Genomic DNA, 115343 nt, shown 5'->3' with positions numbered 1-115343 from the left:
AAATTCAGGGGATATGAGGGTTTGTTTTAATGAAATGATGCAGAAGCATATCAGCGAGAATTTCAGGTATCCAGAAGAGGCCCAAAAGAAAGGGATTCAAGGAAGGGTAAATATTATGTTCGTTATCCAGGAGGATGGGAGCATAGGCGATTTTCGGATGAGGGGGCCTGATACGCTTTTGGAAGAAGAGGCAGCACGCATTATTTCCCTACTGCCCAAAATGACCCCGGGCGAATATAAAGGGGAAAAGGTCCGGATTCCGTTTTCCATTCCCATTACCTTTAAATTACAAGGAGATGAGGACTTCGATTTAATCGATAATTCGTCAGCTCCCGATATGGCTGCTAAATACAATGAGTTGTTGAAAGAGCGGGAGCGATTGTTGAGGAACTCTAATAATAAAAACCCGGTAATTGTCAATTTAGACCAACAATTAAAGGCGCTTCAGAAACAAATCGGCGCTAATGATATATATATTCCTTTTGCAACCATTGAAAAGGCACCCCTTTTCCCCGGTTGTGAGGATGCGGAGGATAGGAGAGTTTGTTTTAATCAGATGATGCAGAAACATATCAGCGAGAATTTTAGGTATCCAGAAGAGGCCCAAAAGAAAGGAATTGAAGGCAGGGTTAATATTATGTTTGTTATTCAAGAGGATGGGAGTATAGGTGATCTTAGGATGCGTGGACCTGATAAGCTTTTAGAAAAAGAGGCAGCACGTATTATTTCCTTACTACCCAAAATGACCCCAGGCGAACATAGAGGTAAGGCTGCGCGGGTACCGTTTTCCATTCCAATCACTTTTAAGTTGGACCCCGAGATTACAGCGGTTCCCGCTTCCATGGAGACTGATCAAATGCCTGCTGTGCCCTTTGCAATTGTTGAAGAGGTTCCTATTTTTCCCGGTTGTGAGAATGCGGAGGATAAAAGAGCTTGCTTTAATGAAATGATGCAGGAGCATATTGCCGAAAGCTTCAGATATCCCGAGGAAGCGCAAAAGAAAAACATTCAAGGCCGAGTTAATATTATGTTCATGATCGGCACAGATGGCTTCATTGGAAATGTGGTGTTGGAGGGGCCGGACAAGCTTCTTGAGGAAGAGGCAAGACGTATGGTTTCTCTTTTGCCGGAAATGTCCCCAGGAAAACAAAAAGGTAAAAAAGTAAGGGTGCCTTATTCCACTCATATCACCTTTAAACTTCAATAAATTTAAGAGAGTAGAACAAAGAAATCCATAATTGAAAAAGCTAGTTCTAATTTGTGTGTTAGCTATCCTTGGAAATAAGGGAGTTGCCCAAACCACTTCCAATACTATTGCCGATAGTCTTTTTGCAACAGCGAACTATACCTTGGCCATAAATGAATATGCCAAACAAGGGTCGCCCAACGCGCAATTGCAAATTGCACGGGCCTACAATGCCATTGGGAATTTTGACAAGGCCTTGGCACAGTATATAAGTTTGGTACAAAGCAACCAATCCTTGGAACTGGCGAAATATGAGTTGGGGAGATTGTATCTTAAGCTGAAACATTACACCCCTGCTCAGGCGGTATTTTCTCAGTTGATTAAAAAAAATGATCAGAATCCAGAGTATTTTCATTATCTGGGAGAGTCCTTAAAGGAGTTAGATCACTTTCCGGAGAGTATTACCGCTTATAAGCAATCCGTAAAAATTGACAGTACCCATTTGCGAAGCCTGTTTCAATTGGGGAAATATTACGTAATGCAAAGAGAGCGGGACTCCGTATTGAAATATGTGGACAAAGGACTTCATTTCTATGGAAACGATGTAAGTTTGATCAACCTGAAGGCACTGGCCTATTATAATGACCACTACTTATGGCAAGCCATTCCTTTGTTTGAAAGATTGGTAGAATTGGGAGAGGATAAGGAGTATATTCATGAAAGAATGGGGCATGCCTATTTAATAATGCATAGGTATACCGAAGCAAAAGACGCCTATTTTAAGCTACTAGGGTTCGATGAAGAAAATCCAAAGGCATTATATGGGGTGGGAACTTCCTTCTGGAAATTGCAGGAATTGGATAGTGCCATAACGTACATTCAAAAATCCATAGAAGTACAAAAAGTGACGCTGGACAAGGAATATAATGCTTTAGCCCGATTAGCAGTGGAGCAAAACGATATAAAATTGGCTATAGGTTATTATATAAAAGCCTATCAGGAAAATTATGATGGCTATCTATATAAATATGAAATATGTTTATTGTCGGACCTATACTACAAGAATCCCAAACAGTCCTTAAAATGCTATAGGGAGTATCAACAGAAGTTTGGACACCAAAAAGACTATTTCTCCGAATTTGCTTCTAAAAGAATATCTGAAATAAAGGAGGAAATTCATATGAATACCCACTAAATTGATCAAATTATCGTAATTTCCGCCCTAGAATATGGCATTCATGAGGAAAGTTGTGGTTTTGGCTTGTATTTGTCTTTTTACCTCTTGTGATTGGTTTACTTCTAAAGAAGGAAAAACCCAAGAATTGGTGCATGAGGAAATGCAGAATATAAATTTTAATGAGGTAGACCGTTATCCAATGTTTTCTGATTGTGATGAAATGGTTTCTAAAGAGGAACAAAAAAAATGTTTTGAGAATACCTTGCTCATGCATTTTTCAATGACCTTGCAAGACTTCGATTTTGTAATCGAAACCGAGGTGAAAGATACCATATTCGTCGATTTTATGATGGATAGAAATGGAGCTATTTCCGTATTGGGGATTCGGAAAAACGCTAATATAGATGATCAAATGCCCGAATTTAATGACATTATAACACAGAGCCTTAAGAGTATGCCTAAAATACAGCCCGCTCTAAAACGAGGCATTCCAGTAAGTGCCAAATTCCGCATTCCTATTGTACTCAATAGTAATTAATACATAGCTTTTTTGAAACACGAAAAAATTATATTGGGGATCGACCCCGGAACCACTATCATGGGGTTCGGTCTAATAAAAGTGGTGAACAAGAAAATGGAGTTTCTTCAGATGAACGAATTGCTCTTGCAAAAATACAGCGACCCCTATACCAAGCTGAAACTTATTTTTGAACGCACCATAGAATTGATAGATACCTACCACCCAGATGAGATTGCTATAGAGGCTCCTTTTTTTGGAAAGAACGTACAATCCATGTTGAAATTGGGTCGTGCACAAGGTGTAGCTATGGCCGCGGGATTATCTCGTGAAATTCCCATTACCGAATACCTGCCTAAAAAGATAAAAATGGCCATTACCGGAAACGGAAATGCCAGTAAGGAACAGGTGGCCAAAATGCTACAGAGTGTCCTTGGACTAAAATCGCTCCCAAAAAATCTGGACAGCACCGACGGACTTGCCGCAGCAGTATGCCACTTTTATAACGAAGGCCGTATAGAAGTGGGCAAAGGTTATAGCGGATGGGATGCTTTTGTGAAGCAAAATAGCCCCCCAGCCCCCAAAGGGGGAGGGCAGGCCTCCGGTTCCCAAAAGGGAATCAATAAAGCAGACATTATTGATCTTAGAAAAAAGAAAAGCTAATTATTATGAATAGTCAAGAAAGCTCCCCCTTTGGGGGCGGGGGGGGCTTGTATATCCATATCCCTTTCTGCAAACAGGCATGTCACTATTGCGATTTTCATTTCTCCACCAATATGGGGAAGAAGGAGGCTATGGTTTTGGCCTTGATACGGGAACTGGAAATGAGAAAAACCGAATTTTCCAACGAAGAGGTGCGTACCATTTATTTTGGAGGTGGTACCCCATCAGTTTTGGAAGCCTCGGAAATAGACCGGATATTGGCTGCGGTCCATCAACATTACACGGTAATTGAAGCGCCGGAAATTACCCTGGAGGCAAATCCCGATGACTTATCTGCGAGTAAAATAAAAGAACTGGCCAGTACCTCCATCAATAGACTAAGTATTGGTATTCAATCATTTTTTGGGGAAGATCTAAAATTGATGAATAGGGCCCACAATGCAAAAGAAGCGGAGGAGTGCATTGCCTTGGCAAGAACCTATTTTGATGATATCTCCATCGACTTAATTTATGGTGTTCCCGGGATGACCAATGAACGCTGGATGGCCAACATAGAAAAGGCATTATCCTTTAACATCCCCCATATTTCTAGTTATGCGCTTACTGTGGAGCCCAAAACTGCCTTGAAAGTGTTTATAGATAAAGGGATTATAGCGCCGGTAGATGATGAGCTGGCCGAAGCGCACTACCGTATTTTAGTAGAAAAGCTTACAACAGCTGGATATATCAACTATGAGTTCTCCAATTTTGGGAAAAAGAATTATTTTTCGCAGAACAATACTGCTTATTGGCAAGGAAAAAAATATATAGGGATAGGACCTTCCGCCCATTCCTATGATAGGACCCGAAGAGGTTGGAATATAAATAACAATGCGAAGTATATTAAGGCCATTTCTCAAAATACCCTGCCTATGGAGACCGAAGTGTTGTCTAAAACCGATCGTTATAACGAATGTATAATGACCGGACTACGTACCATTTGGGGAGTTTCCTTGACGCAGGTGAAAGTCGATTTTGGCCTAGACTTTTATGCCCATTTATTAAAACAAGTAGCGCAAAAAATAAAAGAGGGACTGTTGATTATAGAAGATGATCACCTTTTGGTAGCACCAAAAGGTAAATTTTTAAGCGACGGAATTGCGGCAGATCTATTTATAGTTAACTTGTCCTGAACTTGATTCAGGGCATAAGCTCCAATTACGGCAGAAGGTTAGGTCTATATTTTAAGCAATTCAACAAGAACCTTATTGTATTTAGGTGCAACTAAAGACCTTCATTAACGCTTAATGCTTCACGAACTTGGCGGGACTTCAGTTTTTACAAAGAAATACCATCTCAAATAGTTGATGTATTTTGAGGAATTTTAAATTTTAACCGAGGCCTTTAAGAGGAAATGGCAATTAAAAAATTGGTATAAAGAGTGGAAATGGAATTTGGTCAAGGAAATGAATCCGGAGTTAATGGATTTAAGAACTCAATTTAGCCAGGAATTATAATAAGTTGGAATATACTCTAGCGTAGAAACTGAAATTAGAAACTGAAATAAGTTCAGCATACATGAAGACAATTATAAAACACAACACAATAAAATATTCAATAGACCTTAGCAAGCCCTTGGATATATCCATTCCGATTACTGGTGGTAATACCAATGTAAATTCATGGTATTTACCGCCTCCGAAAATAGAGCCACATAGTGAGGGTAAATTTATTGGAAAGGTTTCTCAGGGAGGTTCTACCAATTTTAATGATATTTATTTTAATCCCCATTCGCATGGTACACATACGGAATGTGTGGGGCATATTACCGAAGAATTCCAATCTGTGAACCAAAGTTTGTCCAAATTTTTCTTTATGGCCGAAGTGATCACCATTGCCCCGGAGAAAATTGGGGACGATTTTGTAATTTCTAAAAAGCAATTACAGTATGCCTTGGGAAATAAAAATAGAGAAGCCGTAATTATAAGGACCCTTCCCAATTTAAGTGAAAAGAAGTCCCGACAGTACTCCCATACCAATCCGCCGTATATGTTGGAAGATGCCGCTAAATTATTATTGGATAAGGGGGTAGAGCACCTGTTGATAGACCTTCCTTCGGTGGATAAGGAAAAGGATGAAGGCAATTTATTGGCTCATAAGGCATTTTGGGACTATGATGGGAAAGTCCGATTGAATGCCACGATTACAGAGCTGATCTTTGTGGCAAATTCCATTTTGGATGGGAAATACTTTTTAAACCTTCAAGTGGCCCCTTTTGAAAATGATGCAAGTCCCAGTAGGCCGGTTTTGTACAAGATTGAAGAATAAAAATGGATATATATGAGGTCCCTGTTAAAAGTGGAAGAATTGTTAATGTTCTTATTGGGAGTATATTTTTTTAGTCTACTGGACTATAGCTGGTGGTGGTTTTTTGGGTTGATATTAACCCCTGATATTGGGATGTTAGGCTATTTGATGGGGAATAAAGCGGGTGCATTAGGGTACAATGTCTTTCATCATAAGGGATTAGCCATCGCAATTTATTTAATAGGGATTTATCTTTCCTTACCTTTGTTCCAGCTTATCGGTATAATTTTATTTTCCCACGCCTCTATGGATAGGATCTTTGGTTATGGGTTAAAATATAAAAAGGGGTTTAAATACACCCATTTAGGTGAAATAGGCAATAAAAATGAATGAAATTTTAGAACTTTTTTTAGGTCTTATCTTAGGAGCCATCTCCATGTACTGGGTGTTTTCCTTATTTCGAAAAAAGCGGAACAAGGAACTTACGGAACATCAGTCTATCATTTTATTGGATAAGATTAAGAGCGTTTGTAAGCTGATTACTGTGGAGGGTGATTTTGCAGAAATATATCGTTATGAAAATACTAGGGAGCATTTTCTAAGTTTGGTAAGTAGTAAAAAGAAAGCCTTAATTGTCATTAATGCTAAAGTGCATATAGGGTTCGACCTTAAAAAACTGCGTCTACATGCGGATAATGAGAAGAAAAAAATATTTCTGACGAATTTCCCTGAACCCGAAATATTGTCTATTTCCCCCGACCTTCAATTTTACGATATAAAAAACGGGCTGTTCAATGTCTTTACCCCCTCGGACCTCACCTCTCTTAACGTAGAGGCTAAGAAACACATTGAAGAAAAGATACCCGCAAGTGGATTAATGGACACCGCTAATAGGGAAGCATTGGAAGCGGTACTCTTGATCGAGAGTATTGTAGAGACCATTGGCTGGAAATTGGATTATAGTAGTTTGGAATTGAGCGATAAAAGAAAACGGATTTTAAATTAATAAGGCAGTGGTGATCCGCTTACTATAGAAAGGAATCTATAGAATGTGCATGTCCCACTACTAGCAGCAAGCACGAATGAAGATATGCGAACCTAACTGCCGTAAGAAGGATTGCACGCCTGTACTGGAGTTTGCCTATCGCAATTAGGTTCATTCGCCGGTAGGCAGTCGAAGTATGACCCTTAGAAAACAATAAATTACTATATATGAAAGGCATTTTTTTTGGACTATTATTTTTAACGATAACCCTTGTCAACGGGCAAACAGATGAAAAAATGAAGCAATTTGATTCCAATTTTGTACATACCGTGTTTTTTTGGTTAAAAAACCCTAATAACACTAACGAAAGAAAGGCGTTTGAGACTTCTCTCAAAAAATTTCTTGACCATTCCCAATATGCCAACACCAAATTTATTGGCGTTCCTCCAAAGGCATCCCGAGACGTGGTAGACGGATCGTTTACCTACTCTTTGGTAGTGACCTTTGAATCTTCGGAAGCACAGGAGAAGTATCAGACCGAGGAACCCCATTTATTATTTATTGAAGAATCTAGCGAACTTTGGACCAAGGTGGTCGTTTATGATTCCAAAGGTATTTAACAAATCTTGTAAGCGCGTTGGCAAGGGGTAGGGTAGCATACTTATGTAGTGATGTTAGCCACCAAATTAGATTTAAAAATGAACGTAGAGGAATTTAGAGAGTATTGCATCAGCAAAAAAGGGGTCACTGAAGAGTTCCCTTTTAACGCTGTAACCCTGGTGTTTAAGGTGGTAGGGAAAATGTTTGCCCTTACCTCTCTGGAGCAGCTTCCTTTTAGTGCCAATTTAAAGTGCGACCCGGAAAAGGCCATTGAATTAAGAGAAATCCATGACGGGATTATAATTCCAGGTTATCATATGAGCAAAGTTCATTGGAATACCTGCTATTTGGAAAACTTGTCGCCAGTATTAGTGAGGGAATTAATAGACCATTCTTATGATTTGGTAGTGGCCAAACTCACCAAAAAATTGCAAGCCCAACTTAGGGACCAGTAAGGTGCCTGTAACAATCAGTATTATTTAATTCCCTATATGGATCAATTAGTATCGTTTTATAATAAAAGAATAGCAACACAAAAGGAGTTGCTGCAGAAGGTTAAGAACCAACTTTTAACCTCTAGTATTTTAAGGTTGTCGGTTTTTTTATTGGGAAGTTTTGGGGTGTTTTTCTTTTTAGGAAATACCAAGCTGGTACTAGGTATTATCATTGTTACCATTGCCATCTTTCTTTATCTCGTAGGAAAGCATACCGACCTACAGTATAAAAGGGATAGGATTTTGGCTTTGATTACTATAAACGAAACCGAAATTCAAGTATTGAACCGCAACTTTCACCATCTGCCAGATGGTTTGGAATATAGGGATGATAGTCACTATTTCGCCCAGGACATCGATTTATTTGGGAAAGGTTCTTTTTATCAGTATAGTAATCGGACCGCTTTACCACACGGGAGCGACCTTATTGTAGCACTATTTCTATCGAATAGTATCGATGGAATATCATCCAAACAAGAAGCAGTTAAGGAACTCTCACAAATGCCCGATTGGCGACAGGATTTTTCTGCTGTTGCTACTCTGGTAAAGGCCGATGCCACCACAAAAACCATTGCCTCTTGGCTGAAGGGATACAGTACTTATGTGCCTAAGGTGATGCGATGGATACCGAATATATTTTCGCTGATTTCAATAGTATTCCTTGACGGTTATTTCCTGGGCTTACTTCCCGGGTATCCTATTTTTATTCTATTATTCGCAGGGCTATTGCTCAGTGGTATTTATCTAAAGAAAACAAGTAAACTGGCCTCTGATGCCAATAGGGTACAAAGTACTTTTCAGCAATATCAAAGACTAGTATTAAAGATAGAGGAGGTCCAGTTTAATGCCGTCATTTTAAAAAGGAAAAGAAACACTGTGCTTTCTCAGGACCAAGCAGCCTCAAATTTATTAAAACAGTTTTCAGCCATCCTGGGTGCGCTAGATCAACGTAATAATATGATCTTCGGATTTTTAGGGAACGGATTTTTCCTATGGGACCTTCGTCAAGGGTATAAATTGGAGCAATGGATCGCCCAACACGGTTCTAAAGTGGAGCAGTGGTTTAATACGATTGCCTTTTTTGATGCGTATAACAGCATGGGGAATTTTGCCTATAACCATCCAGGGTATACCTACCCACAATTGGTGGATAGTGAGACAGTATTAAAATCGACCAAGGCATCACATCCATTGTTGGATCCTAAAAAAGCGGTACCCAATGATATCGATATACTAAGAGAACAGTTTTTTATTATCACTGGGGCCAATATGGCGGGGAAAAGTACTTTTTTACGGACTGTATCCCTACAGATTGTAATGGCCAATATGGGGCTTCCACTTTGTGCTGATGAGGTGCAATACAATCCTATAAAACTCATCACAAGCATGCGGACCACCGACTCCCTTACCGATGATGAATCCTACTTTTTCTCGGAATTAAAGCGGTTAAAATTCATTGTAGATGAGATTAAAACAGACAATTATTTTATTGTACTCGATGAAATCTTGAAAGGGACCAACAGTCTAGATAAGGCCATTGGCTCTAGAAAATTTGTAGAGAAATTGGTGGGTTCCAAATCTACTGGTATCATTGCTACCCACGATTTAAGTTTGTGTGAAGCTTCAGCAGATCTACCACAAATTAGGAACCACTATTTTGATGCAGAAATAATTGATAATGAACTGCACTTCGATTATACTTTTAAAGATGGGGTGTGCCAAAATATGAATGCTTCCTTCTTACTTAAAAAAATGGAAATTGTTGAATAATGGTAGCCCACTTTAATTGAGGGAAGGTAAGGCGCTAGGACAGATAATAGCTAGTTTTGCTTTGATGATTATAAGATTTTAAATGGATTCACTTACACAGATAGTACTAGGTGCCGCGGTTGGAGAAGCGGTCTTAGGCAGAAAAGTCGGAAATAAGGCCATGCTTTACGGAGCTATTGCCGGTACCATCCCCGATTTAGATATTTTAGCAAATTATTTTACTGATACCGTAACGGCTATAGAATGGCACAGGGGATTTAGTCATTCTATCTTCTTTTCCCTACTGTTTGCTCCTGTTTTTGGATGGATGATTCATGCGCTGGAGAGAAAGCAACCTGCTACTTGGAAAGATTGGACCCGACTTATGTTTTGGGGGTTGTTTACACATCCTATTCTTGATGCTTTTACCACTTGGGGGACACAAATATTTTGGCCGTTTAATTATAAAGTGGCCTTTCAGAGCATATTTGTAATAGATCCCCTGTATACTATCCCTTTTTTGGTGTTTCTTGTTTTGGCCATGATGCAAAAGCGCGAATCACCAAAACGTGCTCGTTATAATAGGTTGGGATTAATAGTAAGTACGGCGTATTTGGGAGTTACCCTATTGTTAAAAGGAGTTGCGTACATAAAAATCACCCAAGGTTTGGAGGATCAGGGAATCGACTATCAGAAAATGGCAGTAAGACCATCACCTTTTAATACCATTCTTTGGTCTGCCAATATTGATGTAGGGGATGCCTATTTGATCGGAAATTATTCTTTTTTCGACCAGCAGCCCATTCAGTTCAGTCGATATCCCAAAAATCACCAATTACTGGGGGATTTGGCAGCAAATGATAAAGTACTTCGGTTAGAGAATATTACGGGGGGTTGGTTTACTATTGTAGAGAACAATGGTGAGCTCTTCTTTAATGACCTTCGCTTTGGCCTGATGAGTTTGGAGACAGAGGAGGAGCGTTTTGCCTTTAACTATAAGCTAATCCCTACCAAAGGGGATTTGATAGTAGAAGAGACTCCCAAACTGCAAAGAGATGCAAAGCGACTCCTATCTGCCTTATGGGTAAGGATATGGGGAATTTAAGGATACTGATATTAAATGGGTCTTCGGATGACATATCAACCTAATAAAATAAAAAAGTGGATCTTTTGGTTCGCAGTAGCCGGGGTTCTTTTGTTTGTGATGGCCACGGTTTTAGGCGGGGTTTTTATGGATGGATACAGTCATGTCCGGCAATTAATCAGCGAATCATACGCCAATGGTACCGAATATGGACCTCTTCTTAGGTGGGCAGGATACATTCCCAGTGGTATATTAATCACTCTTTTTGCCTTTCTCGCGCCACTTGTGTTACCAAAGTCGAGGTTGGTAGCCTTAGGGTTTTGGGGAGTCGGTATTTTTTATGGGATAGGAACTATTATGGTAGCATTTTTCCCCTGTGATACAGGATGCAATCCTGAATTTATAGATCCATCCATCTCCCAAATTGTCCATACTGTTATAGGGGGGCTTACCTATATCACGGTTCCATTGAGCCTACTATTGGTGGGGTTGGGTTCTAGCTCCAAAATGCGCATCATTTCCTTGGCCAGCGGAGTCCTAGCATATTGTTTTGTTGTGCTGTTGTTTAAGGATCCAACGGGTCCTTATATTGGGGTGTATCAAAGGGTAGCAGAGGCTTGTATCCTATCCTGGTTGTTGTTCGTGGCTTTTTATATAAAGAAGTTATAAGCTTTTTATCTGAACTTCATGAAAGGCATTGGCCTGTAGTTTTAATAACTCTTCTGCTTTCCGTTTTTTGTAGTTGTAGATTTCCTCCTCCTCGGCGAGGTCACTGTATATTTTATGGTTTATAGTGGTATCTGTTTCCAGTACTTTTTCCCGTTGTCTTAGCTTTTGGACCACCCAGGTCCTAACCGCGCTTTCCTCGTCTTCCAATTTGTAATCATAGGATCCTTTTGGGGATATTAATTTTGCAATAATTGGAGCGGTTTCTATGGCTAGAAACAATAGAAATATAAAAAAAGAGGGTATCCATGGCAATTTATCCAATGCGGTTATCCGTGCCATTAGGCCATCAAAACCGTCGATAATAGGCTGTGTATGGGTTACCTGATCTGTATATTCCAGATCTAAAGCCGCAATCTCCGCCTCTAGGGTGGCTATTTTATCCGTATTGCTTTGCTTTAAGGTCTGTAGTTCAGTTAAGGCAACATCGTGCTTATCCCGTTTTTCTTTGTATACCGGACCTTTTCCTAGGAGTTTTGTTCCTGCCGCGCCTTCGGCTTCAGAAATATAGGTGTCATAAAGGGCATTTGTTTGGGCTTCTTTATCGGCGATCTCATTTTTCAGTCCTAAAATAGCGGTGTTTATTTCATCAATTTTCGGGGAGTATTGGGTAGCAATCTGCTGTTTGTTGGTGAGGGTCATTTCATTTTTTTCCTCTAGGATAACTTGATTGATTTCTTTTTCAAAAATTTTCATTTCCAATGGTTTGGAGATGACAATGGCAATAATTACAGCTAATAGGATACGTGGGGTGGCCTGTAAGAATTCACTTTTAAAACTGCTGCTCTTTTTTATGGTAGAGACAATAAATCGGTCTAGGTTAAAAATAAGCAAGCCCCAAATAAGCCCGAAGAAAATGGCGGTATACATATTGTCGAAGACGGTGAATAGGGCGTAGGCACTGGCTATAAACGCCATAACGGCTGTAAAGAATACGGTAGCGCCAATACCGGCGTATTTGTTCCGCTCCCCTTTGGAACAAGTTTTAAGGATGTCTGCATCTGCCCCAGAGCAGAGAATAAAGAATTTTTGTAACATAACGTTCTGATTTTTTGATTGATGATGATTGTCAAATACTTTCGGTAATAGCGGTGTAAGTGTTGTCTAACATAGCTTTTCGTGGAAAGATCCGATACCAGTTAGAACGTAATGATGGGAGAAATGTTACATAAAAACCCTTAAAATTTTGAAATTAGATCGATATGATTAAGGAGTTAATACACTTTCTATATTTTAAAGGATGTCATAAAACATTCCCTATTTAGCTGATTTTTATCATGTGTTTTGTTTCTATAGTTAATGACCTTTAAGTAATTAAAATAATGGGCTAAAAAGAAGAGAAATGAAAAAAAGAGAGCTAGTATCAAAAATAATGTCGACCAATTTAATCACGATAAATCACGCTAACACCTTAGTGGAGGCAGAGCAATTGTTCAAAAAATATAAAATTCGCCATATTCCCGTAGTAAGTAATAAGAAGATAGTTGGGATATTAAGTTTAACGGATTTATTGCGGATAAGTTTTGTGGATACCTATGGGGAGGACGATTCCGATGTAGACACTGCTATCTATAACATGTTGAGTATAGAGCAGGTGATGGTGAATAATCCTGTGCATGTATCTTCTAACAAAACGATTAAGGAAGTAGCGGAAATTTTAGCTAAGCAGGAGTTTCATGCCTTACCCGTGGTTGATGATGGGGACTTGGTTGGGATTGTAACCACTACGGATTTATTGAATTACTTGTTGGATCAATATTAATGCGTAGGAGTTAACCATAAAACCCATAAATAAACATCTTTTATTTATGGGTTTTAAGGTTATTGACAAAGCCAAAATGGCTTCAAGATGGGTCAGGAGCAGTTCTTGGAACACTTATTTAGCAATATGATTATTGTTTAATTTTGGGATGATTTTTTTCCCCTTGGTCTTTGGTTGCCGAGGGAGGTGTTGGTTTCATAAGGTCTTCTTTTATCGCTAGCACTACATAGCTGTCATATAAGACCATGGTTTCTTCGTACAGAGCTTCTAGATTGAAAAGAGTGCCCTCTTTCTTTTTCATATATGCGCCAACCGCTTTACCATAAGTATTGGCTTTTTCGTCAAAATTCTTAAAAGCATCTAGTAAGGCTTTGGAATGTTTTTTTTGGTCGGGAATATTGTAAGGTGGTGGCGGTGGAGGTAGGGACTCTTGGTCTTCTATAATTTCTATGACTTCAATTATTTTATCATCCGCTGTCTTTTTAGTTTTGATGATGCCAGGATTTCCTTTTTCATAAGCCTGAATCGTTCTTTCATAAATTTCACGCTCTGCTTTTGGGGCTGTGGGAGGTATTGGTGGGGGTGGTGGTAGTTTTGAATTCTTCATAACCTTAGGTGCCGGAGCCGGAGCTGGACATTCGGGAAAGGGTTGGGCGTTTTTCTTTTGGGCATCACTCATGCGGTTATAGATATATTCTAAACGCTTTAAATCTTTACCTTTTACAACCCGTTCATTTATAGGCTGTGCATTGTGTTTTTTAGCAAGGGTGTTGAATTCCTTGATTTCATTTTTGGTAACTTCCTCTTGGTTTTGATATTTTATAACCTCCTTGATGTCAATTGTCGCTACACCGTAGTCCAATAAGATGGCTTCAACTTTTTTAATGATATCGTCTGGTGTTTTTTTCTCTACCTGAATTAAGGCTTTGACGATTTGACTTCTTTGTTCTTTGGTCAGCTTTTGGTTATAATTTAACAAGTGGGATTTTAAGTCGTCAATCTTAACCAAATCATCCTTGACCAATAGTTGTCCATATTTATTTATGGATATCAAAATTTCTTGTTCTGGGATATTTTGGATCTTAGATTCATAAAATATTTCCTGATCTGTTTTCTTTTCTTTTAAATGATCAGGAAGTATAATTTCATTCTCGACCTTCTTTATTTGGAGAATTTCTTTCGTACTAAAACTATAAAGTAAAAGAGTTATTAATGGAATGAGTAATAAATTTTTTAGCCAGATGGCTTTTCTTGAGGTTTGTGTTTTCATGATAACGATTCGTTTTTTGATTGATGAATAATGAATGGCATTTGCCAATGTTGGTGCTATAGCATTTGATGAGAATGCCAGTACTAGATTTTGATAGACAGGAATTACTGCTCCTTTGTTCAACACGGCCTGGTCTGCCAGAAACTCGTGGTTTAGTTTTACCAGGTGTTTTGCCCAATAGATAAGCGGGTGAAACCAGAAAATTATTTGAAGCAGTTCTAGCAGCAGTATGTCCATGCTGTGTTTTTGTCTTGCATGAGTCTCCTCGTGCCAAAATACTTCCTGTGGTATCTTATAGGTTCTATAGTTTTTTAGGTTGAAAAAGAGGTAGCTAAAAAAGGTATGTGGTGCAATTTGTTCTTTTACGAGCACGTGCTGCAATTTTCCGGATCGCTGCTTAGGATTGTTGCGGATACTACTGATTATTGTTTTTAGGTTTAGGAGGAATTTAGTTGCGAAAGCTACTACGCCTAAGCAATAGATGCCCCATCCTATAAACGATAGAATATTGGTTTCCTCTGGTGATGTGAACTGTTGATGGAAATTTGGATTTGTAATTGTTTGATGGGATAAAGGCTGCGCTACCACGGTTACATATTCGGTAAACGTAATTAGTGGGATTCCTAGGGCGATGACAAATACTGCCAAAAGATAGTATCTTTTAAAATGATGGATATGTACCTTCTCCAATACCAATATATAGAATAGGAGTAGCGCCAGAAGGCAAATGCTAAATTTTAGAAGATACATCCACATGACTATTTGTTTTTGAGTTCGGTATCTATCAAGTTCCTTAATTCTTCCAATTCTGATTTGCTTAGGTCGGTTTCCTGGGTGAAAAAAGAAGCAAATTGGGAGGCGCTATTGTTGAAAAAGTTTTTTATGAGTCCGTTTAAATGTTTGGAGAAATAGTCTTTCTTTTTTACGAGCGGAAAATATTCCCGTGCATTTCCCAAGAGGTTATAGCCTACAAAGCCTTTATCCGTCATTCGCTTTAATAATGTAGCAACGGTAGTGGTGGCAGGTTTTGGTTCTGGATAGGCTTCTAATAAATCTTTCATAAAAGCTTTATCCAGCTTCCAGAGATGGTTCATTAATTCCTCTTCTGATTTTGATAGCTTCATGGGAACTGAATTTGTTAGTGTTCTACAAACATAGAACAATAATTTAAATTCTACAAGTGTAGAGGTAATTTTTTTGATTTTGTTCAATTCTTCTGCTTTGCACTTTTGAGTGTTTTGGGGGTCATAGTTTCAACCCCTACCGTCCCGTCCCCCTTATCAGGGTGCGGTCCACCTTTCCCCTTCTTAGGGGAAGGAGCTCTTGTTTTTTGCTTATTGTCTAATCTATACTCATCTCAATACTCACTACTTTGTACTCAATACTATCTCAGCGGAAAGAGCGACCCGATAGGGGGACGCCCATAAAAAAAAATCCGCTCTAAAAAGAACGGATTGTAAAAAGTTATTTGGAAAGCTCTGTAAAGTATTTATAAAAATACGGGATGGTTTCTATTCCCTTCAGGTAGTTCCATACCCCAAAGTGTTCGTTGGGTGAGTGTATGGCATCGCTGTCCAGACCAAAGCCCATAAGGATGGTTTTGCTGTTCAGCTCTTTTTCAAACAGTGATACGATGGGGATGCTGCCGCCACTACGTTGTGGGATAGGGGTTTTCCCAAAGGTAGTTTCGTAGGCTTTTTCGGCTGCCTTATACGCGTCATTGTCTATTGGGGTAACATAGCCCTGGCCGCCATGATGTGGACTCACCTTAACGGTGACTCCTGCTGGGGCTAGATTTTCGAAATGGGTTTTAAAGAGTTGAGTGATTTCTTCCCATTCTTGGTGAGGCACCAAGCGCATGGAAATCTTGGCGTAGGCCGTACTGGCGATCACCGTTTTGGCTCCTGCTCCAATATAGCCGCCCCAAATGCCATTAACGTCCAGAGTTGGCCTGATGGAGTTGCGCTCATTGGTAGTATATCCTTTTTCGCCATACACATCCTTAATATCCAATGCCTTCTTATAATTCTCTAAATTAAAGGGTGCTTTGGCCATGGCGTTGCGTTCTTCTTGGGAAAGCTCTTCTACTTTGTCGTAAAATCCAGGGATGGTAATATGGTTATTCTCATCGTGCAGGGAGGCGATCATTTTGGTGAGCACATTAATAGGGTTGGCCACGGCGCCACCGTATAGACCGGAGTGCAGATCGCGATTGGGACCTGTAACGGCTACTTCTACATAGCTAAGCCCGCGTAATCCGGTAGTTATGGAAGGTACGTCTTTGGCAATCATTCCGGTATCTGAGATAAGGATAATATCATTGGAAAGTTTTTCTTTGTTATTGGCGACAAATTCGCCCAAATTTTCACTTCCTACTTCCTCTTCCCCTTCTATCATAAACTTTACGTTACAGGGCAATTGGTTGGTCCTAACCATAAACTCCATAGCCTTTACATGCATGTACATCTGCCCTTTGTCATCACAGGCTCCCCTGGCAAAAATGGCGCCTTCGGGATGGACGTCGGTATTTTTGATGACAGGTTCAAAAGGAGGGGAGTCCCATAGATCTATGGGATCTGCGGGCTGTACATCATAATGTCCATAAACCAATACGGTGGGCAAGGTCGGATCTATTATTTTCTCCCCGTACACAATAGGGTAGCCTTTGGTTTCGCAAATCTCTACGGTGTCGCAGCCAGCCTCTAAAAGAGCGGATTTTACCGCATCGGCGGTATTTAAAACATCCTGTGAAAAAGCAGGGTCTGCGCTTACGGAAGGCATTTTTAGGAGCTCTATCAGTTCGTTGATAAATCGGTCCTTGTTTTTGTTGAGGTACTCTGTTAATTGTTGCATTATAATTATGTATAAACGATAAAAATACAAAAAAGAACTTTTTATTGCATAAGTATTTCAGAATTGAAAAATTGCTTTATATTTGCATCCCGATAATAATCGGAAATAATGCAGGCGTGGTGGAATTGGTAGACACGCTAGACTTAGGATCTAGTGCCGTGAGGTGTGAGAGTTCGAGTCTCTCCGCCTGTACAAAGGGAAAGCCGACTTTTAGGAGTCGGCTTTTTTCGTTTAGGTACAACATAGGTACAACATTTTGGGGTTTAGAGAGATCATGACGGTTCTGGAGTTTTAAATACTATGCAAAAAGTAGGGCTATTCAATGCATTAGGAAAAAGTTGTAATTTTTTTCCAAAAAAATACAAGTATTGATCAGCATATGAGAAGGGCCCGGTCTGTATCCTGAAAGAATCGTATTCTTATTTAAACCTTTTGTATTCGTTTTTAAATTCTAAAAAAAGAGGGTGGATTCTTCCAGCGATACTTTTTATTTCTAAGTATTTGAAAATCTCTTTTTCGGATTTAGTAGGAAACTTTCCATCACTTACCATTTCCCTTGCTAAATCTCCAATTGGTGTATCCAATTTACAACGGTCATTAATAAACTTGAAAACCTTTTTGTTGTGAGTTTTACAAAAGGCACCATCAACTGGTTGCTTTTGGTCCCATAGGATACTTCTGCAGATGGCACAATTCCTTCGGCCTCTATATGCTAAATATTTATATAGGGTCCGTTTGGAGCGCACTTCAATTAATTTCATGATATCCTCAACCGATAAATCGTATTTCCGGTAATAATTTTCAGCAAGTATAGCCTTGTTTATTGCTTCATCGCCAAGTCCCGGTTTTCTTCCTAGTCTAATACCCTTCCGTCTTGAACTTTCAAGCCCTGCCCTAGTTCTCTCAATGATAAGATCCCGTTCAAATTGTGCAAAGGCAGCAAATATGGCAAATATAAATTTCCCATGAGGGGACTTTGTATCAATAAAAGGCTCCTGAATACTTTTAAAATTGATGCCCTTATCATTAAAGTCTTCCATTAACTTTATTAGATGGGTAAGACTTCTGGCCACGCGATCCATTTTCCAGACAATTAAAGTATCTCCCTCTCTTAATCTTGGTAGTAATTCATCAAGACCTTTTCTCTCGGCCTTTACTCCTGAAACTATATCTGAGAAAATATTCTTACGGAGAACCTTCGCTTTTAATAGAGCATCAACTTGTAAATCCAATTTTTGTGTTTTGGAACTAACTCTTACATATCCAAAATCCATCTTGGGCATTTAAAGGTTAAAAGTGTAAACTAATTAAAGATACGGGAAAAATAAACTATGTTTATTCTGAGCATCAGAAAAGTACTTGACTTTTATTACTGTAGATCATATGGTCGTTTAAATATACTTTGCTGGTTCTGTAAAAAGTGTATTACCGGAACTAGGGGTATGAAGCCCAACTATTTAAAAAACCAGAAATGGGACACTCCGCCCAAAAATTGGTTGAGTTGGATAAACCGTCTAGTAAAATGGCTGTTTTACCAGACAATTTATGGTACTTAACCCCATTCTAGATGTTTCTGGAAGGAGGTGGCCAGACCCCCTTTTTAATGCAAATCAATTATTATAAGCATTTTCTAATATTAAACTTATGGCATTTTTAATCCTTTCCATTCCCTCAGGTTGGTTAATATCAATTTCGCAGAATGTGGTGTCGGTCGATTTGGCGTGCAAGACCATATAATAGATGCCAGCTACCAAAAGTGCTGTTACTGCTCTTATATCAATATTTTTGCCCTGAAGCTCTACATCGGTCAGTTTAAAAACCTCTGATCCTAGATGTTCCCTATCCTCACAAACTTCATACATTATCTTCGTTTTTTTACTGATTTCCCATAAGATGAGTTTTTGCATTTCTGGATTATTGAAAAAATAATCTAGTTGGTTTTGAATCATGTAGTCCAATATGTATTTTGTGTCCTTACCTTTATTGGCCGCAATCATATCCACGGTGTTTCCAGAAGCTGAAATCCAATAGTCTTTTTGCCGAACATAAGTTTCCACCAAGTCATCCACAGAATCGAAATATATAGTAATCAAGCGGCGACTTAGCCCGGCCGCTTTTGCTATATTCGTGGCCGACAACCCTATGTAACCTTTGGTTTTAAGTACCTTACCAACAGCATTTATAAGCTTTTTTTTAGATCGTTCCTTATCATTAATTTCTCCTTGGTACCTTTTTTTTGCCATAGTAAACCTTTATGTCAAACTTATGTAATTTTTATAATTAATAAAGAGATATCGATGTAATTTAGTAAGGATAGACACTGGAACAATCATAAAATTCAAACCATCAAAATTTAATTTTCCCGTTATTGGGAAAATTGATATACATTTGTATATCAATTAAAATTTAAAGTCATGAAAAGGAATTTCACCAAAATCAATCTATTCTCTAAACTAATTTTATTAGTCTTTTCTGTATTGTTTTTATTTTCCTGTATAAAGGATGATTCCTTTCCACAGATTGAGAACATTACGAAGGGAAAAAAATGGACCCTGGAAATTGGTAGTTCCCCTTTAGAAGTTTACAAACAACTTCAAAAAATAAGCGTTGAAAAAAACATTCATAGTGTAAATATAAATTACAAAAAACCATATTCGAAACCGGAAGAAATACGAAGTGATATTTCATTGTACAATGCAATCACCCTAGAAACAACAACAGGAGTTTTAGAAAGGGTATTAATCCAATTTGATCAAAATAAAGTAACCTCGATAGAAAAAGGAGGGGGCATGCTGGATCCTATTCAAAATTGGCCAGAAGATCAACCAAGTGATATTTCTATCAATATTAATGACCCACTTGATAGTATAATGGGAAAATTAATTGCCATATATCAAATACCAATGTATCAAGATCTTCAAATTGTTCTCCCTCCTAAATCGTTAGAAAAACCATATGACCCGGATATGAAAAATTATGATGAATGGTTTTTTACATTTTTTGAGAATATATCTTCATCAAAAGATGGAAGAAACTCGGTTACGCTATTTTTTAAAAATAATAAATTAATCAAAATTAGGAACCAATATGACGAGTTTGAAATTGTAAATTAAATTCCGTAGGTAATTAAAAATAAAGACCCTTGTTTACTAGACACAAACCCGTTGCCATTCATTCTAAAAAAAACATTAAATTGAAAAAATGAACTTAACTAAAATATGTATTACATTATTTTTATCCATTGGTTTTATATCGTGTAGTGACGACGATACTCTAATTGATAATGAGCAAAGATTAAAATCTTTTGAATTAATTAATATACAATGGAAGCTAAACCTAACCGATGGGCAAAGTATAGTAGAAGAAAAAATTCCAGAATTACATTTTAGGAATGATTCCGAAACACCTATGGAGGTAGTTATTGAACCCCTTAAGGATGTGCAAGGCAGTTCATTATTCAGATTTAATGACTCAATAGCCTTCTCAAAACTTAATTATGAGGAAGTTCAGGTTTCTATTACAAAAGAGTTGAGTCTATTATCTGAGCGCTACAGTTACCTAGTAGGCGGTGTTGAAGTGCCTTTAACACAAGAAGAAACATATTTTCCATTTTCTTATTATTTTGAAAATGCCCTTATGCTTAACCCAAGAAGTACGTTAACATCAAATTACACTGTTTTTCTCAGGAAAAATAAGGCTAGTTTTTTAGCGACCTTCAGGGAAATCAATAATGGGGAAATATTAGAATTGGACGGTACTTGGACGGGTTTGTTCTTCAATAATTTAACAGGGGAATCTGTAGTAGACAATATTGATTAATCAGGCTAATATAAGTTCTTTTAAACCAAATTAACACCAACAATATTAGTATTATAAATGATATTTCAATAGTTCCGACTTGGGGAATCCGAAGAATTTTAGGAAAACATTTTACCTATGAAACTGGAATCGGGATAGGATATAGATATGTATTTGCCAAACAAACTGGATACGTAGAAAATGATAGTGAAGCAGCACCTAAGCTAATTTACATTTGCGAATAGGATATAGGTTTTAATTGATTTAGAGGCCGTATCGCCCCCTTTTACTTTGTCCCATGTTTTTTATATTTCCGGATCAATTTTTTGGCCCCAGACAATAATGCCGTATTTGAATTGGTGTTTACCTTCAGGATAAATTTATTGGACCGGGTTCAGAATGCATTAACCTGTTCAACACTTTTTGCATAGACACTGGACGAAGATATTTCTATTAACGTCCGTCCCAATTCTTAAAATCAGTTTGAATATTGTCTGTAAGTTTTTAAGTGAAACATTTATTCTCCTAATGCCTGGTGTTGGCAAATTTCAACTTAAAGGGGCTCTATTAGAATAGTAGTTATGGTTTTATGAAATGTGTACGCACTTAATACACATGCAGGATAATAGTTTAATTAGGCATTCCTTTGTTAGAAAATATTTCAGATTATTAATGCTATAAGAAACAGTTTTTATTCCTGGCATTAACTAAAATTTCGCCCGTAATGAAAATTTAGCTGGCTTTGCCCTGTTTCCGAACGTCTCTAATGCGGCCTTATTAGTATGGATAGGATAGCCCAGCTCCAACAATAGACTGGGATTTACTTCATAGCCCAAGCCAACATTTAAATTGACCCTCATGAGCTCATGTTCACCTGTTACCTGTTTGATTTGAAATTTAGATTCTGGCCCTACATAGAAATGAAGGTTCTTTTTAACTTTCCATTTCGCTAAAAACGATGAATTTGTTTCCTCATGCGATCCGAATTTCTCATAGAAATGTTGTAACTGCACCATCAATCTTTCTGAGATTTTATAATCTATTTTGAGGTTTTTGAACACTTCTCCGTTCACCCCTTCGGGATAGCTTAAGCCCGAAAAGGAGAGCCGTTGGGAAGACTTTAACTCAATACCACTTTTCTCAATAAACTCCTGGCTAACTCCGCTCAAGGAAAACATAACAAAAAACAGGTATACCAAATACTCTTTCATGTGCAGGGTAAGTCTTATGTTAGTTAAATGTACGAAATAACCTTGCACTTTTGATTATCACAGTTTTTATAGCTTCTGCTCCAGAATAAATCATTTTTCCGATATCCCACAATACGAACCTTTCAAGGAATAAAACACCAATCCACTAAGGTTGGCTTGAACCTTAGGTTTATTTAGACACTCCAAAAATCGACAATTGTTTACTTCAAGTCCCGTTTAACAAACTCAATTAGTTCCTTAAAAGGTGAAGTAACGAAACTACTTTAAGTGACCGTAAATGGGACCATTATATCTTAGCCCTCAATTAAATTTATTTTGCACCATCAAACGGCCGTTTTAAAGGATACCTTTTTACGATTTTAAAACCTAAAGCCGAAACCTAACTTTAAAAGACCCAAATTTTGATTTTTATTTAATTGAGAATTATCTGGACGAACATTCAATCGGATATAATCATATTGGGCTTGAATGTAAAACCTATTATTAACATCATAAGAAAGCCCTAAATTAATATTAACCCCCCCATCTGATTCTGTCCCAGATACGATTGCTTCATCTGGGGTCTCTGCAAAATTGCCAATGGTGCCATCAAACTTAGATCTCACTACGGTGTATCCTAAACCAACACTAGGATGTAGCCTTTTCATAGTAGGCAATTTAAACTCTGCAAAAACTCTTGGTTGTATAAATAGGTTCGTTTCGTCAAAATCTATACCATTCTCAGTAGCCGAATTGATATTGTCATGAAAAATTCCAGCACTGATCCCTGCTCCGAAAGTAACAATATCTAAATCAACAAAACGATACTTCAACCCTAAATCGATAATGCCAGGATTGTCATTACCAAGTTCATCACCAACAGAAATAGGGTAATTAGCTTCAACACTCCATTTATAATTTAAGTCTTGGGCTATTAAATTGATTGAAAAAAATAATACGGGGATTAGGAGTAATTTGTACTTCATGTGTAACTTTTTATTTGGTTAATTAAAGTCTAAATGTAGGATATATCCTAACCTTAAATCCATAAGAATAAGTTAAGAATAGTACAATAATGTGTTAAGGACTATTTTCCAAACTCCCTTCTAACTTTTCAGCAATGATTCTCTTTATTCTTGATTTTAATCCAGGAATACGTGGGCTTTCCAGAACATTATTGGCAATCGATAATTTATTGAATTAAAAAATAGAGTCCTACTTAAGCCCACGTCTATGCATTCTTTCAAAAGATCCCCAAATCGTTTACTTCAAGGGTGAATTGCTGGAACTATTAAAGAAAGGCAAATGGAACCGTAATAAAAAAATTGAAAAGCCATTACACTTAGCTCTATAAAATGAACTTTTGAAGAAACAAATCTCCAATCCTTTAGAGTTTACTAAACCCCAGGTTTATTTAGACTTTAGGTTGTAATTATTCTTATAATATATACCAAGCCTCTGCGGGAGTCGGGTCATCCTTCAGTTTTAATCTTTCCCCTGCCCACACTTTACATCGATCCGACTAGTAAGGTTTGTGGAGGGCGTCTTTCCCGACACCCTCGGAGCCGCACCAAAGCACAAGGGGAGAAAAACCCCTTGCCCTTTTTCTCCCTAGCTATGAAATCATGTCCATTGGATCGCTTTTTTCACTTTTTCAAACAAATAGAAAGACCAGATAAACTGTTGGACTGTATTTAAATGGTTCTATATGGTTTGATGTGGTTTAGAGTATTAAAATACTGTAAATAAGTCTTTTATAGTGTATTTTGGTTCTTTATATTTAGATAAGATTATCCGTTTTTAACGGATAGCAAGTTATGTTTTGCGCAACGCAAAACTCCTACTTCTAGCGAAGTGAAAAGGCTGCCTTCGGCAGTCAAAACAACAAAAAAAGGAATGGCAATTGGTAAAGTCGGCAGAAAACGGTTAGGGGACAGCAAGCGAAAGCATGCCATCACACTCCGGTTCAATACCCAAGAGCTGGAAAAAGTGAAAACGCTTTTAAGATCTTATCATGTCGATTTCCAGAAAAGGGGAACGGTGGGCCCTTTCTTAAGAGCGCTCATTTTGAACAAGGAGGTAGAAAAAGTGGAAGGCCTACCGGTTAGGACGCCTAAGATCGGGTATCAACTGAACAAAATAGGCGCTAACATCAACCAATTGGTAAAAGTGGCCCATTACAAGAACAGACGAAGCCCCAATGCATGTCTTGTAGACGAGATGCAAAAGGCCAATGAACTGGTCGCTACCTTGAATACGATTATTAACAACACGAACCTCCAATGATCGCACGACTCCTATATCGGAACAAAGTGCAAGGCGTACTGAAATACGTACTGGGGAAACCGGATTCTACCATCCTCGGCTTCCACAATACCTATTCCGATACGGATACCAACCTCAGGATCTTCGAACAGGTACTGGTCTTTCTGGGCTTCCGCCATGCCTCCGAAAAGCGTTACGTACATGCCACCCTGAACCTTCCCCGAGGCGAACACCTGGACGATGATATCTTCTTGGCCCTGTCCAAAGCCTATATGGAGTACATGGGCTATTGGGAGCAGCCCTACATCGTGGTACGGCACTACGATACCGAGCACGAGCACGTGCATATCGTCTCCAGTACCATCAGGGAGGACTGTAGCCAGATCAACCTTTCCTTTGACTATAGAAGGAGCATGGCTGCCCAGAAACACCTGGAGAAACAGTTTGGGCTTTCCCCCTCCCCGGAAAAAAGAACAGTCAGGGAGCTTCCAAAACTCGAAACTCCCCAGTTTAACCACCAGGATGGTAACGGGGTCCGATTCTATATGCAGGACATCCTGAACAATACCTTACAAAAACATAAGGTGCGGAGCTTTGACGAACTTGCCAAACTACTGGAAAAGTACCACATCCAATTGAAGGTAGTGGAGCGTTCCAGTAGGGTAGGGGTAGCTTATGGCATCGCTACCAAGGAAGGGTGCCGGTCCCGTTTTATTGGCGGCTATACCGTACACCCGCAATTCTCCGGTCCCAAACTCCAACAAGTTTTCGAGCGCAATCAACAATCGGCCCTATTGCCCATGGTAAAAAAACGCTTGGAAAAGCAGTTGCGCACCACCTATAAGCTTTTTAGGACCCTTCGCCCCGAGCACCTGCCGGACATCCTGGGCTCCCATCAAAAGCTCGATTGTAGACTAAGCTACAACGATCAGGGACAGGTGGTGGATTTCACCATCTATGATAAATCGGGCTATGTGCTGCGCAGCGACGAGATCGCCAATGGCCTTGGTATCTATGAGAACCCCGAGTTGTTCCAAACCGAACACACCCAAATGTATATGGACAGCAGGCAATTGGAATTGGAGTTCCAACGTTGCTTGAGGGAAGCTTACCAAAGGACCTATAGGGATTTAAAGCACAAGTCTCTGTTCTCGGAACATATCATGGGGACGTTCCTAGATGTTTTGGTTAGGGAAATGATGAAATCGGAGCGCTTTCTCTTCCTTAAGAAATACCTGCATACCGATAATCAGACCTTGTGGAAGGTGATCGACTCCTACTACCATCCCTTCAGCGAGGAGCTATGTACCTCCGCCTATAACAAGGAAAAACAGCAGTTGCAAAAGAAGGCCGACCTTATCCAACGGGCCAGGGATCGGCTGTTCACCAGTACGTTGGACCAAAGGGAGGTCCTTGGTACACTTGTACAAAGTCTGGGCGTACGATACGATAAGGGAGTGTTGATCTATGCGAATTCCAAGCTCCACCAAGTGCCGATCGATCTGGGCAGTCACTTACTCCAGACGAGTGTAAATCCGTATATGCCAATTGGATTTGCACGCGAAAATGAAAAGTTGTTGGAAGGGCTGCTGCATGACAAATCCGCCAAAGAGATAAAACCGGGTCCCACCGCCCTATTCTTGCCCATGGTATTCCCGAAGCTTTACAACGCTATGGCCCCAACCTTTAGGGAGCGGTTCGATACCTTGGCCCTACAAGCCTACCATCGCTACGCCGAACGGATGCAGGCACCTTTTGAGAAATCGCCCAGGGACTATATCGCTTTTTTCAATGCTAGGGGCTTTTATTTTGAGCAGCAGGGTGGAAAGTTAAGGGTAGGCTCTATGTACTCCAAACATTCGGTTACCGTATCACTTTCAGCAAAAATGCAGGACTATTTGCAATCGTCCTCTGAGTTTCCCAGCACTATGGCCACACAGCCGCTCATCCTCAATCATATGATAGCCCAAGGACAGGATAATTTAAATAGCCTCTGGATGGGCCATTTAATGGAACGTGGACTTTATAAACAGGTGGCGTATAGTTATGTGTCGGAAGGTGTATTGCCCAATTTGCCACCCGAACTAGTGGAGCACCATATGGCAAACGGATTCAAGGAAGCTTTGGTGGCCGTTGCTACGCAACGGAACCGTCAAGAACGGGCCAGCATGCTCCGGACAGGGTGGGACGCCCTGGATACGCTCATAGGCCCTGCCACTTCTAAAGAGGAAGAAGCCTCTAACGGGTTTAAAGACGAGCTTACGGATTACTCCAAAAAGAAGGGGAATTGGCTTACGATGTAGGTTTTATGAGAGAAGTGTTTTATTGAAGTTGGCATCTTCGGGTGTGTTTCTTGTGGATAGGGGAAAAATTGGTATTATGCACCAAGACAAGACTTGGTTGCGTCCTACGAATTTTCATCTTAAAGCCAAAAGGAGGTAGGCTTATTTCCTGGAACCGCTAAAGAATCTCCGCAGGATCCATGCGCAAGAATGCTATAGTTAGGATTTATGATTGAATGTAAAACTAGCTCTTAATCACCTTGAAAACCGAGACGCATTTCCAATAACGGTCTAAGACTTTCCTCAACAGTAGTATCGGCTAAATTTGCCATAATCTTTGCCATTTGACTTGTATAGATATCAATCGTATTTCTTTCTAGAAGATTGGAGAGCCTACTATGGAGCTTGTCGCTCCTGATCGCTATTTTTTTCATTTTACGACCCATCACACGGGCGGCAATGAGATTAAGTCCAAAATTATCGTTGCCAAATAGGTCTGAATGATGCTCATAAATCTGGTCGGTGTACATGTTGAAAAAGTGGGATAGGATGGTAAGGATATCCTTTAGGTCATCTCCTCTGATTTCAGGACGGTCTTCCCATGCAATGAGCTTTAGGATAATTATTCCAGGCAAAGAGCAGAACTTAAATCGATGTTCCCCTTCCAATTCTACGACGGGCAGTCCGCTATCATAGATTTCCTTGAAGCCGGGCATGTTCAAACTGGTAAGACCTGTATCTACAAAATTCACCTTCACATTTTCATCTACAATGCTTCCGAAAGGAAGTAGGTCAACTTGCATTCTTCCTTGCCACAACAGTACGAAATTATTCTCTTTTGAAGGTTGAAAGTGCTCAATTTCAATAAGATAGTGTTTTAGGTTTTCGTAGGTTCCTTTGTCCTCTATGAAGATCGCAAAATCGATATCCCTAGTTATTCTACTCGGTGGAATTTGGTGGATGGCCGTCATCCATAGATCACGGGCGACTGCACCTACTAGGTAAAAATCGACTTGAAATTTTTGAAAACCACGCTCCAAGGCCGCCAGCATTTCAGAGAAATCTGGCCGTTGGTGGAGTTGTTTAAAATTTATTCTATAGGTACTCATTATATATTTTTTGAGCGGTTTCCGTACATCGTCTATCTCCTTGCATCATTAGATCGGCGTAAGCGAGCAACGGATGAACGGCGTTTGTATCTTCGATATCTACTTTCCAGAATTTTTCATAGACCTTGACATTGCCGCCTTCATCAGGAACAAGCCTATAGTTCTTCATAAGTTCGTTTCTTGGTTCGGTGGTGTATAGTGTCAATTCCTCAGGACGTAAGTGATTAGTGTAAATATCCCCGGCGGGTTCACCTCCCCAGAATGTTTTCCCCTGTTTTAATTTAATGTCTCTCCAATTAAAAAAAGTATCATTATCAACGAATCGATAGGTTCCTATGGCCAAATTTGGTTTTAACTTTTTTTCATAGGCCATAATCCATTTTTCGAGCAACTTAATTTTGTTCTGCATTATATACGTATCCTTGGTAAGTGGAAGCAGAAACCCTTCATCCTTTAGGCCGTTAAAGATGTTTGTGATGTTACCGATTCCTGTATCCGTTCTTACAGCTATCTCACGATAGGTATTGTTGACCCAAGTATCGTCCAATAAGAATTGGTAAACAACCTTTAGGCCGGTTCTGGTAAATGCCCTGTTGGTAGTTTTACGTTTGATGGCGATGGGTTCGTTGGCATCCAACCAAAGAAAGGTTTCTCCTTCTTTTAGGTAAATATTACCGTTAGCCTCAAGATAGGCGATGTTCCTATTGCGAAGCTCTTGTTTTATTTTGGGGAATATCCTTTGTGCAACAATCATAAAAGGAGGATATTCCTTGGCAAAGGCCTCCAATTTTGGTAGATGGATATTTCTCAGCTCTTTTTTAATCTCTATTCTTAACTTAATAGTCCGATCGTTCAGAGTAAGGGTTATCGTACCATCTAGGACTTCATCTGGGGCGTAATCAAGCCATTTGGCTTCGATTTCACCTGTTTTCTGAAGATTGGCCAATGCGTATTGCACAATACCTTGATTATTCATCGTTCACTATATTTACGTGTTCACGAGAACGTGAACGCGTGTGAATAGTGAACAAAGGTACGTGTTTATTTTTAAATCTAAGAATATAATTGATTATAGAGCTTCTGTAGTACCTGTAGCGGAATTCGGTCTCCGGAGATATTGCCAAATGAATGACGGGCAACGGGCATGGTAAGTTTTTTGGTGATATCAGCTCTAAGGGCAATTTGCTTCAAGAATTAATTGAAGTTGGTACGGGCTAGAAGGATATTTTACGATGGATTATCACGAATAGGCATCCATTTATAGTTTTGCAATAATTAATAGCAGCAAAGTATATAATATGGAACCCACCGAACATTGTGCTTTCCGTACAGGGAAATTTAAAAAAAAATGCCTTCCCATAGAGAAAGACTAGAAAGCATGTCCGAAACAAAATTTCTTTTATTATAGGTGATGGGTGATGAAATCCGTATATAAGATCTTGAGAGGTGTGACCAAAACATGGATGTTTTTGATACTAAAAGCTTCTCCTTCTGGTCCAACAATAAAACGGGTTTACTATTTTTGTTAAGAAACATAGCGGATGTGAAATGGATGAATTTTTAAGCAAAATCCCCAGTATAATAGTTAGCCGTGGCCAAGAGTACTTCGATAATGGTCATATTTTAAAATTACATGATAAAAGTAAGGGGACCTGGTCTGCAAAGGTTTCAGGTAACTACGGAAATTATGATGTAGAAATTGAAGCTGATGGTGTAGGTAGCGTTCGTAGTTATAGTTGTGATTGCCCTTATGACGGTGTCGTTTGTAAACATGTTGCCGCAGTAGCCATCGCAATAATAGAAACACTAACCATCACCAATATAGAGCAGCAACAACCACATCGACAAAATAATTGGGAACACTTAATAGAAACTGCCAACGCGGATGAATTAAGGAGCTTTTTGCGTGACTATGGAAGTCAAAATGAAGCGTTCAGACGGCACCTCACTTCAACCTTTTCAAAGCAGGAAACTATAGGCGGCCTCGATACTATTGGGTATTATCAAAACCAGATCAATGGGATTTTTGAGGATTATGAATATGGGGGGTATATTGATTATCGACATAGTCACAAGGCCATGCGGGATGTCAATCATTTTCTTATCCTAGCCGAGGATTATTATGGGAAAGAAAATTTTAACGAAGCCTTTTCCATTGTAGCTGCCATCGCCATGGAAGGTGTCAATGCCATTCAATCCATGGACGATTCCTCCGGTGCATGCGGTAGTGCCATAGCGGAATCTTTTGAAATGATTGGAAACATCCTGAACACAACCGATTCAAAAACGTTACAGGATCATATTTTTGAATGGTTACATAAACAAGTACAGAATTCCGATTATGATGATTACGGTGTGGGAGATCATTTGGAAGCGCTATTTTTTGAAACTGCTATAGTTTTGAATCAACTGGATAAGGCCCATTTGTTTCTTGAGCATAAGATTAACGAACTGAATAATTCGGAAGGTTGGAGTAAAAAGTATTACTTACAAGAATATTTATTGCAGAAAATCAACCTCTTGCAATCCGAAGGAAAAACCAAGGAAGCTGATGCTATAATTGACGAGTACTTAGATTTTAGTAAGTTCCGCCAAATCCGTGTAGACAGTGCCTTAGCTGATAACGATTATAATCAGGCCAAAGGGTTAATTCTTAAAGGTGTTGAAATTGCAGGTCAAGAAAATGAGTCGGGTACGATTCATGATTGGAAAGTGCAATTGCTTGAAGTGTATAAACAGCAGGGAGATGATATCCAATATCGTAACCTTGCCAGAGAACTGTTTGTAGAGAACACCTCAAAGATAGCGTATTACAGGTACTTTAAGCAGACCATTCCCGTTGGTGACTGGGAATTTGAACGAAATCGCTTGATTGCAGAGTTGAGAAATCGCCAACATCTCCATTATCAGGGGATACCACTAAACGATATGGCCCAAATTTTAATAGAGGAACAAATGATCATCGAGCTGCTCCAACTTGTTGGGGCTTCAAACAATATTTATATGATCATGGAATACACCCATCTACTGGAGCCTGAATATTCGGTAGAACTATTGGGTTATTATAAAACAGCCATCGAAACTGAAGCAAATAATACCGGTAGAAATGAATATAAAGCCCTGGTGCGGTGTTTAAAAAAGATGGCAGGTGTGAAGGGTGGGCTTTTAGCTGCCAAAGAATTAAAGGAATCTTTACTTCAACAATACAAGAACAGGCCCGCTATGAGAGAAGAATTTCAAAAGCTTCATTGGGATTAGGGATATGTGTCTTCTAATTATTGAGCAAGCTTTACCGATTTAAGAAAACTCAATTGTATAAAACACTTATATCAAGCCCCTATTACCAAATCCAGCGCTTCGTCCAGGTCTTTGTTGATGAAATTCTGCTGATATTCTATGGTAGTCTTAATGTCGGAATGATTATAGAGTTTCTGTAACACCTGTAGCGGAATTCGGTCACCAGAGATATTGCCAAAGGAATGGCGGGCAACGTGCATGGTTAGTTTTTTGGTAATATCAGCTCTATGGGCAATTTGTCCGAGGTTTGTATTGAGTCTTTTATTTCCTATTTTGGTGAGCCTCAGGATATCTTTTGGGTCGTTGGTGGCATTTTTTAATTCGGGAAAAATATAATCCTTTTCCGAAGTTTTATTCGGGCGGTACTCTTCCAATATTTTTTGAAGCTTGTTGTGAATTTTAAGCGATAAGTTTTTATGATTTTTGCTCATCGTATAATATATTCGCTCCCCCTGCACGTTTGCCCACGTCATTTTAAGTGCATCTGCAACTCGCATTCCAGCGAGATAAAAACTAAAAAGAAACACATTTCGTGCGTGGTGTTGCCTGGGATTGTCGGAAAGATCCAGGTTCTCCATAATTGTGATTTCCTCGGCGGTTAGGCCAATCTTTATAGATTTTGGAATTCTTATCTTGATCTTGCCTTCGGAATTACCAAAAGGATAAAGGTCCTTGGATATCAAGTTTTGTTGAGTCGCTCTGTTGTACAAGGTCCGGATAAAAATCAGGTTGTTAACGATGGTTCTTTCTCCAATGCTGTTTTTACTGCTTCGTAAATAGGATATGAAACCTCGTAGGAATTGCGGTGTTATAGCTTCGAACGTTAAGGTCTTGGCCTTTGGATATCTCTTAATTCTATTGAGTAAGGGGCGTTCAGCATTGATTCTGGAATACTTTTTATTTCGTTCCAATTCTTGAAAGTGGAATTCTGCAAATTCGTAAAAGGAGTGATTCTTATTTCTGTTCTGAATCTTACTCCTAATCTCTTCTATTTGAGTGATGGGACTGTTGTCACTTTCAATATCTAAAAGCGATTTATTGATTTCTGCAAGTTTAGCTAGAATAAAGTTGTTTAGTCGTTTATAGTTTGGATGGGTTTTCTTGACTCTGTTGTTTTGTTTGTCCCAATTTTGTTTATCAATGTATTGTCCTAGGTACATAAAGGTGCATTTCCTATTTTTGGTAATACGAATGCAAATAGGGTAAAGTCCAGCTTTATTTTTCTTATTCCGAAGCGTTACCTGAATGGTTGCCATTGTCCAACTTTTTATAAAGTTACGAAACTTAGGTACAACATAGGTACAACAAATGACGGTTTTAAATGGCTTTATATGGTTTTAAATAATTTCTGTTATTTTGTAAAACACTGAAAAGCAGTTAATTGAGTGTTTTTAAAGCCATAATATTGAAAACTTAGGATCTAGTGCCGTGAGGTGTGAGAGTTCGAGTCTCTCCGCCTGTACAAAGGGAAAGCCGACTTTTAGGAGTCGGCTTTTTTCGTTTTGGAAAAATAATGTCAAAACAAATGCAAGTTTTGCACTATTTAAAAAAGTAGAACATTTTTGAGCTAGTTTACAAGCGGGATTCTCCGTATGCTCCTAAATAAATAGAGGGGTCAGCATGCTCCAGTATATCCAATGCCTTGACCCACAATGTTTGGGCCGCCTGTTTCTTCCATTTACACTCTAAAATCTCTCTTCTAAAAATCAAAGTCAAGCCGAATAAGACCAATTAAAAATAGATTTTTCCAATAAAATTGTTTTTAATGATCTTTTTTTTAATGTTAAACCGAGAAGGACAAAATTCATAATAGTCTATGGAATAAGGACGTTTCTAACGGTAATTCCCATTAAAAAGTCAACCAGAGTTAATCAAAGAAATTAGTTGCCAATTTATATCCATAATTTTTCATCCTTTTGGTTGTTTGTTATTGCAACTTGTGTATACCTCTGTAGTTCGTTTTTCTGCTATGGTCTTGGAGCTTTTGGATATACCAAAGACTGGTGCCTGCTTCCAGTAAATGGGTAGCAAAACTGTGGAGCAGCATGTGGGGCGAAAATACATTTTTTACACCTGTCTTTTAAGATGCTTAGGCTTTAGTTTCCGTGTTCATTGCCAATGAAAGGATTCGCAGTGTGTCTATTATCGGATAAGGCCAGGCTGAGTTGGTAACTTAAAATTTCATATCGCGCACACTGGCCTTTATAATCATAAATACACCAAAGGTTGCCAAACCAAATGCCATAATGGCTAATACCAAGACGCCAAATTCATTTTGAATAAATATAAGCGCATCTTTTATACCACCCGCTTTTGATGCATCGAACGACATGGCAGACCGCACGGTAAGGTATGCAATCATTCCGAAAACCAAGCCCAAAGCGGTATAGCCCACACGACCCGAATTTAACATGAGTTTTTGTGTTTTATCAGCCATGCCCGTCTCTTTTATCTGTGCTTTAAATCTTCCGGAGTAAGCAAGAAACATGAGATAGATGGCTTGTCCCAGATAGATGAGTGCCACAGCAGCTATTATCCACCTGCCGGATCCGGTATTTAGGAGTTTTTGAATCATTGACTCGTTGCCGCCATCGCTACTGCCGCCACCCAGAAGTAACTTGACAGCACCATAAAGTATAAACAGGTAAAATAAGCCATTCGAAAGATAGCCAAAACGAGTTGCCAATCCTTTTAGATCATTCCCTTCATTTTCGGGATCGATAAAGGATTGATACAAGCGCCAAAAAACATAACTCGCCAAGCCGATGGCCAATACCCAGAGCAGCACCTGACCGAAAGGCTGCTTGATTAAAAACGTCATAGCCCCATTACTATCTGTTTTTTTGCCGCCGCTTCCAAAAGCGCTCCAGGCCGTTAAGCCACCAATTAAAATAAAAACCACACCCTTGGATGCAATGCCGAAACGGGCTATTTTCTTTTTTATGTTATACGACATGCCCATAATGTGCTATTTTGACAAGATGAAGTTTATAAATGGAAACAGGAATCATTTTTTCATTCTGCAGCTTGACGGTAAAATTAATACATTTTTAAGCCCTGAACGATAATTATAGCTGTTTAGGCAAGGGGAGGGGAAGGACTACTTGTTTTATTGAAACAAGGATACAGGGCTAGGTATTCAAGATCAAAGCAATACTTTGCAATTGCATTCGCTCCACAGGAAAGGTTCAATGCGGGCTTTAAAAGCAAACTAATAACATAAACGGTTGATAAATAGATAGAAATAAAAAAGTAGAAGAGATGAGAATACACGGATTGACATTCATCGTTTGGAGATTTGCAATCTCGATTGCATTTGGATAGCAAGCCGATGAATGCATATTCAGAGGTGCCCGGCGGCAGAATTTCTTTTGGTGTAAATTTTATTGATTTTACCGAACTCAACTCAGATTTGAAGGCGCAAGGCTTAGCCGAATTTCAAGACAAACAGTCTAGTGAGGATATTGGACTGAATGGCGGCACTATTCTTAAACGTTTTTATGTGGGAGGTAAGGCAAATATCCAAAAAATAATTTTGGAATTTTAAAAAAATCTCTTTCATTTTTATTCCTCTTTTGGTTTTTTAAATCTCCCAAATTTTTCGGAGGTTAAATCTGAAAATCTGGTATTGTTTGGGTTAAGACGAAATATTTTTAGGGCTTAGGCATAACGTTTATGTATATGGAAAGTTGCGTGTTTGAGTGCGAGGATTTTCCGAAGGAAAATCAGATGCAAGCAAACAAAGCAACTCACATTGGGTAAGCTAAAAATAGCAATTTTTTATTTACTGTGTTTGCCCAGTTATTTAAGGCGATAAATTGTTTTGTTCTTTTCTCCAATTTTCTCAAATAAATCTAATTCAACGCCTTTCTTTAAATCTCGACTTGCCGTAGCTGAAGATATGTTTTTAAAAATTGTCATATAGTCTTTTCTGTTAAATGCAATTTTATTCAATGAAACGAAATATTCTAATCTGTCTTTCTCATTTAATGTTCTGTTATTGAAATTCAAAAGTTCACTAATAGAAGTGTTAATAACGTTAAGCATATATTCTATGAACTTTGTTGACTGTCCGGTTTTATCACTTTCAGATAGTGCTTTATAATATTTCTCCTGATCATTACTAATTAGCGTTTCAAAAGGTAAAAACTCAAAAAGAGGATATTTCTCCATTAATATTAAGGTTTGCCACAACCTTCCCATTCTACCATTCCCATCTATAAATGGATGGATAAACACCATTTCGTAATGAAAAACACAACTTTTTATTAGTTCTATTTCATCTCCTTTTTTTAGGTATTCAATTAGATCTTTCATTAAAAACGGAACATTATCAAAAGGTGGCGCCATATGTTCTACTTTTGGACCTTTTACAATTCCAACCCCTTGTTTCCTATACCTTCCAGGGTTTTCAATTAACCCTTCCATTAACCTTAAATGAGCTTTTAGAAATGATTGTTCGTTGTTTGGATCGTATTTTCCTAAGTTCTCATAAATCTCAATGGCGTTAAGCACTTCAACAACATCCTTTTTGGGACCGATTACTCTTTTGTTCTCCAAAAGTGCTGTGATTTGTTCTTCGGTTAAATGATTTCCCTCGATTTTCAAAGAGGAATGAATTGTTTTAATACGATTTTGTTTTCTTAATTTTGGGGAAGGTCTATTTAAAAAGTTGGCATTAACCTCTCCAATTTTTTCCGAAATGGAAGTGATTAACCTTAATATTTCTGGTGTTATTTTATATGGAGGCTTCATTCCTGATACTATCATTTGATGCTATCAAAGATACGATCAAATAACTTAATTGTTGAATTATAACGAATTTTTTTAATTGGGCCCAACGTTTGTGTATGGTTAGTTGCGGAAAATTAGTTGTGATTTTCCGACGTACTACGAAGTTAATTAATTGCTACCTGCTTTAAGTTTAACATATATTCGGTCGGTGTTCTCCTTGAAAATGCATTATAACTTAGAGATTACCTTGCATTTGATCTAACCTTCTGCAACTGTCATTTGGTTCATGAGATCATATTTAAATTTATCTCCCATATTATAATAGTTCTATCGTCCCCTGCAGAAATCAAATAATTATTGTAGGTGCTCCAAATTAATTTATTTACAGAAAATAGGTGTCCATCATATTTTTCTTTGTTAATCACTTTTAATAGTTGAAATGTTTTCGAATCCCAAATTTTTAATGTTTTGTCACGACTAGCCGTAGCAAATAAGTTAGAATTTGGGCTGTATGCAATATCGTAAATCGCCCAATCATGAGCAGGAATTGATTTTATTTTCTCATAATGTCCAACTTGCCAGATGTTCAAATGACCATCTCTACCCCCCGTTAAAAGGAATTTTCCATCAGGACTGAAACGCACAACATTTGACGAAAGCCGATGTCCAACAAAGACCTTTTTTTTTAGTAATGTTTTTAGGTCAAAAATACGAATGTTGCAATCTCCTGAAGCAACAGCTATTTCAGAAGTCTTATAATTAAAATCAATATCTCGTACTTTTTCATTACAAAGTTTTTCAATCTTGATTAAGGCAAAGGTGTCAAGTGAGTAAATTGCAAAGTTACCGTCTCCACCAGCTGTATAAATGCAATTGGTTTTAATAGAATACCTAATATTAAAAATCTGAGAAGTATGATTTTTTAGAATTTTTATTTTTTCTTTCTTTTCTAAATCTAATATATGAACATTGCCATCTGAAGTTCCTGCCAGTAATATTTGTTTTTCGGGTATGTGACAAATAGAATATAAAACGGTAGGATAACTAGCTACAAATTTTTCGTCTTGAAATGTTTTTAAATTCCATTGAGCGATTATCTTATCGCCACTACCAGAGAAAATAAGATGTTCTTCTATTCCTTTATCTAAAGCATATACTGAGTCGCTATGACCTGTGAGTGTCGCTATTTTCTTTACCTCAATTCTCATTTATGTAGAAGATTTTTTATATCGGTGTCCTTGCTCTTATTGCAGGTAACGGTCTCGTATAACTGTCAGTTACGGATTAATATGCGTTAATTTTAGATTTAGCACTAGCTTTAGTAATTCCGAGTGGATTCGTACGTAGTCAAATCCGCTGTAATTGCGGTTAGCATCTATGTAAAAGCAGTAAGTCGAGTATCTTTAAGATGAACTAAAAATTAAAGATATGAACACTCAAATTACTGCTACACCTAAGTTATTCATTGGTATCGACATACACAAGCGTAGTTGGAAAGTACATTGTGCGACTGATCTTTCATCCGGCAAGACTTTTAGCATGCAGCCTCATGCGGAATTGCTTTTGGAATATGTAACCAAACATTATCCAGCTTATGAAGTGTCTACCGCCTATGAGGCAGGCTGCTGCGGGTACCACGCACATCGTTGCTTTGTAAGTTACGGTTGGCGCTCATTGGTAGTCAATCCAGCCGATATTTTCAGAAAGGGCAAGGAGCGTCACACTAAGACAGACCGAATAGACGCGCAGCTTATAGCGCGTGAATTAAAAGATGACAGACTGAGTAGTATATGTGTTCCAGATAAATGTAGAGAGCAATTACGTAGTTTGTTTCGTCGTAGGAATGATTTGGTAAAGGATATGCGTCAGATCAAGAGCTATATCAAAATGCAGTTGTTGTATTATGGTATTAGCATACCACAGGATCTTGATAACGACCATTGGAGCCATAAGTTTAGGGTTTGGGTTGATAGTCTGGATTTTGAGTATGATACTGGCAATGAAGTTTTGCGAAGCCGTATGCGCAGCTTTCGGTTTATTGATCAGGAGTTTCGTGATGTTTCTACATTATTGCGTCGATATACTAAAATACATTTCAAGAAAGATTATATGCTTTTACGAAGTATTCCTGGGATAGGTCCAATAGTTGCCAGTGGTATTTTGAGTGAATTGGGAGACTTACGCCGTTTTAAGAATATTAAACATTTGGCCGGATATGTAGGTCTGGCGCCGGGCATTTACCAAAGTGGTGATACCGTCCGCCATACCGGTGTGAGTATGCGTGCTCACCGCTTAATACGAAGTTATTTCATAGAAGCTTCTTGGCAGGCTATTCGAACAGATCCCGTGATGCAGGGCTATTACCGCAAGCATCATGGAAAAAATGTGAAGAGTGTCATTGTAAAGGTAGCTAGGAAACTATTAAGTAGAACATTAGCTGTAATAAAGACGGAGACCCCTTATGTGATAGGGGTATTGGAATAAAATTAAGAGGATGAACGGTAATACAATAACTAAGCTCACCAAGAATAGTAGATTTGCTTGGATCACAAAACAATGTAGGTGGACATTACCCATGTATCACATCGGTTAGCAAGTGACCAGGCTTATTATAACTTATAATCATACAGATGCTGGTGACCACTTCTGCTAAGACGTGGATCACATATAGGATGCCGAGCAAGTTATATGGTATTGAATTTTAAATGATGCACAGCCTCATTCATAATTCAATACGTTTAAAACTAATATTATGAGATAGTTAAAGGATAAAATATTAACTTTAGAGAACTGGACTAGTGCTTTTCATAGGATACATTGTTACCTGCTGGATTTTTTATTTTAATATTTTTTTTAAAGTATTTTTCGCTGAAAGTATTGCTCCTTCCATATAGCCAGAGAATTCATCAATGGATTCTGTCCCTGAAAAAAATAAATTACCACCCATATAGGTTTTCTGAAATAACGGATGTCCATTATTTTGATGTGGTATATTGATTATTCGATTACCATTTAGAATAAATTCGTCTGTCCATATTTTTTCATAGTAAGTTAAAGGAGTTGAAGCATCTTTTCCCAAAAGTTCTTCTAATTGCCTTAATACAAGTTCCTTTCTGAGTTCTTTAGTATAGGTTGATGAACTACCATTCAAGAAGCCTGTGAAACCAAATTTATCTTCTTCAAAATTGGTATGGTCGTACATTTCAGAAACAATTCCTACATGACTGTACAACATTCCGGAATATCCATTTTTTCTCCAAAACGGTTCGGAATATTCTAAAACAAATTTAAGGGCTCCCGCCATCCAAGTTTGGACCGTTGGTAAAACAGCTGAAATATTGTTAGGCAATTCAGGGATAAATTTAATTTGCGAACCCACCAACTGAGCAGGTAAGCATAAGATTACTTTATCTGCTATAAATTTTTCTCCTTTATTGGATTGAACTATTAATTCATTTTCAGTTTCTTCAATGGAAACAACTTTTGTTTTTAGTTTAATTTGTTCAGCATCTATTTTTTCATTCAAAGTGTTTATTAAACTCTCTGTTCCGCCTGCAATTCTATAAGATGGCGTTTCGGCTTCGGGTATATAAAATTCCTGAGCTGGTTCAAATGATTTGGTTTGAAATAAAGATTTTCCTTTAGAATATTGAGGGAATTTTTTTAATTCTAATTCATCCAATAATGAAATTAAGTTGGGATGCATAACAGAGAACCAAGTAGCACCTAATTCTAGAGGTGTTTCATTTTCTCCTTTTATGGTTTGTATTCTACCACCTGGCCTATTCGAGGCTTCCAAAACTGTTGCAAACACATTCTTTTTTGATAATAAATATGCTAAGGTAAGACCGCTAAGTCCCGCACCAATGATTATTATTCTTTCGTTTTGTTTCATTAATTGATATTTGTTCAATCAAGCTGTTCGTTAGGATACATAGTTTACAAAGTTAAAGTCACATGCTTTACACTAGATTCTGACTTAGTCTAATTGATACTTGTTTGTCTCTTATGTTCTTTTCGTTAAAGTAACCTAAAAATACGTCACTATAAAATACTCTCCAAATTCCGTTACCTTGATCTTCGGCTCCTACGTATTTTCCTTTAAGTGCTGCGGTTAGATACACCCAGTAATACGACTTCCATCGCATCGATCCATTTTGGCATACTTTCATCACTTTCATGGTCGATGAATAGTGATATTTCGGAATTTTTTCAGGGTACGGTCTATTGGAAAAATCATGGCAATCAGCAGGGGTTTTCATCTCCAAAGATTCATGTGGCCTAATATGGTTATATTCTTTCACAAATCGATTCAGGCTGCGTTGTTGAGCCTTTAGGTCGAAGGATGAGGGTTTGGCACAAGCTGCCTTCAGATCACGGTGCATACGTTCGTGCCGTCCGTTCTGGTCCGGTTGTGCCGGGCCGGAATAGACGGGGTCGATTCCCAGTTCGATGAACCAATATGATAGCCTGGTATATCTTTGGATGGCGGCTACAGATCCGAACGGACTTCCGTTGTCTGTATGTATCTGTTTCGGGATACCGTACTTTCTAAAAACCTTTTTAAAAACCTTTGTAAACTCTTGCTTGGCGGACTGAAGGTTCTCTTTGTAATGTCCCTATGCCGTAAACAAAAACCTGCTCTTGGAGTCGGCAATGGTAAGTGGGTGACAGTATATTTTGTTGCCTATTAAAAACTTGCCCTTGTAGTCCGCACTCCAAACATCATTGCACTTCTTTGGATCGAAGATAGGGAACACCGGCTTTACCCTTCTGCTTCGCTTTTGAGGTTTAACTAGGCCATTTTTAAAAAGGATGTTGTGAACTGTAGCCACACTTGGGATAAGTTCTTCTGGGTACTGTTTAAACAACAAAATGCGAATTTTCTTCGCCCCCCAAAGCATGTGTTTGCCCTTTAATTTTAAAATTGACTTCTCAACTTTATGATCGGTTCTGTTGGGGTGGTTGATAGGAGCTCTTTTTTGCTCGATCAGTCCCGATAGGCCCATTTTTTCATATCGGGAAATCAATTTGTAGGCGGTAGGCCGGGATATATTAAAAGACCTACAAAGTTCTGTGATGGTATACTTTTGAGTTAACCATTCATGAATAAATTCTACTTTTTGTTCCATTTTAGTTGTTGCTTTCCAGACCATGATAAATCACTTTTTCAAGTAATTTATGAATCTTAAAAGTGTAAACTATGTCCGTTTAACTTTGTAAAGGATGTCCCTTTACCGTACCAGTTCTTGACGTAATTAAAAATTTACATTAATGTGCCAAATATTGGTACATCAAGCAAATTTTACGGTATAGTAATAAAGCAAATCCATAAATGGGCTAGCTGAATGGGGGAGGGAGTTGTAAGCTGAGTTACAGTGACCTTGTTGTTTACAATTTCTTAAATTAAACGTCATACTTGAATGTTTAGATTGTAGCCTATCTATCGTAATATAGCATGAAAATAATTTCTCCATATTCAAGCACAGGGATATGGTTAAATTAAAATTAATCATAAAGATAAAAAGGGTTATAGTTCAAAATACAGCTTGTAGTACTATGCGATTAAAGTAAACTTCATTTTGTTTCATATTGTTTCTGGTTGATTTTTCCATATAATAATAGCGCCTCGTTTTTCTATAGATATTAGTAATTAAAGTGTTGCTTAAGCTAGATCTATGATAATTATGAAGTTTTTGACGAAATCGGCTACGCTAGAGTGGTAAAATGGAGTTTCGTTAAGTTTTGTATAAGGTTTTTTATATTTTTTTATATTTTTATTTGTTTCGTGTTAAAATTATGCTAAGTTTGACAACGTTAAAAACGTGTTAATTTCATGGATTGGATATTATTATCCACGCTTATTTAACGTTAAAATGAATTATTTTTTATGCTTTTGCTCTAAAATGAATAGAAGCGAAATAAAATATTAAGAATGAGAAAGTATTTAATTGTTTCCTTGCTACTAGCAGCTTGTTTTATGGGTTGTTCTCAAGATGGTCAATCAGCTATAACAGAACCGCCAGAAGTCCAAATTCCTAAAACTGATATAGAAATCATTTCTTCTGCTGAGTGGATCATTAAGGAGGTTTCAGATGAGGTTGTTTGGAAGTATTTTCATTTTGACAAATTATTTTCTTCAAAACAAAGTGTTACGGTAATAGAAATCAGTGCGGTTCCCAATGTTGTTTCTGCAGATATACAGTATGTTGAATCTGGTTTTTTGAAAACTAGTGATGCTGCTGTTAATACTGGTGCAATAGCAGCGATTAACGGGTCATTTTTTAATACTACAAACGGTGGCTCTACAGTTTTTTTGAAAAAGGATGGAAATGTGATAAATGAAACACGATCAGGTTTTGATTCGCACAGGGAAAACGGTGGATTTGGGATAAATTCTTTAGGTGAAGTTTCGATTAATGAGAAGCCTGTGAGCGGATGGGAAGATGTTAACGTCGAGACCCTATTGGTTTCGGGACCGCTTTTGATGAAAAATGGAGAAGATATAGTGCGGGGTATCAATAAATTTAATGATAACAGGCATCCTAGAACAGCGATCGGAATTACTGCGGATAAGCGTGTCTTGGCAGTGGTTGTTGACGGTAGGGCATCACAAGCTCATGGAGTTTCTATAGCTGAATTGGCCACAATAATGAAGGCTTTGGGATGTGAGGATGCTTTAAATTTAGATGGAGGAGGATCCTCTACTGCCTGGGTGAAGAATTACGGAGTCGTTAACTACCCGACCGATAATAAAAAATTTGATCATGAAGGGGAGCGTGGAGTCGCAACTGTTCTTACATTCTTACAGAATAAATAACCAATCTTTAAACTAATAAATAATTAATGATGAAGAAAACTTTACAAAGTGTATTTCTGATATTATTTTGCTTCGCTGCCTTCCAAGGTTTTGCTCAAGAGCGGGTAGTCACTGGTAATGTAGTAGATGAAGAAAACTTGCCCTTACCTGGGGTGACTGTTCAAATAAAAAACACCAATACAGGGTCAATAACGGATTTTGATGGGAACTTTACTATTTCGGTGCTGGATAAAAGTGATAATATATTGATATTTTCTTCTCTAGGATTCGCTCGTCAAGAAGTTTCTCTGGGGTCTCTGAGTAAGCTAAACGTTGTTATGCAGGATGATATCAATAGTTTGGATGAAGTTGTGGTAGTAGGGTATGGAACTCAGAAAAAAGAGAACTTAACCGGAGCCATAAGTCAAATAAATGCGGATGATATTGCAATGAGAGCTGCGCCAGATATCATTAGCACTTTGCAAGGTTTAATGCCCGGATTAAATATTCAGGTAAATACCGGTGATCCTTCGGATACTCCGGATATTAATATACGTGGGTTTAATTCTATTAATGGGGGCGGCCCACTAGTGATGATTGATGGTATTGAAGGTGAAATAGGCCGAGTAAATCCTCAAGATATTCAGAATGTCACGGTCCTTAAAGATGCGGCTTCGGCTGCTATATATGGCGCCAGGGGAGCTTTTGGGGTAATACTGATAACTACTAAGACAGGGAAGTCTGGAGATATGAGAATTGATTATACAAGTAATTATGGATTTACCAGTCCTACTACTAGAACAGATTTTATATCTGACCCTTATGTATATGGGAAGACGGTAGATGCGGCAATTTTTGGTTACAACGGATCTAATTTTACGGGATATAATGATATGGATTGGGAAACCATTAAAATGGTCGCTAATGGAGAAATAGAACCGTTTCATCAAAAACAAGCTAATGGCTCACACAAGTTTTTTTATGATACAAACTGGTACGACTACCTGTTTAAAAATATTCAGCCTTCCTCAATTCATAATATATCTATTTCTGGAGGAGGAGATAAAATAAAAGGATATCTGTCTGGAAGAATTTATAAACGAGAAACCATTAATAACATTCAGGATTCTGATTTCGACAGATATAACTTAAAATCAACTATCACTTTTGATGTGACCAAGTGGTTGCAGTTGTCGAATAACATTCTGTTTAGCCGCGAATCTAGTCAGGAGTTTGGTGGATTCCGAAATGGTTATGGTGGGCTTTGGAGTACGACAACTTGGTACGATTTAGCAGCATTTTACCCTCATGAAGTTGATGGAATTCCAACAGATATAGGAAGAAGTGGAAGTGGCGGGCAAGGTGGTGGTCCTGCTATGGAAGAGGGTAATAACTGGCGTAAATACAACACCGAACAATTTACAAATACGTTTAGAGCAAAACTTACGCCAACCAAAAATTTAGAATTAAATTTTGATTATAGTAATAGGATTACTAACACGGCAAATACATATCGCTATAATCAGTTTGAATATTTATCCACAGATAAACTTACGCTGACGACTGCAGGAATTAATCAGCTTGGGGAGTATAGATGGCGTAATTATTATAAGGCGATGAATGTTTTCGCAACCTATAAATTAGATATTGACAAAACTCACCACTTTAAGTTGTTAGGTGGGTACAATCAAGAAGACTTTGACCAAGATAGGGTGTTTGCACAACAAGGAGGATTATTGATTAGGGATAAGGCTAATTTGGCTTTTGGAACAGAAATGTTAAAAGCAGATGGTTCCGCTCTTTTGTGGGCAGTACAAGGTTATTTTGGGAGATTTAATTATGATTATAAGAATAAATATTTGTTAGAAGTAAATGCTAGATATGATGGATCTTCTCGATTCCCTGAGGATAGTAGATGGGGCTTTTTTCCGTCCATTTCAGCTGGTTGGCAGGTTAACAAGGAGGGTTTCTGGAAGCCAATTGAGGACGCAGTTAGTGCCTTAAAACTAAGAGCCTCTTATGGGGAGCTCGGCAACCAAAATGTTCCAGTAAATACCTTTCAATCATTGATGCCTATGGGTCAGTCTAGTTGGATGGATCATGGCGAACCTTTAAACTATGTTTCTGCCCCCGGCCCCTTACCTAAGGTGGTCACCTGGGAATCTACAAAAACTCTTGATTTTGGAGTCGATTTAGGGTTTATGAGGAATAAATTTAACGCATCATTTGATTGGTATAGAAAGGAAACTGAAGGTATGTATTTACCAGGTACCCCTTTACCTTCCACTTTTGGAGCATCCGAACCTAGGGAAAATCTCGCATCTTTACGGAATACAGGTTTTGAGCTAAGTCTAGGCTACAAAGACTCCTTTATTGTTGGAGGTTCCCCACTTACCATAAACGCATCTGCTAGTGTTTCCAATTTTAAGGGAATCATCACAAAGTATGATAATCCTGAAGGTCTTATGAGCTCCTATTGGGAAGGTCAGGAACTTGGTCAAATATGGGGTTACCGTACCGACGGCCAATTTCAGTCCGATGAGGAGGCCAAAGCCTATCAGGATTCTTTCGATAATCCTTCTCAAAATCTGGGACAGGTGTATAGATATATTTTGAACATAGTTCAGAATAATGAATGGAGTAAATTAAGAGCAGGTGATATTAAGTACGTAGATACCAACGGAGACGGTAAAATAGACCGCGGAAACTATACCTTGGAAGATCACGGAGATTTAGTGCCTATTGGTAATGCAATGCCCAAATATAATTTTGGTTTTAATATCAATACCTCTTGGAAAGGTATTGATTTCTCCATGGCTGGTGCTGGAATTGGAAAACAAAATTGGTATCCAACAGGAGATATTTATTGGGGGACTTATCAGCGGCCCTATCTAACATTATTGAGAAAGGATTTGGTAAATAGTGCATGGACACCTGAGAAAGGAGGCAAGTTTCCTCAAATATCCAGAGGGTATGCTTCATTAGGGTCCAATCGCTCTCTTTATGAGATGAATGATCTTTATATGGAAAATGTTGGTTATGTAAGAGTTAAAAACCTCACTGTAGGCTATACGTTTCCTCAAGAAATAATGTCAAAAATAAGTGTGCGGAAACTCCGGATCTATTTTAGTGGAGAGAACCTATTCACATGGCGACTAGGGGACTTAACTAAATATGTAGATCCTGAGCAAGCAGGTTCGGCTATCAATTATTCTAGTCCAGGTAGTGCCGTTGGTAGGGCGGATTTAAGAGATTATCCTTTGGGGAAAACCATTTCCCTTGGAGTTAATTTGGGCTTATAATTATTGTAATAATTCTTAATGATTTAGAAATGAAAAGATTATTTTTTTATAGATTTAGTTGTGTTTTCCTGACCTTAGTGTTCTTTAGTTGTGAAACCGATTATTTAGATAGGCCGCCAGAAGATCAACTTGATGCCGAATTTTTCTTCAATACTCCAAAGGACTTGGAGGTTGCAACGAACGATTTCTATACCATGCTTTCTGGTCATAATGTATATACGGAAGATGAAGATTCCGACAATATAGTGCCGTTGATTGCGGCTGACAGGGTCCGAGGGAGCCGTATAATCCCAACTAACAGAGGTAGTGGAGGCTGGTCTTGGGGGCGCTTACGCGATATAAACTACTTTCTTGAAAATTACGATAAAGTAGACGATGAGGCAGCAAAGCGTCACTATTCTGGTGTAGCCCGTTTCTTTAGGGCGTATTTTTATTTTCAAAAGGTAAAGTCTTTTGGTGATGTACCATGGCATAATAAAGTGTTGAATGCAGGAGATGAGGATTTGTACAAATCTAGAGATCCGCGAGAATTAGTAATGGATTCCGTACTAGCAGATATAAATTATGCAGTAAACAATATTCCCGATAAAAAGGAGCTTAATAAAATAACAAAATCCACAGCACTTTTATTAAAAGCGAGGATTGCACTTTATGAAGGTACTTTGAGGAAGTATCACGGTATTGGGGGGTATGAGAAATTTCTTAACGAATCGATATCTGCATCTGAGGAGCTAATGAACGCTGGGAAGTACACCTTATATGCCTCTGGTGGACCCGGTGCTGCTTATAGAAACCTTTTCTCAAGAAATAATCAGGATGAGGTAGAAACCATCTTGGCCCAAGATTTTGATCGTGAAAAAGCAACACATAATTTAGGGTATTTGATGACCGCACCAACGCAAGGTGCATGGGGCCTTCCCAAAGATCTGGTCAATAGTTATTTAAACAAAAATGGAACCCGCTTTACCGATCTTCCCAATTATGATACCATGGGATATTATGAAGAAATGCAGAATAGAGACCCTCGTTTAACACAATCGACTGCAGGTCCCAATTTTGTTGTAAATGGTGAAAGCGCTGCCGAACCTGTCACTCTTGCGGGTACAACCACAGGCTATAGGGTCATTAAGGGGCTGCCTTCTAAAGACCAATGGAGCGGAGCTTACTTCGACTTAATAATTTTTCGTTATGCTGAAGCATTATTGATCTATGCCGAGGCCAAAGCAGAACTAGGAACAATTACCCAAGCAGACTTGGATAAGAGCATTAACGTACTCCGGGATAGGGTTGCAATGCCCCATTTAAAATTGGCTGCCGCCAATAGCAATCCCGATCAATATCTTGAAAATCTATATCCTAATGTTGCCCAAGGCCAAAATAAGGGAGTTATATTGGAAATTAGGAGAGAACGCAGAATTGAATTATTTAATGAGGGCTTAAGATGGGATGATTTAATGCGATGGAAAGAAGGACAAAAAATAGAGCAACCTATGCTTGGAATATATTTTTCAGGGTTAGGGTCTTATGATTTTAATAATGACGGTATAGCCGATGTCTACCTGCACAATGGTGATGCTTCTGGAGCACCTAGTTCAGTTACTTCTCTTATTAATATTCAGCAAAGACCACTGACAAATGGGACTTCAGGTAATTTAAACCCCTTTAGTTACGGTGGCTCTTTTGATGAAAATAAGGATTATTATTATCCTCTGCCGCTTGAAGATCTAGCTTTGAATCCCAATTTGACACAGAATCCTAACTGGTAATTTAAAACTAAAACATTTTGGTATGAAACGAACCGCATTATTAACTGTACTGATATTTGTTACATTCATCACCTGTAATTCTGGCACAGAAGAATCAGTAAATATACCAGACCCAGTAGCGCCGGAAATTCAAGATCCACCATTAAAGGTGGGTTACAGTATCCCAATTGGGGGTAGTAAATTTGAACTTAAAAGTTTAAAATACGCTAAATCAGTGGGTGTAGATTATGTGGAGGTATCCGGAATATCTGCTTTTATTGATGGAAATAGGAACTTTAAACTTTCCGAAGCGGAAATTTCAGAAAAACTAAAATGGGCAAAAAAGAATGCGGATGAGGCTGGAATCGAAATTTGGTCGATTCATATGCCCTTCGGTGAGCATATAGATCTATCATTGGTCAATGAAACGGATCGCCAAGATGTGGTTGCCAAGCATAGTAAATTGGTGGAGCTGTTGGGAATTCTAAAACCAAAAATAATTCTATTTCATCCAAGTTATTATTTAGGGTTAAATGAAAGGGACCTCCGAAAGGTGCAGTTCATAAAATCGGCTAATGCATTGAATGAAAAAGTGAAGGAAATCAATGCAACTATGGTAGTCGAAAACATGCTGGGACCAGAGCTTTTAAGAGATAGTAATCGGGAGAGACCATTGCTTCGTACTGTACAGGAAACAGTGGAAGTCATGAGTAGACTTCCAGAATCTATCGGCTCTGCAATTGATATGAATCATATCAAGAACCCCGAAGAATTGATTATGGCAATGGGAAGTCGACTAAAATCGCTCCATATAGCAGATGGTACCGGATTACAGGAAAATCACTTTTCTCCTTGCTCAGGTAAAGGAAAAAATAATTGGACGCTTATTTTAGAAGCCTTGGAAAAGGTGGAATTCAAAGGTCCTTTTATGTTTGAGTCTGCCTATGACGATGAAAAAGAATTATTAGGCTGCTATCGACTGCTTTACAATAATTATTTAAGGAGTACAAAATAGAGGGGGCGAATACTTATCTCTCATGTTTCAACCAGTATTAGTTGTAAAATTATACTTGAATATTAGGATAGCATGCCAACTAGATTTGATTTGTTAGAGAAAATTATTTTTGTTCTTTTTATTATTGGTTCAGGTTCAAGAATAACAAACAATATAACCAACTTAAAAACAGTGTAATGATTAATAGAAAATTTCATTTTAATGCGATTGCCAAATTTTTTATAGGAGTATTTATAATGATGAATTTGGTTGGCTGCGACAAAAATAATGATGACACATTTTCTCCAAAATTAACCGTAGCAAGGGAATCATTTGATGTTTCTAATAGCAATAGTCAGTATGCTATAGATGTATTGTCAAATAAACCTTGGGAAGCTCAATCCAATGTAGATTGGATAAACTTGGAGATAACCAGTGGCGGTAATGGGAGGTTTAATTTATCTTTTTCCGTTGTCGAAAATGACGATGATCAAAGAACGGGTATTATAACAATTACCATTGGTGGAGATACTAGCCGTGAAATAGTGGTAAATCAAGAAGCTGGGAATACGGATGACATCTTTGTGGTTCCTAATGGAAGTGGGGATGGTCTCTCCTGGAGTAAGGCTACTAACTTAGCAAATGCCTTAAACATTGCCGTTAGTGGAAATACCATTCATATAGCAGAAGGGACTTATGTGCCGAGTGAAACGATTACAGGTGGTGACCCTAGCGATGAGCGGGACCGAACTTTTGAAATAACTAGGAATATTACTTTGGTGGGTGGTTACCCCATCAATGCGACTAAGGATACCGAATCCGATCCGTCAAATTACACAACCATTCTTTCTGGAAATGATAGCTCATATCATGTAGTTGTAGTATCTGCATCTAAGGACGAAGGGCAAAAAGTGGGCTTGCACGGACTGACTATTAGCGAAGGAAATGCTGGTAGCGCATCGACTTCAACAGAAATAAATGGCGTGAAATTTAGAAGGGATTATGGTGGCGGTGTTGTCATTGGAAATGCGATTGTGAATATAAGCGACACACGAATTATTGAAAATAAATCGGAAAAATTTGTTGCAGGAATCTATGCCTTTGAAGGCTCCGTAGTGACAATGGATAATAGTGAGGTGAGTAATAATATCTCCGTCAGTAATGTGGGCGGTATTTGGGTCAGTGAATCCAAAATGTATATCTCTAATTCCAAGATTTTAGCAAACGAAGGGGGTACCGGTGCAGGGATACACGGATATCCAGATGCTGAGATCTACATGAACAATTCCATAGTAGCAGATAATAAAGGGAAATCTTATGGTGCCGGATTTTACGTAAGACAAAATTCTATCGCTATACTGGCCAACTGTATGATAACCGGTAATAGTAGCACTTCTAAGAACGGTGGAGGAGGTATAATGATGTATAATAATACTAAGGTTACGATTATTAGTTCTACTATAACCGATAATTCAGTTCCAATAGGTCCTGGGGCTGGTATCTATAGAAGAAGCGGCGAAAATGTGCTTAACATTTACAATTCAATTATTTCCGGAAACCATCAATTGGTAGATGGTAAGGACGTAGATACTTATGAAGCAGATGCCTTGCCTCCAAAACTGGAATCTTCAACCTTAGGAGCTATGGTATTCGATCAAAATGGTGTGGATAGTAACGGTATTACATTTAATTATAATACGATGTTGCAAAACCTTGGAGATTTTGTAATTGTACCCGTTGGTGAAAATAACCCTGCTTTAATCTATGGGGCTGACTTGGAGGAACTTGTTAGAATTGGAGACAGGCAAGATCCTAAAGTAGAAGAGAGCATTATTACCTCGGATTTATCACATAACAGCCGGACAGGCTTAAAGATTATGGGGGCATTTGTAAACATAAACTAGCGCTCTAATTAATTGACCTTACTATAAGGTTAAAAGTAGATGGATTTGAAATCCTATTTCAAGACGTGAAAATTAAAGCTACTTTTTTGCGCACTAAGTGAGATTTGAATGCTCTTACGATTGCCTGCCCGTTCCGTTCAGGCGGGCGTCGAAATTTTGTCAGTAGTTTTTGCCGTATGCCTCATGGGATTGCCCTGAGGTATGTGACTTATTAACTTGTTTTCGTTTAGTTAGAAAGTGGCTGTATAGGAAACAAATAGGAGGAAATTGAAAATTCATTTACTAGGTTTTAAGTCCTTAAAACTGATTTTCATCTTCGTACTGTCTTTTCAGATGGGCAGCTACGGCCATTCTTTAGCGTAATTGAAGCTAAAAAAGATGGTTTGAATGTTATTTTTCTTATAGGCTACATGGATTTTGAGTGTTTTCCTGAGGAATTTAAGTGTAATCGGGAAGGAGCATTTTATATCGCCGTTGAAACAGCAGCGGACAACTCTAAATAAATTAAATTAAGTTACTATGAGTAAATTATTCAGAAAAAGTAAAGGTGTATTAAAGGGGGTGATGGTTGTTTTTTTATCCCTTATCCTCTTCTCTTGCGATAGCGATGATGCTGATCAACCTATAGAGCAATCTGTAGAACAATCTGTTGAGGTCAGTGTAGAATCCACGACGCTGAATATTGGAGAAAAAGTAACAGTAACACCTACTTTTACTCCCAATATTAAGCCCACAAAAACATATAAATGGACAATAAGTAACACTGAGGTAGTAGAAATAACGGTGAATGAGGATTATTCGGCTGTTATTTCGGCTATTAAAAAAGGGACTGCCAATATTACTTTTTCATCTTCAGATGGAAAGTTAACGACAAGTTTCGATATTACGGTAGAAGGAGATGTGGATGATGGTGTCTTAAAAGTTTTGGCTATTGGGAACAGTTTTTCTGCGGATGCTGTAGAAAACTACCTTTACGAACTTGCCTCAGCTGAAAATGTTGCCATAGTAATCGGAAACGTATATAAAGGGGGTACTTCTCTTGGGCATCATTGGGAAAATGCCCAAAACAACACTGCTGCGTACGATTATAGAAAAATTGGGGAAGACGGTAGCAAGACCAATACTCCTAACACTACTATTGAAACAGCAATAAAGGATGAAAACTGGGATTATATTAGTTTTCAGCAGGTAAGCGGTAATTCTGGGCAATATGAAACTTTTGTAACTCCATTACCGGCTTTGATTAAATATGTTAAGGACCGTAGCACTAATGCTGATGCTCAGTATATACTTCATCAAACTTGGGCATATTCACAAAATTCCACTCATGCGAATTTTCCCAACTATGAAAGCGACCAAGTAGTTATGTATGAAGCCATAGTGGATGCAGTGCGAAAGGCTAAGGTAGACTTTGGATTAGATTTGGTTATACCAGCAGGTACAGCTATTCAAAATGGGCGAAATACTTTTATCGGTGATAATTTTAACCGAGATGGATATCATCTTAGTTATGGTATAGGAAGGTATACAGCTGCCTGTACATGGTTTGAAGCCCTTACCTCGATCAGCGTTGTGGGGAATTCTTTTAAACCAGATGGATTTTCGGAACTAGAAACTGAGGCTGCACAACATTCCGCGCATGCTGCGGTGCTTAATCCGGATAAAGTGACGCTACTTGCTGATTATGAGCAAATTAATCCACAATCATTGGAAGCTGATGTGTTAATAAACTTTGGGCTCAAGTTTGCTCCGAAATGGAATACTTTGGAGAGTCGTATGGAAGGTGGTAGTATTACCAATTTAAAAGATATAGATGATAACTTTACCAATGTATCTATTGCGGTAACTGAAAGATTTAGTGCGGTAAATTTAAATGGAGAAAGCGCTACCACTACGGATTTTAATATGCCAGCTGATATCTCTAGTGATTCCTTTTACGGTAATAGTCAGGGGGTTTGGAGAGAGTTGGAAATCAGGCAAGGTCAGGTTACACTTTCTGGTTTAGTTCAGGATACAACCTATAATTTATGCTTCTTTGGTTCTAGAGCTAAAGTTAGCGACAATCGGGAAACTAAATATATTGTTGTTGGAAAGACCACAGAAACTGTAAACTTACAAACGGCGAATAATACCGCAGAAATAGTATGCGCCAATAATATTAAGCCTGATGAGAATGGTAAAATTACCATAACCGTTACGGCTGGTGATACTAATGACAATTCATATGGATTCTTTTATTTAAATGCCATGAGACTCTCCCCGGGAGAATAAATTTTAAATGCTAAAAAAAAGCCAGACTGAAATTTCTTTTGAAAATTCAGTCTGGCTTTACTATTTTGGCCAAAATAACTTTATGATGAAAATTGGATGCGATAAGAATCCATTAAGAAAAACGGTCTGAATTTTGATAGCTGTTTTCTACTACACAACTCTTTAAAGTACGAGGGTGAGGTAGAAATTAGGACAGAAAGACAATCTTAACGGAAACTGTTCAAAATCATATGACTCCATTATGAAAGTTGGCAGTAAGGACATCTTAAAATAAATTAGATAATTATGAGTAGATTAATTCGGTATTGTAAAGGGGTTTCGAAGGCATTGATGGTTGTTTTTTTATCCTCAACCCTTATGTTCTGTGGTAGCCTTAAGGTAGTTCAACCTAAAGAGCAATCTGTTGAGGTTCGTATAGAATCTACAACGCTGAACATTGGCGGAGATTTAACGGTAAAACCTACTTTTACGCCCAATATTAAGCCCACAAGAACATATGATTGGACTATAAGCAACCCAGAGGTCGTTGAAATAAAGATCAATGAGGATTATTCTGCGATTATTTCGGCTATTAAAAAAGGGACTTCCAATATTACTTTTTCTTCTTCAGATGGAGAGCTTACAACAAGTTTCGACATAACAGTTAAAGGAGATGTGGATGATGGTGTCTTAAAAGTTTTAGCCATTGGGAATAGTTTTTCTATGGATGCCGTAGAGAACTACCTTTATGAACTCGCCTCAGCTGAAGATGTTGCCATTGTAATTGGAAACGTATACAAAGGGGGAGCTTCTCTTGAGCAACATTGGAAAAATGCTCAAGACAACGTAGCTGCTTATGAATACAGGAAAATTGCGGAAGACGGTAGCAAATCCAATACCCCTGAAACTACTATTGAAACTGCAGTTACGGATGAAAACTGGGATTACATCACTTTTCAGCAGGTGAGCGGCAATTCGGGGAAATATGAAACTTTTATAACCCCATTACCAGCTTTGGTTGAATATGTTAAGGAACGTAGTACTAATACCGAGGTTCAATATATACTTCATCAAACTTGGGCTTATTCAAAAAATTCTACTCACGCAAACTTTCCCAACTACGGAAGGGATCAAATAGTTATGTATGAAGCCATAGTAGATGCAGTGCGAAAGGCGCAGCTAGACTTTGGTATGGATTACCTTATACCAGCAGGTACAGCTATTCAAAATGGGCGTAATACTTTAATTGGCGATAATTATACCCGGGATGGATATCATCTCAGTCTTGGAATAGGGAGATATACTGCTGCCTGTACTTGGTTTGAAGCCCTTACCTCAATTAGTGTAGTGGGGAATACTTTTAAACCAGACGGACTTTCTGATTTAGAAGCTGAAATTGCACAGCACTCTGCTCATGCTGCGGTGCTAAATCCGGACAAGGTGACCCTATTTTCTAATTATGCGGTAGGTAATATAGAACCGTTGAAAGCTGATGTTTTGATAAACTTTGGAAATAAAATTGCTCCGAAATGGAATACTTTGGGCAACCATCTCGAAGGAGCTTCCATTTTTAATTTAAAAGATGAAAATGATGATTTCACGAATATATCGCTGACCGTAACTCAAAGATTTAGTACAATAAATAAAAATGGAGAACAAGATACCACTTCGGACTTTGACATGATTGCTGATATCTCTACCGAATCCTTTTACGGTAATAGTCAGAAGGCTTGGGGAGAGTTAGAAATCAAGCAAGCTCAGGTTACTCTTGCTGGTCTTGATCTGGATACCACCTATAATTTATGCTTCTTTGGTTCTAGAGCTGGGGTTGAAGACAATCGAGAAACTAAATATATTGTCTCCGGTGAGAATACAAAAACGGTAGGCGTACAAACAGCAAATAATAAAGGGGAAACAGCTTGTGCTACTAAAATTAAACCCGATGTTAATGGAAACATTGCCGTAACCGTTACGGCTGGAGAGAATAATAACAATGCCTACGGGTTCTATTATTTAGGAGCCATGAGACTCTCCCCAGGAGAATAAATTTTTTAAATACTAAAAAAAAAGCCAGACGGGAATTTCTTTTGAAAAATCGGTCTGGCTTTACTATTTGAGACAATGTGTCTTTATTGTGGAATTAATAAAGACTCGCAAGCTCCCTTGAGATCTAGGGTCCAACAAATAAAAGCATTACTTTATGTTGTCGCAAAAATCATTCTCCTGGTCTAACTAAAAATAAATAAGTTACTTTTATTCGATATAGAAGAAGATCCGAACGGGACGAACCATTTGGCGGATAATTAGGGAAAGGATAAGTATCTGGGACCCTTATATTTTTCCATGTAAACCGTAGTCCAATAGTTTTATGAAAACAATCAACCAAAACAAATGAGAAAAACACTTAACTTCCTAATGATGATGGCGATGGTAGCCATATCTTTCGCACAGAATAAGGGAATAGACTCAAAAAGACCCAATATTGTGTTTATTATGAGCGACGATCATGCCTACCAAGCAATAAGCGCTTATGGTCATAAGTTGAACAACACCCCCAATATCGATAGAATAGCAAAAAACGGAGCTATATTTTCCAATTCTTTCGTTACCAACTCTATATGTGCGCCTAGTAGGGCGGCAATGCTTACAGGGAAGCATAGTTTTGTAAATGGAAAGGTAGATAATGTTCAGGAATTTAATTGGTCGCAGGAGACCTTTCCCAAACTATTACAGCAGAATGGGTATCAAACGGCGTTAATTGGAAAGATTCACTTGGATGGGTTGCCCCAAGGCTTTGATTATTCCGCGGTTCTTCCTGGACAGGGCCATTATTACAACCCCGATTTTATTATCAACGGAGAGAAGCAACAACTAGCGGGATATGTTACTGAAATAACGACCGAACTTACTTTGGAATGGTTGGCCAATAGAGACCAAGACAAACCTTTTTGTGTGCTTTATCATCAAAAAGCGCCCCATAGGGAATGGCTTCCAGCAAAAAAATATTATTCGGAGTATACCAAAATGAAGTTTAAAGAACCAGTGTCACTCTTTGATGATTATAGTAACCGAGGAACTGCCGCAAAGAAGGCTGAGATGAATATTCTACATCATATGAACTGGGCGGGTGATTCTAAAATTTATCCTGAGGTTATGGAGCAATTGGGAATAACCGAAACTTCAAACTGGGGAATTAAGGCTTTAAAAAATAATCTAGGACGAATGGACGCTGCGCAAAGAGCTTCATGGGATTCTATTTACGGACCTATCAATGAACATTTCAAAACGATATACCCCACCATGTCCCCTGAAGAATTGATGCATTGGCGGTATCAACGCTATATGCAGGATTATTTAGGAAGTATTGCTTCTGTAGATGAGGGAGTAGGGCAGGTGTTGGATTTCTTAAAAGAAAATGGACTTGACGAAAATACCATTGTTGTCTATACCTCGGACCAAGGTTTTTATTTGGGAGAACACGGTTGGTTTGATAAGCGATTTATGTACGAAGAATCGCTTAGGACACCTTTGTTAATATCTTATCCCAAAGAAATAAAACCAGGAACTGATATTGACGGAATGGTACAAAACATTGATTATGCTCCAACGCTTTTGGAGTATGCCGGCGTTAAAATTCCTAAAAAAATGCAGGGGGAATCTTTTCGTAAACTACTAAACAATGAAAAGACGGAGTGGCGTGATGCTATTTATTACACCTATTATGAATATCCTTCTATACACATGGTAAAACGCCATTATGGAGTACGTACAGATCGATATAAGTTGATACACTTTTATTATGATATTGATGAATGGGAACTATATGATTTGGAAAGTGATCCCAATGAATTGAGAAACGTTTATAATGATCCGGGATATGCTAAGATTAGGGATATGATGCACAGAAGAGTAAAAGAAATGCGAAAAAAATATGGTGATTCCGATAAAAATGACCAACGTTTTTTAAAAGAATATTTGGAAAAAATAAACAAATAAATCACTTGTTAACCGTAATTTGGACGTTTATTAATCGATGTCCTATTTCTAATGAAAATACCGATTCTATTTGTTTTTACAATTATCTGCTTCACCCATTTGGCATCCGCACAGATCAGCGGAAAATTAGTAGATGGGGACTATCCCTTGGAGTATGCCACCGCAGCCCTATTCGATCAGGGAAACGACGAATTGGTTATGGGAGTCATTACCGATATCAATGGTGTTTTTATCATCCCCGATGTAAAAAAGGGGACCTATTATCTAGAGGCCTCCTTTATCGGGTTTCAGCCCGAGATCGTTCGCGATATCCAAGTGCAGAACAGGAACTCTTCAGTTCATCTGGGGACCATCTCACTTTTTATTGGAGAAAACCAATTGAACGAAGTGATTGTAAAGGGAGAGCGGGCCACCGTGGTAAATAAAATAGATCGGCAGGTATTCGATGCCACAAAATTCCAGAACGCCCAAGGTGGGAGTGCTACCGATATTATAAGGAACATTCCCTCTGTTACTGTAGACGGACTGGGAGAAATTAGCGTACGTGGCAGTAAGGGATTTGTTGTGCTGCTAAACGGCAACCCGGTACAAGGCAATGCATCGGCACTGTTGAACCAGCTTCCAGCCAACGCCATAGAACGTGTGGAGGTCATAACGGCACCTTCCGCCAAGTACGATCCCGAAGGCAAGGCTGGTATCCTCAACATCATCACCAGAAAGGGGGCCGCCGATGGTGCTTTTGCTCAGATCAATGTAAAGGGTGGTTTGCCATCCATAGAAAAATATGACAATGCCGTTATACACCAGCGCTATGGCATTGACGGTACGTATAATATGATTAAAGGAGATTGGAACATTTCTCTTGGCGGTAACTACCAGCGCAACGATCTTGGGGGTAGGCGCGAGGGCGATGTCTTTACCATTATCAACGATACCCTCACCCAGTTTCCCTCCAATGGGGAACGCAGTTTTGATGAGGTTAACTACAGCGGAAGGTTCACAGTAGATTTTACGCCCGATTCGCGAAATGCCTATTCTTTGGGTTTTTATGCCGGAAAGCGACAAAAGGATCGTTTGGCGGACATCACCTATTTTGATAACCACCAAATCACCCCTGCACAAGACGGGGAACGTTTAAGCACTTTTCAATATTATAACCATAACCTACGTATCAGAAGAAGTGATTTTGTTTTGAGTAGTTTTGATTATGGGCATACTTTTAAAAACGATTCTAAACTTTCCACCTCATTTTTATATGAATATACCATGTTGGGAGGGCCCACGGTAAACGATAACCTTGGTCATCCAGATAACAACATTATTTATCAGCAGGAATACAATACCAACGACAATCCGTTGAACGGAATCCGATTACAAGTGGACTATGCCTGGAAACCTTTTTCTTTCGGACAATTAGAAACCGGGTACCAATACCGGAAGCTGGACCATAAAGGAGATTTTGTCTATGATAGAAAGAACAATGACACAGGCGAATTTGAACTGATATCCGATTTTTCAAGCGAAGTAGACCTTGTGAGGGACCTCCATTCCGCCTATATTCAGTTTACAGGCAATAAGGATAAATGGGACTATGCCGCCGGCGTCCGTGTAGAGGGTATGGACCGTATCTTTGACCTGCGCGACAAGCTGGGCACGGTAGACACAACCTATACCTATGATTACATTAAACCCTTTCCCTCGGCTTCAGTGCAATATACTTTTGAGAACAATACGAAACTTAAGGCCGCCTACAGTAAACGCGTAGAACGCAGCACCACCTTTATGATGAACCCATTTCCAGAAAGGGAGCATTCGGAGACCTTAGAGCAGGGAGATCCTACCCTCCGTCCAGAATTCATCGATCTTTTTGAGCTGGGCGTGACAAAGAATTTTGGGGACGGGAATTCTGTTTATGCAACGGCATACTACAGGGATGTTAAGAATCTGGTCAACCGGGTCAATACCATTTATAACGATACCATCCTCAACCGGATCTACTCCAATGTTGGGGACAGCCGTTCAGTGGGACTAGAACTTGGTGCGCAACTGAAACCGACCAAGAATTGGTCGAACTTTATAGGAGCGAATCTTTATAGGTATGCCATTGATGGGGAATATGACGGAAGGAGCGTTGATAGTGATGCTTTTATCTATTCTATCAATGCGAACAGCACGGTAGATTTTTCGGATACCGCCTCCGCGCAGTTTACTTTTAACTATATTTCTGCACGGAATACAGCACAGGGAGAAGATTCCCGGTTCTATTCGCCCAGCTTGTCCCTACGGAAGACTTTTCTAGACAGTCGACTTGTGGCTACCTTACAGTGGCAGAACATAGATATGGGACTGTTGGATAGTAATGAACAACGTATTACCACTTTTAGGAAGAACGAGTTCTATACCACAACCAATTACGTGTATGAGGTAGATGTTGTATTCCTAAATTTGTCGTATACTTTTAATAAAAATAAGAATAAATCAAAGTTCATCGAAAGCGAGTTCGGGAAGCAGGAGTTTTAATTTTATGTGCTATAAAACCTTTATTTGGATGCCTTCTAAAGCCATGTTCACTATTGAATATTCCATTGATAGATATAAAACAGGTATGCATGGTTATTGTAAAGTTAGTGTTTTTGGAATCTTCTCTATCAATGTAGGTTTCAAATGTTCTGAACTTACTTTTTGCGTTAGAGATCATTGAATTTTGGGTATTCTCAGGGAAGTCTACAAATTGTCTAACCAAGGAACCATCTGTAAATTCTAAAGGCAATTTCAGAAAGATGTGTTTTTTTGCTTACATTGGGTTTCTATAAATTTTATTTTTCATGAAGAACATACTTGTTGCAGTAGATAAACCAATAAACGCAAATTTATTAATAACTCAAGCGGTGAAACTTGCCAAATTCACAGATGCAAAAATCTGGATAATACAGGTTGCGGCTGCCAATCCGACGGATTTATTGAGTCGTGAGGCGGGGCCTCAGTTTATTTATGATAAAAGAACTGAAGACAATAAAAATGCAGCTGTCATTATTAAACAATTGGCTAAGGATATTGAGGAAAAACACAATATTTCAGCTGAAGGTTTTTTAATTGAAGGTTCGGTTATTAAATCTATTAAAAAAATTGTGGAAGAGCATGATATTGATCTCGTTGTGGCGGGCCATAAAAAGAAAAATTTAATCTATGAACTGTTTACCGATAATAAGAAAAAAGATTTAATTGATGAACTAAAAATTCCCTTATTGGCCATTCCACTGGATTAATTTCCCAATGGATTTACCACGGGAATAGTTCATAAATACCTGTGAAACGCATTTTTTTGTTGTCGTGATATGGCAACATAAAGACTACCAATTAATGAGATGGCAAAAGGGGGGATTGCCTATAGGCAATCTATTTATGGTTTGAAGTGCGATTATTTTATATAGGATGATAATCCTAATAGTTGGTTTTTATAAAGCAAGCTTTCCTCATCAAATTTAATCACAGATCCTCCAATGGGATAGTGCTGTTTTTCCATTTTATTGTTTTTGAGCTTTACTACTTGATGCCCGTCTTTTACTAATTCAAAACATTGATGTTGGTAGCCATAATAATGGCCACTAACATCAATGTTTTTATTGTTCAGTATCTATACATTACCATAAGAATACAATTCACTTTTATTAATTGCAATGGTCTGTCTAATACTTCATCATTTTTCAGAGAACCTACCCTTTGCTCGGTCTCGGTGCCCATCTATCATAGGGAGTCATGTCGAAGCTATTTACTTCATCCATCGTTAAGCCTAGCGCTTTTGCTACACCTTCTCCATATTCCGGGTCTGCTTTATAGCAGTTTCTGATATGACGGATCTGAATAAATTTATCTGCACCACCTACTTGAGCTGCTGTATTGTTAAATAATAACGCTGCTTTACCATCCGCTTTTATGATGCGGAACAAATCGCCTGGCTGCGTGAAGTAATCTTCATCATCATCCCTGAAATTATGTGCATAAGCGCTACCATCCAATTCTAATGGTGGTTCTTGTGCCTCGGGTTGTTCCTGCCATTCGCCATAGCTGTTTGGCTCGTAATGCTTGGCAGCACCATAGTTTCCGTCTACACGCATGGCCCCATCCCTGTGGTAAGCATGATAGGGACAAGTAGGTTTGTTAACCGGAATTTGATAGTGATTTACGCCAAGTCTATAACGTTGTGCATCTCCATAAGAAAACAATCTTCCCTGAAGCATTTTATCCGGAGAGAACCCAATTCCGGGAACAATATTCGTAGGGTTAAATGCAGCTTGTTCTACATCTTGGAAATAGTTTTCCGGGTTTCTATTCAACTCAAATTCGCCAACAGGAATAAGCGGAAAATCTTTTTTAGACCAAACTTTGGTCAAGTCGAAAGGATGAAAGCGGTACGTTTTTGCTTGCTCTTCTGTCATGACCTGAATAAACATTTTCCATTTCGGGAAATCTTCCCTTTCAATGGCGTCAAAAAGGTCTCTTTGGGATGATTCCCTATCCATGCCAACTACTTTCATGGCCTCTTCATCTGATAGGTTTTCGATTCCCTGTTGCGTAACAAAATGGAATTTCACCCAGTGTCTTATGTTTTCTTTATTGATGAAGCTATAGGTGTGACTTCCAAAGCCGTGCATATTTCTGAAGCCTTTAGGAATCCCGCGATCACTCATAGTTATGGTGACCTGGTGCAAAGATTCAGGGAGCAGTGTCCAGAAATCCCAGTTGTTATTGGCGCTTCTTAAATTGGTTTTTGGATCTCGTTTTACGGCATGGTTCAAGTCGGGGAACTTCATCGGATCACGAAAGAAAAATACTGGAGTATTGTTTCCTACCAGATCCCAGATCCCTTCCTCAGTATAAAACTTCAGTGCAAAACCTCTGATATCTCTTTCGGCATCCGCAGCACCTCTTTCTCCGGCAACAGTAGAAAACCGGCTAAACATTTCAGTTTTTTTTCCAACTTCACTGAAAATATTGGCCTTGGTGTATGGAGTGATGTCGTGTGTCACAGTAAAAGTACCAAAAGCACCTGAGCCTTTTGCGTGCATTCGCCTTTCTGGAATCACCTCTCGGTCAAAATTTGCCATTTTTTCAAGGAACCAAGCATCCTGCATCAGCATAGGTCCACGTGGGCCTGCTGTTTGCACATTCTGATTATCTGGAACCGGGGCCCCGGTCTGTCTTGTAAGTTTGGAATTTTTCTCCTCCATTTCTTTTCGTTTTAAAAATTAATTAATCAGTGAATGAAGTTACAATATTTCCTATACTTATTAAAGTACTTTGATAAGTATTAAACGTCAGTAAAACAGCTGTTAAGCTACTTTGGTAGGCTAAAAGTAGTTCTAACCATAGAATCTTAGGATTCCTTTAATTGGAGAATTTGCCGGATCATTTGATTGGTGAACCCCCATTCATTGTCGTACCACGTCATTACTTTTAACAGGTCGCCATCAACCACTCTGGTCATACTCAGATCAACGGTAGAAGCAAATGGATTCTTTATTATATCCGAGGAGACTATGGGATCTGTGGTAACTGCAAGAACCTTGGCATAACGGTCTGTATTTGCCTCCTCCACAAAAATAGCATTTACCCCTTCTACCGTAACCGGTATTTGGGTGACAAAGGTTAAGTCCGATATAGATCCCACTGGGATGGGAGTTCGTATGGCGACCCCGTCAAACTTGCCCGCTAAGCGTGGTAGCGCTTTGGTAGTGGCAATGGCAGCTCCTGTCGTAGTAGGTACTAGGTTGGCCGCGCCCGCCCTCCCCATGCGAAAATTCTTTTTAGAAGGGCCGTCCACTATACTTTGTGATGCCGTATAGGCATGTACTGTAGTCATAATAGCTTTCTTTATGCCTATCCTACGGTCCAAAATTTCAACAACCGGACTTATATTATTGGTAGTGCAACTGGCGCAAGAAAAAATAGAAACCTTTCCTTCGGCCGAATTGACTCCATGAACTACAGTGGGGGTATCCTCACTTTTTGTAGGAGCCGAAATAATAACGGTTTTGGCGCCCGCCTTAATATGTTTTTCTGCGTCTTCACGTAAAGTAAATAATCCAGTACTTTCTATGACCAAATCGATACCATTTTCTTTCCATGGCAATTCTTCGGGATTTTTAATAATCGTATAGTGGATCCGAGTTCCATCTATGATAAGGGTATGCCCTTCATGGGAAACTTCCTTTTCATAAATACCGTAAACCGTATCGTATTTTATAAGATACACAAGGTTTTCTATTGGGATGATATCGTTCACCGATATTATTTCTAGGCCATCCGTGTCTAAAATTAATTTTAAGGCTGCTCTTCCGATGCGCCCCATGCCGTTAATAGCTATTTTCATGTGTAGATATTTATTGATTTTTAACACTCATATGCGAGCTTGCCTGACGACAGTCAGGTTCGCATATCTTCATTCGTATTTGCGACCAGATTTCGGTCATGCTCATTTCATAGGTTGTAAATTTTAATTTAGTTTAAAATAATCATTGGACAATTCTTTGCATTCCTGCTCTAAAATATTACCGATGATTATTGGGGGCTTTCCCCAGGCTAAAAAATTTGTTGTTAGCATTACCTTTAAATCTGATGTAATGCCACCTTGATCTCCTTCGGTCCCATAAATTACGGTCCGCAATCTATAATGCCGAATTACGTAGGAGCACATAATGCAAGGTTCATGAGTGGTGTAGAGATCACAATCCTCCAGTTTTTCTGACCCTGTGTTTTTCAGGGCATCTTTAATGGCCTCTATTTCGGCATGTTTGGTAACATCATTAGAGGATTTCCCCGCTTCGGATGCCTTGCCGATTACCCTATTGTTCTGTACTACTAGAGCTCCTACGGGAAAATTTTCGTTTGCCATTGCAGTTTTAGCAAGCGCTATACACTGTTTCATGTATTTAATATGGATGCTCTCTGTCTTACTTTGTGGCTGTTCCTCAATAGGAGTATAATGCAAATTTGACTTGCCGCCACAAGTGGGGCATTCTTTAATGTCTCCTTGCTTTAGGCGTATGCCGTCTATATACTTTACCATGAATTTTTGAATCTTCATATAATTGTATTGATGATTGTTCACGTCGATCTGTTTGTCCTTGAACAATTGGCGTATTTTGTGATCGTATTCCTGATAGCCCCAACAAACCGGGCAGGTTCCTTCCGGAGACGTGTCTTCCGTTTCCTCTTTGGGCTTTTTAAAAAAATGCACTATATTTTCTATGAGGTCCATAACATTGGTTTTATAGCGTTACCAAAATTGTTGCGATCGCTTATCCGCTTATTCTTCTTCAATGGAAGTGTAGATGTCTCCAAAAACTATCGTTTCGGTATAAGCGGCCGCAACGTTATTTCATCGATTAGCAAATTATCGGGGGTCTCTAAAATTTGGACCAGTAAATCGGCCAAATCCGCTGGGTGGATCATATTATTATTTTGTTCTATTCCTGAATCTAAGAAGAAATCGGTGGCTATAGACCCTGGATTCACGCAGCTGACCTTTATTTTATCTGATCGCAATTCTCGGAAGAGAGATTCACTAAAACCTTGTATCCCGTATTTTGTTAGGCAGTAGGCCGCCCCCTCAGACCTTGCCGTTTTCCCGAGAATAGATCCCATATTTATGATATGGCAGGTGTCTCTATTGCGTTTCATAAAGGGAACTATCTGAGAAGTAATGTAATAAAGTCCGTTTAGGTTGGTGTTGATCATACTATGCCATTGTTCCAGCGAAAGCTTGTCTATTTTGGCAAAATAACCTGTCCCTGCGTTGTTGATGAGGATGTCTGGGGAATGTTGGTCTGTGAAAGTGTTCGCTACCCATGCATAAATAGCTTTTTGGTCCGTAATGTCTATAGGCACGGGAATAAAATATTCACCACATTTTGCTTGTAGTGATAGTAAATCGTCCTTGCTTCGTGCCAGTCCATACACCGTGGCACCTTTGGTCGTCAAAACAGCGGAAATAGCAGCTCCAACACCCCGACTAGCGCCAGTTATAATAGCTATTTTCGAAATGATTTCCATGTTATACGTGGAGGTTTATTTTTTTAAGGTTGATACGTTCCTGGGGCAGTTCGAAACCCAATGGCCAATCGGTTCCATCCATTGATGGCGATTATTCCCATCGTAAGGGCAACCAGTTCCATTTCATTAAAATGTTCGCATACAGAGTCATACAGTTCATCCGAAACCTCATTTTCAGGGATTAGGGTTAAAGCCTCTGTCCAGTTCAGGGCTGCCCTTTCACGGCCAGTATAAAAAGGAGTTTCCTTCCAAGCTGATAGGGCATAGATTCTTTGCTCGGTTTCCCCGGCCTTACGAGCATCCTTGCTGTGCATATCTATACAGTAAGCACAACCATTTACTTGGGAAGCCCTAATTTTTATCAGTTCATAAAGTGGACGTTCCAAATTGGAATCTGCCACATATTTTTCCAGTTCCATCATCCCCTTAAGAGCCTCAGTTGCTTTTGCCTGATAGTTTATGCGTTGGACATATGCCATATCGTTTAATGTTGTTTTTCCATTTCATCCATGGCCAAGGTGGCGTGTGCATAAGCGGCCCCAGCCCGCATCTCTGAGGCGACCCAGATAGCCTCCATAATCTCTTCTTTTGCAGCGCCTTTTCTCATGGCCTGGGAGGTATGTGACCGTATGCAATATGGACATTGTGTTACGTGTGCCACAGCTATAGCTATTAACTGTTTGGTTTTTTCGTCCAAAGCACCTGCCTTAAACACCGTTTTACTAAAATTGCGCCATGCTTCTAAATTATCGGGGGCCAAAGCAGCTTTTTTATCCAAAAGTTCTCTTGTTGTTTTTGGAAACAGGGATTCGTTGTACATGATTTTTATTTTTTAATGATTACTTATCCTCACTCAAGTACGGCATCCATAGTAATACCCAAGCTCAGCGCCTTGCTTACCGGACAATTGTCCTTGGCGGTATTGGCACATTCCTCAAATTTTGCCTGATTAATATTTGGAATTTTAGCTTTGAGCTTTAAATGGGATCCGGTAAGTTCCAGTTTGTTGACATCCATGGTTACGGTTGCGGTAACGTCTAGGGAATCTGGGGTATATCCCGCTTCTCCCAAGATGTTGCTCAATGCCATAGCAAAACATCCTGCATGTGCCGCCGCCAATAACTCGTCCGGATTGGTACTCTTGCCCTCCCCAAAACGAGAATTAAAACAGTATTTCGAACTGTTTAATACTTTGCTTTGTGTAGTTAGTTTTCCTTCTCCTTCCTTAAGGGAACCGCTCCAAACGGCATTTGCTGTACGTTTCATAATGCTCTTATTTTTAAGGTTAGTAATAATGGATAATCATACCCAGAAACTTTATTTTTTTTCGTTTTCCAAAAATTGTCGTAATACATATTGAAGGATGCCTCCATGACGATAGTACTCTATCTCGATGAGTGAATCCAATCTGGCGACGGCACCAAACTTAATTTCTTCCTCTTTTGCGTTCTTGGCGATGACACTAACTTCCTTCATAGGTGTAATTCCGTTGGAAATACCGGTTATTGTAAATGTTTCCGTGCCGTTGATGCCCAATTTCTCGGCGGTATCCCCGTCCTTGTATTGTAATGGCAATACTCCAAGGCCAACCAGATTGCTGCGATGGATACGTTCATAGCTTTCGGCCAGTACGGATTTAATTCCCAATAGGAAGGTGCCTTTTGCGGCCCAATCCCTAGAAGAACCACTTCCGTATTCCTTACCGGTAAGAACTATTAAAGGGGTTTTGTCTGTTTTGTATCTAGTAGCAGCGTCATAGACCGACATCTCCTCTTCGGTGGGCAGATAGCTGGTATATCCCCCCTCCTTGTCGGCGAGTTTGTTCTTTATACGTACATTGGCAAAAGTGCCCCGAACCATAACCTCGTCATTACCTCTACGACTTCCATAGGAATTGAATTCTTCTTTTTTCACCCCCTTGGAGATCAGATATTTTCCGGCTGCGGAATGTTCGTTAAAAGCGCCGGCGGGAGAAATATGATCGGTAGTAATGCTATCTCCCAAAACTAATAGGGCACGGGCATTCTGTATATCTTCCAAAGCGGGTGCCTCACTGGAAATATCCTTAAAGAACGGTATTTCCTTAATATAGGTGGAATCCTTGTCCCAGTGGTATAGTTTTCCTTCTGGGATCTCTAGATTTCTCCATATCTCATTGCCCTCAAATATTTCCCCGTAATTTTTGGCAAAATCTTTTGGAGAGAGGACTCTACTTAATATCTCATTGATTTCGTCGTCCGTTGGCCAGATATCTTTGAGGTATACTGGCAATCCATTTTTGTCGTAACTAATAGGCGCATTGGTCAAATCTATATCTACCCTCCCGGCAATGGCATAGGCCACTACCAACATAGGCGACATTAAAAAGTTCATTTTCACTTGGGAATGTACCCTAGCCTCAAAATTTCGATTCCCTGAAAGTACCGAGCAGACTACCAGATCATGATCGTCAACCGCCTTGGCAATGGCAGGTGGCAATGGACCTGAATTTCCAATACAGGAAGTACAGCCATAACCTACCAAATGGAATTGTAAGGCCTCTAGGTCCTTCATTAGGTCCGCCTTATTTAAATAATCGGTAACCACCTTGGAGCCTGGGGCAAGGGATGTCTTTACCCAAGGTTTTACATCAATTCCATGTTCGCGGGCCTTTTTTGCCACTAAACCTGCCCCAATCATAACAAATGGATTGGAGGTATTGGTGCAAGAAGTAATTGCTGCGATGACCACTGAGCCGTCGGAAAGCATAAATTTATCATCTCCCTCGTTTATCCAAACTGTTTTGAGGCCGTTTTTTACCTTTGTTTCAACAGCTCCTTTAGGTAAATTTTGAAGGGATTGGGGTTCGGGTTGGTTGCCTCCTTCTCCCTTCCATCTGGCTAAGGAAGTAAGGGTTTCACGGTCTTTCTGCTCAATATATTCACGTTCAAAGGAATTATCCAGTAGGTCTATGAATTTGGGTTTGAACTCTCGTAGCAATATCTTGTCTTGAGGTCGCTTAGGTCCTGCAACAGTTGGTTCTATAGTAGTAACATCGAGCTCTACCACTTCGCTGTACCTTATGTTTTCCTCGTTTTCCCTCCAAAGCATATTGGTCTTACAATATTTTTCTACTAGGGCGATATGTTCTTCTGAGCGATTGCTTTTGCGCATATATTCTAGGGTCTTGTCATCTATGGGGAAATAGGTGATGGTGCATCCAAACTCGGGAGACATATTGCCGATCGTTGCCCTGTCTGGTACGGAAAGATGATCCAAGCCAGAACCAAATACCTCCACAAATTTCCCTACAACGCCTTGCTTCCTCAATAAATTAGCAATGGTCAATACTAGATCTGTCGCCGTGGAGCCTAAGGGTAGCTTTCCGGTAAGTTTAAGACCAATGACCTCTGGGGTGATAAAATAAATGGGTTGACCCAGAATGGCGGCTTCCGCTTCTATACCGCCAACACCCCAAGCTACAACACCAATACCGTTCACCATGGGAGTGTGACTATCAGTACCGACCAGGGTGTCTGGAAATAGCTCCCCGTCTCTTTCAATGACCCCTTTGGAGAAGTATTCCAAATTCACCTGATGGCAAATTCCCATGCCCGGGGGCACTACACTAAAATTGTCGAACGACTTTTGGGCCCATTTTAAGAATTGATAACGTTCCTTATTCCGCTCATATTCCTTTTCCATATTGCGCTCGTAGGAATAATTGGTTCCAAAATAATCGACTTGAACAGAATGGTCTATCACTAGATCTACAGGGACCAACGGATTGATCGAATCCGGATTCTTGCCTTTGCGGGCTACTTCCGCACGAAGGGCGGCGATATCTACCACGGCTGGTACTCCGGTGAAGTCTTGCATCAAAACCCTGGCAGGTTTAAATGGAATGTCTTTGTCGGAGCCTTTAGGTTGCCAGTGGAGCAAGGTCTCAATGTTTTCCTTGGTTATGGCGAATCCGTCGTAATTTCGCAGTACATTTTCCAAAAGTATACGAATAGAGAAAGGTAGCTTGTCTATTCCATACCCTTTGTCCTTCAGTTCGGTAAGGCTGTGGTAACCGAGCGATTTTCCTGCTAGGGATAATTTCTTTTTTACTTTATAAGGGTCGTTGTTCATAGTATTGTGTTTTTCCTTTGTATTAGTACGAATGTATTTTATGAGACTTAAGTTCATTTTTCCCGGTGGTTCTTGGCGGGAAAATTGAACTTAATCGGGGATCTTATTTTTAGAAACCTTGTGGTTGATGGGGCGATTGTATTATTTCGCTGCTTTCATGGATATTCTTTATATGTGTTCTCCTTAAAAAATGGAAGTTTCTAACCTTAAATAGAGGCCATCCTAATGAGTGTGACTTTATTTAAGATGGAAATGCATAAGCATTGGTACATCTGAAAAATTTCGAGCTATTATAAAGATACATATTATTTCTTATTTAAGATAGTTTCATCCTAAATAAGAGATTCAGGAAAAGGAGACCCTATATTTCATTTGCATTATACGATCCGTAGTATTGATTGCTTATTCTTGTGATTGAAAATGAATAGATTGGATAGTCGTATTCTTAAAAGAATATTGTCTGGTTCCAGAACCTGAAAAATAATGGAGCTCTATTCTAAATAAATATAATTTGCATTTATTAAATAGATCCTCAATGACCATGCCTCTAGCATTCTATGGTGTATAAAGATTTTATTTTGCATCTACCCCTTTTGTGTTGCAAATAACAATTGAACCATTTAGCTAAGTTTATGTTAGTTGAACGGGGATTTTTTGTAGTTGATTCAAATGTGATTAACTTAATTTATCTAATGAAGGAGACGGTATTCATTCAAGAATTCACACCGTTGGTGATTGATTCCGTGATATTGTCAATTTTGGGGTATAATACCCGGCAAATTAAGCTTGTATTCTCCAGAGTCTCGGGAGGATTAAAAAAGTGAGTTATTTTTTATAAAGAATGAAAGAAAAGTTGATTTTTATAGAAATAGTTCTCACTTTTAGTGGTGCTTTTGTCGTGGTTGTTTTACTTATGATATTGTACAAATTTTTCTAAAATGAATAATCAGGTCAATCAGATTTAGACTAAATAGTAGGTGGTATAAGGTGCGCTAGGATATGGTCCTTGAGGTGCATTATCCACCTCCAGTTTTAAAGATAAATAATGGATAAATGTTGTTTTAATATAATATCGAACTAATGTCTAAAAATAATACTCGTTGGATATTTGCAATGATAACTGTTGTACTTGGGTTTGTGATCGGAATCTACCTTCAGGATCTAAAACATCAGGAGAGTACTAAGGCAGCCTGGAAGGCAAATAGATTCAACGTGGCTAGATTTAATAAAATAATGCGCTATACCGGTGAAATGAACTCCAACAATTGGCCGGCAATGCGCGATAGTATAGGAAAACAACTGGATAGCTTGATGATTCTTCGATTCCGGAAGGAAATGGATAGTTTAAACGCTATAAATAATAAGGGTAAGGACTGAACCGAATCGTTATTCGTTTTCCCAGTTAATACTTCTCATATTCTTCTTAATAATTACCTCTGTTTTCACTAAGAAATTATACTTGTTCCTTATTTTTTTATTTAATAGAAATTTCCCTCATAACGATGTGAGGGGCGTGAACTGTTTTTAATGTAATCCTTAAATGTTAACTTATTATGGCTTTTAAAATCGATTTAAAATAGTAGAATATAAAGCAGATGGGATAGTTATTTAGGAAAGAGCAAAACAGTTTGAAGGTCAACAAACCTTTGCAATACGTCCCTTTAAACTAAAGCAAGTTTTAAAAACGTTAACTTAGGTTTAAAAGAAACCGAAAGCGGCCAAAATTAGACATACTATTACAGCCAAAAGTATAGCGATCAATACCACTATCATTATACTTAGAAACCCATTGAGAACTCGTGTTCCGTAAGCGACATCTTTCATAATCATAATAGTTAGGATTTTAATACAATTTAAGGAATAAATATCGATTATAAAATGCTTAAATGACCATTTCGATTAAATGCCGATAAATTAGTATAAGTAATAGATGAATTGTAGAAATTATCGACAAAATGCTGAATATCAAATCCTTTTTCTCTTTTTCAGACTAGGTTTCGCCCCTTAAATCGATCTTTTTTCTAACCCTTAAGGGGTTTGACTGCTATTTTTTCAATGCGAATGTCATTTTTGGGTCCGCTGTTGAATCTTTTGTGTTAGCGTTAAATATAGGTGTCCTGAGCGGCGGAAGTTATGTGGCTTTCAAACCAATCATAAGGCAATACATTTGATTGGTTTTTAGATGATGTAAATTACCAAGTTGGCCCCAAAAACAGTAGGTCAGATCGGGCAGCCAAAAGGGGTTTAGCTCAATTTTTATAAATCCTTTTTATTTAATGAGGTGTGGTAGCCCACGTTAGGCAATATTTTTTGAACGACATCTATGGTGAACCGTTAAGCTGCTTTCAATTCTCGCCGATTACCGACCTAACCTTTTACAGTAATGTGCGGATGTGTTCCATAATCTGGGTGCTGGCTCCCTTGTTTTTTATTACATAGTTGAGGTTGACGGCACCAGTTCTTTCCAAATAGTCCCTATCCGATAGTAATTTTTTCATTAAAATCAGATGTTCTTCCCTGCTGTTAACTACCAAAACTCCGCCTTGTTCCACCAAGTCCTCTGCTTCTTTAAATCCTTTGTAGTTGCTGCCAATGATTACGGGAATTCCAAATACAGCTGGTTCCAAAGTGTTATGGAGACCAGTGGCGAATCCGCCACCAACATAGGCAAGATTGGCATAGCTGTATATTTTGGTCAATAATCCTATGGTGTCTATGATAAGTACGTCATAATCGGACAGGGATTTGTTATCCATTTGGGAGTAGAGTACGGTTTTCTTTTGGATAGAGGTCTTTAGCTTGGCAATATGCTCAGGTTTAATATTGTGAGGTGCCAATACGTATTTTAAATTGGAGGTGTCTGCATTTATTTGAGGGACCAATACCTCCTCATCTTCAGGCCAAGTACTTCCAGCAACCAATAGGGGGGAGTCGGTTTTAAACTGCTCCATAAAATCTAAATGGTTGTCCCTTTCCAATATTTCCATTACCCTATCGAAACGCGTATCTCCACCAAGACTAGTGTGGTTAATGCCTATTTCATGAAGTAGTTTTACCGAATTGGTATTCTGTACAAAAATATGAGAGAAATTGTGTAGGGTCCTTTTCATAAACCCGCCGTATTTTTTAAAGTAGATCTGTTCTTCTTTAAAAAGGGCCGAAATCAATAAAATGGGGGTTTTACGCTGGGCCAAGACTTTTAGGTAATTTGGCCATATCTCGTATTTTACAAAAATGACCAGTTTTGGATTCACCAATTTTACAAATCGTTCTGCGTTTTTTAAAGTGTCTAAGGGAAGATAGGTAATAGCATGTGCGGCCGAACTATTTTTTTTAACTTCATAGCCAGAAGGCGAAAAGAAAGTGACCAATATTTTATAGGTAGGGTATTCTTTCTTTAGTCGCTCTATAACAGGAAGTCCCTGCTCAAATTCCCCCAAAGAAGCAGTGTGTACCCAAACCACCTGATCTTCTTTGGAAAAGGTGTTTTTTAATACCTGAAAAACATCTTTTCGACCCGCTACAAAAAGTTTTATTTTGGGGTTGAATAACGCAATTAGCCTCAAGATTAGAGAGCTGATTTGAATGGCAATATTGTAAATCCTGGACACGTGAATTAGGTTTTGGGCTAAAATACACTTCTTTAAATAATATCCATTGACTGCGAATCCTTATTTTTGCAATATTATTTTGATAAATTTAGGAGGATGAAGAAAATACAAATGGTAGACCTAATTGGGCAATACCAAACCATAAAAGATCAAGTAAACAATTCCATAGCCAACGTTTTAGAGACCACAGCTTTTATAAATGGCCCAGAAGTACATGCCTTCCAGAAGGAGTTGGAAGATTATCTTGGTGTAAAACACGTAATTCCCTGTGCTAACGGTACCGATGCCCTTCAAATAGCAATGATGGGATTAGGGTTGCAGCCTGGAGATGAGGTTATTACGGCCGATTTCACCTTTGCGGCTACAGTAGAGGTTATTGCCTTGTTAAATCTAACTCCGGTTTTGGTGGATGTGGAGCCAGACAGTTTTAACATTGATCCAATTGCTTTGGAAAAGGCTATTACCCCAAAAACCAAGGCCATAGTTCCGGTGCATTTGTTTGGACAATGTGCCAACATGGATGCCATTTTGGAGATCGCTGAAAAGCACAATCTCTTTGTGATTGAAGACAATGCCCAAGCTATTGGAGCCAGTTATACCTTAAAAAATGGTAGCCGCAAGAAAGCAGGTACTTTTGGTACTGTTGCAGCAACATCTTTCTTCCCTTCCAAAAACTTGGGATGTTATGGGGATGGGGGTGCACTTTATACCAATGACGATGAATTAGCGCATACCTTAAGGGGAGTGGTAAATCATGGGATGTACGAGCGATACCATCACGATGTGGTTGGGGTGAATTCTAGACTCGACTCAATACAAGCGGTGGTGCTTCGTGCCAAATTACCTTTATTGGATCAATACAATAAAAGTAGAAGAGAGGCCGCTCAAAAATATTCTAAAGCTTTTGCAAATCAAGAACATATTATAGTGCCCGCACTAGTAAATACTTGTGCAAAGGAATGCGAGGATTGTGACTGCCATGTTTTTCATCAATATACGCTGCGGATCACCAACGGAAAAAGAGATGCCCTTGTAAAGCATTTTGCGGAATTGCAGATTCCATGTGGGGTATACTACCCAATACCACTGCATAAACAAAAAGCCTATTTAGACGAAAAATATAAGGAAGAGGATTTTCCAGTAACCAATCAATTGGTGAAAGAAGTAATATCCCTGCCAATGCATACGGAATTGGATGATGAACAAATAGACTTTATTACATCGACCCTAATAGAATTTGTAAATTCGTAAATAACCAAGAGTAATAACAAGAAAAATGAAGATACTAGTAACGGGAGGATTGGGATTTATAGGATCCCATACAACGGTTGAATTACAGAATAAAGGATTTGAAGTGGTAATCATAGACGACCTATCCAATTCCAGTGAAAAGGTGTTGGACGGAATTGTGGCCATTACCGGTAAAAAACCTCAATTTGAAAAACTGGATCTAAAGGAGAAATCCAAAGTAGAGGATTTTTTTAAACGCCATCAAGACATTGCGGGGGTTATCCATTTTGCAGCCTCTAAAGCGGTAGGAGAGAGTGTGGAAAAACCGTTGCTCTACTATGAGAACAATATTGGGACCTTGGTGTATCTTCTAAAAGAAATTTCCAAGCAGCAAAGGGCAAGTTTTATCTTTAGTTCCTCCTGTACGGTCTATGGCCAAGCAGATAAAATGCCGATTACCGAAGATGCTCCAGTAAAGGCAGCGGAATCGCCTTATGGAAATACCAAGCAAATTGGGGAGGAAATTATTCAGGAGACCTGCAAGGTGACTCCTGCTATCAACGCCATTGCCCTTAGATATTTTAATCCAATGGGAGCACATCTAACTGCTGAGATTGGTGAGTTGCCTATAGGTGTGCCTCAAAATTTGGTGCCGTTTATTACTCAGACTGGAGCCGGAATCAGGGAGCAAATATCGGTCTTTGGTGGGGATTACCCTACAGAAGATGGGACGTGTATCCGGGATTATATTCATGTAGTAGATCTTGCAAAGGCGCATGTTGTGGCCTTGGAGCGTTTATTGAACGCTAAGAATGAAGAGAATTACGAGGTGTTTAATGTAGGGACGGGAAAAGGAAGTTCTGTTTTAGAAGCAATCCAAAGTTTCGAAAGGGTTTCCGGTAAAAAATTGAACTATAAGATTGTAGGGAGAAGGGAAGGTGATATTATGACCGCATATGCCGATACCACTAAAGCCAATAAGGTTTTGGGATGGAAAGCAGAATCTACCTTAGATGAAGCCATGAAATCTGCTTGGGTTTGGGAGCAAAAGATCAGAAAATAATCCTAATAAATAGGGCGTAAACCAAAGAGTAGAAAATTCCGTAAATAGCATATGGTTCAACAATTTCCCAATAGCACGGCACTTTTGATTTATGCCCAGGAAAACAAACTTTATCAGGACCTGGTGTTGCAGCTCAGGAAAGATTTTGTCTTGGCTAATGTAGGTTTAGATTTTCCAGATACGATCTCCCCTATGGATTTGAAGACAGTAGTACATGAAAAAGTGTACTACTTGATCATGGAAAAATTTGCCGAATATCTAAACGTTCTCTACATCATAGATGTGCCCGAAAAAGCGATAAAAGCGATCAAAACCAATGATGTGGTGGAAATATCCAGGGAGGTCAGTTTTGAGATCTTAAAACGGGAATGGCAGAAAGTTTGGTTCCGAAACAAATACAGATCCTGAATTAGAAATAGACACGGATAAAAGGCATTAGCGCGTTGGCGTAGATGCTTTTTTGATCGTCGTGTAAAAGGTTGTATCTCACCCCCAAGGTGACATTCGGCATGCTGTACCCAATTCCCGTAAACAGGGCAGGGGACCAATAGGCATTTTCCGAGTTTCTGCCGTCCAATTCAATCCTGGTATTGACCCTGAGTTGCTCAAGTTCTGCAGAAAATTGTAGTACGGGAATGGGGTTGTAAAATGTTAAAAACGATCCTCCATAGGCCAATAATTTCGCGTTGTTAAATTTAGCGTAATTTAAATTTAGGCCCATTCCCATGCCAAATTCATTGGAGATCCTATAAATTGCGGAAGGAGAAACTGATGCATTGAAGCTGTTATTTCCAAAGCCTAGGCCTAAACCTCCGCCAAGTTGAACCCTTTTCCAAAAATCAGAAGTAGTTGGCTTTCCTTGAGAATAGGAAATAGTTGTTAAAAGGCTAAAAAACAGAAGTAAAAAAGGTGATTTAAGTAAGGAATATCCAGTTTTCATAATTATTGCTAAATATTTACCAATATTAAGGTCTAAGATAAGCTTAGATATGTGAAATGTTGTATTTTTGATTAAATTTTGTTCAAAAGACAGAGAATTTTTTCATGGATAAATATTCTTTTTTAAACGCTGCACACACTTCTTATTTTGCAGAATTATACGACAAGTATTTAATTAACCCTGATAGTGTAGAGCCCAGTTGGAGAGCTTTTTTTCAAGGCTTCGATTTTGGTATCGAAAATTCCGGCGAAGGTTGGGATTCTGGATCAGAAACGGGACCACTGTCAGTCGCAGGCGGACAGGAGGTGGAAGTGCCCAAGGTCTTGCAAAAGGAATTCCAAGTAGTGCGTTTAATAGACGGCTATAGGACAAGGGGACACCTGTTTACCAAGACTAATCCGGTAAGGGAGAGAAGGCAATACTTTCCATCCCTAGACTTGGAAGTATTTGGATTGGAAAAGTCCGATTTGAATACCGTTTTTACCGCAGGGGAGATATTGGGCATTGGCCCAAATACCCTGGAAAAGATAATTGAACACCTCACTATCATCTATTGTGACGCCATTGGTGTGGAATATATGTATATCAGAAACCCAGAGCGGGTAGAATGGATACAGAATTGGTTGAACGTAAATGACAACCATCCCAATTTTGATAACGAGCAAAAGAAACATATCCTTAAGAAGTTGAACGAAGCGGTTGCTTTTGAGGGGTTCTTGCATACTAAATATGTGGGGCAAAAACGATTTTCGTTGGAAGGAAACGAGTCATTGATTCCTGCCTTGGATACTATGGTAGAAAAGGCAGCGGAAATGGGGGTAGAACAATTTGTAATGGGTATGGCCCATAGAGGTCGACTAAACGTGCTGACCAATATTTTCGGAAAGCAACCCAAAGATATCTTTAGTGAGTTTGATGGAAAAGATTATGAACAGGAAATCTTCGATGGTGATGTGAAATACCATCTTGGTTGGACCTCTGAACGTAAGGCTAAAAACGGTAAAAAGATTAAAATGAATATTGCCCCCAATCCTTCCCACTTGGAAACAGTAGGTGCGGTTGTCGAAGGAATAGCTAGGGCAAAGCAAGATACTCACTTCCCAGACGATTTTTCAAAGGTTTTACCTATTGTAGTGCATGGTGATGCTGCTATCGCAGGGCAGGGACTTGTTTATGAGTTGGTGCAAATGGCTAACTTGGAGGGCTATAAGACCAATGGCACCATTCATATTGTGGTGAATAACCAAATTGGATTTACCACCAACTATTTGGACGCTCGTAGTTCCACCTATTGTACGGATGTGGCTAAAGTGACCCTAAGTCCGGTATTACACGTAAATGCGGATGATGCGGAGGCAGTAGTGCACGCTTCACTTTTTGCCCTTGAATTTAGGATGCGCTTTAAAAGAGATGTGTTCTTAGATCTCTTGGGGTATAGGAAATATGGACATAATGAAGGTGATGAACCACGATTTACTCAGCCTAAATTGTATAAGGCAATAGCCAAACACCCAAATGCAAGGGATATTTATGCTGAAAGCTTGTTGGCTCAAGGCATTATTGAGGAGAACTATGTTAAGGAAATAGAGCAGCAATATAAGGCGGACCTTGAAGAGGAATTGGAAGATTCCAGAAAAGAAGATAAGACGGTGATTACCCCATTTATGGCCGATGAATGGAAAGGTTTTCACCATGCGGGAGATTGGGAGATGATGGATCCTGTAGATACGAGGTATAGTAAAGAAAAGCTTAGCCAAATAGCGGAAGTATTGACCCAATTGCCAAAGGATAAAAAGTTCTTGCGTAAAGTGGAGAAATTGGTGAAGGATCGAAGGGATATGTTTTTTAAGAACAATACCTTGGATTGGGCCATGGGAGAGCTGTTGGCCTATGGTTCCTTATTGGAGGAAGGCTACGGCGTCCGTATGTCCGGACAGGATGTGGAGAGGGGTACCTTTTCTCATCGTCATGCCGTGATGAAAGTGGAGGAGAGCGAGGAAGAAGTCATGTTGCTTAATCATATATCTAAAGATCAGGGTATATTTCAAATATACAATTCCCTATTGTCCGAATACGGTGTGGTAGGGTTTGATTATGGGTATGCCATGGCGAGTCCAAACACCCTTACTATTTGGGAAGCCCAATTTGGGGACTTTAGTAATGGTGCCCAAATAATGATCGATCAATACATTTCGGCGGCCGAGGATAAATGGAAATTGCAAAATGGGTTGGTCATGTTATTGCCACACGGTTATGAAGGTCAAGGTGCAGAGCATTCCTCAGCGCGAATGGAACGTTATTTACAATTATGTGCTAGGGACAATATGTATATCGCAGATGTCACTACTCCTGCTAATTTATTCCATATGTTAAGAAAACATATGAAGGTAGATTTCAGGAAGCCACTAATCGTATTTACCCCAAAAAGTCTTTTAAGGCACGCGCGGGCGGTGTCTACAGTTGAGGAGTTTACTGATGGAAAGTTTCAGGAGGTAATAGACGATGCTACCGCTGATGTGAAAAAAGTAAAAAGTTTAGTATTTTGTACTGGTAAGTTCTATTATGATCTCTTAGCAGTTAAGGAGGAAAATAAACGGGATGATGTAGCTTTGGTGCGAGTGGAGCAATTGTTCCCAGTGCCTTCTAGACAAATGAAAGCTATAATGGAAAAATATAAATTCGCTGACGATAAGGTGTGGGCCCAGGAAGAACCTAGAAATATGGGAGCTTGGGGCCATATGGTGATGCACTTTAGCGAAGCCAATAAATTAAGGGTGGCTTCCAGAAGATTTTATGCCTCTCCGGCTGCGGGAAGTGCGGTACGTTCCAAGCGCCGTCATCAGCAAGTAATCGATTATGTTTTCGATATCGAAAAAAATAATATGAGTAGAACCCCAGATGCTGCTAGAAAAGAAGGTTAAGGGATTTCTAAATAAATAATAACGAAAGTGATCCCCTTATTGATCATAGTACTGGAATTAATTAAGGTAAAACAAAAATTAAAATTATAACAAATGATTTTAGAAATGAAAGTTCCTTCCCCGGGGGAATCTATTACGGAAGTAGAGATAGCGGAATGGTTGGTGAATGATGGGGATTATGTTGAGAAAGATCAGGCCATTGCAGAGGTGGACTCTGATAAGGCTACCTTAGAATTGCCTGCGGAAGAGAGTGGAGTTATTACCTTCAAAGCGGAGGTTGGCGATGCTGTGGCGGTAGGAGCAGTGGTATGTTTAATAGATACTAGTGCCTCGAGACCCGAAGGATCTTCCAAAAAAGAGGCGGACTCAGAATCCAAGCCGAAAGAGAAAAAGGTTGCAGATAAACCTGTAGCGGCTAAAGCCGAAAAAACAAGTTATGCCACAGGTGCAGCTTCTCCTGCAGCTAAGAAAATTCTAGCGGAGAAAGAGGTAGATCCAGCTAGTATAAAAGGTACAGGTAAAGACGGAAGGGTAACCAAAGAGGATGCTATTAAGTCGGTTCCTTCTATGGGTACTCCAACAGGTGGCAACAGAGGGCAGAGTCGCACTAAATTGTCAATGTTGCGTCGTAAGGTTGCTGAGCGACTTGTTACGGCTAAGAACGAAACGGCTATGCTTACCACGTTTAACGAAGTGGATATGTCTGCTATTTTTAAGTTGAGGGAGCAGTATAAGGAGGATTTTAAGAATAAACATAACGTGGGTCTTGGGTTTATGTCATTTTTCACCAAAGCGGTGATCAGGGCTTTGCAGATGTACCCATCGGTAAACTCAATGATAGACGGGAAAGAAATGATTTCTTTTGATTTCTGTGATATTAGTATTGCGGTTTCCGGTCCAAAAGGACTTATGGTACCCGTAATCAGAAATGCGGAAAACCTAAGCTTTAGGGGTGTGGAATCCGAAGTTAAAAGATTGGCCATAAGGGCGCGTGAGGGAGATATTACTGTAGATGAAATGACCGGGGGTACCTTTACCATTACCAATGGTGGCGTATTCGGATCCATGCTATCTACTCCAATTATCAACCCGCCGCAGAGTGCTATTTTAGGGATGCACAATATTGTTGAGCGACCTATAGCCAGAGACGGTGCTATTGCAATTGCTCCTATTATGTATGTGGCATTGTCCTATGATCACAGGATTATAGACGGTAAGGAGTCTGTTGGCTTCTTGGTGGCTGTTAAGGAAGCTCTGGAGAGTCCTGAGGAGTTGTTGATGGACAATAATGTTAAGAAGGCATTAGAGATGTAGTCTTGCAACGATATTGAAATTATAAAAGGCCCGCTGGATTCTAAATCTTGCGGGCCTTATTTTTTAAGGGAAATATTTAATGCTGAAATAAGGGCTTACTGTTTTAAGAAAAGTCTGGTTTTCTTATAATCGATGATCGCTTTTCCCTTTTTCAATATATCAGCACCAATAATGCCATCTACTGGCATGGCCTGGTGAGAAGTAAGTGCTTCATTTACATGTACAAGGTCGAAAAGGACGATTTTGTGCTTTTCTTTTATCCAGCTTCCAATTTCAATTTTGTTTTTTGTAGATAATTTGGTTAGCATTTCTGTAGCGCCTGCACCGGCAGCCTTAATTTTGGAGTCTTTAGAATTTAGTTTAAAAAAATCTATTTTATCTATTCCGATACAGGTATTTGAGGCCCCTGTATCCAATATAAATAACCCGACAATACCATTGATAGTGACATTTATTTCAAAATGATTGGTGGCAGTAAGGGTAAGGGGAATACAGGTGTATTTTTTTTTCTTAAGAAACGCTTTAAGATTGGTCATCTACTTTTTTTGTCAAAGATAATCTTATTTTTGTTCCATGACGATAACGGATACGCACACACATTTATATAGCGAGCTTTTTGAGAATGATAGGGAGTTGGTAATTAATACAGCTCTAGATTTGGGAATAACGCGATTTTTTATCCCGGCGATAGATTCTTCCTATACCACTTCTATGTTGGATCTAGAGAAGGCGCATCCAGAGAATGTTTTTCTAATGATGGGGCTGCATCCCACCTATGTGAAGGAAAATTTCAGGGAAGAATTGGCGCATGTGGAAGAGTTGCTGGCCGCTAGAAAATTCTACGCTGTAGGGGAAATTGGAATAGATCTGTATTGGGATAAAAGTTTTTTAGAACAGCAGAAAATTGCCTTTAAGCAACAGATTCAATGGGCTAAAAAATATGGATACCCTATTGTCATTCACGGAAGGGATAGTTTTGATGAGATTTTTGAAATTCTTGAATCTGAGAAGGGTGACGATCTCTTTGGTATATTTCATTGTTTTACTGGAGATTATGAACAGGCAAAAAAGGCTATTTCCTATAATATGAAGTTGGGAATTGGGGGAGTGGTTACCTTTAAAAATGGGAAGCTAGATACTTTTTTAAATAAAATTGACCTAAACCATGTTGTGCTGGAGACAGATTCTCCATATTTGGCCCCCATGCCGTTTCGGGGAAAACGCAATGAGAGTTCCTATTTAATGTATGTGTTGGAAAAGGTTGCTGCACTATATAATAAGGATATAGAAGAAGTAGCGGTGATTACAACTGCAAATTCCAAGGAGGTTTTTGGGGTGTAGTATTGATGATGTGCAATTATTGTGCGGCATCGATTAGGGAAGCACTGTAGTGTAGATATTTATAAATTTTTATCAAAAACAGCTCGAGCTTGGTAAATAAAAAGACAAAAATCCTCCTGATTTACACGGGAGGGACTATTGGGATGGTTAAAGACTACGAAACTGGAGCGCTAAAGGCTTTCAATTTCAAGAAGTTGTTGAAACATATTCCTGAACTTAATCAGTTGGATTGTGATATTGATAGTGTTTCTTTTGAAACCCCAATAGATTCCTCTAATATGAATATCACGAGTTGGGTGGTTATTGCTGAGATAATTGAAGTACATTATGCTAGTCATGATGGATTTGTGGTGTTGCATGGCAGCGATACTATGAGCTATACCTCATCTGCATTGAGTTATATGTTGGAAAATCTAGATAAACCAGTGGTCTTTACGGGGTCGCAATTGCCTATCGGGGATTTGCGGACCGATGCCAAGGAGAACCTTATTACGTCTATACAGATAGCTGCCCTGCAAGAAAATGACAAACCGCTAGTGCGGGAAGTCTGTCTTTATTTTGAATATAAACTCTATAGGGCAAACCGAACTACTAAGATCAATGCCGAACATTTTGAGGCATTTGCTTCCTTGAATTATCCGTCCTTGGTTGAATCTGGGGTTCATTTAAAGGTGAATCAGGAAGCTTTGTTAAAGGTTAAAAGGGGGAAAAAGCTTAAGGTGAATAAGGAAATGGATCAAAATGTCGCCATTTTAAAGATTTTCCCCAGTTTGAGTCGCGCATTATTGCACAGTATTTTAAACACGCCAAATTTAAAAGCCTTGGTTTTGGAGACCTATGGATCGGGTAATGCCTCCACTGAAGAATGGTTCAGAAAAGAGCTTGGTGAAGCTATTAAAAAAGGTATATTTGTAGTGAATGTAACGCAATGTTCGGGAGGAAGTGTCATAATGGGGCAGTATGAGACCAGTGAACACCTCCAAAAATTAGGTCTTATCAATGGAAAAGACATCACAACTGAGGCTGCAATCACGAAATTGATGTATCTTTTAGGAAATAATGTTTCACCTAACTTGTTCAAAACCATATTTGAAACGTCTCTGAGGGGAGAAATGCAATAAAAAATAACAGACTAAATTTCTTACTCTAGTATTTTTTTTGTTATTTGGCTGCCCGGTAAAAGGATAATGAAATAGAGAGGTGGCCGAGTGGTCGAAGGCGCACGCCTGGAAAGTGTGTATACCTCAAAAGGGTATCGAGGGTTCGAATCCCTTCCTCTCTGCTGTTAAGTTTTAATTTTTTTATTGTGTTTTTTTTTTATCTTTAACCCTATTAACTAACTAAAATTAAGTTTAGAAAATGAAAAGATTATTCTCTATCCTAGCAACAGCTGGGTTATTTGTAGCAGGTACAAATACGGTAAGTGCGAAAGTTGTGGCTGCGGCGGCAGTTTTGCAAGAAGCGGCTCCAGCTGCTGAAAAAGGTTTTACACAAGTGTTGAAGGAACAGTTTATACAAGGGGGTGCTGGATTTATGGGTATCGTTCTTTTGTGTTTGATCCTTGGATTGGCTGTCGCTATTGAAAGGATTATTTATTTAAACTTGGCAACAACCAATACTACTAAATTGAAATTACAAGTTGAAGACGCTTTGGCTTCTGGTGGAATTGAAGCTGCTAAGGAAGTGTGTAGAAATACAAAAGGTCCAGTTGCATCTATCTACTATCAAGGGTTAGAGAGAGCTGGTGACAGCATTGAATCTGCCGAGAAAGCGGTTATTGCTTACGGTGGTGTTCAAATGGGACAATTAGAGAAAAACGTTTCTTGGTTATCGTTGTTTATTGCGGTTGCACCGATGCTTGGATTTATGGGTACGGTAATCGGGATGATTCAGGCTTTCCAGAAAATTGCAGCGGTAGGTAACTTAAGTGCTTCACTTATTGCAGGTGATATCCAGGTAGCATTATTGACTACAGTATTTGGTCTTATTACTGCGATCATTCTTCAAATCTTTTACAACTATATCATTGCAAAAATCGACAGTATTGTAAATGACATGGAAGATTCATCAATCAGTTTGATTGATATGTTGGCAGATCACAAAAAATAAGTCGGACTTAATACTTAAAGTATCATGCATAAAATAATTAAAATAATATTAGTTGTACTCGGGGTAGTAGGAGCCATATTGTGGTTCCAGCTTCCAAGTTCGGATGTTCCGGCAACCGAAGCCATTAATAACAGCTCCATGAACTTTATGTTCATTATTACTTATGTCTTGTTGGGAATTGCAATAGTTGCGACAGTCCTTTTTGGATTGATGAACCTAATAACTTCTAAGGGAGGTTTAAAGAAGGCTATGTTTGTTATTGTTGGACTATTGGTTGTTGTTGTTATATCTTACGCAATGGCGAATGGTACAGACGTTAACTTGGATGAAATGGCCCGAAAAGGCGTTCCAACTACTGAAAGTACTGTGAAAGCTATAGGGACTGGATTAAACGTGTTTTTCCTACTTACTATAATTGCAGTAGGTTCCATGTTGTATTCTGGTGCAAAGAAAATGATCAGTAAATAATTTAAAAGAATATTATGCCAAAAAGAGGAACACCACCAGAGGTAAATGCGGGTTCTATGGCAGACATCGCGTTCTTATTGCTTATCTTTTTCCTAGTGACTACCACTATTGAAACTGATGCAGGTTTGGATCGTATGTTGCCACCAATAGAGCCGCCAGATGTGGACGTTATTATTAAGCAGAAGAATATTTTTCAGGTTAATATAAACCGTGACGGACAATTATTGGCCGATGATGAGTTGACCAATATTAAAGACCTTAGGGCAAAAGCTATCGCTTTCTTGGATAACGGGGGAGCCCCTTCTGGCAGTGCAGATTATTGCAGTTACTGTAAAGGGACTAGAGATGCTTCTTCTTCAGATAGTCCAGCGAAAGCTATTATTTCTTTGAAGAACGATAGGGAGACCAAGTACGGAACGTATATTACTGTACAAAACGAATTGGTAGGAGCCTATAACGAATTGAGGAACCGTGAAGCCCAGCGCTTGTATAAGAGAAACTTTACAGATATGGAAGCTGAGTTCCTAAATCCTGAAACTCCAGATAATGTTCGGGATGAATTGAAGGAGAAGGTGAAAAATATTCAAGAGTTGTTTCCGCAAAAGCTATCCGAAGCCGAGACGTCTACAACAAATTAATAGTTAAAAAATAATTTTACTATGTCAAAATTTAACAAGAAAAAGGACTCCGCTTTACCTGCAGTGAATACGGCATCCTTGCCTGATATCGTTTTTATGCTCTTGTTCTTTTTTATGACAGTTACCGTAATGAAAGATAGTACCTTAAAGGTAGAGAATGTTCTGCCTAATGCTACTGAAGTGAAAAAACTGGAGAAAAAGGATAGGATTATTTATATCTACGTGGGAAAACCTACTAAGGAATACGAGAAGGTGTTCGGTTCTGAATCTAAGATTCAATTGAACGACAAGTTTTCGGATGCTTCCGAAGTAGGGGATTACATTTTGATGGAAAGGGCTAAAAAGCCACAGGAACTTCAAAATGTTTTGACCACGGCGCTTAAAGTGGATAAAGATGCCAATATGGGTATTATATCAGATATAAAACAAGAGCTTAGAAAAGTAAATGCCTTAAAAGTGAACTACACTACCTACGAAGGTGATGCGTTCCGGAATTTACAATAGTTAGTTAAGGGATTAGAGAATTAAAACGCTTCAGATGCTTGCATTTGAAGCGTTTTTTTTATGTTTAATTAATTACCTTTATTCCATATGAGGGGATTGTTACAAGTGCTATTTTGTTTTATAAGCCTAGGAGTAGTTGGCCAGGATATTGTAATCTTTGACGTGCAGGATAGAAAGTATTTGGAGGATCAATTTTACTTAGGGCTGACCTATAATTTTTTGATGGAGCTGCCCATAGATGTGGAGCAACGGAATTTGTCTTATGGCCTTCAAGGAGGCTTTATAAAGGATATTCCATTAAATTGGGATAGGACCCTAGGGCTTGGCATCGGCCTTGGATATGGCATTAACTCCTATTACACCAATTTACGTGCAGTAGAGCAGCTTACAGGGGTAGAATACGAGATATTGGACAGGACTACTTCGTACAAAAGAAATAAAATAGAGACCCATGTCTTGGAAATGCCGTTGCAAATGAGATGGCGTAATTCCACTCCTGAAGAATATAAATTTTGGCGCGTCTACGCGGGTATGAAACTCGGTTATGTTTTTGGGAATCGTTCCAAATTTGTTAGCAGTACGGAGAAGGTTGGATTTAGCAATCCAGATATAAATAGGTTTCAGTATGGACTTGCCTTTAATGTTGGTTACAATACCTTTAATATCCATGTGTACTATTCCTTGCGTTCCCTTTTTAAGGAAAATGCTAGCTTGCCTACTGGGATACCACTAAATTTACAACCCTTACAAATAGGGCTTATTTTTTATATTTTATAGCCAAAATTTAACAGTTAAAAGTTGCGTGCTTATTCCTATTAAAAAGCCAATAAGGACCTCTGCCCTATTGTTGTTATTTATGTAAAGGCGGCTAGTGGCAACCAAGCCACAAAGAAGTGTGGTGATGCTGATGGCTATAGTTAGGTTTAATTCGAAATGTATGCTAAGATTTACGAGGTACATTAGTAAGCTGCCCATTCCTATTAGATGTAAGCTACATTTGAAATTTAGAAATAGCAATAGCAGGGCACTAAAAATCGCAGCGATCATTCCTAGGAAATAGTAATGTAATTCTATGGTGAAATTATTAGGGATGACGCGGAATACCACCATAAGTAGTAATGCTAAACTAATGTATAAAGGATATTTTCTTTCTTTTAAATGTGGCATATGAATCGTACTTACCACGGCTAAATTGCGTAAAATCGAATAAAATATAATAGGGATAATGACGGTGAGTATAAATATGGGAAGAATATTTCCGCTCTGTAACTCTAAAGGATTGTACTGGGGTGTAATTATAAAATATGCCAATGTGCCGGCGAAGGGGATGTAGAGCGGGTGTAGTAGGTAGGATACTATTTGCAGGAAGGTTCCCATTAAATTTGTTTGCGAAGCCTTGCTACTGGAATGTCTAATTGCTCCCTGTATTTTGCTACAGTTCTACGTGCTATAGGGTATCCTTTCTCTAGTAATATTTTAGCCAATTTATCATCGGTCAAAGGTTTCTTTTTAATTTCCTCCCCGATTACGGTTTCCAATATTTTCTTTATTTCCTTAGTGGAAACATCTTCTCCCTGATCATTTTTCATAGACTCTGAAAAGTATTCTTTGATCAGTTTGGTGCCATAGGGGGTGTCAACATATTTACTGTTTGCCACGCGAGAAACCGTAGATACATCCATATTTATGGCATCGGCAACGTCTTTTAAGATCATAGGGCGCAACTTGCGCTCATCACCACTAAGGAAGTACTCTTTTTGGTAATGCATAATTTCGTTCATCGTAATAAACAACGTTTGTTGACGTTGTCTAATAGCATCTATAAACCATTTCGCGGAGTCTAACTTTTGCTTAATAAACATTACCGTATCCTTCTGTGATCTGGATTTTTCCTTGGAATTTTTATAGCCTTCCAACATATTATTATATTCCCTGGAAACATGTAATTCAGGGGCATTTCTACCGTTTAGGCTTAGTTCTAGCTGGCCTTCCGTAATACGTATGGTAAAGTCAGGGACTACGTGTTCAACAATCCTGTTGTTTCCTGAATAGGATCCGCCTGGTTTGGGATTAAGACGTTCTATTTCTGTAATGGCAGCCTTTAATTGGACCTCCGAAATATTGTGTTTTTGGATCAGCTTTTGGTAATGTTTTTTTGAAAACTGCTCAAAGGATTTCTCTAACAAGCTAATAGCGAGTTCAATACTTGCGGTGGGCTCTTTCCTTTTGAGCTGAATAAGTAGGCATTCTTCCAAGGACTGCGATGCAACACCAGCCGGGTCTAGTTCTTGAACGATACGCAATACCTTTTTTATAGTCTTTTCGTCCGTGTATATATTTTGGGTAAAGGCAAGGTCATCCATGATATCGGTGAGTGGCCTTCTGATATATCCGCTTTCGTCCACGCTTCCTACCAAGAATTCAGCAATAGACCATTCTTCGTCGTTTAGATAAACAGTGTTTAATTGATTTATCAAATACTGGTTAAAAGAAATGCCTGCCGCATAGGGTACGCTTTTCTCCTCATCGTCGGAGCTATAATTATTGGCTTGTGTTCTATATTCGGGAATTTCGTCATCACTTAAATACTCATCTATATTGATGTCCTCAGCGCTAATGTTCTCGCTATCAGTTTCATCGTCGTATAAGTCATCAAACTCATCCTCTTGGGGCTCCGTCTCTTCTTTTCCCGTTTCGAGAGCAGGGTTTTCCTCCAACTCTTGTTTTAAGCGCTGTTCAAATGCCTGCGTAGGCAATTGAATTAACTTCATCAACTGTATTTGTTGTGGAGATAACTTTTGCGATAATTTAAACTGTAGGTGTTGTTTCAGCATAGGGGATTGTAATCTTTCCTATAAAGTTAAAGAATATAGATTAGAATTCTGCATTTTGTGGTGTTCTAGGGAAAGGTATTACATCTCTAATATTTCCCATGCCTGTGGCAAAGAGCACCAAACGTTCAAAACCTAGGCCAAAACCACTATGGACAGCGGATCCATATTTTCGGAGTTCCAAATACCACCAAAGTTCCTCTTCATCTATATTTAAGGCTTTCATTTTGTCTAAAAGCACATCCAGTCGTTCCTCTCTCTGTGATCCCCCAACAATTTCACCAATTCCAGGAAACAGAATATCCATGGCTCTTACTGTTTTACCATCCTCGTTCAATCGCATATAGAACGCTTTTATCTTTGCGGGATAGTCAAATAGGATAACGGGACATTTAAAGTGCTTCTCTACTAGGAATCGCTCGTGCTCACTTTGTAGATCAGCCCCCCACTCGTCTATAAGATATTTAAATTGCTTCTTCTTATTAGGTTTACAATTCCTTAGAATATCTATCGCTTCGGTATAGGTAACTCTTTTAAAGGTGTTTTCTGATACGAATTTTAGTTTTTCTATTAGTGGCATGTCACTTCGATCTGCCATTGGTTTGCTCTTTTCTTCATCCAAAAGGCGCTGCTCCAAAAATTCGAGGTCTTCCTTACAGTTTTCCAAGGTGTAGTTTATCACCTCTTTAATAAAGTCCTCAGCCAAATCCATATTGGCATCCAAATCGTTAAAGGCTACTTCTGGTTCTATCATCCAGAACTCGGCCAAATGCCTAGAAGTATTAGAATTTTCTGCCCTAAAGGTGGGGCCAAAAGTGTATACTTTTCCCATTGCCATGGCATAGGCTTCAGCTTCTAACTGACCCGATACCGTTAGGTTGGTTTCTTTTCCAAAAAAATCCTCCCGATAATCCACCTGTCCATCCTCTGTTAAAGGCGGATTTTTAGAATCTAGTGTAGACACGCGGAACATTTCTCCCGCTCCCTCTGCATCCGATCCCGTAATAATTGGGGTATGTACGTAAAGGAAGCCGTTCTTTTGAAAATATTGGTGTACGGCGAACGAAAGGGTGGAGCGCACCCGCATAATCGCTGCAAAAGTATTGGTGCGCACTCTTAGATGTGCCTTTTCCCGTAAAAATTCAAGGGAGTGTTTCTTGGGTTGTATAGGGTAGGTTTCTGGGTCTGCGGAACCAAGGATACTAATTTCTCTTACTTGTATCTCTATTTGTTGTCCCTTGCCCTGACTTTCTACCAAGGTACCAGATATGTTTATAGCGGCACCGGTATTTATCTGTTTAAGGAGTTGATCATCAAATTCTTCGAAATTTACAACGCATTGTATGTTGTTTATCGTAGATCCATCGTTAATGGCAATAAATCTATTGCTTCTATAAGTTTTGACCCAGCCGTTAACAATGACTTCCTTGTGAAGGTGATCCGTGGAAAGCAGCTCTTTTACGCTATATTTATTCATTATAATTTCGTATAATTTAAGTGGCTAAGATAACCATTTTGTAAATTATGAGTAGGTTGTATTTGTCCTAAAATTTATTTTATCTCGTTGGGTCTTCCTCCTCGCTTGGCGAATTTAATTCATCTAAGGGAAGAATGTCTATCTGAGGTTTCTTCAATACCTGTTTGTTGGCAATACTCCTTTCTAACGAAAGTAGTAAGGAGGGTAATAGAATGAGGTTAGCCAACATAGCAAACAATAGGGTGGCGGATACTAAGGCTCCCAATGCTACAGTTCCTCCAAAATTGGAAATGACGAAAACAGAAAATCCGAAGAACAACACAATAGAAGTATAGAACATACTTACCCCAGTTTCCCTTAAGGCTGCATAAACCGATTTCTTAATTCTCCAGTGATTGGCGGTCAACTCTTGCCGGTATTTCGCCAAAAAATGAATGGTGTCGTCTACGGAAATACCAAAGGCAATACTAAATACTAGAATGGTTGAAGGCTTAATGGGTACCCCCACAAAACCCATAACCCCGGCCGTAATCACCAAGGGTAGTAAGTTGGGTATAAGCGAGATGATGATCATTCTAAATGACCGGAAGAGATAGGCCATAAACAAGGCGATCAGTCCAATTGCTAAGGTTAGTGATAATATTAAGTTTTTTACTAAATATTTGGTGCCCTTTAAGAACAGCAGGGCGCTACCTGTCATGCTTACCTTATATTGGTCTTCAGGGAAAATTTTACTGATATGTTCCTGAAGCTTCCCTTCTATGACCTCCATTCTCTCAGTATCCACATCTTTCATGTAGGTGCTAATCCTTGCCACTTGGCCTGTGCTGTCAACAAAACTGCTCAGAAGGTTTCCGTTATCGGCAGATTTTCGGGCAACATCCATGATAAAGGCATTCTCTTGGGAGGTAGGTAGTTGGTAGTATTTGGGGATGCCATTATAGAAGGCCTGTTTGGAATATTTCACCAGGTCTACTACGGAAATAGGTCTGGAAAGCTCAGGAATATCCGTAATATGCCCCCCTAATTCATCCATTTTTTTAAGGGTAGTAGGCTTTAATACCCCTTTTGGCCTTTTGGTGTCTATTACAATCTCTACGGGCATAATGCCATCAAACTCCTGCTCAAAAAACCGAATATCCTGAAAGAATTCTGCTTTTTTAGGCATATCTTCTATGGGGCTTCCGGAAATATCGATTTGATATATGCCGATAATACTTGTTACCAAAAGTACAATGGAAACAATGTATACCATAATTCTCCGCTCCCTTACAATTCTTTCCATCCAACTTACAAAAGTCTCTATCCATTTGGTGTTCAAATGTTTTAGATGTTTATCTTTTGGTAGCGACATAAAGCTGTAGATGATCGGGATGATCAGCAGGGAAAGCACAAAAATTCCCAGAATGTTTATGGAAGCCACAATGCCAAATTCCTTCAGGAGTTTGCTGTCTGTAATGATAAAGGTTGCAAAACCAGATGCAGTAGTCACATTGGTCATTAAAGTGGCATTTCCAATTTTGGAAATTACCCGTTGCAGGGATAGGGCCTGATTACCATGTTTCTTTACTTCCTGTTGGTATTTGTTGATCAAGAAAATACAGTTGGGAATCCCAATTACAATGATCAGAGGTGGAATCAGTGCGGTAAGTACCGTTATTTCGTATTGTAAGAGTCCCAAAATGCCAAATGCCCACATCACCCCGATGATTACAACAAACATAGAAATGAGAGTGGCCCTGAAGCTTCTAAAGAAAAAGAAGAAAATTAATGAGGTTACGCCCAGTGCCGCGAGGATAAATTTGCCAATTTCATCTATGATGTTTTGGGAATTCATGGTCCGGATATAAGGCATCCCCGAGATCCTTACGTCCATCCCTGTTTCTTTCTCAAAATTATTCACCAAAGTACTGAGGTCTTCCAAAATAAAGTCCTTCCGCACAGAGGTATTTACAATGTCCTTATCTAAGTATATGACCGTACGAATGGTGCGGGTTTTTTTATTGTAGATCAGGTTTTCATAAAAGGGTAGCTCGTTAAAGAGGTGATTGGTTATGCTGTCTATTTCCTTTTTGGTCGTAGGGGTTGATTTGATAAGTGGGCGCATCACAAATCTTTCCCCAAGGGAGTCCTTTACCAGCTCTTGAAGATTGTCTGTAGAGATTACATAATCTACCTCTGGGAAGGCACCCATTTGTTTGCTTAACTTGTTCCAACGGTTAAATTTTTCTGGAGTGAACAGGGTGCTGTCCTTTATTGCAAGGACCACTACATTGCCCTCTTCCCCAAATTTATTTAGAAAGTCCAGATATTCCAGATTAACAGGATGGTCGTCTGGCAAGAGATTGGCCTGTGAATTGGAAAATCGCATCTTATCCCACTGGAGCGACATAAAAATGGTCGTAGCAGCTAATATTAAAAGAATAAGGATTCTATTTCTTAGTATGATTCTTGCGGTTTTTGCCCAAAAACCCTGTGTTAGCTTTGCAACCATTTGGTAGATACTTCTTTTATAACTTTTGCCTAAAGGGCATCAATTCCAATTTTGTAAAAAAACCCTTCCTGAAGCAGGTGTTTTATTTGGAATTTTGAATTATTTGAGGGCAAAGGTAGAGAATGATTGCTATTGTTCCTAGGATGAAGATATCAAAAAATGAAGTTGACCAAAAAAAAATAAGCTTTGTAAAGTACGGGGAAGTAGGAGTGGTAGTTACTGTGGCTTAGTGGCTTTTACAAAATAAAAGAGCGGCTCCTAGTGCCGCTCTTTTATTTTGTAAAAATTATTGTTTAGACCTTCATAATTTCTACTTCCTTTACCTCCAAAACTGAATCTATTCTTTTGATGTATTTGTCGGTTAGCGCCTGTATCTCAATCTCTGTACCCTTTATCAGATCTTCTGATACGTCTAAATTCTTTATTTCCTTGTTTGCTTCCTGTCTAGAATTACGTACTCCGATCTTCGCATCTTCGGCCTCGGCCTTCGCCTGTTTTACCAGATCCCTTCTGCGTTCCTCGGTCAATGGTGGTACATTAATAATCACATAATCGCCATTGTTCATGGGGTTAAAACCCAAGTTGGCGTTCATTATAGCCTTTTCAACTTCGTGGAGCATATTTTTTTCCCACGGTTGTACGGTTAGTGTTCTAGCATCTGGGGTACTTACATTGGCAACCTGTCCCAAAGGGGTAGGGGAGCCGTAGTATTCTACCATTACGCTAGAGAGCATAATGGGACTGGCTTTTCCTGCTCTGATTTTTATAAACATTCTCTCTAAGTGCTCCATGGCACTTTCCATTCCTTCTTGGGCACTGTCCAATATAAATTTAATCTCTTCGTTCATATGCTAAATGTTAATTTGATGAAATTCAAAATATGCTAAAACTAAAGGTTTACAACCGTTCCTATATTTTCTCCGGAAACCAATTTTATAAGATTTCCTTTTTTGTTCATATCAAAAACCACAATGGGTAATTCGTTTTCCTGACTAAGGGTGAATGCTGTAGTGTCCATTACTTTTAATCCTTTTGTCAATACGTCTTTAAAGGTGATGGAGTCGAATTTGGTGGCTGTTTTGTCTTTTTCTGGATCGGAGGTGTAAATACCATCTACTCTGGTTCCTTTTAAGATCACATTAGCTTCTATCTCTATAGCTCTTAAAACTGCTGCGGAATCTGTTGTGAAATATGGGTTACCCGTCCCGCCCCCAAATATAACCACTCTGCCTTTTTCTAAATGGCGTAACGCACGTCTTCTTATAAAGGGCTCGGCAACTTCATTGATTTGTATGGCAGATTGTAGTCTTGTTTGGACTCCTTTTAGCTCTAGGGCACTTTGTAATGCCAATCCGTTGATGACCGTGGCCAACATTCCCATGTGGTCTGCTTGTACCCTGTCCATTCCTTCACTGGATCCTGCAAGGCCTCTAAAAATATTTCCGCCACCAATAACAATAGCTACTTCTACACCCATTGCTACCACTTCTTTAATTTCCTCGGCGTATTCGGATAGTCGTTTTGGGTCTATTCCGTATTGTTTTTCTCCCATTAAGGCTTCGCCGCTGAGTTTTAAAAGTATTCTTTTGTATAGCATCTTGCGTTGATTAATTCAAGGCAAAAATAATCAAAATTATTTATGATGCGGGCTGTAGATGATGATTCGTGGTTGCGAATCTTTTTATAGTCAATTTAGGGGATTGAATTTGCTTTTTTTACGGTTATTGTTGTGTATTGGTGCTGGCATAACGGCATAAAAAAACCCGCTTTTAGAATAAAAGCGGGTTTTGAAATTTAGATTGCTGGAATTATCCTAGAGCAACTCTTTTAAAATCGGTTACTTCCAAATTGGAATCAACAGATTTCACATATTGTGCAACACTTAGTTTGCTATCTTTAATGAAATCTTGGTTAACCAAGGTGTTGTCTTTAAAGAAACGGTTTAATTTTCCTTTGGCAATATTATCTAACATTGCTTCTGGTTTACCTTCTTGACGTAGTTGGTCTTTAGCGATTTCAATTTCCTTATCAATAACGGATTGGTCAACACCAGCCTCGTTAAGGGCTACTGGGTTCATGGCAGCAGCTTGCATAGCAACATCCTTGGCAGCAACATCAGCACCATTAACGGCTGCTGAAAGTCCAACCAAAGTGGCTATTTTGTTTCCTGCGTGGATGTAAGAACCTACAAAAGGAGCAGAAAGTCGGCTAAATCCGCCTATTTCAATTTTCTCACCAATAACACCTGTCTGTTCGGTAAGTTTGTCCTGTACCGTATTTCCTTTGTAATCGGCATTTAAGAAAGCTTCTTTGGTGTCGTAGTTTAATGCTAGGTCTGCCAATTCGTTTGCCAGGGTCACGAAAGTATCGTTCTTAGCAACAAAATCGGTCTCACAGTTTAAGGAAATGATAACACCTAAAGTGTTGTCCGCATTAACTTTTGCAATAGCGGCACCTTCAGAAGAATCCCTATCGGCTCTCTTCGCTGCTACTTTTTGTCCTTTTTTACGAAGGATTTCAATTGCTTTTTCAAAATCCCCTTCAGCTTCAACTAGGGCGTTTTTGCAATCCATCATGCCTGCACCTGTTGTTTTTCTTAGTCTATTTACCTCTGCGGCGGTAATTTTTGCCATTTTATTTATGTTTTAATTTTCCTTCAAACAGGATCTAAAAATAGATCCTGTTCTAGGGTAATGTAAAATTGATATTTGGTTCTTGTTAAAGGGGGATTATTCTATTCCACCTTTAACACTATCTTGCCATTCTTGTAGCTCGTCCCATTTTCCATCTGCTGCCATCTTGGCTTGTTTTGACCATGATGCAGGGTTTTTGGAAGCGTATCTTGGTCCTGCTTCTGTAAGGATGCTCGCTAGGTCTTCCTCAGATTTAGCAGCAAGATCAGCAAATGTATGAATACCAGCTTCCTGGAATATCTCTGCTATTTTTGGACCGATACCTTCTACTTTGGTAAGGTCATCAGCAGCATTATCAGAAGATTTTTTTTCTGCTTTAGCTTCAGTTTCTTTAGCTACTTCAGGTGCTTCTTCTTTAGTATCTTCAGTTACCTTAGCTTTTTCAGGAGCTTTGGCTGCTTTTTTCTGTTTTGGTTCGGCATCATCCTTTCCTTCCTTCTCAGATTGTTTTTCGGATTTGCGCTCCGTTAGACCTTCTGCAATAGCAGCAGTAACAGATTGCATGATCACTTCAATAGATTTGGAGGCATCATCATTGGAAGGAACGATATAATCGATCTGTCTTGGATCAGAATTGGTATCTACCATTGCAAAAATTGGAATATTCAATTTTAAGGCTTCCTTAACAGCAATGTGCTCACGCATTGTATCTACCACAAATAAGGCTGCAGGTAGACGAGTCATTTCAGAAATAGAACCTAAGTTCTTTTCTAATTTTGCACGCAAACGACTTACTTGTAGACGTTCTTTTTTAGAAAGGGTGTTAAAAGTACCATCCTTCTTCATTCTATCAATAGTAGCCATTTTTTTGACTGCTTTACGAATAGTTACGAAGTTGGTCAACATACCCCCAGGCCATCTTTCGGTGATGTAGGGCATATTTACGTTTCCAGCTTTTTCGGCAACGATGTCTTTTGCTTGTTTTTTGGTAGCTACGAAAAGTACTTTTCTACCTGATGCTGCAATTTTTCTAAGAGCCTCATTGGTCTCCTCTAATTTTGCAACAGTTTTGTAAAGATTGATAACGTGAATTCCGTTACGCTCCATGTAGATATAGGGAGCCATGTTCGGATTCCATTTCCTAGTAAGGTGGCCAAAATGCACACCTGCCTCTAAAAGGTCTTTTACTTCAATTTTGTTTGCCATTTTATTTTCTTAGTTTACGTTCCTTTGAATTAGCAATATTAAAGTGGTACCCAATGGGAGCCTTTAACATTTAGATGCTAAACTAATTTAACCTCTACTTGTATCTGGGATGGCCCAGACCAAGTTTCCAATTGAATGGATAGGTATTTTTTAATTGCCACCTCAATTGGAGGCTTTCAATGAACAATTTTAGGTAATTCCGTACTGTTTCCAGTATCGGCTTAAGTAATGCAATATTAACGCTTGGAGAACTGGAATTTCTTACGGGCTTTCTTCTGACCGAATTTCTTACGCTCAACCATTCTTGGATCTCTAGTTAAAAGACCTTCTGGTTTAAGAACCAATCTGTGCTCGGCATCCATTTCGCACAAGGCTCTAGATAATGCCAAACGAATTGCTTCCGCTTGTCCTGTAATTCCACCGCCAAAAACGTTCACCTTAACATCAAAGTTTTCTTCGTTGTTGGTCAATGCAAATGGTTGCTTTACTTTGTACTGTAATGTTGCAGTAGGAAAATAGTTGCTTAATTCTCTCTTGTTGATGGTTATGTTCCCACTTCCTTGAGAAACGTAAACTCTGGCAACTGCTGTTTTTCTTCTACCAATTTTATGAATCATTTCCATTACCTTAGGTCGTTTAAGTTAATTGCTCTTGGTTTTTGTGCTTCTTGATTGTGGCCTTTACCAGCATATACCTTCAAATTACGGAAAAGCTCTGCACCCAATTTGTTCTTGGGTAACATTCCTTTTACGGATTTTTCGATAATACGCGCTGGGTCTTTAGACAGCATCTCTTTGGCAGTTGTAAACCTTTGACCTCCTGGGTAACCGGTGTGACGAATGTAGGTTTTTGAATCCCACTTCTTACCGGACAGGTTGATTTTTTCTGCATTGATAATAACAACATTATCCCCACAATCAACATGTGGTGTAAAACTAGGCTTGTACTTTCCTCTAAGTAACTTCGCTACTTTAGAAGCAAGACGGCCCAATGTTTCTCCTTCAGCATCAACTAGTAACCATTGTTTGTCAACGGTTGCCTTATTGGCCGAAATCGTCTTGTAGCTTAATGTATCCACACTAATATATTTATTTATTAAACACTTCAATCCCGTTTAACGGGCTGCAAATGTACAATTATTAAGTTGAATTCCAAATGGTTGTTTCTTATTATTTTATTGTTTTTTTCTTTTTTCGGATTAAATACACCTGCTTGGGGGAGGCTTTTAATTATTTTCGTACGTGTTTCTTTGGAATTAGAAACTATATTCCCCTCTTGTTTTTAATGTATTTGTCCTAACTATTAGGGATAAAGATTTTTTATTAATCTAGTGATTTGGGCAGCGTATGCAATTTTTTATACCCGCTTTTTCGTTTCCTTTTCTTGAGATGGCGCCTATGAGCTGCTTAATTCCATTTTTGGGGTGTGCTAGTCCGTCCTCATCGTTAATGGGCTTCTAGCCAATCCTGTCCAACACCCAAATCCACATCTAAGGGTACGGAGAGTTTATAGGCGTTTTCCATTTCCGATTTTATCATCAACTTCATTTCCTCCAATTCTGGTTTGTAGACATCAAAGACCAATTCATCATGTACTTGTAAGAGCATTTTGCTTTTGTAATTTCCTTGCTCTAATTTATTATGGATATTGATCATAGCTATTTTAATAATGTCCGCGGCACTTCCCTGTATGGGCGCATTTACGGCATTGCGTTCCGCGGCGCCTCTTACAACTGCATTGCTGGCGTTAATATCCTTTAAGTATCTGCGTCTACCCAATACCGTCTGAACATACCCATTTTCACGGGCTAGATTTATTTGTTCGCTAATATAATTACGCAATTTTGGATAGGTCTTATAATAGGTTTCTATAAGGTCTTTTGCTTCCGTACGGGAGAGATCTGTCTGATTGCTCAGCCCAAATGCGGACACCCCGTATATAATTCCGAAATTCACGGTTTTGGCATTGCTACGCTGCTCCCTGGTGACCTCATCAAGAGGTATGTTAAATACTTTGGAAGCCGTGGAAGCGTGTATGTCTTCCCCGTTCTTAAAGGCCTCGATCATGGTAGTCTCTTGGCTCAGTGCTGCAATGATCCGCAATTCTATCTGCGAATAATCCGCGGCCAAGAGAATAAACTCTTCATTACGTGGAACAAAGGCTTTACGTACCTGTCTTCCTCTTTCTGTTCGGATAGGGATATTTTGCAGGTTAGGATTGTTGCTGCTTAAACGTCCTGTTGCGGCAACAGTTTGCATATAATCGGTGTGCACCCTGCCTGTGCTTTCCTCAATTTGTTCGGGAAGGGCGTCTATATAGGTGCTTTTAAGTTTGCTGAGGCCTCTGTAGTCTAATACGCTTCGGATAATTTCATGATCCTTTGCTAAATAGGAAAGCACGTCCTCAGCAGTAGAATACTGACCTGTTTTTGTTTTTTTAGGTTTAGCCACCAGTTTAAGCTTGTCGAACAAAATTTCTCCCAACTGTTTTGGGGAAGCAATATTGAACTCTTCTCCGGCTTCCTTAAATATCTTGGTCTCTAGTTCCTTTATGTCATTTTCTAAATCCTTGGCCAATGAATTTAAAAAGGCCTTATCTAGATTAATGCCCTCCAATTCCATATCCGCCAATACGCGTAACAGGGGAATCTCAATAGTGTTAAAAAGGTCTTCTGTTTTAGCTTCTTTTAGCTCTGGTCTAAAATGTTGGGCCAATTGAAAAGTGATGTCGGCATCTTCAACAGCATATTCGGTCTGTTTTTCCAAGGGCACTTCTCTCATGGAAATTTGGTTTTTGCCTTTTTTGCCAATGAGTTCGGTAATGGAGACGGGAGTGTAATTTAAATAGGTCTCGGCCAAAACGTCCATATTGTGTCGCATGTCCGGATTAATAAGGTAATGCGCTAACATGGTGTCGAAATATTTCCCTTTAATAAAAACCCCGTATTTGTGCAGTACCTTGATATCGTATTTTAAATTCTGACCAATTTTCTCAATGTTTTCCGCTTCAAAAAATGGTCTTAGTTGTTCAATTAATTCCTGAGCCGCCAATTTATCTTCGGGGAATGGAATATAAAAGCCCTTACCAGCCTCCCAGCTAAAGGCAATCCCAACCAATTCTGCGGTTAGCGGATTTAGTCCAGTGGTTTCCGTGTCAAAACACACCGAGGTTTGTTGCATTAGATTTTGAAGGAAGAGCTTCATCGCCATACCTGGCAATACGCTTTGGTACACATGGGGTACATTGGCTATAGTAGTTCTGCTGGAGAATTCTGCTATTGTTGCACCACTGTTGTCCCCATCCCCTCCAAAAAGTGAGAATTGGCCGCTACCGGCTGAAGCAGTCTTCTTTTGAGTCGTGGTTTCTTTTCCTTCCTTATCTGTTGTAGCGGTTTCTTCAGTAGGTTCGTTGGAGAAGAGTTTTATAAATTGGTCCTTTAACCTTCTAAACTCCAACGCTTCAAATAGTTCCTGTACTTTATCACCATCAGGCATGGTGAGTTCGTAATCGGCGGCATTAAAGGTGACATCGCAATCAACACAAATGGTGGCTAGTTTTTTGGAAAGTAGTCCCAATTCGGCATTTTCAATGACCCGTTCCTTCATTTTTCCTTTAAGCTTGTCCGTATTGGCAAGGAGGTTTTCCATGGAGCCAAATTGCTCAATAAATTTTTTCGCGGTTTTATCCCCCACTCCTGGTAGCCCTGGGATATTGTCACTGGCATCGCCCATCATCCCCAAGTAATCAATCACCTGTTCGGGGCGTTCTACGCCAAATCGCTTTTGGATTTCAGGAATACCCCATATTTCTATGCCATTGCCCATTCGTGCAGGGCGATACATAAATATGTTCTCAGATACCAACTGACCAAAATCTTTATCAGGGGTCACCATAAATACCTTGTAACCTTCTTTTTCGGCTTGTTTCGCCAAGGTTCCTATAATGTCATCGGCCTCCCACCCTTCCAATACCACTACAGGGATATGCATAGCCTTAAGAATATCTTGAATATAAGGTATCGCAATTTTTATGGCATCTGGGGTGGCGTCTCTATTGGCTTTGTATTCTGGAAACATTTCCGTGCGGTCTACACTTCCACCTTTGTCAAAACAAACTGCTAAGTGGTCTGGTTTTTCTCTTCGGATTACATCCAGTAGAGAGTTCATAAACCCCATAATGGCGGAAGTGTCCATGCCCTTGGAGTTTATCCTTGGGTTTTTGATTAAGGCATAATACCCTCTAAATATTAGGGCGTAAGCATCTAGTAAAAAAAGTCTCTTTTGTTCAGCCATTTTATTGGTTTATTTCCGAAGTAATATTCTATTTTATGTTGATTATACCTTTAAAAAGGAGTCCGAAGGATTGTCTATATGTCCCTCTTCGGAATAGCTGCGATAACTAAAGCCAGGGTGAATGCAATAGCCACCTGTTTCCCCTTTTTTATTGATGGCGATGAAGCCGATCTGAAAATCCGTGCGGTCTTTATTTTTTTCCATGATGCGTCTAACTCCTTCTTCGCAAGCCTCCTGGGGCGATTTTCCTTGGCGCATCAATTCTACGATTAAGAAACTTCCTACAGTCCTAACTACTTCCTCGCCCACGCCAGTAGCGGTAGCACCACCTACTTCATTGTCTACAAACAGACCAGCACCAATAATTGGAGAGTCCCCAACGCGACCAGCCATTTTGTATCCCATTCCGCTGGTTGTGCAGGCACCTGCGATATCACCGTTTTTGTCAATGGCAAGCATTCCTATGGTGTCGTGGTTCTCTATATTGATAATGGTTTCATATTGGGAGTTTTTCTTCCATTCCAACCAGTCTTTTTTAGCTTTTTCGGTAAGTAAATTGGTCTTTTGAAAGCCCTGCTCATAGGCAAATTGTTCTGCCCCTTTCCCTACCAGCATCACATGGGGTGTCTCTTCCATTACTTTTCGAGCTACGCTAATAGGATGGGCTATATTCTCCATACACAGCACCGCGCCGCAATTTGCATCCTTATCCATAATGCAGGCATCCAAAGTAACGCGGCCGTCTCTGTCTGGTCTGCCGCCATTGCCTACAGTTTCATTATTGAGGTCCGCCTCCTCTACCATTACCCCCTGTTCTACGGCATCCAATGAAGATCCTCCTTTTTCTAATACTTCCCATGCTTTGGCAGTTGCATTCATAAAATTCCAGGTGCAAATGGCAATGGGTTTTACTATTTTGGTGCTGTCGTTTTCTACTATTGTTTTTTTAGTAGTACCCTGACAAGAGGCCAAAAGTGGAGCAGATAACATGCCCGCTGTGGTAAGCGTAGAATTTTTGAGAAAATTTCTTCTTTTCATGAGAAAGTGTTGCTTATTTTTAAGGTTCTAAATATAAGAAATATGATTGTAGAAGTATGCGCCAATTCCTTAGAATCTGCTTTAAACGCCCAAAAAGCTGGTGCTGACCGAATTGAATTGTGTGCAGAACTCGGTGTGGGAGGGGTAACCCCTTCTTATGGGTTGCTAAAATTGATAAAAAAGCATATTACTATCCCTGTAAATGTGCTGATTAGGCCTAGAAGTGGGGATTTCACCTATTCGGATCTAGAATTTGAAATAATGAAGCACGATATTGAAATGTGTAGGGAATTGGGGTTTAACGGTATTGTTTCTGGAGTGCTGCATAAGGATTTTACCTTGGATTTTGAACGGACCAAGGAATTGATAAGGATCACTAGACCACTCGATTTTACATTCCACAGGGCATTTGATTGGGTGAAGGATCCCATAGCGACTTTTAGACAATTGGAATTGTTAGGGGTGAATTCTCTACTGAGTAGTGGACTGCAAAAAACATCCTTGATGGGTATGGCGCAATTGTGGGAGTTGCATGGCATTGCTGAGCGCATTGTTGTTATGCCTGGAGGTGGAATACGGGAAACCAACGTGCAACAGTTTAAGGAAAAAGGCTTTGGTGCGGTGCATTTGTCGGGCATCCAGTTTCATAAAACATTGAAGAATCCCCCCCCTATTCCTATGAGTACTCCAAGCTTTTTAAGGGATGACGAGGTAGGAATAAGTGATTATGGGGTGCTAAAGAAGGTAGTGCGTCTAGTTAAAGAATAGGTAATTAAAATGGCTAGTGGATTGAAACCAATATCTTTACCTAAAAATTAACCTATGCTCAGATGGATTATTTTTATTATTCTATATATTGCTCTTGGGGTTTACACCTTACAGGCGCTTAGGGCGGTAACTAGATTTCCTTGGGTGTATTTTGCCTATATGGCCATGTCGCTTTTAGTGTTGGGGAATTTTATTTATCAGTTTACCCTGGGCGATAATCCAGGTAGGGTTTTGAGCGTACCTAAAAGTTACGCTTTTGGCTTTTTGCTGGCCATGCTTTCCTTTAAGGCCATCACTATTATTTTCCTGTTTTCAGAGGATATTTTTCGATTTATTTCCGCACTGTATTTAAAGATAAACGGGACCCCGAAATTCTTCAATTTTCCAGAGCGAAGACGATTTTTAAGTGTTCTTGCATTGGGGATTGCCGCCTTGCCATTTTCTGCCCTCCTCTATGGAATGTATAGGGGAAAATATAACTTTAAAGTGCTTCGATATAATTTGGAATTTGAGGATCTGCCCGATGGTTTTGACGGCTATCAGATTACGCAGATCTCTGATGTGCATAGTGGTAGTTTTGACAATAGGGAAAAAATTGAATATGCGATAGATCTTATCAACCAGCAAAAAAGTGATCTGCTTTTGTTTACAGGGGATTTGGTGAATAATAAGGCAGAAGAAATGTTGCCATGGAAGGATCTTTTTGCAACCCTACATGCCAAGGATGGTAAGTATTCCATTTTGGGTAACCATGATTACGGGGATTATGTGGAATGGGATACCGAGGAGTTAAAAAGGAATAATTTGGAGCAACTTAAAGATCTGCAACAAGAAATTGGTTTTGAACTTTTGTTGAACGAAAGCAGGTACCTTACCAAAGGCAATGATAAGATAGCCTTGATCGGAGTTGAGAATTGGGGTAGGGGAGGCTTTAAAAAAGCGGGGGACCTAAATAAAGCTACGGCCCAAATTATGGAGAAGGATTTTAAGATTTTAATGAGCCATGACCCCTCGCATTGGGAAGATGAAGTTTTAAAACATCCCTACCATTATCACCTTACCCTAAGCGGACATACCCACGGGATGCAATTTGGGATTGAAATTCCGGGATGGATAAAATGGAGTCCCGTAAAGTGGCGTTATAAATACTGGGCAGGTGTCTACGAGGAACTGGGGCAAATGATTAATGTAAATAGAGGTTTTGGATTTTTGGGATACCCTGGCAGAGTTGGTATTTGGCCCGAAATAACGGTAATCACCTTAAAAAAGAAACCATTAACCTAAAATTGTTGCTATTGTATTTGGACAAAAATAAGGCTACTGATGATTTTTTAACATTTTTTCTTACATTTGATTTATAACCCAATGAATACTATATGTCTAAATTTGGAGAATTAATTGATGTTAGCGTTCCAGTTCTGTTGGACTTTTACGCTGAATGGAATGAGCAGTCCACCGCGATGCATGCCGTATTGAGGGATGTTGCTGCTGCCTTGGGCGATAAGGGCAAGGTGATAAAAATTGACGTGGATAAAAACAAGGAGCTTTCCCAGGCCCTTAGAGTAAAGGGATTGCCGACTTTGATGATATATAAAAAAGGGGAGATGGTTTGGCGACAAAGTGGTGAACAAGATGCCAATACGCTTATTGGAATTCTCAACGAATACCTTTAATTACTTTCAATCGTATAACAAAAAAACCGGGAAATTTATTCCCGGTTTTTTTGTTCATGACTAACTCTTACGCTTATTCACTTAGGGGAATACTATCCAATTCCTGCTCTGGAATAACATCCAAGGAAGTAGAATCTATAACCTCCGGTTCCTCTGTCGGTGGTAGTAGGTCTTCTACGGAATCGTCCCTATAGAAGCGGTCAAATTTGGCAATGTATTCATTAAAGAGTCTCGTTTCATTTTCGGCATTTTCCTGATCTTTGTTGGTAATCAAGATGTCTATATTTCTGCTATAAGCTTCTAAGTCAGGTATAATCTCGTCCAAAAATAAACGTTGTTGCTCAAATGGTAAACCGGCATAATAATCCAATCGTTCTTGATAGATGGTTTTTAGTTTATTGAAAAGCTGTCTTGCTTTTTCGGTTTCACCTACCTTAAAATATCCATCCACATAAGGTTCTACAAAAGAGTAGTATCCAAAATATTCCACAGGCATATTCTCCATAGCAATATTGATGATGTCCTTGGCCTTATCTATTTTATTCTCTTCGATTAGTGCTTCGGTCAAACGGGCCAGATTGCCACGGAAAGACAAGGATTGAGTACGGGTTTGAATGTCATGATAAATGTCTGCACTTCCAGAGTTGCCCCATTCCCATTTTTTTACAATATCATACATAAGGTCCGTATCTATTCTTCCCATTTCGTAGCTGTTCCTATTCTGGGTTTTTATGGGTACCAATTTATAGGCCAATCCATCAAGCTGTAGGTAATCCTTCATCCAGATATACTCTGCCGCATCAAAACTTCCACCGGAAAAATAGATAGGGCGCTTCCAATCATTGTTGGCGATAATATCCAGCATTAGGATCCTGTTTTTGGGAAGGGCGCTTTTAGGAAGGTCAATATCGATATAATCCACGATAAGGGCAGAATCCTTCTCCTTTACCAAGCCGCTTTCCAATACGTTTTTCTTATTTACGGGAATTCTAATCTTATTGGTAGGATAAAAAACCACATCCAGATTGTTTTCGGAATACTGACTTAGATCGGCCCCTTGTTTCTGAAGGATGCTTTTGAATTTGGTTTGATCCTTATCGCTATCTACCCAATTCATAAAATCATTGATGTTCCATCGGTTTTCCGTTAAACCATTGTAATAAATGGCATCCCTAGAGCCAAACCTATACTTATCGTGCGTAAGTTGAGAGGGTATGGGTTCGCTTTCGTAGGCTTGCATCTTCATTTGGTCTATATACCAATCCGTTGCAAAAAGGCTAGTATTTACTACCCGCACGTCTGTACGGTAACCTTCTATTTCCTGAACGTACCACAGCGGGAAAGTGTCGTTGTCCCCAATGGTGAATAAAATGGCACCGGCATCTTCCTGTGTGGAGGATAGGTAGGCCATTGCTGTGGATCTTGCGGTATACCTGTTAGATCGGTCGTGATCGTCCCAATTTTGGAATGCCATAACTCCAGGTACGGCAAGTAGGCATACTAAAGTAATGGCGGGGGCCAATATTTTGGGGTTTATTAATTTTCTGAATTCATCAAAAAGTCCGTAGACTCCCAAGCCGATCCATATCCCAAAAATATAGAACGACCCCACCAGAGAATAGTCGCGCTCCCTAGGTTGAAAAATCCCTGGATTGGTGTAGAATTGGATGGCAATCCCCGTAAACATAAAAAATACAAACAGGGCCCAAAATTGCTTTGGATTCTTGCTGATCTGAAAAACTACGCCAATGATTCCTAAGAGGAGGGGTAAAAAGAAGTAGGTATTCCTTCCTTTGTTATTTTTGATATCGCTAGGAAGGTTGTCCTGGCTTCCCAGTCTGGCATTGTCTATAAAGTTGATGCCGCTTAACCAATTCCCATGATTGTCATACCGACCTTGGATATCGTCTTGCTTCCCTGTGAAGTTCCACATAAAATAGCGCCAGTACATGTAGTTGAACTGGAACTGGAACATATAACTGAGATTTTGCATCAATGTGGGAGGCACTACTTCTATATATTCGCTAAATTCCCTTAAAAATCGCATATATTGGGCAGTGTCTATTTCGCCTTTTGCATACCCGTTCTTAAATTGGTTTACGGCCTCCTGTAGTTCGTTATTCCCCAAGTAGCTCGATTTAATCTTAAAGCTAAGCGGGTTAAAATACTTCATGTAATTCTCCGCATTTTGATCGCTCCACAAGCGCGGTAAAAATCCAACATGATCGGGATTAGGTCCCTGTAATGCATTCTTGTATTTATTGACAATGATATATTTCCCTGACTTAAGGTCTTTTTCGTATTTGGGTTTTTCGTCTATCTCCTCGCCGGCAGGGGCAAAGCCATTGGAATAGTAGGCGCCGTAAAAGGGACTTTCCACACCTGGGTATTGCTCCCGGTTGTAATAGGCCAAAAGCGATCTGGCATCGGATGGGTCGTTTTCATTGATTACCACATCGGCATTGGCCCTAATGGGCAACATTAGCCAAGAGGAAAAACCAAGGAACAAAAACATTAGGCAAAGTGTTATTGTATTTGCTGTGGTATAGTTATTTTTTCTTGTGTATCGCAGTCCCATGTAGAAAACACCAATAAATAGGAGTCCCATAATTATAGTTCCCGAATTGAATGGTAGGCCGATAGTATTGATGAAAAACACCTCGCTCCATCCAAAAAGTTGCAGTACGTAGGTAAGTGAGAATTTATAGACCATTAGCAATATGGCAACCACTATGATGTTCGCTAAAAGGAAGTTTTTTATGGTGGTAGTCTTGTAGGTCTTAAAATAGTAGAGCAGACCAATGGAAGGTATTGCCAAAAAGCCCATAAACTGAATTCCAAAAGTAAGTCCCACAACAAAAGAGATCAAAACGATCCATTTATTGCCTCTGGGGTTATGTAGGTCATCTACCCACTTTAGGCCAAGCCAAAGCAATAAGGCCATGATTAGACTAGCCATGGCATATACTTCTGTCTCTGCGGCATTGAACCAAAAACTATCGGAAAAGGTAAAGGCCAAGGAGCCTACCAAACCACTTCCCAAAATGGCTGTGGCCATATTATTGGTGATTTCTTCCTTTTTGGCGACTAGCTTCTTAGTGAGGTTGGTTATGGTCCAGAACATTAAAAGTATGGTGAATGCACTGGAAACGGCCGACACCAAATTCACCATCTTGGCTACCTGTTCTGGTCCGAAGGCGAACATGGCAAAAAATGCCCCAATGATTTGAAAAAGCGGGGCTCCCGGGGGATGCCCTACCTGTAGTTTTGCTGAAGTGGATATGTATTCCCCTGCATCCCAATAGCTGCTAGTGGGTTCTACTGTGATTGTGTAAACAGTGAGGGCTATAAAAAAAACAAACCATCCAGTGATGGTGTCCCATTTTTTAAAGTTATTTGAAAACATTCGGCTTGTTGTTTGAGCGAAGGGCGAATTTACTAATTTTAAAAGATATAAGGGTATTATTTTTGTAAACCTTTAACATGTTGGGAGTGGGTATTGTAATGGCTTGTATAGCAGATTCGTAGGTCTAGGATAGCGTTGTAAAGTGGGTGTTTTGAGTAGGTTTTTTATGGGGTTTAGTTGTTGTAAAGGCCTGTGGTTAAAAATTATTTTCAATATTTTTTTGAATATGACGTGAAAATATTTGTGCATATGAAACTTTGTTTTAAATTTGCACGCTCAATTAAGGTAGTGGCCTATGGTGTAATTGGCAACACAGCTGGTTTTGGTCCAGTCGTTCTAGGTTCGAGTCCTAGTAGGCCAACAAGTAAACCCCCTGATTTCATTAGAAGTCAGGGGGTTTTTCTTTTTCCACGTACAAAAGGGGTACAGTAAATTTGGTTTTGTATAGTCACTCCGCAGAATTATCGCCTAAAACGATTTAAATTCCATTTTCTTAATAATATCAGTAGAATATTTCATTATTTCTCATTCAACACTGTTTTGATATTCATTCTAATTATTGCACTTTTGTTTTTAAATACAATTTAAAAACAGCGAGTCGCTAATCATCTAATTAAATGTTGACAAATGGGTTATAAATTACAAATCCCGAAAGGATATTATCCGCAATTAAATATACAAGAGACAGAACAAGCAATTAAATTGATTAAAGACTTTTTTGAGCTTAGTTTGTCTTCTGAATTAAGATTAAGAAGAATCACTGCCCCATTATTTGTAAAAAAAGGATCGGGAATTAATGATGATCTAAGTGGTTTAGAGCGACCTGTTACCTTTCCAATAAAGTCGATGAATGATGCTGAAGCTGAAATTGTTCATTCGCTTGCGAAATGGAAAAGACTTGCTTTGGCGGAATTAAAAATCGAGTCGGGTTATGGTGTGTATACCGACATGAATGCATTGCGTCCTGATGAAGTTTTTTCGAATATCCACTCTATATATGTAGATCAGTGGGATTGGGAAAGAGTAGTCTCTAAGGAAGATAGAACTATTGATTTTCTCAAATATATTGTGACGAAAATTTATAGTGTTTTTAGAAGGGTTGAATATGTTGTATACGAGCGTTATCCTCAAATGAAGCCTGTTCTTCCAGAAGAAATAACGTTCATTCATTCGCAAGAATTAGCGGAACAGTATCCTGACCTTTCACCAAATGAAAGAGAAACAGAAGCCGTTAAAAAGCATGGTGCAATATTTATAATTGGAATTGGAGCACAACTTCCAGAAGGAAAAAAGCATGATGGAAGAGCCCCTGATTATGATGACTGGAGTACCGAAACCGGAAATGGTCAACAAGGTTTGAATGGTGATATACTTCTTTGGAATCCTGTTCTTGAAAAAGCATTGGAGATTTCCTCAATGGGAATTCGTGTTGATAAAGAAGCTTTAAATAAGCAATTGGCACTTGAAGGGGCAGAAGATAGAAAAGAATTAATGTGGCATAAAATGCTTCTTAATGATGAACTTCCATTGTCCATTGGAGGTGGAATAGGTCAATCTCGATTATGTATGTTTTTCTTGAAAAAAGCACATATTGGAGAGATTCAGACAAGTATCTGGCCTGATGAAATGATTGAAGAATGTAAGCGAGGAAATATTCCAATTTTATTCTAGAGTTTCCACGCTATTAAATACCTGCTAATGGCTGTCGATTATACCTGGCAGCCATTTTTCATTTAACACAGTATCTAAAATTAGGGTATATAGTGATGCATAGTGGCTGCACTATAAAAATGGATCATGACCAATTGTTGTGTTTCTGCGAAAGTTATTGTTAACCTTTAAAGAAGCCTGAGTTTTAAGCGAATCACACTGGCTGGAAGAAAAACAAAAAATAGCAAGCCATAACTTGTTTTGGTTTCCATTCTTATACAGGATTGCATATTCAAGTGTAGTAAGTGAATCCGGCACTAAGTCGGGAGACTTAGCGCAGCGAGATTTTGAACTAGTTTAATTTTTTTGTTGTTATAGTTTATATCGTTTTAGTTTTCGATGTTATTTAATGTCGCTGGTATTTTTATAGGTACCCGATTTTTGGCGTAGTGCCAACGGAAGTCTATGCAGAAACTCTACTTTTCATGTGCTTGCAGCCGTTTACTATACCTAATAATCTCACTTTCACTAAAAGCTTCTTGCGTTGTGTCTGAAGTGCATCTAGGCACAATAAAGCTAGCTTGATTTTGAAATTATATTAATTAATTAAATGGATGGTTGAAGGATCCAATCTGATACCTAAGTTGTTTTCAGTTTTGTAAATATTAATGTTTTTGGATTTTTCCAACAATGGTATCTAGAGCACTTTTTATTTTGTCAATTGCCCCTGTTACAGCAAGATCAATAGTATTTGCCTGATTTGTGACTGCAATGGGCTGTCTGCCTTCGAGCCTGGCTTCTAATAGACATGAAATATCATTAAATCCATCCTTTTTTCCATTTTCATCTTTCAAGTGAACCTCTATTCTGGAAATATGGGATTCGAATCGTTGTAACTCTTTGGAAATTTGAGCGGTAAAAAAATCGCTACTTCTTTTTTCTCCAGTAATGGTTTTGTCAGTATTTATTTGAATTGTCATGTTTTACAGTTTTTAATGTTTTTAAGTATAAATTTCTAGAAGGCTACTTAAGAAATCGAAATAGCCTTCTAGTTCTTTGATGTTCACTCCTTATTCTATTTTAGAGCGGAAATTTTTTAGTTATTTCGGTCATCACCTGGTCTCGGGGACTTAAACACGTCCATTCCCTCTTTCCTATATTCCACTACTTGTTCCTTAATAAATTCACGGAACTCCCTGTTGCTTTGATCACCCTGTTTGGAGAATTCAGCTACTGTTTTAGTTATTCCTTTTGACTTTGTATTCAAATATGTTGTACTCATATGTAATTGTTATATATTTTTAAAACTCTCTTTCTTTCTACTTTTCTGTGATTTTTAATCTTCTTTAAGGTTGACTCCTTATTATTAAACTGTTTGGTCTAATACTAGTACAGGTCGGGTTTGTTGGAAGAGTGTATTCCTTTGTTTTTTGAGTTTCTTTCTGTCTTTAATCATTCTCATGTTAACTGTTTTAAATATGAATTAGCAGTATACAGGTTTAATGCTTAAACTTTATTAATACTGTCTTAAATTCAAGAGATTGTCTTAACAATTTGCATTACCAAGAAAAGAGATTTGCTTCCCCCGGGGATTTATATGCGGCGTTTCTTTCTGCGCAAGAGGATTGTATTGGACAGCTTTTAAGGCAGTTAGAGGATTTGTGGTTAAGAGAAAACACCATTGTAATCTTTCAATCTGATAATGGTCATTCAACCGAAGAACGCGCTCATTTTGGAGGAGGTAGTTCAGGTCTAAATAGAGGTGTGAAGTAATGCTGAGAATAAAGTAAATAAAATTAATTTCTTTCTTGTTTTCATTATTTTTAGTTTATAACGTTTGCCAACGTCTAAGCTTTAATTTCGGCACGAAAAATCTAAAAGGATTTGCAGACTGGGAATCTAGCTGAGCAAATGCAGGAAAATTATTTATTTATTTTAAATAATCATTGCGTTTTAGCACTTGTTCGTTACTGCAAATGAGTTGATAAATTTTATTTATTCAACAAATCTCAAAAAAAATATGTAGCGCTTTAATATTAATCGTAATATTGCAATAGACTAATATAAAAAAGAATGGGATCAACTAAAACCGAAAAATTTACCGAGCAACAAAATGAAATTGCTCTTTTTGCAAAAGTTTTGGGGCACCCAGCAAGAGTTTCTATTTTGCAACACTTGTTTAAGATAGACGCATGTGTCTGTGGAGATTTGGTCAACGAAATTGGTTTGGCTCAGCCTACGATTTCGCAACATTTAAAAGAACTTAAGAATTTAGGTTTAATACAAGGAAATGTTGAGGGAACAAGTGTCTGCTATTGCATTCATAAAGAAAATTGGACTGCCATGAAATCGGTTTTGTCCCAATTTCTTAATCAAGACCTCACGGAAAAGCAAGATTGCTGTTAATTAACTGAATTTATTAATCGCCTATTCGCAATAAAGAATTGCAATTTTAAAACCATCAGGTGTAATGCGTTATAACTCAATGGGAGGATAAATAACGAGCTACCTCTGAGTATTTAAAAAACAAAAAACAAAAGCACATGAAATTATCAGAAGTAAAATCAGTTTTGGGAGCACTGGAAACTATAGGTTTTCAATTGCCAAATGGAGAATTAGTGCCTAATCACTTTCACGTTACAGAAGTTGGTAAAATCACAAAGCATTTTATTGATTGTGGCGGAACTGTAAGGAACGAAGAGGTTGTAAATTTTCAACTATGGAATGCAAACGACTATGACCATAGGTTGCATCCTGAAAAGCTATTGAGCATTATTAAACTTTCGGAAAAAGTTTTAAAAATTGCAGATCTGGAAATAGAAGTGGAATATCAAGGGGATACCATTGGGAAATTTGGTTTAGATTTTGACGGGACCAACTTTTTATTGACCACAAAACAAACCGACTGTCTGGCAAAGGACAATTGTGGAATACCAGCAGAAAAAACAAAAGTAAAATTATCAGAGGTAACTATCGGGGCTTCTTGTTCGCCAGATAGTGGATGTTGCTGATAAATTATTTTAATCAAGAAGCTAATGATAGCACCACCATCAAATTTATTTTCTGAAATAGAAAAATTAATTAAAGAATTAAAGACGCAATCTATTTCAGAGGAGCGTAAAGCTGTTTTACAGCCATTAACTGATTTTATTCAATTTAAAGTAATTGGAAATCAGGAAATTAGAATCAATTTCATATGTACACACAATTCAAGAAGAAGTCATTTATCTCAAATTTGGGCGCAAACTTTAGCCTTTCATTTTAAGGTCAAAAACCTGTTCTGCTATTCGGGGGGCACTGAAGCAACGGCTTTGTTTCCCATGGTGGCAGAAACTCTGAAAAATTCAGGTTTTAAGGTCAAAACCCTTTCAGAAGGCAACAATCCAATTTACAGTATTAAATATGCGGATAATGAGCCTCCTATTGTTGGGTTTTCTAAGAAACTGGATGATGATTTTAATCCAAAATCCAAATTTGCTGCAATTATGACCTGCACACAAGCTGATGGCGGTTGTCCGAATATTGCAGGAGCTGAAAAACGAATCCCCATAACTTATGAAGACCCAAAAGCATTTGACAATACTCCCCAGCAGGCTGAAAAATACAATGAAAGAAGTTTGCAAATTGCAACCGAATTATTTTACGTTTTCTCTCAAATAAAAGCATGACAAATGGCGAATAAAAAATTAGGCTTTCTAGATAGAAATCTAACTTTATGGATATTTGTAGCAATGGCGATTGGAGTCGGACTTGGGTATTTTGTTCCAACCTTTCCCACGATTATTAATTCCTTCAGTAACGGATCCACGAATATTCCAATTGCAATCGGTTTAATATTGATGATGTATCCGCCCTTGGCAAAAGTGAATTACGCGTTGTTGCCAAAGGTTTTTCGCAACACAAAAATCCTATCTATTTCACTTTTACTGAATTGGATAATTGGTCCTCTTTTAATGTTTGTTTTAGCCATTACTTTTTTGCGAGACTACCCTGAATATATGGTCGGACTAATTTTGATTGGTCTGGCGCGTTGTATTGCAATGGTGTTGGTGTGGAACGACCTTGCAGAGGGAAGCAGCGAATATGGAGCAGGTTTGGTTGCATTAAATAGTATTTTTCAAGTCTTTGCATACAGTTTCTATGCGTGGATCTTTATTACTGTTCTTCCTCCTTATTTTGGATTTGAAGGAGCTATTGTGGCGATTTCAATTGGAACTATTGCAGAAAGTGTAGCGATTTATTTAGGGATCCCTTTTGTAATGGGGATTTTAAGTAGGTTAATTTTAGTGAAATTAAAAGGGGAGAAATGGTACACTGAGAAATTTATTCCTACAATTTCACCAATGACCTTAATAGCACTGTTATTTACCATTGTAGTGATGTTCTCTTTAAAAGGAGAGTTAATCGTCGAAATCCCAATGGATGTGCTAATTATTGCAGTTCCATTACTTATCTATTTCACCTTAATGTTTATAATTGGCTTTTTCTTTACCAAAGCGATGGGTGCTGAATACGACAAGACAGCAGCAGTGGCGTTTACAGCAGCAGGGAATAATTTTGAATTGGCGATTGCAGTTGCAATTTCAGTTTTTGGACTGAATTCGGGACAGGCGTTTGCCGGTGTAATTGGTCCTTTGGTTGAAGTTCCTGCGTTGATTTTATTAGTTCGAGTTTCGTTTTGGTTGCGGAAAAAATACTTCGGAACGCCAATTCAAAAACTTAAACAGCCGCTAGAAAAGCTGGACGAGATTGGATAATTATTCACCAATATATTTGGACTGGGATAGATCCCTAATTATTAAGTGCGGGTAGCTAAATTTTTAATATGGAACTGGGCCAGCAGCCACACCTTATCTTAATAAATTGATCAAGATTACCTATTTTTGGCCGAAATTTGTCCACTGAAGTGGCGCTTTTTCATGTGTTGTTACTAAACCCCAATCTCAAAAAATAATATAGATGATTATAGATGTCCATACTCATATCAATAATTACCATGAAGACAGGGTGATTTCCCTAGACACCAGTCTTAATCTATTGACGGACACCATGTTAGATAATAAAATAGATTATTCCTTGGTATTATCATCTTATAAGGTGAACGAACACCGGCCCAGTACTAGGCAGGTGGTGGAAGCTATAAAAGGACGTAAAAATTTGGGGGTTGTTTCTGGGATTAGTTATCTACATTTCAATCACTGGGATATTCGAGAAATAGGAGAGTATCTGGAGCAAGGACATATAAAGGGCTTAAAATTTTATCCCGGTTATGAACCTTTCTACCCTAATGATACCCGACTTAAAGTGATGTACGAAATGGCCATTGAATACGATGTGCCTGTAATGTTCCATTCTGGTGATACCTATGCTCCTACAGGGAAGGTAAAGTATTCCCATCCCCTTCATTTAGATGATTTGGCAGTAGATTATCCAGAACTTAAGATTGTGATCTGCCATATTGGTAATCCCTGGATAAAGGATTGTATGGAAGTCGTGTACAAGAACAATAATGTATACGCTGATATTTCGGGGCTTGTACTGGGTGATTTTACGGATAAGTTTGAGCGCTATATGAAAAAGGAGATCGAAGAGATGATTACCTATGCAGGTGATCCCAAGTATCTTTTGTATGGAACGGATTGGCCATTATGCAATATGAATTCCTATTTAAAGTTTATGGATCAATTGGAGCTGGCAGACGATAAAAAGGAGCTTATTTTTTGGAAAAATGCTGCCGAACTCTTTAAGATAGATGTGGATAAACTCTAGTGCATTTGAGGATCCACTTTAGAATGCTAGTTATAGGACAGGATGAACGGAAGGTAGAGCAATCTGAAGCGTTTAATAGGTCAATAGCCAGGCGATTCCTGTGTAAAGATAAGTACTCCAAAAGTGAGGGGGAGTTTGTAGGGACCAGATTGTGGTTTTCACTGTGTTGGTAATTTAAATTTTCTAGGTTCTTGTAATCGACTAAGTCCCATGAATTAGGTGATTGGACGTATTTGGGAAACAAAAAATTTATGAACGTATAAATGTAAGGGCATAGCTGTAAATAACTGTTAATTTTTCGGGTATCTTTTTTAGAATAAATAACTTAGGGTGTTGCGAAGTCTAAAAATTTTGTATATTTGCACCACTGAAAGAATATTTCGTATTCATGAGGGGACAATTTGTCCCCTCTTTTATTACTGATATTTCGGTGAAACGGTTTTATTGACCGTTTGTAATGAGTTTTTAAGCGATCTCCAATTATTGCGGTTATTCGTAAAATGTCTATCCCGAATTTGGAGAGCTGTTGCTAAGTAAGAAGATATGTTGAAGGAAAAAGTAACTACACTTTTAGAGGCGGCCTTAGAGGAAAATGAATCGCTTTTTTTGTTGGATTTTTCAATAGGTGCAGATAATAAAATTAAGATTACCTTGGATGGTGATCATGGAGTAACTCTACAAGACTGTATGAATGTCAGTAGGGCTATTGAGCACAATCTAGATCGTGAAGAAGAGGATTTTGCCTTGGAAGTGGCTTCGGCCGGTGCAGCTTCGCCGATAAAATT

General features: G+C 38.9%; 98 protein-coding genes and 3 tRNA genes (2 of these 101 running past the window's edge). 58 read left to right on the top strand and 43 right to left on the bottom strand.

The window, feature by feature from the left end; genetic code table 11:
• From KCTC52924_RS03665 to KCTC52924_RS03605, 13 genes are all read left to right on the top strand, one after another.
• On the top strand, window positions 1-1207 hold the 3' portion of the coding sequence (locus KCTC52924_RS03665; protein WP_251806465.1) for a M56 family metallopeptidase. The gene continues 974 nt to the left of window position 1, outside the view; 1207 of the gene's 2181 nt are visible here — the last part of the coding sequence; the start codon falls outside the window, past its left edge; the stop codon is at window positions 1205-1207.
• Between the two features lie 31 nt (window positions 1208-1238).
• Window positions 1239-2381 carry a lipopolysaccharide assembly protein LapB gene (locus KCTC52924_RS03660; RefSeq protein WP_251806466.1) on the top strand — a complete coding sequence of 381 codons (1143 nt, stop codon included), beginning with the start codon at window positions 1239-1241 and terminating at the stop codon, window positions 2379-2381.
• 43 nt (window positions 2382-2424) lie between these two features.
• On the top strand, window positions 2425-2901 hold the full coding sequence (locus tag KCTC52924_RS03655; RefSeq protein ID WP_251806467.1) for a hypothetical protein: 477 nt from the start codon (window positions 2425-2427) through the stop codon (window positions 2899-2901).
• Window positions 2902-2913: 12 nt separating this feature from the next.
• Window positions 2914-3543: a crossover junction endodeoxyribonuclease RuvC gene (gene ruvC, locus KCTC52924_RS03650; protein ID WP_251806468.1), complete on the top strand. Its 630-nt coding sequence runs from the start codon at window positions 2914-2916 to the stop codon at window positions 3541-3543.
• 5 nt (window positions 3544-3548) lie between these two features.
• Window positions 3549-4715 carry a radical SAM family heme chaperone HemW gene (gene hemW, locus KCTC52924_RS03645; RefSeq protein ID WP_251806469.1) on the top strand — a complete coding sequence of 389 codons (1167 nt, stop codon included), beginning with the start codon at window positions 3549-3551 and terminating at the stop codon, window positions 4713-4715.
• Between the two features lie 385 nt (window positions 4716-5100).
• Window positions 5101-5850, top strand: coding sequence for a cyclase family protein (locus tag KCTC52924_RS03640; protein WP_251806470.1), 750 nt, complete (start codon window positions 5101-5103; stop codon window positions 5848-5850).
• 12 nt (window positions 5851-5862) lie between these two features.
• A complete protein-coding gene (locus KCTC52924_RS03635) occupies window positions 5863-6222 on the top strand; it encodes a DUF4260 domain-containing protein (protein ID WP_251806471.1) in 360 nt (119 codons plus the stop codon).
• Entirely contained in the window at window positions 6215-6835 is a 621-nt protein-coding gene (locus tag KCTC52924_RS03630; protein WP_251806472.1) for a DUF4230 domain-containing protein, read from the top strand. The genes KCTC52924_RS03635 and KCTC52924_RS03630 overlap by 8 nt, the downstream gene beginning before the upstream one ends.
• Window positions 6836-7041: 206 nt before the next feature.
• Complete coding sequence (locus KCTC52924_RS03625; protein WP_251806473.1) at window positions 7042-7434, top strand: Dabb family protein; 393 nt, start codon at window positions 7042-7044, stop codon at window positions 7432-7434.
• Between the two features lie 78 nt (window positions 7435-7512).
• On the top strand, window positions 7513-7869 hold the full coding sequence (locus KCTC52924_RS03620) for an MmcQ/YjbR family DNA-binding protein (RefSeq protein WP_251806474.1): 357 nt from the start codon (window positions 7513-7515) through the stop codon (window positions 7867-7869).
• 36 nt (window positions 7870-7905) lie between these two features.
• Window positions 7906-9678 carry a MutS-related protein gene (locus KCTC52924_RS03615; protein ID WP_251806475.1) on the top strand — a complete coding sequence of 591 codons (1773 nt, stop codon included), beginning with the start codon at window positions 7906-7908 and terminating at the stop codon, window positions 9676-9678.
• Between the two features lie 82 nt (window positions 9679-9760).
• Entirely contained in the window at window positions 9761-10762 is a 1002-nt protein-coding gene (locus KCTC52924_RS03610; protein ID WP_251806476.1) for a metal-dependent hydrolase, read from the top strand.
• A gap of 27 nt (window positions 10763-10789) precedes the next feature.
• Window positions 10790-11410, top strand: coding sequence for a DUF998 domain-containing protein (locus KCTC52924_RS03605; RefSeq protein ID WP_251806477.1), 621 nt, complete (start codon window positions 10790-10792; stop codon window positions 11408-11410).
• On the opposite strand, the gene KCTC52924_RS03600 is transcribed toward KCTC52924_RS03605, so the two are convergent.
• Complete coding sequence (locus KCTC52924_RS03600; RefSeq protein ID WP_251806478.1) at window positions 11405-12505, bottom strand: DUF4407 domain-containing protein; 1101 nt, start codon at window positions 12503-12505, stop codon at window positions 11405-11407. The two genes, KCTC52924_RS03605 and KCTC52924_RS03600, sit on opposite strands and share 6 nt — an antisense overlap.
• A 304-nt stretch (window positions 12506-12809) precedes the next feature.
• Between KCTC52924_RS03600 and KCTC52924_RS03595 the strand changes: the two genes are divergently transcribed.
• Complete coding sequence (locus KCTC52924_RS03595) at window positions 12810-13229, top strand: CBS domain-containing protein (protein ID WP_251806479.1); 420 nt, start codon at window positions 12810-12812, stop codon at window positions 13227-13229.
• Between the two features lie 130 nt (window positions 13230-13359).
• On the opposite strand, the gene KCTC52924_RS03590 is transcribed toward KCTC52924_RS03595, so the two are convergent.
• The 3 genes from KCTC52924_RS03590 to KCTC52924_RS03580 all read right to left on the bottom strand — a co-directional run bounded on the left by KCTC52924_RS03590 (window position 13360) and on the right by KCTC52924_RS03580 (window position 17352).
• Window positions 13360-15249: a M56 family metallopeptidase gene (locus KCTC52924_RS03590; RefSeq protein ID WP_251806480.1), complete on the bottom strand. Its 1890-nt coding sequence runs from the start codon at window positions 15247-15249 to the stop codon at window positions 13360-13362.
• 8 nt (window positions 15250-15257) lie between these two features.
• Window positions 15258-15623 carry a BlaI/MecI/CopY family transcriptional regulator gene (locus KCTC52924_RS03585; protein WP_251806481.1) on the bottom strand — a complete coding sequence of 122 codons (366 nt, stop codon included), beginning with the start codon at window positions 15621-15623 and terminating at the stop codon, window positions 15258-15260.
• A gap of 340 nt (window positions 15624-15963) precedes the next feature.
• Window positions 15964-17352, bottom strand: coding sequence for a dipeptidase (locus KCTC52924_RS03580; RefSeq protein ID WP_251806482.1), 1389 nt, complete (start codon window positions 17350-17352; stop codon window positions 15964-15966).
• 110 nt (window positions 17353-17462) lie between these two features.
• On the opposite strand from KCTC52924_RS03580, the gene KCTC52924_RS03575 reads away from it, so the two are divergent.
• A tRNA-Leu gene (locus KCTC52924_RS03575) sits at window positions 17463-17544 on the top strand.
• Window positions 17545-17771: 227 nt separating this feature from the next.
• On the opposite strand, the gene KCTC52924_RS03570 is transcribed toward KCTC52924_RS03575, so the two are convergent.
• Window positions 17772-18626, bottom strand: coding sequence for a recombinase family protein (locus KCTC52924_RS03570; RefSeq protein WP_251806483.1), 855 nt, complete (start codon window positions 18624-18626; stop codon window positions 17772-17774).
• A gap of 336 nt (window positions 18627-18962) precedes the next feature.
• Window positions 18963-19595, bottom strand: a complete 633-nt coding sequence (locus KCTC52924_RS03565; protein WP_251808799.1) for a TetR/AcrR family transcriptional regulator — start codon at window positions 19593-19595, stop codon at window positions 18963-18965.
• Between the two features lie 234 nt (window positions 19596-19829).
• On the opposite strand from KCTC52924_RS03565, the gene KCTC52924_RS03560 reads away from it, so the two are divergent.
• Together KCTC52924_RS03560 and KCTC52924_RS03555 are read left to right on the top strand one after the other, a co-directional pair.
• Window positions 19830-20465 (top strand): hypothetical protein, encoded by a 636-nt coding sequence (locus tag KCTC52924_RS03560; protein WP_251808800.1) that lies wholly within the window; start codon window positions 19830-19832, stop codon window positions 20463-20465.
• An 88-nt stretch (window positions 20466-20553) separates the two neighbouring features.
• On the top strand, window positions 20554-21171 hold the full coding sequence (locus tag KCTC52924_RS03555; protein ID WP_251808801.1) for a hypothetical protein: 618 nt from the start codon (window positions 20554-20556) through the stop codon (window positions 21169-21171).
• 686 nt (window positions 21172-21857) lie between these two features.
• On the opposite strand, the gene KCTC52924_RS03550 is transcribed toward KCTC52924_RS03555, so the two are convergent.
• Together KCTC52924_RS03550 and KCTC52924_RS03545 are read right to left on the bottom strand one after the other, a co-directional pair.
• On the bottom strand, window positions 21858-22361 hold the full coding sequence (locus KCTC52924_RS03550; RefSeq protein ID WP_251808802.1) for a hypothetical protein: 504 nt from the start codon (window positions 22359-22361) through the stop codon (window positions 21858-21860).
• Between the two features lie 359 nt (window positions 22362-22720).
• Window positions 22721-23326 carry an outer membrane beta-barrel protein gene (locus tag KCTC52924_RS03545; RefSeq protein ID WP_251808803.1) on the bottom strand — a complete coding sequence of 202 codons (606 nt, stop codon included), beginning with the start codon at window positions 23324-23326 and terminating at the stop codon, window positions 22721-22723.
• Between the two features lie 910 nt (window positions 23327-24236).
• On the opposite strand from KCTC52924_RS03545, the gene mobC reads away from it, so the two are divergent.
• Together mobC and KCTC52924_RS03535 are read left to right on the top strand one after the other, a co-directional pair.
• Complete coding sequence (gene mobC, locus KCTC52924_RS03540) at window positions 24237-24626, top strand: plasmid mobilization relaxosome protein MobC (protein ID WP_251808804.1); 390 nt, start codon at window positions 24237-24239, stop codon at window positions 24624-24626.
• On the top strand, window positions 24623-26908 hold the full coding sequence (locus tag KCTC52924_RS03535) for a relaxase/mobilization nuclease domain-containing protein (protein WP_251808805.1): 2286 nt from the start codon (window positions 24623-24625) through the stop codon (window positions 26906-26908). Before mobC ends, KCTC52924_RS03535 begins: the two co-directional genes overlap by 4 nt.
• A 230-nt stretch (window positions 26909-27138) precedes the next feature.
• On the opposite strand, the gene KCTC52924_RS03530 is transcribed toward KCTC52924_RS03535, so the two are convergent.
• Window positions 27139-27996, bottom strand: coding sequence for a nucleotidyl transferase AbiEii/AbiGii toxin family protein (locus tag KCTC52924_RS03530; RefSeq protein WP_251808806.1), 858 nt, complete (start codon window positions 27994-27996; stop codon window positions 27139-27141).
• Complete coding sequence (locus tag KCTC52924_RS03525; RefSeq protein ID WP_251808807.1) at window positions 27983-28972, bottom strand: type IV toxin-antitoxin system AbiEi family antitoxin; 990 nt, start codon at window positions 28970-28972, stop codon at window positions 27983-27985. The genes KCTC52924_RS03530 and KCTC52924_RS03525 overlap by 14 nt, the downstream gene beginning before the upstream one ends.
• Before the next feature lie 572 nt (window positions 28973-29544).
• On the opposite strand from KCTC52924_RS03525, the gene KCTC52924_RS03520 reads away from it, so the two are divergent.
• Window positions 29545-31254: an SWIM zinc finger domain-containing protein gene (locus KCTC52924_RS03520; RefSeq protein WP_251808808.1), complete on the top strand. Its 1710-nt coding sequence runs from the start codon at window positions 29545-29547 to the stop codon at window positions 31252-31254.
• Between the two features lie 71 nt (window positions 31255-31325).
• On the opposite strand, the gene KCTC52924_RS03515 is transcribed toward KCTC52924_RS03520, so the two are convergent.
• From KCTC52924_RS03515 to KCTC52924_RS03505, 3 genes are all read right to left on the bottom strand, one after another.
• Window positions 31326-32549: a site-specific integrase gene (locus KCTC52924_RS03515; RefSeq protein WP_251808809.1), complete on the bottom strand. Its 1224-nt coding sequence runs from the start codon at window positions 32547-32549 to the stop codon at window positions 31326-31328.
• A gap of 671 nt (window positions 32550-33220) precedes the next feature.
• A complete protein-coding gene (locus KCTC52924_RS03510; RefSeq protein ID WP_251808810.1) occupies window positions 33221-33340 on the bottom strand; it encodes a hypothetical protein in 120 nt (39 codons plus the stop codon).
• A 126-nt stretch (window positions 33341-33466) separates the two neighbouring features.
• Window positions 33467-34255 carry a DUF1206 domain-containing protein gene (locus KCTC52924_RS03505; protein ID WP_251808811.1) on the bottom strand — a complete coding sequence of 263 codons (789 nt, stop codon included), beginning with the start codon at window positions 34253-34255 and terminating at the stop codon, window positions 33467-33469.
• A gap of 369 nt (window positions 34256-34624) precedes the next feature.
• On the opposite strand from KCTC52924_RS03505, the gene KCTC52924_RS03500 reads away from it, so the two are divergent.
• Window positions 34625-34840 carry a hypothetical protein gene (locus tag KCTC52924_RS03500; protein ID WP_251808812.1) on the top strand — a complete coding sequence of 72 codons (216 nt, stop codon included), beginning with the start codon at window positions 34625-34627 and terminating at the stop codon, window positions 34838-34840.
• Window positions 34841-35094: 254 nt separating this feature from the next.
• Here KCTC52924_RS03500 and KCTC52924_RS03495 read toward each other — a convergent pair whose 3' ends face one another.
• Window positions 35095-36048, bottom strand: coding sequence for a Fic family protein (locus KCTC52924_RS03495; protein ID WP_251808961.1), 954 nt, complete (start codon window positions 36046-36048; stop codon window positions 35095-35097).
• Between the two features lie 263 nt (window positions 36049-36311).
• Complete coding sequence (locus tag KCTC52924_RS03490; RefSeq protein WP_251808813.1) at window positions 36312-37235, bottom strand: WD40 repeat domain-containing protein; 924 nt, start codon at window positions 37233-37235, stop codon at window positions 36312-36314.
• Between the two features lie 220 nt (window positions 37236-37455).
• On the opposite strand from KCTC52924_RS03490, the gene KCTC52924_RS03485 reads away from it, so the two are divergent.
• Complete coding sequence (locus KCTC52924_RS03485; protein ID WP_251808814.1) at window positions 37456-38511, top strand: IS110 family transposase; 1056 nt, start codon at window positions 37456-37458, stop codon at window positions 38509-38511.
• A 352-nt stretch (window positions 38512-38863) separates the two neighbouring features.
• Here the strand turns inward: KCTC52924_RS03485 and KCTC52924_RS03480 are convergent, their stop codons facing one another.
• From KCTC52924_RS03480 to KCTC52924_RS03470, 3 genes are all read right to left on the bottom strand, one after another.
• Window positions 38864-39922, bottom strand: a complete 1059-nt coding sequence (locus KCTC52924_RS03480) for an NAD(P)/FAD-dependent oxidoreductase (RefSeq protein ID WP_251808815.1) — start codon at window positions 39920-39922, stop codon at window positions 38864-38866.
• Between the two features lie 67 nt (window positions 39923-39989).
• A complete protein-coding gene (locus tag KCTC52924_RS03475) occupies window positions 39990-40469 on the bottom strand; it encodes an integrase core domain-containing protein (protein ID WP_370671541.1) in 480 nt (159 codons plus the stop codon).
• Window positions 40470-40646: 177 nt separating this feature from the next.
• Window positions 40647-41183: a helix-turn-helix domain-containing protein gene (locus KCTC52924_RS03470; RefSeq protein WP_370671504.1), complete on the bottom strand. Its 537-nt coding sequence runs from the start codon at window positions 41181-41183 to the stop codon at window positions 40647-40649.
• Window positions 41184-41962: 779 nt separating this feature from the next.
• Between KCTC52924_RS03470 and KCTC52924_RS03465 the strand changes: the two genes are divergently transcribed.
• The 10 genes from KCTC52924_RS03465 to KCTC52924_RS03420 all read left to right on the top strand — a co-directional run bounded on the left by KCTC52924_RS03465 (window position 41963) and on the right by KCTC52924_RS03420 (window position 60283).
• Window positions 41963-42847 (top strand): phosphodiester glycosidase family protein, encoded by an 885-nt coding sequence (locus KCTC52924_RS03465; RefSeq protein ID WP_251808818.1) that lies wholly within the window; start codon window positions 41963-41965, stop codon window positions 42845-42847.
• A gap of 26 nt (window positions 42848-42873) precedes the next feature.
• On the top strand, window positions 42874-46128 hold the full coding sequence (locus KCTC52924_RS03460; RefSeq protein ID WP_251808819.1) for a TonB-dependent receptor: 3255 nt from the start codon (window positions 42874-42876) through the stop codon (window positions 46126-46128).
• 29 nt (window positions 46129-46157) lie between these two features.
• Window positions 46158-47894 (top strand): RagB/SusD family nutrient uptake outer membrane protein, encoded by a 1737-nt coding sequence (locus KCTC52924_RS03455; protein WP_251808820.1) that lies wholly within the window; start codon window positions 46158-46160, stop codon window positions 47892-47894.
• A gap of 22 nt (window positions 47895-47916) precedes the next feature.
• Window positions 47917-48888 (top strand): sugar phosphate isomerase/epimerase, encoded by a 972-nt coding sequence (locus tag KCTC52924_RS03450; protein WP_251808821.1) that lies wholly within the window; start codon window positions 47917-47919, stop codon window positions 48886-48888.
• Between the two features lie 176 nt (window positions 48889-49064).
• The gene (locus KCTC52924_RS03445; RefSeq protein ID WP_251808822.1) at window positions 49065-50771 is read left to right on the top strand and encodes a BACON domain-containing protein; all 1707 of its coding nucleotides are present in this window, start codon (window positions 49065-49067) and stop codon (window positions 50769-50771) included.
• Window positions 50772-51290: 519 nt separating this feature from the next.
• Window positions 51291-53042 (top strand): DUF4886 domain-containing protein, encoded by a 1752-nt coding sequence (locus KCTC52924_RS03440; RefSeq protein ID WP_251808823.1) that lies wholly within the window; start codon window positions 51291-51293, stop codon window positions 53040-53042.
• Between the two features lie 285 nt (window positions 53043-53327).
• Window positions 53328-55067 carry a DUF4886 domain-containing protein gene (locus tag KCTC52924_RS03435; protein ID WP_251808824.1) on the top strand — a complete coding sequence of 580 codons (1740 nt, stop codon included), beginning with the start codon at window positions 53328-53330 and terminating at the stop codon, window positions 55065-55067.
• A 345-nt stretch (window positions 55068-55412) separates the two neighbouring features.
• On the top strand, window positions 55413-57017 hold the full coding sequence (locus KCTC52924_RS03430; protein ID WP_251808825.1) for a sulfatase: 1605 nt from the start codon (window positions 55413-55415) through the stop codon (window positions 57015-57017).
• A gap of 51 nt (window positions 57018-57068) precedes the next feature.
• Window positions 57069-59537: a TonB-dependent receptor domain-containing protein gene (locus KCTC52924_RS03425; RefSeq protein ID WP_251808826.1), complete on the top strand. Its 2469-nt coding sequence runs from the start codon at window positions 57069-57071 to the stop codon at window positions 59535-59537.
• 305 nt (window positions 59538-59842) lie between these two features.
• Entirely contained in the window at window positions 59843-60283 is a 441-nt protein-coding gene (locus tag KCTC52924_RS03420; protein WP_251808827.1) for a universal stress protein, read from the top strand.
• 447 nt (window positions 60284-60730) lie between these two features.
• On the opposite strand, the gene KCTC52924_RS03415 is transcribed toward KCTC52924_RS03420, so the two are convergent.
• From KCTC52924_RS03415 to acnA, 8 genes are all read right to left on the bottom strand, one after another.
• On the bottom strand, window positions 60731-62245 hold the full coding sequence (locus tag KCTC52924_RS03415) for a catalase (protein WP_251808828.1): 1515 nt from the start codon (window positions 62243-62245) through the stop codon (window positions 60731-60733).
• A gap of 146 nt (window positions 62246-62391) precedes the next feature.
• The gene (locus tag KCTC52924_RS03410; RefSeq protein WP_251808829.1) at window positions 62392-63387 is read right to left on the bottom strand and encodes a type I glyceraldehyde-3-phosphate dehydrogenase; all 996 of its coding nucleotides are present in this window, start codon (window positions 63385-63387) and stop codon (window positions 62392-62394) included.
• Between the two features lie 123 nt (window positions 63388-63510).
• Window positions 63511-64275: a nucleoside deaminase gene (locus tag KCTC52924_RS03405; RefSeq protein WP_251808830.1), complete on the bottom strand. Its 765-nt coding sequence runs from the start codon at window positions 64273-64275 to the stop codon at window positions 63511-63513.
• An 86-nt stretch (window positions 64276-64361) separates the two neighbouring features.
• A complete protein-coding gene (locus KCTC52924_RS03400; protein WP_251808831.1) occupies window positions 64362-65069 on the bottom strand; it encodes an SDR family oxidoreductase in 708 nt (235 codons plus the stop codon).
• A 23-nt stretch (window positions 65070-65092) separates the two neighbouring features.
• Window positions 65093-65548, bottom strand: a complete 456-nt coding sequence (locus tag KCTC52924_RS03395) for a carboxymuconolactone decarboxylase family protein (RefSeq protein ID WP_251808832.1) — start codon at window positions 65546-65548, stop codon at window positions 65093-65095.
• Between the two features lie 5 nt (window positions 65549-65553).
• Complete coding sequence (locus tag KCTC52924_RS03390) at window positions 65554-65889, bottom strand: carboxymuconolactone decarboxylase family protein (RefSeq protein WP_251808833.1); 336 nt, start codon at window positions 65887-65889, stop codon at window positions 65554-65556.
• A 29-nt stretch (window positions 65890-65918) separates the two neighbouring features.
• Window positions 65919-66335, bottom strand: coding sequence for an OsmC family protein (locus KCTC52924_RS03385; protein WP_251808834.1), 417 nt, complete (start codon window positions 66333-66335; stop codon window positions 65919-65921).
• 51 nt (window positions 66336-66386) lie between these two features.
• Window positions 66387-69182, bottom strand: coding sequence for an aconitate hydratase AcnA (acnA, locus tag KCTC52924_RS03380; RefSeq protein WP_251808835.1), 2796 nt, complete (start codon window positions 69180-69182; stop codon window positions 66387-66389).
• Between the two features lie 1080 nt (window positions 69183-70262).
• On the opposite strand from acnA, the gene KCTC52924_RS03375 reads away from it, so the two are divergent.
• Window positions 70263-70559 carry a hypothetical protein gene (locus KCTC52924_RS03375; protein WP_251808836.1) on the top strand — a complete coding sequence of 99 codons (297 nt, stop codon included), beginning with the start codon at window positions 70263-70265 and terminating at the stop codon, window positions 70557-70559.
• Between the two features lie 998 nt (window positions 70560-71557).
• Here the strand turns inward: KCTC52924_RS03375 and KCTC52924_RS03370 are convergent.
• A complete protein-coding gene (locus KCTC52924_RS03370) occupies window positions 71558-72793 on the bottom strand; it encodes a glycosyltransferase N-terminal domain-containing protein (RefSeq protein ID WP_251808837.1) in 1236 nt (411 codons plus the stop codon).
• Between the two features lie 96 nt (window positions 72794-72889).
• On the opposite strand from KCTC52924_RS03370, the gene KCTC52924_RS03365 reads away from it, so the two are divergent.
• From KCTC52924_RS03365 to KCTC52924_RS03355, 3 genes are read left to right on the top strand one after another with little or no spacing between them, the layout of a single operon-like run.
• On the top strand, window positions 72890-74044 hold the full coding sequence (locus KCTC52924_RS03365) for a DegT/DnrJ/EryC1/StrS aminotransferase family protein (protein ID WP_251808838.1): 1155 nt from the start codon (window positions 72890-72892) through the stop codon (window positions 74042-74044).
• Between the two features lie 25 nt (window positions 74045-74069).
• Window positions 74070-75086: a UDP-glucose 4-epimerase GalE gene (gene galE, locus KCTC52924_RS03360; protein ID WP_251808839.1), complete on the top strand. Its 1017-nt coding sequence runs from the start codon at window positions 74070-74072 to the stop codon at window positions 75084-75086.
• Window positions 75087-75137: 51 nt separating this feature from the next.
• Window positions 75138-75494: a hypothetical protein gene (locus KCTC52924_RS03355; RefSeq protein ID WP_251808840.1), complete on the top strand. Its 357-nt coding sequence runs from the start codon at window positions 75138-75140 to the stop codon at window positions 75492-75494.
• 1 nt (window position 75495) lies between these two features.
• On the opposite strand, the gene KCTC52924_RS03350 is transcribed toward KCTC52924_RS03355, so the two are convergent.
• Entirely contained in the window at window positions 75496-76026 is a 531-nt protein-coding gene (locus KCTC52924_RS03350; protein ID WP_251808841.1) for an alpha-ketoglutarate decarboxylase, read from the bottom strand.
• A gap of 104 nt (window positions 76027-76130) precedes the next feature.
• Between KCTC52924_RS03350 and KCTC52924_RS03345 the strand changes: the two genes are divergently transcribed.
• Window positions 76131-78947: a 2-oxoglutarate dehydrogenase E1 component gene (locus tag KCTC52924_RS03345; RefSeq protein ID WP_251808842.1), complete on the top strand. Its 2817-nt coding sequence runs from the start codon at window positions 76131-76133 to the stop codon at window positions 78945-78947.
• Between the two features lie 93 nt (window positions 78948-79040).
• Window positions 79041-80261: a 2-oxoglutarate dehydrogenase complex dihydrolipoyllysine-residue succinyltransferase gene (odhB, locus tag KCTC52924_RS03340; protein WP_251808843.1), complete on the top strand. Its 1221-nt coding sequence runs from the start codon at window positions 79041-79043 to the stop codon at window positions 80259-80261.
• Window positions 80262-80356: 95 nt separating this feature from the next.
• On the opposite strand, the gene KCTC52924_RS03335 is transcribed toward odhB, so the two are convergent.
• Complete coding sequence (locus KCTC52924_RS03335; protein ID WP_251808844.1) at window positions 80357-80797, bottom strand: TIGR02281 family clan AA aspartic protease; 441 nt, start codon at window positions 80795-80797, stop codon at window positions 80357-80359.
• Window positions 80798-80834: 37 nt separating this feature from the next.
• Between KCTC52924_RS03335 and KCTC52924_RS03330 the strand changes: the two genes are divergently transcribed.
• The 8 genes from KCTC52924_RS03330 (at window position 80835) to KCTC52924_RS03295 (ending at window position 86098) form a co-directional block, all read left to right on the top strand.
• Window positions 80835-81602 (top strand): TatD family hydrolase, encoded by a 768-nt coding sequence (locus tag KCTC52924_RS03330; RefSeq protein WP_251808845.1) that lies wholly within the window; start codon window positions 80835-80837, stop codon window positions 81600-81602.
• A gap of 89 nt (window positions 81603-81691) precedes the next feature.
• Window positions 81692-82723, top strand: a complete 1032-nt coding sequence (locus KCTC52924_RS03325) for an asparaginase (protein ID WP_285903408.1) — start codon at window positions 81692-81694, stop codon at window positions 82721-82723.
• Between the two features lie 73 nt (window positions 82724-82796).
• Window positions 82797-82884: transfer RNA gene (locus tag KCTC52924_RS03320), tRNA-Ser, on the top strand.
• Between the two features lie 77 nt (window positions 82885-82961).
• Window positions 82962-83711: a MotA/TolQ/ExbB proton channel family protein gene (locus KCTC52924_RS03315; protein WP_251808846.1), complete on the top strand. Its 750-nt coding sequence runs from the start codon at window positions 82962-82964 to the stop codon at window positions 83709-83711.
• Between the two features lie 24 nt (window positions 83712-83735).
• The gene (locus KCTC52924_RS03310; RefSeq protein WP_251808847.1) at window positions 83736-84179 is read left to right on the top strand and encodes a hypothetical protein; all 444 of its coding nucleotides are present in this window, start codon (window positions 83736-83738) and stop codon (window positions 84177-84179) included.
• A gap of 14 nt (window positions 84180-84193) precedes the next feature.
• Window positions 84194-84817, top strand: coding sequence for a biopolymer transporter ExbD (locus KCTC52924_RS03305; RefSeq protein WP_251808848.1), 624 nt, complete (start codon window positions 84194-84196; stop codon window positions 84815-84817).
• Window positions 84818-84838: 21 nt separating this feature from the next.
• Window positions 84839-85321, top strand: coding sequence for a biopolymer transporter ExbD (locus KCTC52924_RS03300; RefSeq protein ID WP_251808849.1), 483 nt, complete (start codon window positions 84839-84841; stop codon window positions 85319-85321).
• An 87-nt stretch (window positions 85322-85408) separates the two neighbouring features.
• Window positions 85409-86098, top strand: a complete 690-nt coding sequence (locus KCTC52924_RS03295) for a porin family protein (RefSeq protein ID WP_251808850.1) — start codon at window positions 85409-85411, stop codon at window positions 86096-86098.
• Between the two features lie 599 nt (window positions 86099-86697).
• On the opposite strand, the gene rpoN is transcribed toward KCTC52924_RS03295, so the two are convergent.
• The 11 genes from rpoN to KCTC52924_RS03240 all read right to left on the bottom strand — a co-directional run bounded on the left by rpoN (window position 86698) and on the right by KCTC52924_RS03240 (window position 101292).
• Entirely contained in the window at window positions 86698-88155 is a 1458-nt protein-coding gene (gene rpoN / locus KCTC52924_RS03290) for an RNA polymerase factor sigma-54 (protein ID WP_251808851.1), read from the bottom strand.
• A gap of 40 nt (window positions 88156-88195) precedes the next feature.
• Window positions 88196-89629: an asparagine--tRNA ligase gene (gene asnS, locus KCTC52924_RS03285; protein WP_251808852.1), complete on the bottom strand. Its 1434-nt coding sequence runs from the start codon at window positions 89627-89629 to the stop codon at window positions 88196-88198.
• A gap of 79 nt (window positions 89630-89708) precedes the next feature.
• Complete coding sequence (locus tag KCTC52924_RS03280) at window positions 89709-92123, bottom strand: RND family transporter (protein ID WP_251808853.1); 2415 nt, start codon at window positions 92121-92123, stop codon at window positions 89709-89711.
• A 293-nt stretch (window positions 92124-92416) separates the two neighbouring features.
• Window positions 92417-92971, bottom strand: a complete 555-nt coding sequence (frr, locus tag KCTC52924_RS03275) for a ribosome recycling factor (RefSeq protein WP_251808854.1) — start codon at window positions 92969-92971, stop codon at window positions 92417-92419.
• Window positions 92972-93012: 41 nt separating this feature from the next.
• Window positions 93013-93720, bottom strand: a complete 708-nt coding sequence (gene pyrH / locus KCTC52924_RS03270; RefSeq protein WP_251808855.1) for a UMP kinase — start codon at window positions 93718-93720, stop codon at window positions 93013-93015.
• Between the two features lie 211 nt (window positions 93721-93931).
• Complete coding sequence (gene tsf, locus KCTC52924_RS03265) at window positions 93932-94756, bottom strand: translation elongation factor Ts (RefSeq protein ID WP_251808856.1); 825 nt, start codon at window positions 94754-94756, stop codon at window positions 93932-93934.
• A gap of 96 nt (window positions 94757-94852) precedes the next feature.
• Complete coding sequence (gene rpsB / locus KCTC52924_RS03260) at window positions 94853-95962, bottom strand: 30S ribosomal protein S2 (RefSeq protein ID WP_251808857.1); 1110 nt, start codon at window positions 95960-95962, stop codon at window positions 94853-94855.
• 236 nt (window positions 95963-96198) lie between these two features.
• The gene (gene rpsI, locus KCTC52924_RS03255; protein WP_251808858.1) at window positions 96199-96585 is read right to left on the bottom strand and encodes a 30S ribosomal protein S9; all 387 of its coding nucleotides are present in this window, start codon (window positions 96583-96585) and stop codon (window positions 96199-96201) included.
• A complete protein-coding gene (gene rplM / locus KCTC52924_RS03250; RefSeq protein ID WP_251808859.1) occupies window positions 96585-97040 on the bottom strand; it encodes a 50S ribosomal protein L13 in 456 nt (151 codons plus the stop codon). Before rplM ends, rpsI begins: the two co-directional genes overlap by 1 nt.
• 367 nt (window positions 97041-97407) lie before the next feature.
• Complete coding sequence (gene polA / locus KCTC52924_RS03245; protein WP_251808860.1) at window positions 97408-100254, bottom strand: DNA polymerase I; 2847 nt, start codon at window positions 100252-100254, stop codon at window positions 97408-97410.
• Window positions 100255-100296: 42 nt separating this feature from the next.
• The gene (locus KCTC52924_RS03240) at window positions 100297-101292 is read right to left on the bottom strand and encodes an isoaspartyl peptidase/L-asparaginase family protein (protein WP_251808861.1); all 996 of its coding nucleotides are present in this window, start codon (window positions 101290-101292) and stop codon (window positions 100297-100299) included.
• Window positions 101293-101334: 42 nt separating this feature from the next.
• Here KCTC52924_RS03240 and KCTC52924_RS03235 point away from each other — a divergent pair, with 42 nt between their 5' ends.
• From KCTC52924_RS03235 to KCTC52924_RS03225, 3 genes are all read left to right on the top strand, one after another.
• Window positions 101335-102060, top strand: a complete 726-nt coding sequence (locus tag KCTC52924_RS03235) for a copper homeostasis protein CutC (RefSeq protein ID WP_251808862.1) — start codon at window positions 101335-101337, stop codon at window positions 102058-102060.
• Between the two features lie 54 nt (window positions 102061-102114).
• Window positions 102115-103344, top strand: coding sequence for a metallophosphoesterase (locus tag KCTC52924_RS03230; protein ID WP_251808863.1), 1230 nt, complete (start codon window positions 102115-102117; stop codon window positions 103342-103344).
• 92 nt (window positions 103345-103436) lie between these two features.
• On the top strand, window positions 103437-103733 hold the full coding sequence (locus tag KCTC52924_RS03225; protein ID WP_251808864.1) for a co-chaperone YbbN: 297 nt from the start codon (window positions 103437-103439) through the stop codon (window positions 103731-103733).
• Window positions 103734-103806: 73 nt separating this feature from the next.
• Here KCTC52924_RS03225 and KCTC52924_RS03220 read toward each other — a convergent pair whose 3' ends face one another.
• Window positions 103807-107139, bottom strand: a complete 3333-nt coding sequence (locus tag KCTC52924_RS03220) for a DUF2723 domain-containing protein (RefSeq protein ID WP_251808865.1) — start codon at window positions 107137-107139, stop codon at window positions 103807-103809.
• Between the two features lie 289 nt (window positions 107140-107428).
• Here KCTC52924_RS03220 and KCTC52924_RS03215 point away from each other — a divergent pair.
• Window positions 107429-107500, top strand: a tRNA-Gln gene (locus KCTC52924_RS03215).
• A 266-nt stretch (window positions 107501-107766) separates the two neighbouring features.
• Window positions 107767-108810, top strand: a complete 1044-nt coding sequence (gene asnA, locus KCTC52924_RS03210; protein WP_251808866.1) for an aspartate--ammonia ligase — start codon at window positions 107767-107769, stop codon at window positions 108808-108810.
• Between the two features lie 644 nt (window positions 108811-109454).
• Here asnA and KCTC52924_RS03205 read toward each other — a convergent pair.
• Entirely contained in the window at window positions 109455-109769 is a 315-nt protein-coding gene (locus KCTC52924_RS03205) for an HPF/RaiA family ribosome-associated protein (RefSeq protein WP_251808867.1), read from the bottom strand.
• 116 nt (window positions 109770-109885) lie between these two features.
• A complete protein-coding gene (locus KCTC52924_RS03200) occupies window positions 109886-110071 on the bottom strand; it encodes a hypothetical protein (RefSeq protein ID WP_251808868.1) in 186 nt (61 codons plus the stop codon).
• Window positions 110072-110343: 272 nt separating this feature from the next.
• On the opposite strand from KCTC52924_RS03200, the gene KCTC52924_RS03195 reads away from it, so the two are divergent.
• From KCTC52924_RS03195 to rimP, 7 genes are all read left to right on the top strand, one after another.
• A complete protein-coding gene (locus KCTC52924_RS03195) occupies window positions 110344-110562 on the top strand; it encodes a sulfatase-like hydrolase/transferase (RefSeq protein WP_251808869.1) in 219 nt (72 codons plus the stop codon).
• A gap of 300 nt (window positions 110563-110862) precedes the next feature.
• Window positions 110863-111195, top strand: coding sequence for a helix-turn-helix transcriptional regulator (locus KCTC52924_RS03190; protein WP_251808870.1), 333 nt, complete (start codon window positions 110863-110865; stop codon window positions 111193-111195).
• A 137-nt stretch (window positions 111196-111332) separates the two neighbouring features.
• Window positions 111333-111800 (top strand): DUF6428 family protein, encoded by a 468-nt coding sequence (locus KCTC52924_RS03185; RefSeq protein ID WP_251808871.1) that lies wholly within the window; start codon window positions 111333-111335, stop codon window positions 111798-111800.
• 24 nt (window positions 111801-111824) lie between these two features.
• Complete coding sequence (locus tag KCTC52924_RS03180) at window positions 111825-112457, top strand: low molecular weight phosphatase family protein (RefSeq protein ID WP_251808872.1); 633 nt, start codon at window positions 111825-111827, stop codon at window positions 112455-112457.
• A 3-nt stretch (window positions 112458-112460) separates the two neighbouring features.
• Window positions 112461-113546 (top strand): ACR3 family arsenite efflux transporter, encoded by a 1086-nt coding sequence (arsB, locus tag KCTC52924_RS03175; RefSeq protein WP_251808873.1) that lies wholly within the window; start codon window positions 112461-112463, stop codon window positions 113544-113546.
• 202 nt (window positions 113547-113748) lie between these two features.
• The gene (locus KCTC52924_RS03170; protein ID WP_251808874.1) at window positions 113749-114558 is read left to right on the top strand and encodes an amidohydrolase family protein; all 810 of its coding nucleotides are present in this window, start codon (window positions 113749-113751) and stop codon (window positions 114556-114558) included.
• 543 nt (window positions 114559-115101) lie between these two features.
• Window positions 115102-115343 carry the 5' portion of a ribosome assembly cofactor RimP gene (rimP, locus tag KCTC52924_RS03165; RefSeq protein WP_251808875.1) on the top strand. 220 nt of this gene lie beyond the right edge of the window, so only the first 242 of its 462 coding nucleotides appear in the window; the start codon lies at window positions 115102-115104; its stop codon lies off the right edge, out of view.

The organism is Arenibacter antarcticus (assembly GCF_041320605.1).
Classification (GTDB): domain Bacteria; phylum Bacteroidota; class Bacteroidia; order Flavobacteriales; family Flavobacteriaceae; genus Arenibacter; species Arenibacter antarcticus.
The sequence above is the reverse complement of the archived record's forward strand: the minus strand, read 5'-3'. Positions and strand labels throughout refer to the sequence as shown.

Coding starts and splice junctions, on each gene's coding strand:
- KCTC52924_RS03300 (WP_251808849.1), top strand. CDS start 84,839: ATGTCAAAATTTAACAAGAAAAAGGACTCCGCTTTACCTGCAGTGAAT.
- KCTC52924_RS03655 (WP_251806467.1), top strand. CDS start 2,425: ATGAGGAAAGTTGTGGTTTTGGCTTGTATTTGTCTTTTTACCTCTTGT.
- KCTC52924_RS03355 (WP_251808840.1), top strand. CDS start 75,138: ATGGTTCAACAATTTCCCAATAGCACGGCACTTTTGATTTATGCCCAG.
- KCTC52924_RS03280 (WP_251808853.1), bottom strand. CDS start 92,123: ATGGTTGCAAAGCTAACACAGGGTTTTTGGGCAAAAACCGCAAGAATC.
- KCTC52924_RS03430 (WP_251808825.1), top strand. CDS start 55,413: ATGAGAAAAACACTTAACTTCCTAATGATGATGGCGATGGTAGCCATA.
- KCTC52924_RS03230 (WP_251808863.1), top strand. CDS start 102,115: ATGCTCAGATGGATTATTTTTATTATTCTATATATTGCTCTTGGGGTT.
- KCTC52924_RS03235 (WP_251808862.1), top strand. CDS start 101,335: ATGATTGTAGAAGTATGCGCCAATTCCTTAGAATCTGCTTTAAACGCC.
- KCTC52924_RS03525 (WP_251808807.1), bottom strand. CDS start 28,972: ATGAATAATCAAGGTATTGTGCAATACGCATTGGCCAATCTTCAGAAA.
- mobC (WP_251808804.1), top strand. CDS start 24,237: ATGGCAATTGGTAAAGTCGGCAGAAAACGGTTAGGGGACAGCAAGCGA.
- KCTC52924_RS03600 (WP_251806478.1), bottom strand. CDS start 12,505: ATGTTACAAAAATTCTTTATTCTCTGCTCTGGGGCAGATGCAGACATC.
- KCTC52924_RS03315 (WP_251808846.1), top strand. CDS start 82,962: ATGAAAAGATTATTCTCTATCCTAGCAACAGCTGGGTTATTTGTAGCA.
- KCTC52924_RS03410 (WP_251808829.1), bottom strand. CDS start 63,387: ATGAAAATAGCTATTAACGGCATGGGGCGCATCGGAAGAGCAGCCTTA.
- galE (WP_251808839.1), top strand. CDS start 74,070: ATGAAGATACTAGTAACGGGAGGATTGGGATTTATAGGATCCCATACA.
- arsB (WP_251808873.1), top strand. CDS start 112,461: ATGGCGAATAAAAAATTAGGCTTTCTAGATAGAAATCTAACTTTATGG.
- asnA (WP_251808866.1), top strand. CDS start 107,767: ATGGGTTATAAATTACAAATCCCGAAAGGATATTATCCGCAATTAAAT.
- acnA (WP_251808835.1), bottom strand. CDS start 69,182: ATGAACAACGACCCTTATAAAGTAAAAAAGAAATTATCCCTAGCAGGA.
- rpoN (WP_251808851.1), bottom strand. CDS start 88,155: ATGCTGAAACAACACCTACAGTTTAAATTATCGCAAAAGTTATCTCCA.
- polA (WP_251808860.1), bottom strand. CDS start 100,254: ATGGCTGAACAAAAGAGACTTTTTTTACTAGATGCTTACGCCCTAATA.
- tsf (WP_251808856.1), bottom strand. CDS start 94,756: ATGGCAAAAATTACCGCCGCAGAGGTAAATAGACTAAGAAAAACAACA.
- KCTC52924_RS03570 (WP_251806483.1), bottom strand. CDS start 18,626: ATGGATTTTGGATATGTAAGAGTTAGTTCCAAAACACAAAAATTGGAT.
- KCTC52924_RS03450 (WP_251808821.1), top strand. CDS start 47,917: ATGAAACGAACCGCATTATTAACTGTACTGATATTTGTTACATTCATC.
- KCTC52924_RS03480 (WP_251808815.1), bottom strand. CDS start 39,922: ATGAAACAAAACGAAAGAATAATAATCATTGGTGCGGGACTTAGCGGT.
- rpsI (WP_251808858.1), bottom strand. CDS start 96,585: ATGGAAATGATTCATAAAATTGGTAGAAGAAAAACAGCAGTTGCCAGA.
- KCTC52924_RS03505 (WP_251808811.1), bottom strand. CDS start 34,255: ATGGGCATGTCGTATAACATAAAAAAGAAAATAGCCCGTTTCGGCATT.
- KCTC52924_RS03465 (WP_251808818.1), top strand. CDS start 41,963: ATGAGAAAGTATTTAATTGTTTCCTTGCTACTAGCAGCTTGTTTTATG.
- KCTC52924_RS03240 (WP_251808861.1), bottom strand. CDS start 101,292: ATGAAAAGAAGAAATTTTCTCAAAAATTCTACGCTTACCACAGCGGGC.
- KCTC52924_RS03170 (WP_251808874.1), top strand. CDS start 113,749: ATGATTATAGATGTCCATACTCATATCAATAATTACCATGAAGACAGG.
- KCTC52924_RS03445 (WP_251808822.1), top strand. CDS start 49,065: ATGATTAATAGAAAATTTCATTTTAATGCGATTGCCAAATTTTTTATA.
- KCTC52924_RS03435 (WP_251808824.1), top strand. CDS start 53,328: ATGAGTAGATTAATTCGGTATTGTAAAGGGGTTTCGAAGGCATTGATG.
- KCTC52924_RS03295 (WP_251808850.1), top strand. CDS start 85,409: ATGAGGGGATTGTTACAAGTGCTATTTTGTTTTATAAGCCTAGGAGTA.
- frr (WP_251808854.1), bottom strand. CDS start 92,971: ATGAACGAAGAGATTAAATTTATATTGGACAGTGCCCAAGAAGGAATG.
- KCTC52924_RS03390 (WP_251808833.1), bottom strand. CDS start 65,889: ATGTACAACGAATCCCTGTTTCCAAAAACAACAAGAGAACTTTTGGAT.
- KCTC52924_RS03350 (WP_251808841.1), bottom strand. CDS start 76,026: ATGAAAACTGGATATTCCTTACTTAAATCACCTTTTTTACTTCTGTTT.
- rpsB (WP_251808857.1), bottom strand. CDS start 95,962: ATGGCAAACAAAATTGAAGTAAAAGACCTTTTAGAGGCAGGTGTGCAT.
- KCTC52924_RS03405 (WP_251808830.1), bottom strand. CDS start 64,275: ATGGACCTCATAGAAAATATAGTGCATTTTTTTAAAAAGCCCAAAGAG.
- KCTC52924_RS03400 (WP_251808831.1), bottom strand. CDS start 65,069: ATGGAAATCATTTCGAAAATAGCTATTATAACTGGCGCTAGTCGGGGT.
- KCTC52924_RS03395 (WP_251808832.1), bottom strand. CDS start 65,548: ATGGCATATGTCCAACGCATAAACTATCAGGCAAAAGCAACTGAGGCT.
- KCTC52924_RS03535 (WP_251808805.1), top strand. CDS start 24,623: ATGATCGCACGACTCCTATATCGGAACAAAGTGCAAGGCGTACTGAAA.
- KCTC52924_RS03440 (WP_251808823.1), top strand. CDS start 51,291: ATGAGTAAATTATTCAGAAAAAGTAAAGGTGTATTAAAGGGGGTGATG.
- KCTC52924_RS03415 (WP_251808828.1), bottom strand. CDS start 62,245: ATGGAGGAGAAAAATTCCAAACTTACAAGACAGACCGGGGCCCCGGTT.
- KCTC52924_RS03345 (WP_251808842.1), top strand. CDS start 76,131: ATGGATAAATATTCTTTTTTAAACGCTGCACACACTTCTTATTTTGCA.
- KCTC52924_RS03620 (WP_251806474.1), top strand. CDS start 7,513: ATGAACGTAGAGGAATTTAGAGAGTATTGCATCAGCAAAAAAGGGGTC.
- KCTC52924_RS03580 (WP_251806482.1), bottom strand. CDS start 17,352: ATGCAACAATTAACAGAGTACCTCAACAAAAACAAGGACCGATTTATC.
- KCTC52924_RS03225 (WP_251808864.1), top strand. CDS start 103,437: ATGTCTAAATTTGGAGAATTAATTGATGTTAGCGTTCCAGTTCTGTTG.
- KCTC52924_RS03615 (WP_251806475.1), top strand. CDS start 7,906: ATGGATCAATTAGTATCGTTTTATAATAAAAGAATAGCAACACAAAAG.
- KCTC52924_RS03180 (WP_251808872.1), top strand. CDS start 111,825: ATGATAGCACCACCATCAAATTTATTTTCTGAAATAGAAAAATTAATT.
- KCTC52924_RS03630 (WP_251806472.1), top strand. CDS start 6,215: ATGAATGAAATTTTAGAACTTTTTTTAGGTCTTATCTTAGGAGCCATC.
- KCTC52924_RS03305 (WP_251808848.1), top strand. CDS start 84,194: ATGCCAAAAAGAGGAACACCACCAGAGGTAAATGCGGGTTCTATGGCA.
- KCTC52924_RS03565 (WP_251808799.1), bottom strand. CDS start 19,595: ATGGCAAAAAAAAGGTACCAAGGAGAAATTAATGATAAGGAACGATCT.
- odhB (WP_251808843.1), top strand. CDS start 79,041: ATGATTTTAGAAATGAAAGTTCCTTCCCCGGGGGAATCTATTACGGAA.
- KCTC52924_RS03590 (WP_251806480.1), bottom strand. CDS start 15,249: ATGTATCTTCTAAAATTTAGCATTTGCCTTCTGGCGCTACTCCTATTC.
- pyrH (WP_251808855.1), bottom strand. CDS start 93,720: ATGCTATACAAAAGAATACTTTTAAAACTCAGCGGCGAAGCCTTAATG.
- KCTC52924_RS03610 (WP_251806476.1), top strand. CDS start 9,761: ATGGATTCACTTACACAGATAGTACTAGGTGCCGCGGTTGGAGAAGCG.
- hemW (WP_251806469.1), top strand. CDS start 3,549: ATGAATAGTCAAGAAAGCTCCCCCTTTGGGGGCGGGGGGGGCTTGTAT.
- KCTC52924_RS03490 (WP_251808813.1), bottom strand. CDS start 37,235: ATGAGAATTGAGGTAAAGAAAATAGCGACACTCACAGGTCATAGCGAC.
- KCTC52924_RS03310 (WP_251808847.1), top strand. CDS start 83,736: ATGCATAAAATAATTAAAATAATATTAGTTGTACTCGGGGTAGTAGGA.
- KCTC52924_RS03485 (WP_251808814.1), top strand. CDS start 37,456: ATGAACACTCAAATTACTGCTACACCTAAGTTATTCATTGGTATCGAC.
- asnS (WP_251808852.1), bottom strand. CDS start 89,629: ATGAATAAATATAGCGTAAAAGAGCTGCTTTCCACGGATCACCTTCAC.
- KCTC52924_RS03205 (WP_251808867.1), bottom strand. CDS start 109,769: ATGACAATTCAAATAAATACTGACAAAACCATTACTGGAGAAAAAAGA.
- KCTC52924_RS03520 (WP_251808808.1), top strand. CDS start 29,545: ATGGATGAATTTTTAAGCAAAATCCCCAGTATAATAGTTAGCCGTGGC.
- KCTC52924_RS03500 (WP_251808812.1), top strand. CDS start 34,625: ATGAATGCATATTCAGAGGTGCCCGGCGGCAGAATTTCTTTTGGTGTA.
- KCTC52924_RS03220 (WP_251808865.1), bottom strand. CDS start 107,139: ATGTTTTCAAATAACTTTAAAAAATGGGACACCATCACTGGATGGTTT.
- KCTC52924_RS03385 (WP_251808834.1), bottom strand. CDS start 66,335: ATGAAACGTACAGCAAATGCCGTTTGGAGCGGTTCCCTTAAGGAAGGA.
- KCTC52924_RS03190 (WP_251808870.1), top strand. CDS start 110,863: ATGGGATCAACTAAAACCGAAAAATTTACCGAGCAACAAAATGAAATT.
- KCTC52924_RS03330 (WP_251808845.1), top strand. CDS start 80,835: ATGACGATAACGGATACGCACACACATTTATATAGCGAGCTTTTTGAG.
- KCTC52924_RS03585 (WP_251806481.1), bottom strand. CDS start 15,623: ATGAAGCTATCAAAATCAGAAGAGGAATTAATGAACCATCTCTGGAAG.
- KCTC52924_RS03460 (WP_251808819.1), top strand. CDS start 42,874: ATGATGAAGAAAACTTTACAAAGTGTATTTCTGATATTATTTTGCTTC.
- KCTC52924_RS03470 (WP_370671504.1), bottom strand. CDS start 41,183: ATGGTCTGGAAAGCAACAACTAAAATGGAACAAAAAGTAGAATTTATT.
- KCTC52924_RS03495 (WP_251808961.1), bottom strand. CDS start 36,048: ATGAAGCCTCCATATAAAATAACACCAGAAATATTAAGGTTAATCACT.
- KCTC52924_RS03200 (WP_251808868.1), bottom strand. CDS start 110,071: ATGAGTACAACATATTTGAATACAAAGTCAAAAGGAATAACTAAAACA.
- KCTC52924_RS03185 (WP_251808871.1), top strand. CDS start 111,333: ATGAAATTATCAGAAGTAAAATCAGTTTTGGGAGCACTGGAAACTATA.
- KCTC52924_RS03425 (WP_251808826.1), top strand. CDS start 57,069: ATGAAAATACCGATTCTATTTGTTTTTACAATTATCTGCTTCACCCAT.
- KCTC52924_RS03515 (WP_251808809.1), bottom strand. CDS start 32,549: ATGGCAACCATTCAGGTAACGCTTCGGAATAAGAAAAATAAAGCTGGA.
- KCTC52924_RS03550 (WP_251808802.1), bottom strand. CDS start 22,361: ATGAAAGAGTATTTGGTATACCTGTTTTTTGTTATGTTTTCCTTGAGC.
- KCTC52924_RS03375 (WP_251808836.1), top strand. CDS start 70,263: ATGTCTAAAAATAATACTCGTTGGATATTTGCAATGATAACTGTTGTA.
- KCTC52924_RS03595 (WP_251806479.1), top strand. CDS start 12,810: ATGAAAAAAAGAGAGCTAGTATCAAAAATAATGTCGACCAATTTAATC.
- KCTC52924_RS03555 (WP_251808801.1), top strand. CDS start 20,554: ATGAACTTAACTAAAATATGTATTACATTATTTTTATCCATTGGTTTT.
- KCTC52924_RS03420 (WP_251808827.1), top strand. CDS start 59,843: ATGAAGAACATACTTGTTGCAGTAGATAAACCAATAAACGCAAATTTA.
- KCTC52924_RS03365 (WP_251808838.1), top strand. CDS start 72,890: ATGAAGAAAATACAAATGGTAGACCTAATTGGGCAATACCAAACCATA.
- KCTC52924_RS03605 (WP_251806477.1), top strand. CDS start 10,790: ATGACATATCAACCTAATAAAATAAAAAAGTGGATCTTTTGGTTCGCA.
- KCTC52924_RS03640 (WP_251806470.1), top strand. CDS start 5,101: ATGAAGACAATTATAAAACACAACACAATAAAATATTCAATAGACCTT.
- KCTC52924_RS03455 (WP_251808820.1), top strand. CDS start 46,158: ATGAAAAGATTATTTTTTTATAGATTTAGTTGTGTTTTCCTGACCTTA.
- KCTC52924_RS03530 (WP_251808806.1), bottom strand. CDS start 27,996: ATGAGTACCTATAGAATAAATTTTAAACAACTCCACCAACGGCCAGAT.
- KCTC52924_RS03625 (WP_251806473.1), top strand. CDS start 7,042: ATGAAAGGCATTTTTTTTGGACTATTATTTTTAACGATAACCCTTGTC.
- KCTC52924_RS03510 (WP_251808810.1), bottom strand. CDS start 33,340: ATGCTGCTCCACAGTTTTGCTACCCATTTACTGGAAGCAGGCACCAGT.
- KCTC52924_RS03635 (WP_251806471.1), top strand. CDS start 5,863: ATGAGGTCCCTGTTAAAAGTGGAAGAATTGTTAATGTTCTTATTGGGA.
- KCTC52924_RS03545 (WP_251808803.1), bottom strand. CDS start 23,326: ATGAAGTACAAATTACTCCTAATCCCCGTATTATTTTTTTCAATCAAT.
- KCTC52924_RS03335 (WP_251808844.1), bottom strand. CDS start 80,797: ATGACCAATCTTAAAGCGTTTCTTAAGAAAAAAAAATACACCTGTATT.